74 protein-coding genes (2 of these 74 cut by a window edge) are annotated in these 115343 nt (G+C 53.4%); 43 read left to right on the forward strand and 31 right to left on the reverse strand.

The annotated features are described in order from the left end of the window. Window positions 1-220: the beginning of a Gfo/Idh/MocA family protein gene (locus G6R38_RS25610; RefSeq protein ID WP_166831650.1), read on the reverse strand. The gene continues 1061 nt to the left of window position 1, outside the view; the window shows 220 of its 1281 coding nt (coding positions 1-220); the start codon lies at window positions 218-220; its stop codon lies off the left edge, out of view. Window positions 221-370: 150 nt separating this feature from the next. On the opposite strand from G6R38_RS25610, the gene G6R38_RS25615 reads away from it, so the two are divergent. From G6R38_RS25615 to G6R38_RS25625, 3 genes are all read left to right on the forward strand, one after another. Further along, the gene (locus tag G6R38_RS25615; protein WP_166831651.1) at window positions 371-1534 is read left to right on the forward strand and encodes a DUF3500 domain-containing protein; all 1164 of its coding nucleotides are present in this window, start codon (window positions 371-373) and stop codon (window positions 1532-1534) included. A 727-nt stretch (window positions 1535-2261) separates the two neighbouring features. Further along, window positions 2262-2843: a c-type heme family protein gene (locus G6R38_RS25620; RefSeq protein ID WP_166831652.1), complete on the forward strand. Its 582-nt coding sequence runs from the start codon at window positions 2262-2264 to the stop codon at window positions 2841-2843. A gap of 198 nt (window positions 2844-3041) precedes the next feature. Continuing rightward, entirely contained in the window at window positions 3042-4370 is a 1329-nt protein-coding gene (locus tag G6R38_RS25625) for a hypothetical protein (RefSeq protein WP_166831653.1), read from the forward strand. Window positions 4371-4534: 164 nt separating this feature from the next. Here the strand turns inward: G6R38_RS25625 and G6R38_RS25630 are convergent, their stop codons facing one another. Next, on the reverse strand, window positions 4535-6334 hold the full coding sequence (locus tag G6R38_RS25630) for a DEAD/DEAH box helicase (RefSeq protein WP_166831654.1): 1800 nt from the start codon (window positions 6332-6334) through the stop codon (window positions 4535-4537). A gap of 544 nt (window positions 6335-6878) precedes the next feature. Here G6R38_RS25630 and G6R38_RS25635 point away from each other — a divergent pair. Further along, window positions 6879-8645: a sodium:solute symporter family transporter gene (locus tag G6R38_RS25635; protein ID WP_240928382.1), complete on the forward strand. Its 1767-nt coding sequence runs from the start codon at window positions 6879-6881 to the stop codon at window positions 8643-8645. A 29-nt stretch (window positions 8646-8674) separates the two neighbouring features. Here the strand turns inward: G6R38_RS25635 and G6R38_RS25640 are convergent, their stop codons facing one another. The 9 genes from G6R38_RS25640 to G6R38_RS25680 all read right to left on the reverse strand — a co-directional run bounded on the left by G6R38_RS25640 (window position 8675) and on the right by G6R38_RS25680 (window position 21625). Continuing rightward, complete coding sequence (locus tag G6R38_RS25640; protein WP_166831655.1) at window positions 8675-10567, reverse strand: exo-alpha-sialidase; 1893 nt, start codon at window positions 10565-10567, stop codon at window positions 8675-8677. 24 nt (window positions 10568-10591) lie between these two features. After that, the gene (locus G6R38_RS25645; protein ID WP_166831656.1) at window positions 10592-11380 is read right to left on the reverse strand and encodes an SDR family oxidoreductase; all 789 of its coding nucleotides are present in this window, start codon (window positions 11378-11380) and stop codon (window positions 10592-10594) included. Further along, window positions 11377-12408 (reverse strand): Gfo/Idh/MocA family protein, encoded by a 1032-nt coding sequence (locus G6R38_RS25650; protein WP_166831657.1) that lies wholly within the window; start codon window positions 12406-12408, stop codon window positions 11377-11379. The genes G6R38_RS25645 and G6R38_RS25650 overlap by 4 nt, the downstream gene beginning before the upstream one ends. 75 nt (window positions 12409-12483) lie before the next feature. Beyond that, window positions 12484-13278, reverse strand: coding sequence for an SDR family NAD(P)-dependent oxidoreductase (locus G6R38_RS25655; RefSeq protein ID WP_166831658.1), 795 nt, complete (start codon window positions 13276-13278; stop codon window positions 12484-12486). Between the two features lie 44 nt (window positions 13279-13322). Then, the gene (locus tag G6R38_RS25660) at window positions 13323-16643 is read right to left on the reverse strand and encodes a LamG-like jellyroll fold domain-containing protein (protein WP_166831659.1); all 3321 of its coding nucleotides are present in this window, start codon (window positions 16641-16643) and stop codon (window positions 13323-13325) included. 103 nt (window positions 16644-16746) lie between these two features. Continuing rightward, window positions 16747-17835, reverse strand: coding sequence for a lactonase family protein (locus G6R38_RS25665; RefSeq protein WP_240928383.1), 1089 nt, complete (start codon window positions 17833-17835; stop codon window positions 16747-16749). Window positions 17836-18051: 216 nt separating this feature from the next. Beyond that, window positions 18052-18831 (reverse strand): HpcH/HpaI aldolase family protein, encoded by a 780-nt coding sequence (locus tag G6R38_RS25670; protein WP_166831661.1) that lies wholly within the window; start codon window positions 18829-18831, stop codon window positions 18052-18054. Window positions 18832-19350: 519 nt separating this feature from the next. Continuing rightward, window positions 19351-20319, reverse strand: coding sequence for a DUF4886 domain-containing protein (locus G6R38_RS25675; RefSeq protein ID WP_166831662.1), 969 nt, complete (start codon window positions 20317-20319; stop codon window positions 19351-19353). A gap of 58 nt (window positions 20320-20377) precedes the next feature. Next, a complete protein-coding gene (locus tag G6R38_RS25680) occupies window positions 20378-21625 on the reverse strand; it encodes a polysaccharide pyruvyl transferase family protein (RefSeq protein ID WP_390881476.1) in 1248 nt (415 codons plus the stop codon). Window positions 21626-22124: 499 nt separating this feature from the next. Here G6R38_RS25680 and G6R38_RS25685 point away from each other — a divergent pair, with 499 nt between their 5' ends. The 4 genes from G6R38_RS25685 to menC all read left to right on the forward strand — a co-directional run bounded on the left by G6R38_RS25685 (window position 22125) and on the right by menC (window position 26638). Next, complete coding sequence (locus tag G6R38_RS25685; protein WP_166831664.1) at window positions 22125-23060, forward strand: glycoside hydrolase family protein; 936 nt, start codon at window positions 22125-22127, stop codon at window positions 23058-23060. Window positions 23061-23078: 18 nt separating this feature from the next. After that, window positions 23079-23810 carry a 3-keto-disaccharide hydrolase gene (locus tag G6R38_RS25690; protein WP_206028728.1) on the forward strand — a complete coding sequence of 244 codons (732 nt, stop codon included), beginning with the start codon at window positions 23079-23081 and terminating at the stop codon, window positions 23808-23810. A gap of 132 nt (window positions 23811-23942) precedes the next feature. Continuing rightward, on the forward strand, window positions 23943-25376 hold the full coding sequence (locus tag G6R38_RS25695; RefSeq protein ID WP_166831665.1) for a hypothetical protein: 1434 nt from the start codon (window positions 23943-23945) through the stop codon (window positions 25374-25376). A gap of 125 nt (window positions 25377-25501) precedes the next feature. Continuing rightward, entirely contained in the window at window positions 25502-26638 is a 1137-nt protein-coding gene (gene menC, locus G6R38_RS25700; protein WP_166831666.1) for an o-succinylbenzoate synthase, read from the forward strand. A gap of 20 nt (window positions 26639-26658) precedes the next feature. Here the strand turns inward: menC and G6R38_RS25705 are convergent, their stop codons facing one another. From G6R38_RS25705 to G6R38_RS25715, 3 genes are read right to left on the reverse strand one after another with little or no spacing between them, the layout of a single operon-like run. Further along, window positions 26659-27108, reverse strand: a complete 450-nt coding sequence (locus tag G6R38_RS25705; RefSeq protein WP_166831667.1) for a YaiI/YqxD family protein — start codon at window positions 27106-27108, stop codon at window positions 26659-26661. 47 nt (window positions 27109-27155) lie between these two features. Beyond that, window positions 27156-28394, reverse strand: a complete 1239-nt coding sequence (gene dinB / locus G6R38_RS25710; protein WP_166831668.1) for a DNA polymerase IV — start codon at window positions 28392-28394, stop codon at window positions 27156-27158. A gap of 59 nt (window positions 28395-28453) precedes the next feature. Next, window positions 28454-29044, reverse strand: a complete 591-nt coding sequence (locus G6R38_RS25715; RefSeq protein WP_166831669.1) for a 2OG-Fe(II) oxygenase — start codon at window positions 29042-29044, stop codon at window positions 28454-28456. A gap of 324 nt (window positions 29045-29368) precedes the next feature. On the opposite strand from G6R38_RS25715, the gene G6R38_RS25720 reads away from it, so the two are divergent. Beyond that, complete coding sequence (locus tag G6R38_RS25720) at window positions 29369-30745, forward strand: sulfatase (RefSeq protein ID WP_166831670.1); 1377 nt, start codon at window positions 29369-29371, stop codon at window positions 30743-30745. Between the two features lie 184 nt (window positions 30746-30929). Here G6R38_RS25720 and G6R38_RS25725 read toward each other — a convergent pair whose 3' ends face one another. The 5 genes from G6R38_RS25725 to G6R38_RS25745 form a co-directional block, all read right to left on the reverse strand. Next, window positions 30930-31676 carry a DUF3386 family protein gene (locus G6R38_RS25725; protein WP_166831671.1) on the reverse strand — a complete coding sequence of 249 codons (747 nt, stop codon included), beginning with the start codon at window positions 31674-31676 and terminating at the stop codon, window positions 30930-30932. Between the two features lie 87 nt (window positions 31677-31763). Beyond that, window positions 31764-33467, reverse strand: coding sequence for a Kelch repeat-containing protein (locus G6R38_RS25730; protein ID WP_166831672.1), 1704 nt, complete (start codon window positions 33465-33467; stop codon window positions 31764-31766). A 47-nt stretch (window positions 33468-33514) separates the two neighbouring features. After that, window positions 33515-34894: an outer membrane protein assembly factor BamB family protein gene (locus G6R38_RS25735; protein WP_206028730.1), complete on the reverse strand. Its 1380-nt coding sequence runs from the start codon at window positions 34892-34894 to the stop codon at window positions 33515-33517. 153 nt (window positions 34895-35047) lie between these two features. After that, entirely contained in the window at window positions 35048-35320 is a 273-nt protein-coding gene (locus G6R38_RS25740; protein ID WP_166831673.1) for a hypothetical protein, read from the reverse strand. Further along, the gene (locus G6R38_RS25745; protein ID WP_166831674.1) at window positions 35317-36255 is read right to left on the reverse strand and encodes a DUF1559 domain-containing protein; all 939 of its coding nucleotides are present in this window, start codon (window positions 36253-36255) and stop codon (window positions 35317-35319) included. Before G6R38_RS25745 ends, G6R38_RS25740 begins: the two co-directional genes overlap by 4 nt. A gap of 726 nt (window positions 36256-36981) precedes the next feature. Here G6R38_RS25745 and sbnA point away from each other — a divergent pair. From sbnA to G6R38_RS25760, 3 genes are all read left to right on the forward strand, one after another. Then, on the forward strand, window positions 36982-38112 hold the full coding sequence (gene sbnA / locus G6R38_RS25750; protein ID WP_166831675.1) for a 2,3-diaminopropionate biosynthesis protein SbnA: 1131 nt from the start codon (window positions 36982-36984) through the stop codon (window positions 38110-38112). Continuing rightward, window positions 38112-39791 (forward strand): FAD/NAD(P)-binding protein, encoded by a 1680-nt coding sequence (locus G6R38_RS25755; protein ID WP_166831676.1) that lies wholly within the window; start codon window positions 38112-38114, stop codon window positions 39789-39791. The genes sbnA and G6R38_RS25755 overlap by 1 nt, the downstream gene beginning before the upstream one ends. Before the next feature lie 95 nt (window positions 39792-39886). Further along, window positions 39887-41248 (forward strand): Y4yA family PLP-dependent enzyme, encoded by a 1362-nt coding sequence (locus tag G6R38_RS25760; protein ID WP_166831677.1) that lies wholly within the window; start codon window positions 39887-39889, stop codon window positions 41246-41248. A gap of 83 nt (window positions 41249-41331) precedes the next feature. On the opposite strand, the gene G6R38_RS25765 is transcribed toward G6R38_RS25760, so the two are convergent. From G6R38_RS25765 to G6R38_RS25795, 7 genes are all read right to left on the reverse strand, one after another. After that, window positions 41332-41799 carry a VOC family protein gene (locus G6R38_RS25765; protein WP_166831678.1) on the reverse strand — a complete coding sequence of 156 codons (468 nt, stop codon included), beginning with the start codon at window positions 41797-41799 and terminating at the stop codon, window positions 41332-41334. A gap of 65 nt (window positions 41800-41864) precedes the next feature. Continuing rightward, a complete protein-coding gene (locus G6R38_RS25770; RefSeq protein ID WP_206028732.1) occupies window positions 41865-42437 on the reverse strand; it encodes a DUF1579 domain-containing protein in 573 nt (190 codons plus the stop codon). A gap of 42 nt (window positions 42438-42479) precedes the next feature. Next, window positions 42480-43298 (reverse strand): YciI family protein, encoded by an 819-nt coding sequence (locus G6R38_RS28175; RefSeq protein ID WP_166831679.1) that lies wholly within the window; start codon window positions 43296-43298, stop codon window positions 42480-42482. 63 nt (window positions 43299-43361) lie between these two features. After that, the gene (locus G6R38_RS25780; protein ID WP_166831680.1) at window positions 43362-44207 is read right to left on the reverse strand and encodes a YciI family protein; all 846 of its coding nucleotides are present in this window, start codon (window positions 44205-44207) and stop codon (window positions 43362-43364) included. Between the two features lie 60 nt (window positions 44208-44267). Beyond that, complete coding sequence (locus G6R38_RS25785) at window positions 44268-44672, reverse strand: VOC family protein (RefSeq protein ID WP_166831681.1); 405 nt, start codon at window positions 44670-44672, stop codon at window positions 44268-44270. A gap of 37 nt (window positions 44673-44709) precedes the next feature. Then, window positions 44710-45615, reverse strand: a complete 906-nt coding sequence (locus G6R38_RS25790; protein WP_166831682.1) for a YciI family protein — start codon at window positions 45613-45615, stop codon at window positions 44710-44712. Window positions 45616-45819: 204 nt separating this feature from the next. Further along, a complete protein-coding gene (locus G6R38_RS25795) occupies window positions 45820-47064 on the reverse strand; it encodes an RNA polymerase sigma factor (RefSeq protein WP_166831683.1) in 1245 nt (414 codons plus the stop codon). A 511-nt stretch (window positions 47065-47575) separates the two neighbouring features. Here G6R38_RS25795 and G6R38_RS25800 point away from each other — a divergent pair. Continuing rightward, entirely contained in the window at window positions 47576-49558 is a 1983-nt protein-coding gene (locus G6R38_RS25800) for an alpha/beta hydrolase family protein (protein ID WP_166831684.1), read from the forward strand. A 107-nt stretch (window positions 49559-49665) separates the two neighbouring features. Here the strand turns inward: G6R38_RS25800 and G6R38_RS25805 are convergent, their stop codons facing one another. Both G6R38_RS25805 and G6R38_RS25810 read right to left on the reverse strand, forming a co-directional pair. Continuing rightward, window positions 49666-50292 carry a response regulator transcription factor gene (locus tag G6R38_RS25805; protein WP_166831685.1) on the reverse strand — a complete coding sequence of 209 codons (627 nt, stop codon included), beginning with the start codon at window positions 50290-50292 and terminating at the stop codon, window positions 49666-49668. Continuing rightward, window positions 50264-51784 (reverse strand): ATP-binding protein, encoded by a 1521-nt coding sequence (locus G6R38_RS25810; RefSeq protein ID WP_166831686.1) that lies wholly within the window; start codon window positions 51782-51784, stop codon window positions 50264-50266. The genes G6R38_RS25805 and G6R38_RS25810 overlap by 29 nt, the downstream gene beginning before the upstream one ends. 382 nt (window positions 51785-52166) lie before the next feature. Between G6R38_RS25810 and G6R38_RS25815 the strand changes: the two genes are divergently transcribed. From G6R38_RS25815 to G6R38_RS25830, 4 genes are all read left to right on the forward strand, one after another. Continuing rightward, window positions 52167-53537: an MFS transporter gene (locus G6R38_RS25815; protein WP_166831687.1), complete on the forward strand. Its 1371-nt coding sequence runs from the start codon at window positions 52167-52169 to the stop codon at window positions 53535-53537. Between the two features lie 161 nt (window positions 53538-53698). Beyond that, window positions 53699-56542 carry a Rieske 2Fe-2S domain-containing protein gene (locus G6R38_RS25820; RefSeq protein ID WP_166831688.1) on the forward strand — a complete coding sequence of 948 codons (2844 nt, stop codon included), beginning with the start codon at window positions 53699-53701 and terminating at the stop codon, window positions 56540-56542. Window positions 56543-56662: 120 nt separating this feature from the next. Continuing rightward, window positions 56663-58384 (forward strand): DmsC/YnfH family molybdoenzyme membrane anchor subunit, encoded by a 1722-nt coding sequence (locus G6R38_RS25825; RefSeq protein WP_166831689.1) that lies wholly within the window; start codon window positions 56663-56665, stop codon window positions 58382-58384. Between the two features lie 189 nt (window positions 58385-58573). Continuing rightward, the gene (locus tag G6R38_RS25830; protein ID WP_166831690.1) at window positions 58574-60790 is read left to right on the forward strand and encodes a molybdopterin oxidoreductase family protein; all 2217 of its coding nucleotides are present in this window, start codon (window positions 58574-58576) and stop codon (window positions 60788-60790) included. A gap of 56 nt (window positions 60791-60846) precedes the next feature. Here the strand turns inward: G6R38_RS25830 and G6R38_RS25835 are convergent, their stop codons facing one another. Further along, window positions 60847-64101 (reverse strand): DUF5722 domain-containing protein, encoded by a 3255-nt coding sequence (locus tag G6R38_RS25835; protein WP_206028734.1) that lies wholly within the window; start codon window positions 64099-64101, stop codon window positions 60847-60849. A gap of 390 nt (window positions 64102-64491) precedes the next feature. On the opposite strand from G6R38_RS25835, the gene G6R38_RS25840 reads away from it, so the two are divergent. Further along, window positions 64492-67188 (forward strand): phosphoenolpyruvate carboxylase, encoded by a 2697-nt coding sequence (locus G6R38_RS25840; protein WP_166831692.1) that lies wholly within the window; start codon window positions 64492-64494, stop codon window positions 67186-67188. A 120-nt stretch (window positions 67189-67308) separates the two neighbouring features. Here G6R38_RS25840 and G6R38_RS25845 read toward each other — a convergent pair whose 3' ends face one another. Further along, window positions 67309-68559, reverse strand: coding sequence for a sulfatase-like hydrolase/transferase (locus tag G6R38_RS25845; protein ID WP_206028735.1), 1251 nt, complete (start codon window positions 68557-68559; stop codon window positions 67309-67311). Between the two features lie 502 nt (window positions 68560-69061). Here G6R38_RS25845 and G6R38_RS25850 point away from each other — a divergent pair. The 11 genes from G6R38_RS25850 to G6R38_RS25900 all read left to right on the forward strand — a co-directional run bounded on the left by G6R38_RS25850 (window position 69062) and on the right by G6R38_RS25900 (window position 86126). Continuing rightward, window positions 69062-69685, forward strand: coding sequence for an RNA polymerase sigma factor (locus tag G6R38_RS25850; protein WP_166831694.1), 624 nt, complete (start codon window positions 69062-69064; stop codon window positions 69683-69685). A 100-nt stretch (window positions 69686-69785) separates the two neighbouring features. Beyond that, window positions 69786-71609, forward strand: a complete 1824-nt coding sequence (locus G6R38_RS25855; protein ID WP_166831695.1) for a protein kinase domain-containing protein — start codon at window positions 69786-69788, stop codon at window positions 71607-71609. A 40-nt stretch (window positions 71610-71649) separates the two neighbouring features. After that, window positions 71650-73260, forward strand: a complete 1611-nt coding sequence (locus G6R38_RS25860; protein ID WP_166831696.1) for an Hsp70 family protein — start codon at window positions 71650-71652, stop codon at window positions 73258-73260. A gap of 480 nt (window positions 73261-73740) precedes the next feature. After that, entirely contained in the window at window positions 73741-75288 is a 1548-nt protein-coding gene (locus tag G6R38_RS25865; protein WP_166831697.1) for a MotA/TolQ/ExbB proton channel family protein, read from the forward strand. 76 nt (window positions 75289-75364) lie between these two features. Next, window positions 75365-76798: a hypothetical protein gene (locus G6R38_RS25870; protein ID WP_166831698.1), complete on the forward strand. Its 1434-nt coding sequence runs from the start codon at window positions 75365-75367 to the stop codon at window positions 76796-76798. A 49-nt stretch (window positions 76799-76847) separates the two neighbouring features. Beyond that, a complete protein-coding gene (locus tag G6R38_RS25875) occupies window positions 76848-78467 on the forward strand; it encodes a coiled-coil domain-containing protein (RefSeq protein WP_166831699.1) in 1620 nt (539 codons plus the stop codon). 77 nt (window positions 78468-78544) lie between these two features. After that, window positions 78545-80716, forward strand: a complete 2172-nt coding sequence (locus tag G6R38_RS25880; protein WP_166831700.1) for a hypothetical protein — start codon at window positions 78545-78547, stop codon at window positions 80714-80716. Between the two features lie 13 nt (window positions 80717-80729). Beyond that, window positions 80730-81254, forward strand: a complete 525-nt coding sequence (locus G6R38_RS25885; protein ID WP_166831701.1) for a DUF2085 domain-containing protein — start codon at window positions 80730-80732, stop codon at window positions 81252-81254. Between the two features lie 90 nt (window positions 81255-81344). Next, complete coding sequence (locus G6R38_RS25890) at window positions 81345-83993, forward strand: bifunctional serine/threonine-protein kinase/formylglycine-generating enzyme family protein (protein WP_166831702.1); 2649 nt, start codon at window positions 81345-81347, stop codon at window positions 83991-83993. A 270-nt stretch (window positions 83994-84263) separates the two neighbouring features. Next, complete coding sequence (locus G6R38_RS25895; protein WP_166831703.1) at window positions 84264-85214, forward strand: alpha/beta hydrolase; 951 nt, start codon at window positions 84264-84266, stop codon at window positions 85212-85214. Between the two features lie 102 nt (window positions 85215-85316). Beyond that, a complete protein-coding gene (locus tag G6R38_RS25900; RefSeq protein ID WP_166831704.1) occupies window positions 85317-86126 on the forward strand; it encodes an SDR family NAD(P)-dependent oxidoreductase in 810 nt (269 codons plus the stop codon). A gap of 20 nt (window positions 86127-86146) precedes the next feature. On the opposite strand, the gene G6R38_RS25905 is transcribed toward G6R38_RS25900, so the two are convergent. After that, on the reverse strand, window positions 86147-87268 hold the full coding sequence (locus tag G6R38_RS25905; RefSeq protein ID WP_166831705.1) for an aminotransferase class V-fold PLP-dependent enzyme: 1122 nt from the start codon (window positions 87266-87268) through the stop codon (window positions 86147-86149). Between the two features lie 217 nt (window positions 87269-87485). Here G6R38_RS25905 and G6R38_RS25910 point away from each other — a divergent pair, with 217 nt between their 5' ends. The 14 genes from G6R38_RS25910 to G6R38_RS25975 form a co-directional block, all read left to right on the forward strand. Next, window positions 87486-89147 (forward strand): LamG domain-containing protein, encoded by a 1662-nt coding sequence (locus G6R38_RS25910; protein ID WP_166831706.1) that lies wholly within the window; start codon window positions 87486-87488, stop codon window positions 89145-89147. Between the two features lie 157 nt (window positions 89148-89304). Beyond that, the gene (locus tag G6R38_RS25915) at window positions 89305-89859 is read left to right on the forward strand and encodes an ECF-type sigma factor (RefSeq protein ID WP_166831707.1); all 555 of its coding nucleotides are present in this window, start codon (window positions 89305-89307) and stop codon (window positions 89857-89859) included. Between the two features lie 111 nt (window positions 89860-89970). Continuing rightward, entirely contained in the window at window positions 89971-93072 is a 3102-nt protein-coding gene (locus G6R38_RS25920; protein WP_166831708.1) for a protein kinase domain-containing protein, read from the forward strand. Between the two features lie 214 nt (window positions 93073-93286). Further along, window positions 93287-94690 (forward strand): alkaline phosphatase family protein, encoded by a 1404-nt coding sequence (locus tag G6R38_RS25925; RefSeq protein WP_166831709.1) that lies wholly within the window; start codon window positions 93287-93289, stop codon window positions 94688-94690. Between the two features lie 415 nt (window positions 94691-95105). Then, on the forward strand, window positions 95106-97724 hold the full coding sequence (locus G6R38_RS25930) for a DUF1592 domain-containing protein (RefSeq protein ID WP_166831710.1): 2619 nt from the start codon (window positions 95106-95108) through the stop codon (window positions 97722-97724). After that, window positions 97696-99126: a DUF1552 domain-containing protein gene (locus G6R38_RS25935; RefSeq protein ID WP_166831711.1), complete on the forward strand. Its 1431-nt coding sequence runs from the start codon at window positions 97696-97698 to the stop codon at window positions 99124-99126. The genes G6R38_RS25930 and G6R38_RS25935 overlap by 29 nt, the downstream gene beginning before the upstream one ends. A gap of 34 nt (window positions 99127-99160) precedes the next feature. Then, window positions 99161-101062 (forward strand): DUF1592 domain-containing protein, encoded by a 1902-nt coding sequence (locus G6R38_RS25940; protein ID WP_166831712.1) that lies wholly within the window; start codon window positions 99161-99163, stop codon window positions 101060-101062. Continuing rightward, the gene (locus G6R38_RS25945) at window positions 101059-102633 is read left to right on the forward strand and encodes a DUF1552 domain-containing protein (protein WP_166831713.1); all 1575 of its coding nucleotides are present in this window, start codon (window positions 101059-101061) and stop codon (window positions 102631-102633) included. The genes G6R38_RS25940 and G6R38_RS25945 overlap by 4 nt, the downstream gene beginning before the upstream one ends. 367 nt (window positions 102634-103000) lie before the next feature. Next, entirely contained in the window at window positions 103001-104368 is a 1368-nt protein-coding gene (locus G6R38_RS25950) for a sulfatase (RefSeq protein WP_166831714.1), read from the forward strand. A 613-nt stretch (window positions 104369-104981) separates the two neighbouring features. After that, the gene (locus G6R38_RS25955; RefSeq protein WP_166831715.1) at window positions 104982-110798 is read left to right on the forward strand and encodes a DUF3320 domain-containing protein; all 5817 of its coding nucleotides are present in this window, start codon (window positions 104982-104984) and stop codon (window positions 110796-110798) included. Window positions 110799-110960: 162 nt separating this feature from the next. After that, entirely contained in the window at window positions 110961-111347 is a 387-nt protein-coding gene (locus tag G6R38_RS25960; protein WP_166831716.1) for a hypothetical protein, read from the forward strand. Between the two features lie 278 nt (window positions 111348-111625). Beyond that, entirely contained in the window at window positions 111626-113758 is a 2133-nt protein-coding gene (locus G6R38_RS25965; protein ID WP_390881477.1) for a right-handed parallel beta-helix repeat-containing protein, read from the forward strand. 19 nt (window positions 113759-113777) lie between these two features. Next, window positions 113778-114770 carry an alpha/beta hydrolase gene (locus tag G6R38_RS25970; protein WP_240928386.1) on the forward strand — a complete coding sequence of 331 codons (993 nt, stop codon included), beginning with the start codon at window positions 113778-113780 and terminating at the stop codon, window positions 114768-114770. A 277-nt stretch (window positions 114771-115047) separates the two neighbouring features. Next, on the forward strand, window positions 115048-115343 hold the beginning of the coding sequence (locus tag G6R38_RS25975) for a sulfatase family protein (RefSeq protein ID WP_166831719.1). 1153 nt of this gene lie beyond the right edge of the window; the window shows 296 of its 1449 coding nt (coding positions 1-296); its start codon is at window positions 115048-115050; the stop codon falls past the right edge of the window.

The raw sequence follows: 115343 nt of genomic DNA on the forward strand, positions 1-115343 counted from the left end.
CCGGCCGGACAGTCGCGAGCATCTTGTCATGATCTTCATAAACGCTCGTGACTCGATGAGTCTCGGCAAACCGCTCGGCGTTCTCCCGTCGCCCCGACGTCACCCCGGCAAGTTCAATCGTGGCACCGTTCTTGTGGGGAATCATGCTGTAGACCCGAGCCGTGTAATCACCGGCAAAGCCAGTTCCGTTGATGGTCACTTTCAGCTTACGTTGCGTCATTGGTTCTTCTCATCGGTTCAGTTGTTGTTCGTTCGATGAATCGGTTTTATACAAGAATCGGTACATTTGCGGTACTACACCGTACTCGCAATAAGTCGCCCTCAGGTTATAATGATCGCGATCGTTCCCTCCTCAGAATAGATTCCTGCCATGAAAAACCAATCGAAAAAACTTGTTGCCCTTGCGGTGATTCTCGTTCCGATCGTCGCCATCAGTCTCTACGCTCAACGCGGACCGAGAGGTGGCGGCGGAGCTTCGTTGTCTGAACCGTTTCGGGGAATTGCCGCGGGAGATGAAATCGAAAAGGGACTCTTCAAGATTGAATCGACAGGTGTGAGCACCAAACCGGTTGTCGATGCGGCGAATGCCTTCTTGGACGGTCTGACCGAACAACAACGAAAACGAACGACGTTTCCCGTTGACGACTCGGAATGGCGAAAATGGGACAACAGACACTCGCCGAAACGGCAGGGTGTCGGTTTCGATGAGATGAATGAAGACCAACGCACGTTGGCGTTCGATTTGATGCGTGAGAGTCTCAGTGCCAAAGGGTTGAAACTGTCGAAAGACATTATGAAGCTGAACGGAACTCTGGCGGAACTTGCTAACAACTACGACGAATACGGCGAGTGGCTGTATTGGATTACGGTGATGGGTGAACCGTCAGAAACCGAGCCGTGGGGATGGCAAATTGACGGTCATCACCTCGTCATTAACTACTTTGTGCTGGGTGACCAAGTCGTGATGTCGCCGGTGTTCATTGGTAGCGAGCCGATTCATGCAAAGAGTGGCAAGTTCGAAGGCACAATCATCATGCAGGACGAGCAAAATGCCGGGCTCGAATTCATGCAGTCACTTAACAAATCTCAGCAGATGGAAGCGACGATCACCGACGCCAAAAGCGGGACTAACAACCTGACCGAGGCGTACAAGGACAATGTCAACCTCGACTACGCTGGAATACCCGCCTCCAAGTTGGACGAAAAGCAACAAGCAGCCTTATTGGATCTGATTGGGCAATACGTCGGCAACATGCGGAGAGGCCACGCGAAAGTCAAAATGAGTGAAGTGAAGAAGCACCTCGATCGAACCTATTTTGGATGGATCGGTGATGTTTCCGACGATGCCGTGTTCTATTACCGAATTCACAGCCCCGTCGTTCTCATCGAGTTTGACCACCAACGTCGTGTCGCTCCCTTCCGCACTCGTAAACCGACTCGCGATCACATTCATGCTGTGATCCGCACACCGAACGGAAACGACTACGGAAAAGACCTATTGCGGCAACATATCGAGCATGACCACCCCCACTAACGCACAATCAGGCTTGCATCATTCGGCTCACGCTCGAAGTTAATTTTCAGAGCCAAAGGTTCCCGACTAACCACGATTCCAGTCAGACAAAGCTCTTAACGTGCTCAAGCGTCGCGTCAAGAGTCCCCTGGAATGGATAAGGCTGACTGCATCCAACGTGTAACGACTCGCACGATCGAAGACTGATACTCGCCTTCCACCCGCATGAGTCTTCGATTCGTTATCATTCTGATGCGCACACTGGTCGACCAAGGCTTCGCCCAGCGAAATCGCGTCATTGATCTTGAGCGATCAATCCGGTCGATACGACTGCCGAAAACATCGACCACGCGTAGGCAGACGGGCACGATTGTCGCACGGACACGCGCCAACTCTGAAAAGAGTGGTCTGTGACTCCGATCAATTAATGCACGCAGGTTCCCAGCAGTCCCTGTGCGTCCCGCCGCATGTCCTGGTGCGAACAGGGCAGAGAAGTGAATCGCCTCTTGCATCCGGTCTCGACAACGACTTGACAAACTGGACAAGAATGTCGATATTCATTCATATCCAGCAAAAGATGCACATCAAATACATCTTTAAGCACTGATAACGTCACCATCAGTAGGATAGCTCATGGATTGAGCGAGCAGGATTTTGTTGAGTCGCAGCAAATCATCAATCACTCGGAACTTCGCGAGAGTTTCAGTAGCTGTTTCGTTTGAACCTCTGTTTTGTTGAAAGGTGAACAATGAAGAAGTCGCTCGTTACTGGAAGCCTAATCGCAGTGATTATCGCCGCCGTCGCATTCAACCTTCCCGGTCAGGAAAATGTTCCTTCGGCTAAGGAAAGTTCCGCACAAAAGGAGGGCAAAAGGAACGCTGGTCAAAAGCCACGCAAAGCAGCTGTCAAACGGACTCGCGAAGTTGTCAAAGCTCTTGATGACATCTACAAACGAACGATCGTTCTCATTACCGACAAATACGTGCATGACACGGACGACTTCGCGGCCGGAAGTGCGGCAGTGCTCCTGTTTAAACAAATCAGTACAAGTGAGTTTCAGGACGTACGATTGATCGATGCCACGGGCGAACCTTATGAAGATGCGAATGTCGCCAAGAGTGAGTTCGAGAAGCAAGGCCTCAAAGCTCTTAAGGACGGTAAGTCCTATTATGAAAAAGTTGCGATGAAAGATGGGAAGCCCTACCTTCAAGCTCTGACGCCAGTTCCCGTGGTCTTGGATAAGTGCATTATGTGCCATCCACATTACGAAGACGCGAAGAAGAACAACGAAATTATTGGAGCAATCAGCTATGAATTGCCCATCAAGTAGTTCGATTCATGGGCAATGCTAGGTATCAACTCTGGATTTACGAACGTATGTACTCGCGGCTATAAAGTGTCAAGAAGTCATGCGACATCCGCAGGCGAGATTCTCTGCGGAAGGTCAAACATGCCAGACAACTAGATTGCATAGATCGCTGGACATAGTCGCGACGCTAGTTTCCATCTCAACTGAGGACGCACTTGTATGAAACAACACCCGTCACAAGAATTCGGTGTCATGTTAGCCCGATTGCTGGGAATTGTGTTTGTCGCGGGAACATGGTCTGCCAGTGCGTCCGCTCAGATGGAGTTTGAACACGAGCCGATTAGTTACAGTAAAACATCACCGCACGATGCTGTCACAGACCTACAAGCGAAGATTGACCGTGGCGATGTGAAACTGCAATTCGACAATCAACATGGGTACCTCAAGTCGATCCTGGAAGAATTAAAGATTAAGCCTTCGTCGCAAGTGCTGGTTCATTCGCAAACGAGTTTTCAACTTCGCCGAATTTCGCCGCGTCGTCCTCGGGCACTCTATTTTAATGATGAGTCGTACGTCGGTTGGGTCCAGGGCGGTGACGTCATCGAGATCATGTCGACCGACCCCCAATTGGGACAGGTCTTTTATACGCTGTATCAAGAACAAACCGACCATCCCCAACTACTACGCGATCAAGGCCAATGCATGATCTGCCACTCCTCCGCACGGACACAACGCGTGCCTGGGGGACTAGTGCGATCGGTGTTCGTTAACGCGGGGGGTCAACCTCATTACGGCTCAGGAACATTCAACACAGACCACTCCAGCCCGTTCGAGGAGCGTTGGGGAGGATGGTATGTGACCGGAACACATGGCGAGATGCGACATATGGGCAATGTGATTTCCAAGAGTCGAAACGACCCGGAAAACATTGACCGTGAAGCTGGCGCGAACGTGCTAGACTTGTCCGATCGGCTGAACGTCAAGCCTTATCTCACACCACATAGTGACATCGTGGCACTAATGGTGCTGGAACATCAAACTCAGATGCAGAATTTCATGACAGCCGCGAACTATGAAAATCGCCGTGCTGTTCATCACGATAATATTATGAATGCTGCGTTAGATCGTTCACCGGATTACCGAAGTGAGTCGACTGAGCGACGGATCAAATCTAAGGGAGACAAACTCCTGCGATACATGCTCTTCGCAGAAGAGTTTCCATTAACATCACCCGTCAAAGGAAGCACAACGTTTGCTCAAGACTTTCAGTCGAAGGGGCCCCGGGACAAGCAAGGCCGTTCGTTACGCGACTTTGATTTGAAGACGCGATTGTTCAAATACCCTTGCAGCTATTTAATCTATTCACCTACCTTCGACGGTTTGCCACGCGAAGTCAAAGCATATGTCACGACGAGACTTCACGACATTTTGACAGGCAAAGACGAGAGTGACGAATACTCTCACCTCTCACCCGACATCCGTAAGGCAATTCTGGAGATTCTCAACGACACCAAGCCTGGGCTTTGGGAGAAATCATCTACAAATTGAGTCGATGGAAGTCTCAGAACAAGTCGGAGCCGACGAGCAAAAACACCGCGGCTTGGAAACCACGATCGATAAATGGGAAAGATGCTTGGGTAAACTTAGTCACGCAGAGTTCACCCAAGCCATGTCATGACTCACGCTTATTCGTAGATGCCGAAGCCCTTCAACTACGCTCGTTGGCGACGATTCGGTTTCGACTTCGAGTTCTTTTTTCGTTGCCCGTTCTGTTCATATACGCGTGCTGGCGGCGAACCGGACATCCGCGATAGTTGGAGTTTGCGACCGGCAATGAAAATGTTTTGAAGAGTTTTCACAACACCTTGCGGCAGCCCCACTGGCAGATCGACGGTGCTGAATTCATCGAAGATCTTGATCTTGCCAATACCGTCGCTACGGATTCCCGCTTCGTTAGCAATCGCACCGACGATGTTCTTCGGTTGGACGCGGTGGTTTCGGCCGACTTCAATTCGGTAGGTTTCCATCTCAATGTCAGACCGGCGATCTCGTTTTCGAGAGCGATTCCGACCATCGTCCGAATGCCGTTGGTCTTTCGCGAAGCTAGCCTGATTGATCTTATCCTTGACTAACAGAGGAACATCCCCATTGGCCAGGATTGCCATTGCGGCGGCTAGCGAATCGTATGCAACGTCATTGTCACGCTGATACTGCTCTACAATCGACTGATAAAGTTCCATCTCGCTCGATTCCAGGGCTTTTGTAATCCGCTCATGGAACCGGGCAATCCGCTTCTTGTTGATGACGCGGTTGGAGGGAAGTTCCATCTGCTCGATTGGTTGCCGAGTGGCTTTTTCAAGCCGCTTGAGCGAGTACCGTTCGCGAGGATGCACAAACAGAATTGCGTCGCCACTTCGACCCGCTCGACCAGTTCGGCCGATTCGATGCACATACGATTCACTGTCGTGCGGCAAGTCGTAGTTGATGACATGGCTGATGCGTTCGACATCGAGTCCTCGTGCCGCCACATCGGTGGCTACGATCACGTCGATTCTGCCCGACCGCAAACTCTCGACGATTCGTTCACGTTGATTCTGCGGAATGTCACCATTCAGGGCGGCGGTTTTCAGCCCCGCTTCCGACAGAAACTCAGCCAGCGATCCTGTGGTGTTTCGCGTTTTGACAAAGACAATCACCCCTTCGACGGGTTCTGCTTCGAGAATGCGAGACAACGCAAATTGCTTTTCGCGGGGCGTCGTCACGATGTACCGCTGACGGATTGTGTCGGCGGTCGCCGTCTCCTGCTCGATGGTGATTTCGGTCGGTTCTTTTAGATGCTTCTTGGCAATGTGCCGGATCGGACCTGGCATCGTGGCCGAGAATAACGCCATTTGCCGTTTTTCGGGAACGTGGCTAAGAACCCATTCGACATCTTCTGCAAATCCCATCCGCAGCATTTCATCGGCTTCGTCCAGCACGAAGCAGCGGAGATCGTCAAGCTTCAGCGTGCCGCGTCGCATGTGGTCCATCACACGCCCGGGAGTTCCTACCACGACCTGTGGTCCCTGTTTCAATTTTCGCAACTGGATTTGATAATCCTGTCCGCCGAAAATCGGGAGAACATTCAGCTGGCGAGTGCCGCCAGAGTACTTCTCGAAAGCCCCGGCGACTTGAATCGCCAACTCGCGTGTCGGTGCGAGAACTAAGACTTGCGGGTACTTCGCCGATAAATCGATCCGATCGAGCAACGGAAGTGCAAACGCAGCCGTCTTGCCGGTGCCGGTCTGTGCTTGGCCGAGAACATCCTCACCGTGCAATAGTGGCGGAATTGCCTGGGCCTGAATCGGCGTTGGCGATGTGTAACCATACCCTTCGACAATCTCGACAAGGCCCTCACTCAGACCGAGAGAACCAAAACCCGAAGGTTCGGTGTTCGCTGTCGATTCGTTCTCGTGCGTCTGATCGGTTTCACATTCTTCGGGTGACGCAGTGTCAATGTCGGACAGAATCATCAATTTTCCTGGATACTCATGGCAGACCATTGGAACAGACGATTGCCGCAGAAAATCGTCGTCGGGGACAAGAATCCCGCTGAAGCTGGAGCAAAATCCAGCTTGTGAATTGTTCAAATGGAGTTTGACCTGGAGGGAACTCGCGGACGCACAAGGGTGCAAGCGATGGCTATCATCAAGCGATAGGCGTTAGCCCGGCAATCCCAGTTGCCATAGCCACTTGCGAAACATGATCGAACGCGTCAGGTACTGTTCAGGAAACGGTGGGCGAGGAGTTGTTTGCCCAGCGGGGTTGGAATCTGAATCGAGCCGGCTGTGATTCAATCATTTTTCTCATAGTAACATACACGCCGGAAGTTTGCGAGGACCCTGAAAACAACTTTCGTGGAATTCATATTAGGCCTTTCGAAATGTTTCCCGTCCTAAACTGCCGAAATGCTTGTTTTCAACACATATCGGTTATACGGTGTTTGCCGGTCGTGCGTTGCCGACGTGTTGATTGGGCAAGAAATTTACACCGGACAAGTAGTCGAGGAACGAATTTATGGGACGCGGCCTGCACTGGATCGACTGGCTCATCATTTTTCTCTACGCCACGCTGACCATCCTGCTGGGGTGGTTCTACAGCCGTCGCCAGAAATCGACGGAAGACTACTTCGTGGGTAGCGGGGAAATGAACCCGCTGTTTGTTGGTGTGTCGCTGTTCGCCACGTTGCTGAGCACGATTTCCTACTTGTCGATGCCAGGCGAAGCAGCTGGGAAAGGCCCCGTCACCCTGCTGGGTCTGCTCACGTACCCGCTGATCTTCTTTATCGTGGGTTACGGATTCATCCCGATCTATATGCGTCAACGGGCGACGAGTGCCTACGAACTCCTCGAGCAGCGACTTGGGCTCAGCATACGCCTGCTCGGTGCCACCATGTTTCTTGTGCTCCGGCTCGTTTGGATGATGCTATTGGTGTACCTGGCCGCCAACGCGATGACGGTGATGCTGGGAGCCGATTACTGGGTCATCAATACCGAGACTTGGTCCGTCGTGGCGGGGCAATTCAATGATGCGGATCCGTCTACGATGTTGCCAGGACTCTATCGATGGGAAGCATCCGAGCTTCGAATTGCCGCGGTCCCGGTAATTGTGATTGTTACGGGCATCGTTTCCGTAACTTATACAACTCTCGGCGGTCTGCGGGCCGTGGTCATGACGGATTTCATGCAGACCGTTCTACTCTTTGGTGGAGCGTTGTTGGTTTTGGCCACTGTGACGTGGAACGTGGGCGGTCTAAGTTGGATCCCAACGCAGTGGCACGAGAACTGGGACTCGCAACCGCTGTTCAGCACGGACCCACGGACCCGAGTCACGATCGTCGGCACGTTTCTGAGCATCTTGACGTGGTACGTCGCCACATCGGCGGGCGATCAAACGTCGGTCCAACGATTTATGGCGACCCGCGACGCATCGACCGCGAGACGAGCATTGATGACTCAACTTTGGGTCGGAGCAACCGTGGTGTTCACTTTACATCTCGTGGGCATGGCCTTGCTGGCATTCTTTGAAACCAATCCATCCGCATTGCCGGATGGAATGGGACTCAAAACGGACGCAGACAAACTATTTCCGCGTTTCGTCTCTTTCGAACTCCCGATCGGTGTCTCTGGGTTTGTCGTGGCGGCGATGTTTGCGGCGGCGATGAGTAGTATCGACTCCGGTGTGAACTCCGTGACGGCAGTGGTAACGACTGACTTCCTCGACCGATTCGGGCGAAAGTCAGAATCCGAAAAAGGCAGTCTCCGGTCCGCGAAATTCCTGGCATTGACCATCGGCATTATCGTCGTCGTTGGCAGTACCTACATGAAGTACATTCCTGGCAACATCACGGCGGTGACAGCCAAAACAGCCAACTTGTTCACGTCCCCGATCTTTGCGTTGTTCTTTTTCGCGTTGTTCGTACGGTTCGCTCATCCGGTCGGTGTGTGGATTGCGACGATCTGCGGCACGGCGACAGCGGCCGCCATCGCGTTTTCCGGACCGCTCGTCGTATTTCTGGCAACATACGCCGACGTTGATCCCCAGGTGTTCGGCGTGGAATTGATGACACAAATCGATCCTGGTACCGGCGAAGAATTAGTCCGCTCCGCGGTGCGGGAAGTCAATCCCAAAACCGGGGTCGCCGAACTCGTCGCTCGAGACCCCGTTAGCTTTCAGTGGATCGGGCCAATTTCATTGCTCGTGAATTTGATGGTGGGAGTCAGCGTCAGTTGGTTGCTACCCCGTCGAAATCCAAATGCGAAGTCACCGAACACGGAAGCATAGGAAAGCCGTGAAAAGGTCGAGATTGGTGTCTACTTGGAGTAAAACCAAGCAACCGGCAGCGAACGGAAACGGCATGAGTATTGTCCCTTGCCCGGTCCACTCTCCCAGTAGCTCATGACGGCTCTATGGCCAACAAAAGTCAGGCTGGTATAGGAATATGTCCGCTGCGGGTTCGCTTCTAAATTATTCACGATCGTCCACGAATTCCCCTCATCACGGCTGATCGCGGCGGTCAGCGGCGTCCGTCTACCGCCATGCCCGGCGTTTTTGGTGTACGTGTTGTTCCAAATGAGCAGCAAGTCGCCAGTGGAGGGAATCCGCCGCAATGTGGCTGGGGCTTCGGGGCCTTGAACACCTAGCGACGTCATCTTGCTCCAGGTTTCGCCACCGTCTTCCGAGTAACTCTTGCCGACGAAGCCAAGTTGGTTCCGGACAAGCATCAATAAGCGACCGTCCTTCAGTTCGGCGACTTCCGGTTCCATCGCCCCACGTTTGGGTGCATCGACTTCACCTGTGCCTTTTCGCCAGGTGTGTCCGTTGTCATCGGAGAGATAACAGCGACAGACAAAGTGGTTCACCTTCTGCACATCCGGAGTGGAAGCGGCGGGGGCCAGCAATCGCCCGGACGACAGGACGGTGATCCGATCGTTATTGATCACATGATAGCCGTCGTCGGTCGTGACTGGGATGGGATCACGAAATGTCTCTGCTTCATCGGTCGAATGACGGACGAACATTTTGAGATCATCGTGGCTGTTCTTCTGGAGGTAGAACAGGCCAATTGAGCCGTCCGGAAGACGACGCAGCGTTACGCTCATCACGTTCATGCCGCCGGTGTTTTCCTGAAGAACTTTCTTCTCGCCCCATGTTCGCCCGCCATCAGACGATCGCCGCGCCACGATGTGGGCCTTCGCAAAATCGCTGCCACCGTCCTGAAACTCCGTAACCGCGAACAACAAATCCCCATTTCCCAACGCCACAATGGAACCTTCTGTGTAGCGAGGGTTCTTCGGTGTCGCCCGATACACGATTTGAGAAATGTCCTCTGTGACCTCCTGCGGCGGTGGCCCTGCGAGCATGAGCAGCGACTGTGCTGCACGATACGCAGCATCGGGGTGTTCATCGTCGAGCAAATCAACAAGCGAATCGGCAAGGCTCAGCGCCCGAGCATCACCGGCAAATGTGGCGGCGTACGTGCGGACGGCTCCGTCTTCATCTTTCAGGTTGGCAGCCAATGCAGCCAATCCTTCGTCGTCACCAAGGGTGGCAAGTGAATGATTGACATACGCCTTTAACAAGTCTTCTTGGCAACGCGGCAATTGTTTCTTCAACAATGGAACATCGCTGGAATCCCCAATACGTCCGAGAATCCAAACCGCGATTCGCAAGACGTTTGGGTCATCGTGATTGAGGGATTCTCGCAGATAGCTCATGGCCTGCGGATTCCCACATCTCCCTAAAGCTCCGGCGGCCATCAGTTTCTGCGGGATGTTCTGGTCTTGCTCAAACGCCTTCCGTAACGCTTTCCCATCGCCAATTTCGACCACTTTGTAAAGACTTTCGGCAGCATGCACGTGGCCATGCGGATCGTCACTGGACAGAATTTTCAACATGATATCTGCTTTGGCTCGGTCACCCGCTCGGACCAACTCGCGTGCGATTCCACAACGATGCTGGTCGTCTTTATCTGTCGCCAGTTTTGGCGTCAGAAATTCGATCACCTCCGCACCATGCCCGGCGAGCGTGAGTCCTTCGGCAGCGTGAATGGACGGCCAAAACTCCTCTCCACGCATTCCGACTCGAAGAACCTTCAGGCAGCGTTCACGAACCTGATCCGACAACACAATCCGGTCAGCATCCTCGCCATATGCGTGTGCCGAGACGGTCACAAACATCGCAGTCAATAGCAGTCGATATCTCATGACGATTTCTTTTCTAGGATGTCATTACCATGCGGTCCAGCCACCATCGACCAGTAGATTCTGGCCAGTGATATAGCTTCCTGCTCGACTCGCCAGTAACAGGGCAGCGCCTTTGAGTTCTTCCGGTTGGCCCATTCTGGCCATCGGACTTTTCTGTTTGAGTCGCTCGACCATTGCAGCCGGTGCCTTTTCGGACGGAAACGGCCCCGGACTGAGGCAGTTCACTCGCACGTTGTCTTTGGCCCAATAGACCGCAAGATGCCGAGTCATGTGAATAATGCCGCCCTTCAAAGTGTGATACTGAACCGGGCTGGCCGTGCAAATATCTTCATAGGCATCGGGGTAGGAGCCCACGACGCCATACATGGAACCAATCATCACGATCGCCCCAGCGACTCCACGCGACACCACATGATCACGCAGTTGCCGAGCCAGCAGAAAGTAGCCGGTTGCATTCTGAAGGTCTTCGGAAAATGCTTCGGCAGTGACATCCGTGACATCCATCGCATGCCCCTGCTGACCATTGTTGACCAACACATCGACTTGGCCTGCCGCTTCGACAGCTGCTGAAAATCCGTCGCTGATCGATTCTTCCGAAAGATGATCGAGCTCGACCCCGAAATGTGGCCCGTCACCCGACAGCGTTTCGGCGACAGCTTGTGCTCGCGAGAGTTCCCGACTTCCAGCGACCACCGTCGCCCCCGCTTCCGCGAAAGCCCGAGCCATCGACTGGCCGAGAAATCCAGTGGCCCCCGTGATCAGTACCGTCTGGCCCGTCATGTCGAAGAGTTGTTCAATCGTCGACTCGCTCATAGTTCTTCCCAGCCACCAGATTTCACGGAACGCAGCGTCGCCAAGTTCACCCGCAACGTCTGCAAGGCGTCTTCGAGCGAACAAGCCGGTCCGAGTTTGCCATTCAACTGATCCAAGAATGCATTCGCTTGCCGAATAAACAAGTCGTCACGTTCGAGCGAAAACGCTTCTTCCACTAGCCAATCGGAACCGGGTTCCACGCAGGACAACCAGCGATTGTTGTGCGACTCAAATCGAACAATTCCGTTCTCGCACATCACAGTCAGTGCGGATTCATTCGGTGCTTGATGCTGATTCAAACTAAACGACCCCAACAACGGCGGAATTGTCGCTGGCGAATCGCTCGTCGAGTTTTCTGTGAAGTCGTGTCGAGTCAACAAGTGGACGGTGTCTTCGACATCGACTCCATCGAGGACACAATGTTCCGCATCGGCGACCAGCCTCGTAATCGGCCCCACGATCCATTCAGCCGCGTTGACGGTATGCGTCAGAGCGTCCTGAATTGCCCCGCCGCCGGTTTCGTGTTTTGTGTAGTACGTTTCGCGATAAGCAGGTCGGTAGAGCGGAAAAAACTGACCGCCCGTGTATGAAATCTGCACCGGACGGCCGAATCGCTGCTGTCGCACGCATTCATGGATCGCCTGTAGTGCGGGGTGCTGTCGAAGCACGTAAGCCACAGAAACAGGAAGCTGATGTCCATTTGCTTCCGCAATCAATTCGCGAGTGCCTTCCAGCGAAATACTCAACGGTTTCTCAATGAGAATGCCACACCCGGACGCGACCAAATCCATTGCCATGCCGACATGCAAATGCGCTGGAGTACAAATCACGGCGCCATCAAATGTCGACTCGTTCAATGCGGATTCGAGTGAATGGAACGACTGTTGCAGTTGGTATCGTTCGGCAACCGTTTCACGAAGATCATCGTTGATCTCACACAACGAGACAGTCGCACGGCCGGAATTTTGAAAGCAGCGAACGTGTCGTTCCCCAATTGATCCGCCGCCGATGACCAGGATTTCTTTCATAGGGCATTACTTTGTACGGCTATTGACTAGAGACAGCAAATCAACTCGCGGAGTCGTTCGAAGGAAGGGGTACCATCAATCATCGTCTTTCAGCGGACGCAATTTATCGGCCATACAGTGATTAAACAGGTACAGCCCATCGACAGGTAGCACGGTGCCGGAGATATAGTCCGCGTCGGAACTTGCAAGGAAGACAGCTGCTTTGCCAATATCCTCCGGCAACCCAAGTCTCTTCCACGGAAGCTTCTTTCCCTCGGCAGCGATTGTCTCATCGGTAAACGTGACATGCTCGCCCGGGGTATCAATCCATCCAGGTTCGATGACATTGACATTGATCCGATGTGGTGCCAGTTCGACCGCAATGGAACGTGCCATGTGGTTCAAACCCGCTTTGGCGGCTCCATACGCGAAACAACGGGCAGTTGGTATCTCCGCCTGGACGCTCGAGATGAAGACGATTTTACCAGCCGTGTTCTGATTCACCATCTGTCGCGCGACGAGTTGGCTCATGTGATAACCACTCGTCAACGTGCCATTGATCGTGGCTTCAAACAGTTCCGGCGGGTAATCCAGAAACGCACCGCGACGACTGAACGCGGGATTGCTGACCAAAATATCGATCCGCGACGCGAAACGGATCGCCTCCGCAACCAAGAATTCGCATCCTTCACGCGAGAACACATCCGCCTCAACCACCTGGCATCGCCGACCGAGTTCTCGTATTCCCTCAGCAGTTGACTCCAAGTCGGGGCAACCTGGCCGATCGTTAAGGACGATATCGGCACCATTTCTTGCAAGTTCAATCGCGCAACCTTGACCGATGCCCCGACCAGCACCGGTCACGATTGCGATTTGATCTGTAAGTTTCATAGGCACACTATAAGACGGAGAAACCATGTTTGCGACGCACGTTCTTAGCGACTCTTTGGCTCATCGGATTCGGCTTCTAGTTGAACATAAGCAGCAGCCGATCGCCCGGACGCCAATTCCTTTGCTCGAATCTCCCAGACTCCCACGCGATCGTTGACTGCAAAATCAAAATCAATAGCGAGTTGCCCATTGGTCGCCGCATGATAACCAGTAAACTCCGATTCGACGCCTTCGGGATCGACGATCTTAACCTCAACCGGTACCACCGCATCGACAGGCTGACGTCCATCGGTCACAGCAATCGCCATGGTGATCGATTGCCTAGGGCGTGCCTTCTCAGGAACGTTAATAGTGACTTCACGAATGGGGCGTTCAGTGATCATCAGAACGCGACCTTCACACGGGCCGAGTTGTAGAGGTATCGACATGGTGTCGTTCTTTGTATCCACCATGATTTGACGACGATCAACGAGGTCGTAAACATAGCCAGATCGATCGTTGATTTTGATCGTGGTCTCCGACGGCAATCCGTCTTCCATTACCATTCGATAGTGACCAACATAAGTCCCAAAGTCACGGCGGTCATTGACGGCAAAGACATAGTCACTTGTGCCAAATTGGCGTCGACGTGTCATCACGTCGGAACTCGTCGAATCAACTTTGCGGGTGTAGCGGGAATCTAACCAACCACGCAAAGTCCATGCCGACTCCTGAAGCCGTTCGCGATCTTTGTCAGCTTGCTTCGTTCTTGAAAAGCGAGGAATCACAAAGTCGGGTTTGATTGCCGGGCAAACTTCGGCGTCTCCGACAACAAGACCTCCTGATTTCTGGAACTCTTGGATCGTGTGGACAACAGACTCGGTAAGGACATCACAATCCGGCATGACAAGGACTTTGACTCCCTTGAGCCCCCCTGACAGCAATGATTCTTCATAGAGAACGCGGGGTTGCAATTGAGCGTACATCAGGATGTGATACATATCACCCGCCCACGTATGGTTCCAACCATAAGTTCCCCGACGTGCAAACATCTGCGATGTGAAACTTTCAAGGAAGGCGACATCAGATTCCGCATCCGGAATCTGTATCAGTGTCGGCCCCAACGGTTCGACGATATCGTGAATGAGTCGCTTTAGCTCCAATTGCGTATTTGGATTGGTATAGCGATAGGCACCTGTTGAATCTGTCTCGACTAGCGATTGCCAACCATGATACATAATCCCTTTAATCGGCCGAGCAATCTTCCACCAGAACGCCTCTCGCATATGCATTGGTGCAATGCTGATGTAGTCGGCATCGGGGTCCTGATCAATCCACGGTGAACTCGCAACGTCTGACGATGATTGTTTCGGGGCGGTCTGCGAGCGATACCAAATCACTTGTGTCATCTTCATGACGTCTTGGTCGTGCCCGTTGACTCTCGCCATCTCAAAAAGCTCGTCGGTGCATAGTCCAATGCGAACCGGATCGGGATAGCTATAGGTCCAGTGTGCCAATACGTCCGCTGTTCCGCCGCTGCCACTGATACTCGGAACACGCACGGCGGGGTCGTGAAACGTCCAGAAGTTATCATGAGAAATGTTCTCGTAAAGTCCTTCATGAAGCTGAGTGTTCAGGCCATTCCATCCATCCCCGGTCTTCCAGAACCACTGCAGGTACTGCAGAATCGGATTGTCGTCAGCGATCACTCGGTCTTCAGGAAAGTCAGCCAAATTCTGCCACTTCACGCCATTCTTGATAGTGACCTCGGGCGGTGGCTCATGACCGGTAGCGTTCTGATAATCTTCGATCTCTCGAGGATGAAACGAGACCTGAGATTCTCCGCGGACCTCCGTGTGCAACAGTGCTGAACCAAAGGCCGGATGGTCGCCATATGCTCGACTCATCGCGGCACCGGTGTCGCGACAGAATTGTTGAACACGCGGAAACACTCCACTGATATCTTCACGACCGTAATGTTTACCATCACGATTGATTCGCAGAAACGGTTGACCAACTTTCGCACGTCTCAGCCATCGACCAGGAGATAGCGAGGCAACAATTTTCAAATCGTGCTCCAACGCCGTGTTCAACATCTCCCGGCTTGCCTGAATCGTTTCGGCAGAGCCAGGGAGTGCGTCGGCACCATCGTCCCAGACTTTTTGATAATCACACCGCAATCCCAGGCAGTGTGTAAATCCGATGTCCTTCAGACGCGGAATTTCTTTGATCACACCATCGACACCACCGATCCCCCACATCACAACGGGCATCTGATGTGGCAAGGGACGTGGTACGATCACAAACGGAAGCTTCGTTGTTGAACGAAAACCAGATTCTCCTCCACCCCATTGCGAAATCTCGACCGTGAATTCCGCATAGTACTCCCCCGGCTTCAAGGTCGTATCGACCGGAACGCTAATTGGGTAAGTCTCTCCCTTAGCAAGGTCTGGAACCGACAATGGCCTGGATGCCCCATTCGGCAGTCGGGCGGTCACGACTGCTCCATTGAGAGCCGAGCCGGTCTGGTTTTTGAAAGTTGCAGTCAGCTTGGCGTCTTCCGACATTCTCACGTAGACGAATCGTTTGACATCCGGAACGAAATTCACCGGACGGAATTCGCGAATTCCTTTCGTGATTCGAACTTCGTCAATGAACCCAGGAAACCCACGGTAGAGTGATCCAACACGATCACCGATCGACAATGGACGCACAGCCGTCGCCATTGGCCCTGCCGTCGCATCATACGACTGCCCCTGAGATTCGCCATTCACGAAGAAGGCTACCGTACCGCGTGCATCATATGTGAACGCCACATGCTGCCAAACGCCCGCCTCGAAAGAAAAGGGGTCGGAATACCACGCGCTGGTCGAGCCTCCGGTACCAATCTGCAACGAGAGTCGCCGAGTTCCATTTGAACTGGCTTTGGACAAGCTCAACATGAATCCAGTGTGGTTCGCCGGAATATACTTCATGTCTAAGAGTACGGGAGCCATGCTGAGCGGAAACTCTTTGGCGTCTTTGCCTCGGATCCACATCTCGACTGTGAATGCTCCCCCGGGAGACAAGACCGGGGATCGAGTGATATGCAGACTATGACTTTCATCGACAACGGGATAACCGGCCGAACTCTCGAGGCATTTGCCAAATCGACCGTCGGCATTCTGTGTCGCCCCTCGCATCGTTGCTTTGTGACCATGGGAAGACGAATCCAAACCGAAGGTCGCCTCGCCCCCGTCAAACTTCCACAGTCCTAGCACATTTGGCCCGGTAGCCTCATCGCCCGAATACGGTACCCACCACCGAACTGCGGAATCCTGCGCGACGGCAACGGAACCAAGGAATAGGCTTAGAACAACACAGGCAAAGAATTCTCGCAAGTACATCGAGTGACTTTTGGATTTCAAGAATGTCGGTTAATGAACCAGGTACCACAACAGCAGGCAGTCTTAGTTATGGAATGGCAGCTACTCAAAATTCATTTTACTACTAATCTAGCCAGCGTATGCAGGAAGGCTTTGGAATCGACACTGGCTCACCGGTGGGGGTCAAAGCTCCCGTATCAGAGTCGATCGCGAATACCACGAGATTGTTGCCTGGCATGTTGGCACACAGCACCCAACGGCCATTTGGCGTGACGAGTAGGTTTTGAGGGCCACTTCCTAGACTCGGTGCAATACGACTTAATGTCAGGCGGCCATCCTCAGCAATCTTATAAATTGCGATACTATCATGACCACGATTTGTCGCGTAGAGAAACCGGCCGTCGGGTGTAATCTTCACATCGGCAGTGTGCGTTCGCCCGGAGAATTCCTTTGGTAGCGTCGAGATCACTTGTTTCTTCTCAAGCGTGCCATCATCAGCGTTATAGTTGAAGAACGCGATCGTGTTACTCAACTCATTCACGACATAGACTCGGCGACCATTCGGATGGAACGTCAAATGGCGTGGCCCTGAGCCGGGTGGAAGTTTAACAAACGCTTGCGCAGGATTGGCAGTCATTTCGGCCGTATTCGCTTTCAGGCGATAGACCAAGATCTTGTCGATTCCCAAGTCGGCTGCCAATGCAAAGCGGTGATCGGGACTGACGACAATACAATGCGCGTTCGGCCCGGTTTGGCGTTTTGGATCGACGCTAGACCCAGTATGCTGCAAAAAGCTAGCAGCCTTTCCGAGTGAACCATCCTTCTCAATCGGCAACGCTGCGATACTGCCAGTCGAATAGTTGGCGACGACAACAGTCTTTCCCGTCGCATCGACATCCAAGTAACACGATGCTGTTCCTAAAGCTGACTGACGATTCAACCGGGTCAGCTTTCCATCTCGGCCGTTAATCTTGTAGGCCGCTACGAATTCATTTTCCGTCCCGCCAAACTTCTCGGCATCAATGGAATAGAGGAATTCACCATTGGGCGAAATCGCTAGAAAGAAGGGATTCTCAACATCAGTCGTTCGATTTAAGAGACTGAGCTTGCCAGTTTTCTGATCGAAGCTGTAAGCATGGATTGCACCTTCATTCCCCGACGTAAACGCTGAAACAAAGATGACAGGGTCAGCCGACACCGCAGTACTGGACATTATCACAAGCCCAAAAGTCAGTAAGATTCTATGCATGAATTCGTCTCGCATCGTCCCCAATAGTCTGTATTGTCATACCAGAACCGCATCAGAAACTAACAAGTTTGTTGGGACGGCATTGAGTGTCGAACAAAAGCTCCATGAACTCAACGGAATGTAAACGATACCCAATTGCCGTCACAATCATCGCTCTACAGAAGTCGACCTAGTCAAGATTTACTCACGCGGCGTCTGCTTGAACGACTCTGCGCCGGCTTGCAAAACATCCTTCATCGCTGCGAAGTCACCGCCCCGTGCGAGCAATTGGGCGCCTTGACGCTGCCGTTTGGCGAGATCGTCCACGGTGCCAACTGGTGTACCCCATGCAATTCCGTGACGTTTGCAGGCGGCGGCGACGGCTTCAAATGCGGCCTCCAATGTCAATTCAGTCTCCGTCTGACGAATTCGAAGTCCTAAATCCCCTGGACCAACAAAGATGCCATCCAAACCGGGCGTTGCAGCGATGGCCTCAATGTTTTTAATCGACTCTGGCGTCTCGGCTTGAACGACGAGAAACGTTTCGTTGTTGGCCTCCGCGAGGAACTCGTTGACACCATCCATTCCGTTCACGAAGTAATCAGCGTCGAGCCCAGCCCCATCCAACCCTCGATCACCAACCGGCGGAAATTTCACCGCACTCACCAATGCGGCCGCCTGTTCGGCCGTGTTCACATGAGGAATCATCAGACCGGCAGCACCGTCCTCAAGATATCGATAGAGTTTGGTTTTCTCTCGTGTGGACGGTCGCACCATGATGTCAATGTCGTGCAAATGAGAATGTACGAGGAGCGTCTGCACATCTCGTTCTGTGAAGTTGCGATGCTCACAATCGAGCCAAATGCAGTCGTACTCATAATGGGCCGCAAATTTGACGTATGCGGGAACGAAGTGACCAAGACAGCACATCCGAACGGTTTCGTTATTCGCGATGCGGGCCAGCGTTTTGCTTTTTCTCATTGAAGACAGACCTTAAATTGTCGTAGGAATGAGATCAGTGTGACCGATCGTGGAGCGTCAAACAAGGTGGACCATAGGTGAACTCCGGAAAACTCCCCGGACAAATCCACCAAGAAACTAGTGATGCCCAACCAAAATCGGCAGCAAGTTCTCTTACCTCATCATGCTGTTTGATCAACTTCTTACCACGTACGATTTTTCGTGAACGGGATCGCCGGACGCTTCATCTTGCTATCAACATCGCAAAAGCCCTAAGGCTCCCAGATCTTCCGAACCTCCCGCCACTGATCGAGTGTTCTCGTGGGATACCAACCAGACATCTCATACTCTTGAAAATCATAGTCGCCGGCATGACCAACCGTTTGATCGGCAGGACAATTCTGAGGAAAAACACCCGCAGTACGAAATGAATCTGAGACTCCCTCGTCATGAACGACCTCTTGACGCCATGTAATCGTCCCCAATGTCTATTCGATGCCATCCCTCGGTTGTGTCTCTCAGCCGGGTTGCCGACTTGCATCATTTTGACGGTGTGGAAACGGTGTCGTGTGCGGTCTGCTGCAGAAAGGTTGCATAGTCGGCTTCAATTTCTTTAGGCATGAAGCTGTTTCCGACAACACTTTCGTTGAAGAAGGTTTCAAACCAGACACATCCCAACAAGTACTTACCCGCGACACCTGCATGATGGCCATCCATTCTCAACTTCCACTGGCCATTGTCCTGCTTCCGCCACCGCCAGCCGACATGCAATGAATGCGTTTGGTCTGGTCGATTGGGGTATTCGGCATTTGCGAAGTCAAAGTCGCGGTCGATGCGGTAGCCCCACGTCTTGTCGGTGTCTGCCCGATACATGGCGTCTCCGCTCGGGAGGACTTGCAATTTCAACTCCTTAGCCAGCGCGTGATAGGCGTCACGAACCTGCTGATACATCACAGCATGAGTGTGAGGTTCGCGACCTTTGTTTGCTGGTTTGAATCGTGGATCGTCTTTGCGATACGCCCAAATTTGATGAATGAAAATCGTCGCGTTCGGGGCGTGCTTGCGGATGTAACGAACGATATTGTCGGCATACGGTTGATACGTCCGTAAATCGTGACTCTTATAGCTCACCTGCTGGATTGTGATAAAATCCCATCGATCTTTGACAAGCATGTCTTTAAGCGAATACTTTCCGCCGCCATATGGAGAACCGTCTTTGTCGCTTGGGTCGGCCTCAAACTGGGCAACATGTCTCCAGTGACGTTCCAACGTGCATCCCCCAAGATTTGCTTTCCCGACGACAAGCTTGTGCCCAGCGGATTCGACGAGCTGGGGGAGATATGTCAGAGCATTGTCTGCAAAACTATTACCAATTGTCAGCAGCCGAACCGCCTTCTGTTCGGCTTGAACATGGGAATTAAATCCGAAAAGGAACAGCAAAGTGAAGGCGAGAATCTTTACAGACTGACGCAGCTTCTTTAGGAACTTCAATCGTAAGAATTTTTGCATCGTTCGCAGTCTATTTGGAAGTTCTTAGTGGTGATTTCAAACTGGTACTGAATAGAGATCACAGTTTCGCTGACACGTTCAGCTCTTGCTTCAATACATCCATCGTCTCACGTTGTCGTTTCTCGACGAACGCTCGCGCTTTAGCCGCTTTGGCTTTGGCAGCGGCCGGATTCTTTGCCATCTCGAGGACGGTCGGCACAATCATTTTCCGGTCGGTTGCCGAATCGTGATCGAATAGCCAGTCACCGAGCCCAATATCTTCCCACATTAATCCTTTGGAGGTCTGCTCGGCGAAACGGCACACAATCGCTGGCACGCCATGCCCGATGCACATGATGGGCGAATGCATTTCGTTTCCGAACAAGCCGGCGCTACGGATGTAGACACTCACCGCTTCGCCTGTCAGCCAATAATCCGGTCGCCAAACCACACGATCGAGGACATTCTTGGGCAGTTTGTCGATCAGCATTTCCTTCCCCACCGCCATTTGCGTGCGGTCTTCGGGACAAACAAGCACCTTGTGATTGGTGTGCTTCACAACCTCAACAATCGCTTCACGCAACGGGGCATGGTCGTGTTCTTTCATCTCTTCGTTTCGCGCATGCTTGACGGGATCAAACTTCACATGCTTTTTGATCGTCCAATACGGCGTGTAACGCAGTCGTGGAATGCAACAGAGGAACTTGCCTTCTTCGAGACCGTTCGCTGCGAGGAATGTCTCTGCTTTTCTCGCATTACGCAAATCACAGGCAAATGCACCGTCCGGGCCGAATTCCATCACCGGTGACTTCGCTCCTAGCTTTTTCGCTAACGCAAGTGATTTGCTGTCTCGAAAGAATACAAAGCGAGCCTGGCTCAAAACGTCGACCGAACGTGCCATCGCATCTTGTGATTGGGCCGAGGTCGAAGAAGACTTCTTCAATGGCAACGTGATACCGTAGATTCCATAGGGTTTACCAGTCTTCTCATGCCAGTGAACCAGATCGCGTTGTGCCACGACCGACGCCCCCGATCCATGTAGTAGGAAATCACATTCGTCGAAGGCACGATCCAGTTCTTGACTACCTCGTTTCGCAATTTTGAGTTTTGGGAACTCGCGGAGCAGCAGTTCTTCGACACCATTGTCCAGCAACGACGGCCATAACGTGACTTCTGCGTCCGGCAAATGCTGACGCAAAATGCTAAGCACGCCCGGCGTATGTGCGATGTCACCAATGTTCACCGTCTGCCAAGACGAGCGAAGCAGGATCCGCGGTGGTTTCGAGGAGTTCGCGAATGCTGACTGACACGCCAGCGTCCCAGCCATCAGAGCGGCGGAAGATTGGAGAAATTCACGACGACGAATGAGCGGCATACTGCGTTCCATATTTGTCTGACCACTTGACGAGGTTTGATTCTTGCTCAGCAACAAGCAGAAAATTGAGCAACGGCCGAGCCTTTGCCCATCCACAAACACATACAATATAGAAGAATGAATAGACCAAGCGAAGGGCACCGAAACCGTGAAAGTGCTTTTGTCGACGACAGCGTTGGGCTGCTTGCTGGCCAACCTGGCCTTGGTTCTGTAAAGCGGAAGCCAAGTCAAGAATCGGTAGAAACGAGAATTGTTTTTGCCCAAGATGATGGATGACACGAGTGGCTATCAGTAGTTTGAAGCCCAGACCGATTTCACTGGTCGCATTGGTCAAGAAGTCGCTAGGAAAAGCAAATCGGGACGGGGGTTTGTTGGAACTGGTTGAAGTACGATAGAATCAGCTCGAGTTAATCACACGAACTTCACTGATGCCTCCGAGGAAAAAGAAAATATGAAACGCCGGCCGATTGCTGGAATCGTTATTGTGGTGCTGTTCAACCTCAACGCCGCCGAGCCTTCTTTCGTTACAGCCGAAGAACTTTTTCCCGATGAACTGGTACACTTTGTTCCGTATCAACGGTATCCATTGTTCGCAGGAACCGACTCCGAGACATGGGACCGGAAAATACGGGAACGTGGTTACATTCTGCGACACAACGACGAATGGCATCTGTGGTATACGGGCTACAACGGTGAACGAACTGCAACGAAAATGCTTGGATATGCCACCTCACTAGACGGCTTGAATTGGAAACGCCACCCAGACAATCCAATTTATCAAGCAGCTTGGACCGAGGATGTCCATGTCGTACGTCATGACGATCTCTTCTATATGGTCGCCGAAGGCCGTGACGATATTCCACATATGCTAACTTCGCGGGATGGTGTCCATTGGACGGAAGTTGGCCGACTCGATGTCCGCCAGCGCGACGGTTCACCAATATCCCCTGGCCCCTACGGAACACCGACGTTGTGGATCGAAAAGGACACCTGGTACCTATTCTACGAACGCCGTGATCAGGGCGTCTGGCTGGCAAAATCGACCGACCGTAAAGTATGGACGAATGTCAAAGACACACCTGTGATCGGTCTTGGACCTGCTGAGTATGATCGACATGCGATCGCATTGAACCAAGTGATTGGCTATCAAGGACGGTACTACGGTGTCTATCATGCCAATGGGCATCCAAGCTGGAAAGGTCCTTGGACGACGTGTCTAGCCGTTTCAGATGACTTGGTAGACTGGAAGAAGTATCCCGGCAATCCGATCATCCGCACCAACAACTCTAGCGGTCAACTCGTTCATGATGGGGAGCGGTATCGACTATACACAACACATCCCGACGTGCGAGTCTATTTCCCTCCGAATTTCACTCCTACAAAGTAGTTCTTAGAAGGTTTCTCAATGATGAAATTTCCAATGACAAGCTGGGTCGTATTTGCCACTGTGACATTGCAATCGACTTTAGTTTTGCCCCGAGCACTGGCCGATGCCCCCACATCAAAGACAATCTCACTATTCAACGGCAAAGATCTCGAAGGCTGGTATCCCGACGTTCCAGATGCAGACAAGAACCCAAACATTCAACCGAGCTTCATCGTTCGCGACGGGAAGCTCGTGAGCATGGGAGTGCCACGCGGTCACCTCATCACGAAGAAGTCATTTCAGAACTACCGCCTGGAAGTCGAATACCGCTTCCCGGGAAAACCTGGCAACTGTGGTGTCTTGGTGCATACAGATGGCAAACGCCCTCGCGTGCTCTACGGAATGTTTCCGGCATCGCTAGAGGTACAGATGCAGCATCAGGCCGCCGGCGATTTTTGGTGTATTCATGAGGATATCAAAGTCCCCAATATGGAAGCACGCCGTAAGGGCCCCAAGGAGAATTGGGGAGGCAAGCAGGGCCAGTCGCGTCACATTACAAATCTCACTGACGATAGCGAGAAACCGTTGGGTGAGTGGAATCGAATGGTCATTGAATGTCTCGGCGACAAGATCCGCGTTTGGGTCAATGGTGATCTTGTCAACGAGGGATATGACTGCACAGCCACCGAAGGCCAAATTTCTTTGCAGGCCGAAGGAGCCGAGGTCGAATTCCGTAAACTTGAGTTGACACCTATCAAGTCGAGTCCCTAACGGTGGAGTGACACAAACTGAGAATCAAATAAAACCCGGCTTATTTGAGTTGTGACCACAGACTTTCGCAATACAATGTGAACCTCGATAGTCTTCCGAAAAGTAGTCAAGCGGGGTTCACGGAAATTGATCATGCAAGACAAGCACGCAACGCGGCGACAACTCTGCTTTCATCGGCACATCGTTTTATGTGTTGGTCTGACGGTGAGTTGGCTTATTGTTGCCAGTTCGCACAGTGCGGCGGCCGAATTACACATTGGTGGTTCGACTGTCAGCATCACGCCCGACAAACCGGTCGCTTTGTCGGGCCAAATGCGAACTCGGATCGCGAAGGAGGTTGAAACTCCTGCAACCGCAACGGCGTTGGCGTTGGAATCGCGTGACGGCGACAAAATCCTTGACCAAGCCATTATGGTGTCATGTGATCTGGTCGCAATCCGCGAAGGAATTCTTGAAAAGGTCCGGGAGCGGTTGAGGGGAAAGCTCACGGACTTCGACACCAAGAAACTTTTCCTCAACGCGACTCACACTCACACAGCACCGGTGATGCGGGAAGGTGCGTATCAACTGCCAAAGGACGGAATTATCCAGCCTAAAGAGTATGTTGAATTCCTGGCCGATCAAGTTGCGGATGCCTCCATCAAAGCGTGGCAAACTCGGAAGCCGGGACGTGTTGGCTGGGGCCTCGGGTATGCCGTTGTCGCATTAAATCGCCGTAGCGTCTACGCCAACGGCACAGCTCAGATGTATGGTGCGACAAACAAAGCAAACTTCCGCGTCATTGAGGGCTATGAAGATCACGGTGTCGAGGTGCTGTGTTTTTGGGATGAAAACGACAAGTTGTTCGCGACCGCAATCAACGTAGCTTGCCCCTCGCAGGAGGTCGAAGGACGCTCCGCTGTCAATGCCGACTTCTGGCATCAAGTGCGGGAACGTTTGCGTAAGAAGCACGGCAAAGACCTGCTCGTGCTCGGTTGGACCGGTGCGGCGGGCGATCAATCTCCCCATTTGATGTACCGCAAAGCTGCCGAAGAACGAATGCGAAAACTGCGTGGTCTCGACCGTCTCGACGACATCGCTCGTCGAATTGTTTCAGCCTGGGAAGAGGCTTACGCCGGTGCAAAGCAAGAACGTCATCGCGACGTTGTGCTCGTTCACAAAGTCCAGGAAATCGAGTTGCCTGAGCGAATCGTGACGAAGAAAGAAGCAACGGACATCAGAGCAAAAGTAGCCGAACTTTCGAAGGATCCTCGGAACCAACGACGAACGCTCTGGCATCAAGCGGCCGTCGATCGATTCGAACGCCAACAGGCGGGAGACATTCGGACTTATCCAATGGAACTTCATGCCATTCGGCTTGGCGACGTCGCTATCGCGACGAATCCGTTCGAGTTGTTCACCGATTTTGGCATCCAAATGAAGGCACGCAGTCCGGCGTTACAAACATTTATTGTGCAATTGGCTGGTCCTGGTTCTTACGTCCCTAGTAAACGTGCAGAACTCGGAGGCGGATACAGTGCGATTGTGGAAAGCAACAAGGTCGGTGCAGAAGGGGGCAAGTTCTAACCGACCGCACAGTGAACGTGCTGAATTCTATATGGAAAGCAGACTAGGATCGGCACGTCGATTGTATACAAGAATGTGTTGCAGCCCGCAATCACATGGGCGTCTTTTTGAGGGTACCGATTCGAGTGGCAACACTAAGACTTGACCAAGTTGAGCTACTACACGTCCAGCGTCGTCTGGCACATCCCTTCCGAATCAGCTTAGGGGCGGTTACGGCTCGCGAGTTTGTTGTGTTGCGAGGTCGAGCAGACAACTTGGTCGTCTATGGTGAGGCGAACATTGATGCTCGGCCATTCTATGCCTCCGAAACGGTGGCGACCGTCTGGGACATTATCACAGAGGTATTGTTGCCGCCATTGTTAGGGCGTTCGTTTGGTTCTATCGAGGAAGTGTGTCAGACTTGGCAATCAGTGCGTGGTCATGACTATGCAAAGGCTGCTGTCGAGCATCTCTACTGGGATTTGCTCGGTCAGATTCAGGGCGAATCGATTCAGCAATTGCTCGGCGGTCAAGGAGAGACCGTTGAAGTTGGCACGAGCCATTCCATCCAGGCGGACACACAAACCTTTCTTCAAGACATCGAGTCGGCTCTCGAACTTGGCATTCGGCGAATTAAGATCAAGGTCCAACCTGGTTGGGATGATCAGCCACTGGCGATGATTCGAGAACATTTTGGCGAGATCACACTCATGGCTGACGCCAATGCAGCGTACCTGCCGGAGCATCTCGATCATCTCGCCAAACTCGACCGGCATGAAATGCTGATGCTCGAACAGCCTCTTCCGTCGCTAGACCTTGTCCACCACCGCGAGTTGGCGAGCCGACTCAACACGCCACTATGCCTGGACGAAGGCGCACACGACCTCTCGATGGTTGAGAATGCCGTCACGTTCGATGCCTGCAAGATTGTCAATATCAAGGTCGGGCGTGTCGGCGGATTGTCGCAGGCCAAACGGATTCACGACTGGTGCCATGCACGTCAGATTCCCGTGTGGTGTGGTCGGCGAACGGGCTCGGGGATATCCATGGCTAGCGAACTCGCCCTGGCTACACTCCCGGGTTTCCGTCACCCGGCGGATCACGGTATCGAACTGGTGCAGGAGACGCTGGATCACTTCGTCGACATCACGCAGTTCCATCGCGCTGGTGCTGAAGTCCGTGTTCCCGTCGAGCCTGGAATCGGCGTATTAGTCGACGATGCAATGCTCGATCGATTGTCCCTCCGTCGACTGTTGTGCGAGTCATCAACCCACCAAATATAGATTCAAGACCCGCTGTTCGTTCAAGCTTTTGCTTTGGTCAGCCAACGATCGAGTTGGTTGGCGAAGACTTGCTTGTCTTTCGCATTGTAGTTTGACGGACCACCCGTGATCTGTCCTCCTCCGCGAAGTTCGTCCAGAAGATCACGGGCCGCAAGTCGTGCACCGATATTTGCCTCCGTGTACAGTTCCCCGCGAGGATTCAAAGCCTGACCGCCCGCTGCAACGACATCAGCCGCTAGCGGAATATCGGCTGTGATTACCAAATCACCAGGCTCTACCCGTTCGGCGATATATTGATCCGCGACGTTTGCCCCCGATGAAACCTGCACGCTATCAATGAATTCGGAGCGGGGGATACGGAGCGGCTGATTGGCCACGAGCGTGAGTCGTGTTTCCGTCCGCTTCGCCGCTCGATACAACAGCTCCTTAGTTTCTTGCGGACAAGCATCGGCGTCGACCCAAATCTGCATTCTTCGTCCTCTCTTTTCGAGATCATTCGTCGGTAAATATGGCCGGATCAAGTGGACGTCCCTGGCTCTTCATTCGGTCTTGGCTCCGGACGGTGACGTGCATTGTGCAAGAGTCCGCTGCCGCGATCCAATGCTGAGTTGCCGAACTTGGCCCGGACGGCGTCGGCGACTTCATCCAGTTGTTGCTGCTTGTGATGACCGTCCTCTCCAAACAGCGTTTTCTGCACGTATGCGTTCGTTGAAAAACTGCTAACACCGACTCCCAACAGACGAATCCCCGGGTGCCGTTGCCTCAACACCTGCATCAAGAGTTCGCTCGCCGCTTCCCAAATCTCGCCGGTAACATTGGTGCTGCGTGCCAAGGTTTTGGCTCGGGTGATGGTCCGAAAGTCGGCGAATCGGAGTTTGAGGTTCACGGTCCGGCCACGTCGTTGTTGCTGCCGTAGTCGCCGTCCCACGTGTTCGGTCAGTTCCAGTAACCACGCGCGAAGGGCTTCGCTATCGGAGATATCCGCCGCGAACGTTGTCTCATGAGAGATGGACTTCGCTTCCCGATCAGGGACGACCGAGCGTTTATCATGTCCCCTGGCCAGTTTGGCGAAATGGTTCCCCTGCTGACCAAAGTGTTGATGAAGAACCTGAGGATCGAGTTGCCGCAGTTCGCCAATGGTCGTGATGCCCAAACGGTCGAACGCACTTCCAGTGACTTTGCCGACTCCCCAAAGACGTCCAATCGGTAAAGGATCGAGAAACTCTTCGATCCGATCCGGTTCCACGACCACCAATCCATCCGGCTTTCGTAGATCGCTGGCGATCTTAGCTAGAAATTTGTTCGGAGCCACACCCACAGAGGCCACCAAACCGGTTTCCGACCAAATGTCGTGTTTGATCTGCCTCGCGATCTCGGCCACGGAGCCCAAAAGCTTCACGCTACCGGTCACATCGAGGAACGCCTCATCCAAGGAGAGAGGTTCGACCAGCGGTGTGTAGCGGAAAAACACATCACGAATCTGCCGGGAAACCTCGGCGTAGAAACGCATGCGAGGCCGAAGCACAACTGCGTCGGGGCAGAGCCGAAGTGCTGTCGCGGTCGGCATCGCACTATGGACCCCAAACTTCCGTACGACATAGTTGGCAGCCGCAACCACCCCGCGTCCCTCCGGAGTGCCCCCCACGATCACCGGCCGTCCGACGAGTCGGGGATTCTCCCGCTCCTCGACCGAGGCGTAAAACGCATCCATATCGACATGGAGAATCATGGTGTCTCGTAGTACGAATATTTCCAATAGGGCTCGGGCAGATCACTCGTCCCATTATAGGGCATGGAGCTACAAAACGCCGAAATTTACCACGGTGCGTACATCACATCCGTCCGCAGGACATACTTCCGCCCCCGAAGAACGGGCTCGCCTTTGTGGTAGACGTGGTGGGCAAAGCAAAGTGCCGTGCCGGTCTGCGGGGAGACATGGAAAGGGTCGAAGGGTTCGCTGGAGTACGAATCGTCGAAGGACGTTTCTCCTCCCTCAAAGCCATCGTTGAGGTAGATCATCCATGTCCAGAAGCTGCGTTGATTGTTCTCACGCTCGAACGGAATATCCCGATGCCAATCGAACTGCTCACCGGGATCATAACGGTAGAACCGCAACCGCTCGTTGAGACCGATGGGATGAAAAGGCTCGTTCAGCTCGTCTTCGATCTCCATAGGCATAAGGTCCTCGACCCGTTCCCAGAGTTCCGCTGCCAATTCTGGTGAGTCGAAGACGACCCGCTGATTGTTCCGCACATCGGTCCGCAGAACATGACCGCTCGGGGAACTGACCAAGGCGTCTTCGTAGCCGATCGACTCGCTCCAGTCGATGTAACGCAGGCATTCCTCTGGAGAAAGGAAATACTCGATCACAAATATCTCGTCAGTCAGCCAATCCGGTTCACACAAAACGTTCTCTCCTAGAGAAGAAAGGTTTATCCTTCTTGGCTCTACGATCGGGCGGACGTCTATTTTCACGGGCAGCAAAAAATGTCCCCAGTTCGATGACCTAATTAGGCGGGCAGCAAAATCTACTAGAACACAGTCGACTCCGCTTCAGGAACCGACCTCCCGGCCTCGTCGACTGTGTCCGTCCAAGTCAACTAAGCGTCGTTGCTTGAGGCCAAGGTTTTGCGGGCCATGTAACGTGGTATTGAGTGTGGTGAAACGACACGGACGTTCCGGTATGGTGGAAACTCTATCATCAGTCAAAGGTCGCTCGGAGAAATCAGTATGAGAATTACGCTGCTCATCGCTTGTGGAATTGCTGGATTTTGCTCGGCATCGTTGTCGGCGGCCGATCGTCCGAACGTCCTGTTGATTGCGATCGACGATCTCAACGACTGGACCGGTTGCCTGGGCGGGCATCCTCAAGCCGACACCCCGCACATCGATGCTTTGGCGAAGCAGGGCACACTGTTTACGAACGCTCACTGTCAAGCTCCGATCTGCAATCCGTCTCGGACGAGTGTGATGCTCGGTCTGCGTCCTTCGACCACCGGCATCTACCAGAACAGGCCGTGGTTTCGCACGACGAAACGCAACCGTGATCGCATCACGCTGCCGCAATACTTTCGACAACACGGCTACAAGACGTTGACGACCGGCAAGATTTATCACGGCTCGCGGGTCGATGAGGCATCGTTTGAAACAGTAGGACCGCGACCAGGGCAACGATTGAAAATCGACGACCGTCTGGTGCAGATCAGAGGAACCGGCAGTGGGTTGTGGGACTACGGTCCGCAGCAGTATGCCGAGGAGAATTTCAGCGATTTCAGCGATGCATCTTGGGCCATCACTCAGTTGCAGCGGGATCACAAGCGGCCGTTTTTTCTGGCAGTCGGTTTCTATCGCCCGCATGTGCCGTGGTACGCTCCGCAACGCTTCTTTGACACTCGACCGCTGGCGGATGTGAAACTTCCGCTAGTCAAAGACGATGATCGCGACGATCTTCCACAGGCCGCGATTGCGTTGACGAACAACCCCACGCCGCCGTCGCATCAGTGGTTTGTCGAGAATATGCAGTGGCGGGCTGCCGTTCAAGCGTATCTGGCTTCCACGAGTTTCACGGATGCTCAGGTGGGGCGATTGTTAGATGTCTTCAATGCCAGTCCCTACGCGAAGAACACGATTATTGTGCTTTGGTCCGATCACGGGTTCCATCTGGGTGAGAAACAGCGATGGGCTAAGCAATCTTTGTGGGAACGTTCCACGCGAGTGCCCTTTATTATCTGTCGACCCGGTCAAAGTGGTGGGCAACGCTGTTCCCAGGCGGTGGAGCTGCTGAGCATCTATCCGACGCTTGTCAAACTCTGCGGACTGCCCGCACGCGATGATTTGGAAGGCGTCGATCTGTCACCGCTGCTGGCTGATCCCAAAGCCTCATGGAAACGACCAGCGATTAGCACGTACGGACGAAATAATCACGCCATCCGTTCCGAGCATTTTCGGTATATCCGCTATGCGGACGGTAGCCAGGAATTGTACGATCACCGCAACGATCCCCAGGAATGGAAGAACCTCGCGGGTGATCCGGCCTTTGCGAAGACGATCGCCGAACACGCGAAATGGCTGCCGCAGACGAACGTGGCTAATGCGGCAAAGAAGTAGCAAGACAGTTGCCGTTCCGTCAGGCAATCACGAGAGAACGCGAGAGAGTTCGATCACTGCTGCAGACGAATCAACCCATGGTCGCCTGCAGACATTTGTGGTGTTGGTCTTTGCAGAAAATTCTTTGATAAACCGCCGTGTCGAAGCTTGTGAGCGATTCGACCGGCGGCTTATGCAATTTCAGTCAATCTGAAGAAACCGTAATCGGTCGGCTGAGTTTGTGATTGCTCAAAATCAGCTCTCGCATGGACCGCTTGCCAGCGTCGCCGACGTCGATCGTGAGAGTCCGTTTCGGTAGAAAAAAGTCTCCGACTTCTGTCCAGGTAAAGAGATTCGACCGCTGCGACTGGATGTCCCCCGTTGCCGGGTCGCGATAGACGACGGCACTCACTTGCGGCAGAAACGTTCCTTCGGGTGTTTTGAACTGATCCAGATTTGTGATCTCGAACCAACTTTCGTCCGACTTTCTCAGCACTTCATGAATCGTGCCATCGACCAGCCGAAAAACTCCCGAGCCATCCTTCTGAGCGATGAGCACACCCGGCCCATCATCGCCCGTGTCCGCGAAGGCGTAGCCACGATCAGACATTTTGCTAGGGCGACGATGAGAAATGACCGACCGAAGTTTTGATTTCACCCACGGTTCGCGGGCGGCATCGTCAATGTTCAATTCGTATTTCAAGTCGGCTTTGACAATGATTTTTCCAGCGTAAGATTCGCCGTCAGTCGTCACGACAATGTCTGCCGTGAAACCTGGGAAGTCACGCCAAACGGTCCGGGCGTTGTGGGCTTCGTGCATGTAGTCATAAGCCGAACGACTAGCTGTCGGCTTCGCGTCCCAGCCGAATGCGGGAACGCTGCCGAGCAACATCATCGCAACCAAACACCGCATCGCGACGCTCCAAGCGAGTGAAGAGAGAAAACTGTTCATAGAATTTTCAGTAAAAACCCCAAAATGGAAACGAGCAACACAAATCGTTCACTCAGAGCCGCGACGCAAACAACCAGCATTTTCAGACTACTCACCGTCGACGTTGAGGACTTCGACTTCGTCGAATTTCCCGAACGCCATGCTGGCTCCTCCGACGACGATCAAGCGTGACTTGTCGAGAGGAAGCATCCGGTGGAAGAACCGAGCAGTGGGAGTTTGGGCGATGATTTCCCATTTCTTGCCATCTTTCGAGAGACGTTGCAAGTCGCCATTGATGGTACTGGTGTAAAGCCGACCGCCAGTGGCAAATGCAGACGCGCCGAAGCCGGTCATTCCACCAGAGAAGCGACCGCGACGATTATCTTCGCCTTCCTCCTCCGCCGGTTTCTCGGTCATCACCAAGCTCGGCCCCTCCGCCCATTCGCCGGACTTTGGATCGAAGACATCGACGCGGGTTGTCGGTCCGCCGGTTTCTTGCATGCCGCCAATCGCATAGACCTTGCCATCGTGAGCAGCCACAGCCAATGCTCGGCGTTGGAACGGAGGCGTTGGCAACGCTTTCCACTCTGGCTTCTTCGCGTCGAGGTCCATCGACCAAGCAGTTTTGTGCCACTTGCTTTCGTCGTCACCGGCGAGCTGCCAACCGCCAATGACGTAGATCGTGTTGTTCAGAACACAGGCATCGAATGAAGACCGCGGTTCCGGCAGCGACGGCATTTCGTTCCAGGCGTTCGATTCCAAATCGAAAGCGGCGACCGAATCCTGCGACCACAGATCGTGCTCTTCGCCTTCAGCGTTTTTCGCGGTGAATCCACCGATTCGGTACAACTTCTCGCCATTTGTCACCAAGGCCAACCCTTGCAAGCCAGGACCATCCGCAAGTTCGTTCCATCGGCCGGTTTTGAGATTCAACCGCAGTAGCTGACGCCCCTGTTCCTCATTTGAGTAGGAGTGAGCTGAACCCGTATGACCACCATAGATGTAGACATTGCCGTCGAGAATAGCACCGCCGAAACTGGTCACAGATTGCTTGAGTGGATCGAGTTTGAGATCGGCAACGGCCTTCTTGCGTGCTGGTTTGACGCGAAGTGCGACGGTCGTGTAGTGCCGAGTTTCTGGGTACGGTTTGCCGTCCAATTCTCCAGCTTCGTCTTCAACGTGCTTGGCACGAATCGAATACATGCCTGGCTTACCCAGACCAATCGACACTTTGCCGGACTTGTCGGTGGTGCCGTTGAAGTCGGCTAGTTCCGGCCCACTTGCGACCACTTCACTGCCGACCACAGGCTTCCCGTTGAACTTGACTTGGAGCACAACGCCGTCTTTGGTGGCTTTGGGAACCACATCCAACTTCAAGGCTTTGGAACAGTCTGCTTTGCTCCAGGCTTTGGAACCTAATACAGGACCAGTTTTGGCGTAGTACTTTAGGCGGAATTTGGCGTCGCCGCGATCCATGACTCCGAGATCATGCGTCGCGATCACGACTCCTCTGTTCGCTTGCTTCTTGGTGAGGTCAACCGAAACCGACTCATCCGTTCGATTGATTTTCAAAACAGTTGGCTCGCCCTTTGGACCGACGAACCAAGTTTTCATTCCTTCGGTGTAACTCAGGAATGATGGGTCAGCGGGCGATGCATCTTCACCGAAATAGACCTCCACGCGTTTCGTGTCACCAGCACTCGACTGAGGCACGAGAAAAATAAAGTGAGCCTGTGCAATAGACGCCGCACTCGCCACCAGAAGAGCCGAAGCGAGGCCGAGAAAACCACTGCGAATCAATCGTTGTTTCATATCGAATGTCCTTAAATGCAGGGAGAAATTTGCTTGTGATCAATGAATTAGTGAATTGTCCACACCGTTAGTTGGTCGCCTCGACGAATGACGACCCGTTCGCCGGCAACCGCGACCCCGTACAACACTGGCCCCGAAGATCGACCACGGCCGGACTCGGGAGCGTCATCGGTAGGAGCATCCCAGGCGGCTTCGGAACTCAATGCTTCGTATTCTTCGCCGTCAGCAATTCCGCGGATGCTGCCACCTTTCCCAAAGAACAAAATTTCGCCGCCAATAGCGACCGGTGTTGCCCAAATGCTTTCTTTGAGCCGTTTGGCGTAAACCTCGTCACCGGTCTTCAGATCGAGGCAGTATACAACGCCGGTTGCATTGACGTAGTAGCACCGATTAGCGATGGCGATCGGTGAACCGAACGAAGACGTCGCCCGCTTGGCCTGCCAGACGTAATCGGCTTGCCATTTCCCATCGGAGGCTTGAGTGATTCCAATCACGCCGTTCGATTTTGCGGCTGATCCGGAACTGGCTTCGCCGCGTCCGACTGTCGCACCTTGCAGAAATCGACCATCGCCCAATGGAATTGGTGTCGGTGACGAATTTCCCGAGATGCCATCAAACTCCCAAAGTCGTTCGCCGGTAGTAGGGTCAAGGCCAACTAAATGACCGATGCCGCTGAGCACCAAATGATGCCCATCACCGACCGGAACCAATCGCGGACTGGCCCAACTGGTCGCACCAATGCCGGCGACTTTCCACACGGTCTTGCCAGTCTGTTTGTTGATCGACATGACATAAGGGTCTTCGGAACGTTCCACCCAAACGAATGCACTGGTGTCGGTCTGCTCAACAGATGCTGAAAGACCATGCCGAGCATCCAGCGGACCAAACTCTTCGACGAGGTCACGTTCCCATCGGACTTTCCCATCGTGCGTCAAAGCGATTAGGTTTCCGCCCTCGAAGAAACACACTAGCCCATTCGCATCTGCTGCGGGCGTGGGAGCGGCTCTGCTCACGTAGCTGGTGTTCTCTCTAGGCGTCGCGTTTTTGAGATCGTGTTGCCACAGTTTACTGCCGTCACTCAGTTTGTAAGCAACGACATGATAAGTTTCCTTCTGAGGACCGCTGACGGATGTCACGTAGACAGTTTCTCCCCAGACCACCGGTGACGATTGGCCATACCCAGGAATGTCTTGCGACCATCCTTGCTTCCATTCGAGCGTGTCAGTATTCGCAGGAACGGCTAAAGTGCCGCCGTTCTGAAACGAGGTCCAATTGTCCGCAGCGAATCCGAGCGAAGCCGGGTACGTAACCGCCAGAAGCATTGCGGCGAAACCGCACGACGCGAATTTCGCTCGCATTAAGACGACGCCCAACGCCGCCAGTCCACCCACCGCGAGCATCGCCAAATCAATTGCAATGAGAATCATTCGAATCCCTCAAAAGAACAATAAAGCGGAGGGTTGTTGGCCCGAAGCAACTTCAACGAGAGTGCCAACGATACGGAACTTCACCATCAACTCTGCGAAAGACACGTTTCTTTGCCACAGACGGTGGCAACGTTTTCACGTGTTTTCCAACGGCTAGGAACCAGGCGTCTGCGGAATATCAATATTGCGTTCCGGGATCACAACTTCACGCATGAACTTGTGCCAGGCCCGCTCCGATTTCAGTTTGGGGTCGGCATCTTTAAGACGCTCGAAAGTGGCCCCATCGTATTTTTCTTGGATGGGTAACTCTTTCCAAGCTTCGATCGTAAGTGGCGGCGGCGGTCCGTCAGTTTGCTCAACGGCCTCGCCTCCACAACCGACGATCAAGGCCACGCCACTTAACAATATTGATGCAAGGCGAATCATTGTGCAATCACCTCGCCCCCGCCTCGGGTTGCGTGAGCATCGAGAATCGCTGCGTCGGTGTTTTCGGCGAAGAATCGCACGCTACCATCGCTCAACGCAAAGTGGGCACCACCCGGATGTTGGCTTCGGAAGGCACCATACACCGCAGATGTATTGTTGTGATTGTTGAACTTGTTGTGCGTGGTTCCCCAGGAATAGCCAATATACCCGTACGCCCAAACGCCCCCCATACTCGTCGAAGGAACTCCCTGTGGTGCGAAGTCGGTCTCACCAAGCAAAAACGTGTTGGATAGCCCATCGGTAATGTCGCGAAACTTGGTGCGACGCCGATTCGGATCCGTCGAGCTGTTGGTGATGTACGGGACAACCGCACCGTCGTAAGCCGGGACGCCACTCGGCGAATAGGCACCATAGTGCAGCGAGCTTACATCTTGAGTCCCGGCACTGAAAAGATAGCTGCATGGGGCTCGGTTTTCCCCGGATGGCCCGAGCGGTCCCGTTGGCTCCGTCATGGTCGGACAGAGCAACGTCGGAATCTTCAGGCTCTGTAGCGAGTGATTTGTATAACCGTCGCCGTCGGAATCGACCGTGCTGTTTCGCGGTTCATCGGGATCCCATTTCTGGGCGATGGCATCACTTTCGATGAACGGCAAGATCTGAATGAATCCGGTGGCCCAGGTGTCGCCATCGTCACCTTCTTCGCGATCACGAACAGCATAGGGCAGTTTTCCATGGGTGTCATGGAAGTTGTGCGTGGCCAACACGATTTGCTTGACGTTGTTCTTGCATTGCGTCCGGCGGGCGGCCTCACGCGCTTGTTGTACAGCAGGCAGGAGGAGGGCAATCAGAATGGCGATGATCGCAATGACGACCAGCAATTCGATCAGGGTAAATCCCCGGCGAGAAGCCGCGGATGGGGCGGGATGAACTTTCATTCCAGCAGTCCTTTTTCGACCAATGAGAAACATTCGTTGTCCGAAACAACACGAATTCGCAAGGTCTCGCTTGGCTGGCTGGCTGAAATGGCTCGCTGGCTATACCGAGGTCGCTAACAATACTGAGATTCAGTCTCAATAGACTACAGGCATCGATGTCGATGTCAACGAACTCCTCAAAAAAATTATCGCGATCGAAAAGTCACTCGGGCTCGCGAAACTCTCTATTCGCATGAACACGCCAGTTCAGCGAGTCGGAGCGGCTGAACCTCGATGACATCAGAACGTTCCCGGACCCGCGAATTAGTCCACTGTGCACTTCTCGGAACATCGCGACGAGACAATCGCCAGAAGAATCTCACTGCCACACTTCCGCCATCACCCGCGACGCTTCGACTGACCGAGACACTCGAATCACGCTAGCAAAGCGGAGCAAAAAACGTCTCGAACTGGCTGGTCAGCAGACGCTTCGAGAAGACGGCGACGGGGCTGTGAATCAAGCGGGCGTGGAGTGGTTCACGTGATCGCGGGACAACCGCGGTGGTCGCAATTGCGTCAACTATCGAGCGACTCGTCGACTCTTTTAGCCGAGGTGTTGGCTCTAAACGCACTCTAGGGTTGCTTCAACATACTCGCATCGTGACCGGCACGCGATCTGCATTGTTGGGATTCGCTATGCTTCAAAGAATTGAACACGATGCCGGTCCACGGCGGAGGCGAAACTCAATGCAGACTTCTATCTGCAAACCAAATAATTCCCAAAATCCCGACCGAATCTCGGCTCGTGGGCGAGTGACTGACGGTGTTCTCGATGCCATTGGAGACACGCCGCTCGTTCAATTTCGCCGCTATCTCGATCGAGACGATATTCAACTGTATGCCAAGCTCGAATATGGCAATCCTGGCGGGAGCGCGAAGGACCGGCCTGCACGTCAGATGTTGACAACGGCGATTGAACGCGGCGAAGTCGGTCCTCTGACGACTATCATCGAATCATCGTCTGGCAACATGGGAATCGGGTTGGCACAGGCTTGCCGATTTCATGGACTCCGAATGATTTGTGTGGTCGATCCCAATGCTCAATCGCAGAACATCGCGATCATGCGGGCTCTCGGCGCGGAAATCGAACTGGTGACGAATCCTCACCACGGTGATTTTCTCGCCGCACGATTGCGACGAGTTCGGAAACTGTTGAAGACGATTCCTAATAGTTATTGGCCGAATCAGTACGCGAACTTGCAGAATCCGATTTCTCACGAGCTGGGGACAATTCGTGAAATTGACGAGGCCCTTGATGGTGACGTCGATTACCTATTCGTCGCAACAAGCAGTACGGGGACGGCTCAAGGCTGTCGAAACTACTTGCAGTCCCGAGGTCGCAGAACTCGGGTGGTGGCTGTGGACGCTGTCGGGAGCGTTTTGTTTGGTGGAAAACCGGGGCAACGAAAGATTCCCGGTCTTGGAGCGGGACACGAACCGTCGTTGGCGCGAGACCAGACATTTGCTCGCATCGTCCGCGTGTCGGATCTTGACTGCGTTGTTGGTTGTCGTCGGGCGGCTCAGCGAGAAGCGGTGTTGCTCGGCGGTTCGGCGGGCGGTGTGTTAGAGACAGTGCGATCCCTCCAAGAACGTTTGGCGGGAAAACGATGTGCAGCCATCTTACACGATTCCGGCACGCGGTACCTCGACACCGTTTTCAACGACGACTGGGTGCAAGCAACCATTGGGGTTCCGGCTGAAGAAATTAAGCGACGCGTCAACGCCAGCCAAGGTCGTGTGGGTCCGGTCGACATCAACACGCTTACGATTCGTGAAAGCGAACATCAGGCAGAAGAACTCTCGGCGGTGGCATCGTAATGGAGCTTCGTCAAACCGCTACGTCTGACACTTACAGGTCCAACTTGTTTCACCGCAAGCCCTACCGTCTTGCTTTGATCGGTTGTGGACCACGTGGACTCTATTGTCTCGATGCACTGAGTCGGACCTTAGCCCGGGTTTCATCCGATGCGATAGCACCAAGACTCTTTGACATCACAATCTTTGAACCAAGCCCGCATCCCGGGGCCGGGAATGTTTATGCAGTCGATCAACCACGCATACTGCGAATGAACTTTGCATCTCAACGCATCGATGCATGGATTGATGATGAAGTCCGCACGCGGGACCAGCTCAACCTTGTTGATTGGCTTGCGATTCACGATCCCGAATACGCCGCTCCGGAGGGATACGCACCGCGTTCGATTGTGGGCGAATACTTGCACGATTGTTATCGACAGGTGTTGCGGGTAATTGATCAATACGCGACGATCACGCTTCACCGGGAGAAGATCACTGACATTGAGCGTATTGGCACCTCATGGCGTGTCCAGTCATCGAATGAGTCTGTCGACGTTGACGAAGTCGTGCTGACCGTCGGACATGAGGGTTGGCGGGCCGGAAAATGCCAAAGGAATCCGGGTCGCCGTTCCGACCAACACATTGAAAGTGTGTTTCCGGTCCAAGAGCAATTGACGCCCGAGAAAGTTCCGCCCAATTGCTCCGTGGCTGTCCGTGGTTTCGGACTCACAGCAATCGATGCCGCTTTGTCGTTGACGGAAGGCCGAGGCGGTCGCTTTCAACGATCGCTCAACGGTTTCGTGTATCATTCTTCCGGAGATGAACCGCGGGTGATCTCTCCGTTCTCTCGTACAGGGCGTCCGATGTTGGCCAAGCCGATTCCATCACTGGTTCAAGTCTCGAACAAAGTCGATGAAATCTGGGAAGCAGGCCGCGACTCCCTCCAACACACACTGTTACCAATTGACAAGGCCCATTTCCACGAGCGAATCTGGCAACCGATTCTCGACACAGCACAGCGAGTTCTCGACAAAACGAGGATCGACGCCTGCGTATTCCAGTGGTGGAATGATTGGCGATCGACTCGGTTCGCAGCACGGCGTGCGTTGGTCGAGATGCGACAGTCGATTGCCGTCGCTTATGGCAAATCACCGGTCACTCCTGCGTGGGCACTGGCAGAAACATGGCGACAGCTTTATCCCGTCCTGGTGAACGTTGTCAGCCACGGTGGGCTAACCGCGGGGGCATGGGAAAGATTTCGGCCGATTGCTGTGGAGATGGAACGAATCGCCTATGGACCACCGGCCGAGAATTTAGCTCGGATCATGGCATTGATCGAAGCGGAAATGATCGATCTGAGCGATATCGCCGATCCCAAGGAATCCATCGTTGGTCGAGCCGATATCGATGTCGTCGTGAACGCTGTCCTACCAGCACCGACCGACTTAGCTCCAGGTGGGCCACTCGCGAAAGAAGTTAAACGCGGGCGACTCCGTCGGCTCAACCAATTGACGGGCATCGAAATCGAAAGGGCCGGTCGTCCACGGTCCGCCTCAGGTGAAACGTGGAAAGATATTGCCATCTTTGGTCGGGTTACCGAGGGCTGCGTGCTTGGCAACGACACGCTGAGTCGCCGACTGCAACCGCACATTCAGAACTGGGCCACGGAAGTGGTCGCCAAGGTCAAGACAAACTCATGACGAAGACAGCAACAATCACCCATTCGAATCAGACAATGGATCTCCGTACGAACTGCCGGGGCGTTGTTCCCTTGGATGCCCGTCTGGAACCATGGATGACCGAAACCCTCATCGGCCCAAATCTCCACGAATGGGTCGAGGAATATGGTTCGCCATTAAACATAATCAACACGGCACCTCTCGTGCGGAACATCGACGAACTCACTGCGACGGCGCAAAGCCGGGGCATCGATTTTCGTGTTTACTTCGCTCGAAAAGCCAACAAGTGCCTTAGCTTCGTCGATGCTGCTGCTTCTTGCGGCACTGGGATCGATGTGGCCAGTCTTCCGGAATTGCAACAAGTGGTCGGGAGTGGAATCACCGGCTCGGATGTAATATGCACGGCCGCGATCAAGACGAATGACCTGTTGGCTGAGTGCGTCCACAACCGAGTCACGATCGCGATCGACAACGCCGACGAATTTCAGCAACTCCAGCCGATGACAAACGGAGAACGGCCGACGTCAATCGCCCTTCGAGTCAGCGGCTTCGACCATGAAGGCAACACACTGCACTCACGGTTCGGCATCGATATTCACCAGCTGCTCGACTTTCTGGCGATTCATAGCCAGAATTTCTCCGACGGTCTGGTCACGCTCGATGGCCTCCATTTTCATCTTGATGGATATTCCGCTGACCAACGCATATCGGCAATTCGACAATGTCTCCCGCTGATTGACCAACTGCGATCACACGGGCACGACATTCGGTTCCTCGATATCGGTGGCGGCATTCCCATGTCGTACCTTGATGACGAGACGCAATGGACCGCCTTCCAAAACGCCCATCGTGAAGCGTTGCTTGGACGACACACACCGATCACGTATCGCAATCACGGGCTGGGATTCACCGTTGTCAACGGCGAGGTCCATGGCCGACGAAACACCTACCCATACTATCAACGTCCCGTTCAAACCGATTGGCTTGGCCGGATTCTCGATGCGTCTTATGAGGAAAGCACAATCGCAAAGGCGCTCGCCGATCGTGCATTGCAACTCCGCTCTGAACCGGGTCGGAGCGTCCTTGATGGCTGCGGCATGACTGTCGCCCGTGTTGTGTTTCGCAAGCGGCACACGTCTGGCGATTGGTTCATCGGACTGGCTATGAACCGCACGCAGTGTCGAACGAGTAGCGACGACTTTCTTGTCGATCCGCTACTCATACCACATCCCACCGCCGATCGAAGCAATGCGATGAACGGCTATCTTGTCGGTGCGTATTGCACAGAGTCGGAACTATTGTCCTTGCGAAACCTCCAGTTTTCCGAAGGAGTCGCGATTGGCGATCTGGTCGTGTTTCCGAACACCGCGGGCTACTTCATGCACTTTCTCGAAAGCCGTTCGCACCAGTTCCCGTTGGCCAAGAATGTATCCCTTGATGGAACCGGTGATGTGACGCTCGATCGAATTGACCGGTAGTTGTTGAGTGAGAACAAAAAAAGACGAGCCTGTTGAGAAGCTGCCCCACGGTATCTGGTGAACGAGATACCGTCGATTAAGAGTTATCCATCATAGGCGGCTTGAAGTTTCTCAATGTCGAACTTGATCATCTGACACATCGCATCGAAGACGCGTTTGCCGCGAGTTGGGTCGGCGTCGCCGATCATCTGTCCAATTGCTCGTGGGACGATTTGCCAGCGGACGCCAAACTTGTCTTTCAGCCAGCCACACGCCATCTCCTCGCCGCCTTCAAGCAGTTGGCCCCACAGTTCGTCAATCTCCTCTTGAGTTTCGCAACTGATGGCCAACGAGAACGCCTCGGTAAACTTCCAGTCCGGCTGCCCTGTGTTCAATGCCACGAATGTCAGTCCGGCCAACTCGAATTCCACCGTCATGACATCACTCGTATGGGGATTCTCGATCACTCGAAGAATCTTCGACTCGGGCAGGATCGACACATAGAATTCAGCCGCGTCTTTGGCTTCGTGATTGAATCCGAGGAACGGAGTGATTTTATTTTGGAATTGCATGTCGCGAAATTCTTGAGAGAGGGTGATCAGAACACGATTCACAATCGCACTGAGATGGGCGTGGCTTATTTATCTTCGGGTTTCTTCCGTCGAGACGTGCCTGTCATGAATGGAACCCATTTGCCATCGTCGTTCAGCATGGAAGATGTTACGATCATGACGTCCGGCGACTGAAATTCGTAAGAGTCGCGGAACTTATTGAGCTTGCCATCAGCAAAGATATTGGGGCCGACCGCTTCGAGTGTGATTTTCTTGCCGGTTTCGTCAACGGTGCCCTCGTAGATCCAGATGTGGTTTGTCATCGAATCGACCCACGTTCCAACGTACTTCTTTTTGTCGGGATCATAGCCAATGGTCTGCAAGCCCTTCCCCGTCATTCCTTGCGAAGTGCTCTTCATTTCGTTGACCACCCAAAACTCGCCAATCATGCGAGCCTGCATCGTGCCGCTGCATTCGATCGGCTGTTGGTCTGGGCCCATCGTTGCTTTGGACGTCATTGACCATTCTCCAACAAACTTCTTGAGCCATTGATGCTCTTTCGTCGGGCCAGGGAACTCGGGTTGCTCTTGTGCGATGGCCGTTCCGCTAAGGAGTGTTAACATTGTCAGGGCGAACAGTGACTGTTTGGTTGGCATCATTATTGAAGTCCTCTTTTCAATGGAGAATTCGGCGTTGCTTGATCACGCATTGATGGAATCGTTTTGAGTAGCGTTTGACTCAGCAGTGGTTGTGAGTTCGGTCTCTGTCGGCGGCTGTTCCGGTAATGGAAACAGGGGGCGGATTTCTGTCGTTCCTCGCCGTGTTCCGGGAATGCGGGCGGCGATTGCGATCGCTTCGTCTAAGTTGGCGACACGGATCAGAAAATAGCCGGCTAGTTGTTCTTTTGTCTCCGGAAATGGACCATCGACAACAACTTGGTCTCCCTTCCGGACCCGCACGCTCTTCGCAGTTGCTGGTGACTGTAGTGGAGCAGCTGCCATGTATTGTCCGTCTGCATCGAGTTGATGACATAGCTCAATCGATTCCGCCAACGCACGTGCATGTTCTTCAGGCGGCCAAACGCCTTCTTGAGAGTATATTAGCAGAATATAGTCTTTGGTTGTGTTTCCGTCGGTGGTCGCCAGCGAGTTGTTGTCCCCCTTTGGAAGTGCCAAGGAATCGGGCAGTGGTAGCAACGGTCGAACTTCAACTGTCCCCTTCTTTGCCGGTGGGAGTCGGCTAGCGATTGCAATTGCCTCGTCTTCACTGGAAACGTCGATGACGTAATAACCGCCAAGCTGTTCGGTGGTCTCCGCGAAAGGGCCGTCCGTCACCTGACGTTGCCCATCGCGAACTTGCACACAGGTTGCAGTCGTGACCGAGTGCAGAGGTGACGAAGCGATCCACTTTCCCTCGGCATCGAGTTCGTCGCAGATACGCATCGATTCCAGCATACATTCTGTACGCTCATTTTCCGTCCAGCAATCCTCGGCTCCGTAGATCAGCAGCATGTATTTCATCAGCGTTTGCTCCGGTTGGTAGTTGTGACCCGACTCAGTATTATGTCCGAGAGTTCTTGATTGCTAGCAACTGTTTTCACCGCAAACCATTACCATCCAGCCAATGCCGAATTTGTCGGTGAGCATTCCATAATGCGGGGACCAGAAGGTCTCGCTCAGCGGCATGTCGACCTTGCCCCCTTTGGCGAGTGCATCGAACACGCGGTCGGCATCTGCTCTAGAGGGGACGGTCAAAGCAAGCCGGAAGGCACCGAACTGCGGCACGTCTGCCGGATGGTCCGACGCCATCACAGTTGTCTGACCGATTGTAAATGCACAGTGCATGACCTTGTCTTCGAAGCCAGGCGGAATCATATCTTGTGGCATCGGTTCGGGGCTTTCGTTGAAACGCATCACCATTCCAATTTTCGCACCGACGGCCGTCTTGTAGAACTCCAACGCCTCCTCGCAGCGTCCGTTGAAAAATAAATAGGTTTGAACCGTCGCCGCTCGCATGGCGATGTCGGTTTGCAATTGGTTCTCTTGCTCACGGAGTTCTGGTGTCAGTTCTTCACCGAAGTCGGCCGACTCAAACAGAGGACGAATTTCGATATCCGAATCTTCCATCATCGGATTGGGGCAACGCTTGGCCCAATCGATCGCCTCCTGCATCGACTCGACTTCCCACAACCAGTACCCCGCAATCAATTCCTTCGTCTCCGCGAAGGGACCATCGTGAACTGTCCGTCCGGAGCCGCTGAAGTGCACTCGAACGCCCTCGGAACTCGGCTTGAGTCCGTCGCCGGCCTGCATAATGCCCGCTTCGACCAACTCCTCGTTGAATTGGCCCATCTCGGTTAGCAACTGCTCACTCGGCATCTCCCCCGCTTCGGAACTGGGGGATGCTTTCACGATCACCATCACTCTCATAGGAATTGTCCTCGTCGATTCGGAGTTTTGTTATTGTGGTCACGTTCCTGCTTGCTGGGTTTACGACTGGATGGCTGCAGGATCCATCCAGAACAACTCCCAGACATGGCCATCCGGATCGCCGATTGCTCGGCTGTACATGAAGCCGTGATCTTGCGACCGATTGATGTCGGAAGTTCCTCCATTCTCGTTTGCAAGCCTATTGAGATTGTCGACGTTTTCGCGATTCTCGCAGGTGAGTGCTAGCATCACTTCACTCGAGTTGGTGGGTGGAATCGGACGCTCTGTGAATGTCCGCCACTTTTCATGCGTCAGCAGCATGACGTAAATTGCGTCGCTCCAAACCATGCAAGCGGCTGTTTCATCAGAGAATTGGGGATTGTTCTGAAATCCCAACACCTCGTAAAACGTCTTCGATTTCTGCAGGTCGATCACAGGAAGATTGACGAAAATGCTTTTGCTCATGAATGACTTCCAGAAGATTGATGATTGTCGGTAAGACTTACGCAAACGGCTTGCGTCCCAAAACTCGTCGCGTGTCGGCCAACTGCCCCCGATGCGACATTTCGTGCATGGAGATAAACAGAAATAGCTTGCCGATAGTTTGAAACGACGGGTCGTCCCGCACGCTGTCCCAGACGGCGGGCGGTGGCTCATTCAGACCGGTCTCGATCACTGTTTCGAGAAGTCCGAGTGCCGTTTGATGGGTTGCGTCATACGCTTGCAAAATTTCCGCATAATCGGGATAGCTCGCTGCGTCGGGTCGGGGTTGGGTTCCACCAGCAAAGTGATCTTTCCAGTGCTCATAGGGACTTGCTTCGCCGCTGATCATCGCCAGCAGCCCCGCGCTGGAATACACCAGATGCCCCATGATCCAAACCGGATGATTTCCCGGGGTCGGAGTTGGAGACGTCATCGGTGCGTCGGCTAAGTCGTCCGCGAGTGGCTTAATCCATTTATAGCTGAACTCCAAAGCCTCCCGAAGCATTTGACTTGACGGCTGTTCGATCTGCTCAATGTTCCGAACGGCGGCCGCTTGTCGCTCCGCAGCCATTGCATTGATCTGCTCGTCGGCGGCTCGAATCTCGAACGGTCCGATGGTGACGCCTGGATGCTTCGACATCAGAGCAATAGCGTGATTCAAATCACGTGCTTCCAACAGCAGAATTCCGCCGAGAGCCTCTTTCGTTTCCGCGTACGGCCCGTCCGTGATGTCAACGAATCCATTCTTCGTCCGCAGTGTTACTGCTTCGTGAGCCGAACCAAGGGCCTCGCCGCCGAGCATATGCCCACCCGCTCTCAACTCATCATCGAAGTCAAAACACTTTGATATCAGCTGCTGCCGTTCCACCTCGGATTTGCCTTCCCAGCTCGACTCATCAACGTATCCCAGGCAAATAAATCTCATTGCGGTTCCCAGCGTTTGTGACGTAATGCGTCGGTTGCCTCACTGAGTTGAACCGACTTTCATGAAGTGGTCGAACGAAGCTGACTGCAATCGACACCCGCTGTCAAAAAAATTTGCGGAATTATCCAACACACTCCATAAGCCGCTGACGGCTAATGACTTATGAGTTAGCCAATCAATCCCCACGCTTTCGTAAAAGCGGTTTCAGGGGGTGGCCGATAGTTCCGCTAAACGATGGGACAGGAACCGCCGTTCTGGTTCTTGGTCGGTGAGCGTGAGGGCGGTTTTGTACGCGTCGATTGCCTCTGGAATCTGACCGAGTCGACGTAGAAGGTCGGCTCGTGCCGCATGGGCGAGGTGGTACCGCACCAATTCGCCACGGGCGAGAATTGTATCAATCACCTCCAAACCGGCGGCGGGCCCACGCTGCATGGCGACAGCCACGGCCCGATTCAATTCGACAACCGGCGAGGCATGGACTCGCAACAGGACATCGTAAAGGGCAACAATTTGAGACCAGTCGGTCGCTTCTGCAGAAGCGGCATCTGCATGCACGGCCGATATCGCCGCCTGAATCGTGTAGACCCCAATCCGGCCGGAACGGAGAGACCGTTCGACAAGTTGCTGTCCTTCAGCGATCAATTCCTGATCCCACTGTGAGCGGTCTTGATCTTCCAGCAGAATGATATCCCCCTGATCCGACATCCTGGCAGTACGGCGGGACTCATGCAGTAACATCAGGGCCAGGAGTCCAATTACTTCCGGATCAGGTAGCAGTTCCGAAATCAGCCGGGCCAAGCGAATGGCTTCACTCGACAAGTCCGAGCGAGTCAGTGATGCACCGGCCGATGCCGAGTAGCCTTCGTTGAAGAACAGATAGATCACCGCGAGTACGGCATCCAGGCGATCGGGCAGATCGGCGTGCGACGGAATCACGAACGGAATCCCAGCGTCACGGATTTTGGCTTTGCCACGCACAATTCGTTGTGCCATTGTCGCGGGCGGCACGAGGAAGGCATGAGCAATCTCTTCCGTCGTCAATCCACATACTTCACGTAACGTAAGTGGCACCTGTACCTTGGGGTCAATCGCAGGATGGCAACAAGTGAAGATCAACCGGAGTCGATCGTCTTCGATGTCTTGCTCCTCACGCTGACGGTTCGCATCGCTGATGTCTTCCAGTCTCGCCAGAACTTCCCGCTGCCGTTCGGCGAACCGGCTATGCCGTCGAATTGCGTCGATCGCTTTGAACCGCCCCGTGGAAATCAGCCATGCTCGTGGATTGGCGGGAATGCCATCCCGCTGCCACTGGTCGACTGCGGAAGCAAACGCCTCATGCATCGCCTCTTCGGCCAAGTCAAAATCGTTGAGCAACCGGACAAGCGTTGCAAACACACGGCGAGACTGTGTGCGATAAATTTCGTCAATCGCGGCCGCTAGCTCACTCATTTAGGGCAGTCCACACAAATCGTCCATGGGGATCGAGAAACAAGCATCGCTCGTGTTATGCTCAACGGCATCAATCACAACTCGTCTCCGATGTTCAATCTTCAAACGAGGAGATTGTCCAGCCGGATTCATTCAAGTGATGAATCAGCCCCCTGAATAACGAAAACATGGCCAAACTGTAAACGACAATCCCCAGCGAAGAACAACGGAGTCATAAACTGTTTGGGCAACAAACCCGCGACCTCAACGACAAGGACTCAGAGCCGACCATTCACGACGGGTAAATTCCCCCCTCGAATGTTTTACGTGGAAAATCGATCTCGGCTACAAAGGGTCAATCCAGAACTGGCAGAGATTGAGACTGTAGTCATCGAAGGAATCGTTGCGGACAACCATCGCAATTCAAAAGGGGCCTCTGTCAGAGGTTGTTGGATTCGAAGACCACGGCCCTATTGAACTCATTTGGGAATTGACTATGCGGGAATCAAACGCAGGTATTATGGGCAAATGCATGCAACTTGACTCTATCAATTTGTGCAAACGCGATTTCCGCATGGCCCATATTGGGAACATGTTAGTGGTGTTCGTCATTGTTGGTTTTGTCATCACCGTTGATCTATGGGCTCAGGACAAGACGGATTACCGAGTCTTACCAGCCGACTTTAATGCGGACAAAGAACAACAGATGATGCGGGCGTATCAGCGACCTCAAGTTCACGCTGCACTCGATACACGTCTGAAGGAATTGGAAGCCGCATTGGCTTCGCCAGATGCGATCGCAGCCTATCAGCGAAAACGGCAAGCGTATCTAACCCGCGTGTTTGGACCGCTGCCAGACCGTGGACCGCTGAACGCTCAAGTCATGAAGCGTCTCCAGCGTAACGACTACTTGATCGAGCACGTCTTGTTCGAAAGTCTCCCGGGTTTCTACGTGACCGCAAATCTTTACCGACCGGCGGGTGAGGGGCCATTTCCCGGCGTCTTGCTGCCATGCGGACATGCCGCCAACGGAAAAGCGTACACGAGTTATCAGAAAGCGAGCATTCTCCTCGCAAAAAACGGTTTTGTCGTGTTGTGTTTCGATCCGCTTGGGCAGGGCGAGCGACGTCAGTTGATTGGCAACGAGCCACATCAGATCATCAAGCCTGGCAACGAACATAATCCGATTGGTGTCGCCCCCATCCTGCTAGGTCGATCAATCGCCGCGATGATGGTTTGGGATGGTATGCGGGCGATTGATTACCTCTGCAGTCGACCGGACGTCGATGCTAAACGCATCGGTTGCACAGGGAACTCCGGTGGTGGGAATTTGACAAGCTACCTAATGGCATTTGATGAACGTATTGTCGCCGCTGCCCCGGGATGCTTCATGACAACGCATCGACGCAAGAACGAGTCTCCTGGTCCCGGAGACGCCGAACAAAACCTACACGCCCAGATCCGTGACGGTTTCGATCACCCCGATTTCATTCTTTCGCGAGCGCCCAAACCCACGCTGATCCTCGCCGCCACACACGACTATGTCCCCATCGCAGGAACATGGGAAGCGTTTCGGCAGGCCAAGCGTGTGTATACGGTTCTGGGCCATCCGGAACGTGTCGAGATTCTCGAAACAAACGACAAGCACGGTTTTTCCAGACGCATGCGTGAAGGCATGGTTCGTTTCATGGCTCGCTGGTTACAGCATCGGCAGGTGGTAGTGTTTGAAGATGAGAATGTTCCGACCCTCAGCGAAGAAATGTTGCAGGTCACACCGCATGGGCAAGTTCGCTGGTTGCCGAACACGCGATCGGTATTCGACTTGTATACGGAGTCCGAGCGGAATCTCGCAGCGAAGCGTCCACCGCTTACTGCCAAGGTGGTACGGACGGTGACCGGGATTCGATCTCTCGAAGATCTCCCAAGGCCACTCGTCAAAACCATTCACAGCAAGAATTCGGCTATCCCAAAGAAACTCATTATCCGTCCCGAGCCTGGGATCGTCCTTCCCGCACTATATTTTCCGGGCGGAAGTCATCAGCCGATTCTGATCGCGCCGGGGGACGGAATGAACTCCGCCGTTGAACAGGCACGAGAATGGCATGATAAGGGGCATCCTGTTCTGATTGTCGAAGTTCGAGACACAGGCGAAACCAGCACTCGCAATTGGCGTTTCCCGGGCGCGGATTCGTTCATTGGCCACATGCTGGGGCGTAGTTGGTTGACAATGCGTGCGGAGGATTTGCTAGTCAGTGCCCGATGGCTGGCTGAAACGACGCAGCAAGAACCAACTACGATTCATGCTACCGGAGAAGCGGTGCCCGCCGCATTGCATGCGAGATACTTAGAACCAGACCTCATTGATGATGTGCAAACCGTCGGCGGGCTCACGTCGTGGCGAGAACTCATGACAAGTCGCCAAGGCTTTCGTCACATCCATCAAGTCGTCTATGGTGCACTGAAGTTTTACGACCTACCAGACCTACAGAAACCATCAGCAAAAAAAGACCAATAACAAGTACCATGTGCCGGAACTGAGAACCACGTTATTTGTCGCTTTGTTCGATCTCTATTGAACACCATTGTTAATTCGATCGAGCTGGGCAATAGACACAATCGGTCTCAAGCCACCGGTTCGATCAGTTTGCGGTAGATGGCGAATTCCTCAAAGAGTTCTGCGATCGATTGAGCTTCAATTTTTTCCATGATACGAGCGCGACGCATTTCCACCGCGCGTTCCGTGATTTCCAGCTTTGCAGCGATCGCTTTATTTGGCAGGCCGGCTCTGAGCAGTTCAAGCGTTTCATTCTCACGTTTCGTCAAACGTTCGAACTTCTTCACCAGTTGAGTTTGCTGTGAGCGAATTGATTGTCGCTGTAAGTCTCGACTCAACGCTTCCTGGACTTTCGCCATCAGGTCTTCCGGCTGAAACGGCTTCTCAAGTAAATCGATTGCTCCGCGTTTCATAGCCGAAATCGCAATTGGCACATCGGCAAACGCGGTCATCAGGATTGCCGGCAAAGCATCCTCGCCGGGGATTTGCATACGTTCGAGCAGTTCCAAGCCTGTCATGCCAGGCATTTGATAATCGACGATCACACAGCCCATTAGCGCCGGACAATACTCATGCAAGAATTGATCAGCTCGCTCAAAGGCACACGTTTGCATCCCCGACGCTTGTAACAAACATTCGAGAGACTCCCGCATGTCGATATCGTCATCAACAAGGTAGACAGTCGGCTCGTACATGCTGAGAAACAACCGGTAAAGTCAAAGAGAATACCGCTCCCCCGGATGGCTCCGAGTTCGCCCAGAATCGGCCCTGATGGTCTTGCACGATAGACCGGCAAATAGCCAGTCCCATCCCAAGCCCTTCGCTTCGCGTCGTATAGAATGGGGTGAATAGTTCTTCCTTCAAGTCTTCGTCGAAACCGCATCCCTGGTCAATCACGTCGATTCGCAATTCATCATCATCGAACTGGCGAGCAAGCGCAATTTGCACTTGGCGTTTCTCGATGGGTTCATCCTGCATGGCGTGCATGGCGTTTTGAATCAGGTTGACCAAGACTTGCTGAATTTGGATGGCATCGGCGGTCACAGTAAGTGGACCGACATCTTCGGTGATTGCGTCGAAGACGATCCGCACATTTTGTTTGCGGGCTTCTGGTTCGCAGAGTTCGATGACTTCACGAATCAAATCTGGCAGTGCAACGACTTCGCGGGTGTCCTCATCTTTCCGAATAAAGCTGCGGAGCCGATGCACGATCGCTCCCGCACGCAACCCCGCGGAGGAGATTTTCTCCAGGATGCCTTCCACTTCATTCATAGGAGGCGGGGTCCGCTTCAAATTCGTTTGAGCCGCACCCGTGAAATTCACAATTGCTCCGAGTGGTTGGTTCAATTCGTGTGCGAGACTCGACGCCATTTGTCCCAGGGAATTCAGTCGCGACGAGTGAGCCAATTGATCGAGGAGTTCGCGCGTTCTTCTTTCCGCCAATTCTCGGTCCGCGATTTCTCGTTCGAGTTGACGATTCATGTGTTGCAATTGTGCGGTTCGCTCCGCGACACGCGTTTCGATCAACTGCATGACCGGATGAATTGCAAACCGGGAGAGACTCACCAGCAATAGCAAGATCGCTCCCACGATCGCCCATCCCGCGATCCGCAACGCACGAACTCGTTCTCGTGACTCCGCCTCAAACAATCCGACAATTTGATGCATCTTCGGTAGGTAGCGGGCTTCCTCGGCGAGAATCACTTGGACGAGTTCTTGCCGAGTCGATTCGTCCAAGTCAGACGCAGTCAACGCCGTGGCGGCTTGTTGCATCATTGCGAAATGCGGTTCGAGTTCCACGAACACGGATGCGATGACCGTGTTCTCATTGGAAGGCAATTGCAACTCCCGATCCCCCATCTGTAGCCCGCGATGGGCCGCCGTCCAATCCGCCAACGCGGTTTGCAATTCAGCTCGCGCTTCATCGTCATTAGACCGCGTCTGATCGGTCAGTTTCAAAGCCGCTTTCGACAACTTCTGACTCAACATCCGTTGACGACCGGCGACATTGATCGTCGGAGCATCGGATGTTAACTGAATAAGTGACGGCTGGAGCACGACTTGATTCAGTAATGCCAATAGTCCGACCGCAAACATGCCGGCCACGAATCGGCGTTGCAAGGTTCGCAACGGATCATTGGAGGAGCCGAACTCCTCAGGCGTGTATTTCAGAGAGCGAGGGCTCATTGTGCTCGTCAAACCGAAGATCGAATCAGCTACAAACCTTCCGTAGTGTAGAAAATCTCATGCCAGATAGAAGGTAATCTCCTCGATCCGATGGCGTGGCCTCAACTCCTGCACTGACACCAACTTTGCTCGCAATCCAGCCGCTTTTCCGTAACCCGAATGAACGCAGAGCTGCGCATTGAGCAGGCAACTTTGCGCAGCAACAGGGCGAATCGCACGTCAGTTCCGGCCATTTTCAGGTGATCCGGCATCAAAAGACTTCGGATGTCCGAAGTTTTCCGTCAAACGGATCACACAGGCATGCTCCCTGCATTGACTCCGTGCCAACACGCTCCGGAGACGTGTTTTCCAAATCCACCGCAAACGTTGAGGAAAGAGATACATGGATTTTCAAAACAAAGCGACACGCCTTCGGCTATTCGACTTCAAGTCGGTTCAAATGCGGGCCTTCCATATGTCTTGGTTCGCATTCTTTCTCTGTTTCTTTGCCTGGTTCGGCATCGCACCGCTGATGAAAGTGGTCCGGGAAGAACTCCAACTAACGCAGGAACAAGTGGGCTGGTGCATCATCGGCTCAGTGGCGATTACGGTTCTCGCACGATTGTTCATCGGTTGGCTATGCGATCAGATCGGGCCGCGAAAAGCCTACACCGGACTGCTGCTGCTCGGATCAATTCCCGTCATGGCCATTGGTTTTGCCGACAGTTACACATCGTTTCTGATTTTCCGAATTGCCATTGGAGCAATCGGAGCATCTTTCGTGATCACGCAGTATCACACTTCCATCATGTTCGCTCCAAACTGCGTCGGCACTGCAAACGCAACATCGGCTGGATGGGGAAATCTTGGCGGTGGCGTGACCCAGTTGGTTATGCCGCTGGTATTCGCGTTCTTTGTCGGAACGGTCGGCCTGAGCACCGCCGCCGGTTGGCGAGCCTCGATGTTTGTCGCAGGCGTGATGTGTGCACTCGTCGGTATCGCTTACTATTTCCTGACCCAAGATGCTCCGGATGGCAACTTCAACGAATTGCGTGAAAAAGGCTTGCTACCCGAGAAGAAAAACAACGCGGGTTCTTTTCTCGCAGCCTGCAAAGATCACCGTGTCTGGGCCTTGTTTATCATCTATGGTGCGTGCTTCGGAATTGAATTGACCATTAACAATGTTGCCGCCTTGTACTTCTTGGACTACTTCGATGAGTTCAAACAGATGGACAGCGTCAAGGCCGTCGGGCTAGCCGGGATGGTCGCCAGTCTGTTCGGGTTGATGAATCTCTTCGCCCGCACTCTGGGGGGAGCCTTTGGCGATAAGTTTGGAGCACGTTGGGGACTTTCTGGCCGCGTAAAGTGGTTGTTCCTCGTGCTGTTCTGCGAAGGTCTGGCATTGATTTTGTTCTCACAAATGAACGTGATCGCCTTGGCAATTCCATCGTTGATCGTCTTCAGTCTGTTCGTACAAATGAGTGAAGGAGCCACGTTCTCTGTGGTGCCCTTCATCAACAAGAAAGCACTCGGTTCCGTTGCGGGAGTCGTGGGAGCTGGTGGGAATGCCGGAGCGGTAGCCGCCGGGTTCTTGTTCAAGTCAAGTGCGATCACGTGGCCAACCGCCTTTTTAATCCTCGGCGGGATCGTGACATGTTGTTCGTTCCTGACATTCGCAGTGAACTTCAGCGAAGCGGCCGAGTCTGAAGCCGCCGCCGACACTGCTCGAACACACCGTCCTCAGGAAGTCGGTATGGCCAGCGTGACAACCTAGAGTCGTCCCGAGCCAACCAAGGGGTGACAAGCGCTCAATTTTCTGGTCCACATGTTGCGAATCCATATCGGCAACAAAACGGGCCACACACCGAATACCTGCTTTATCTGAACGACATCGTAGACAACTTAAATTCCTCGTTTGAATCTGGTGGTAATAGCATGGGTAATCCTGTCGAGACTTGGAAAGCCGAGAAGCATCCGTTTGAGGTTTGGTCGGATGTGGAGCAATACGCAGCCGATCGAACCCCAATGCAAAAGATTGAAACGCCCAACCTCGAACGAATGAAGTGGCATGGGTTCTTCTACCGCAAACGAGACACTCCTGGCCGATACATGAATCGGATCCGAGTCACAGCTGGTGAGTTGACCGCAGATCAAGCCCGTGAAATCGCGTACATGGCATATGAGTACGGTCATGGCATCGTCGATGTAACGACGCGAGCGAACGTACAAATCCAGGGATTAGACATTGAACATCTGCCGGAGGTCGCGCAACGACTAACCAATGTCGGTTTAACATCGAAACAGACAGGTCACGACAACATCCGCAATGTCTTCGCTCACCCATTCAGTGGCTTACTACCAGATGAACTGATTGATACACGTGAACTCTGTCATGACGTGACTGCGTTGTTCGTCGATAGTCGTGAATACTCCGACCTTCCACGCAAGATGAATATCTGCTTGAACGGGACGGACAATCACTCTTCACACTTCTGGACACAGGATATCAGTTTTCTAGCAACCGAAGTGAATGAACGCATTCTGTTCCAGGTTCTGCTAGCAGGCACGCAGGGACAGAACCCTCGTTTGGCATGGCATTTGCCAGTTCTAGTCGAACCATCTCAAGTCGTGGAAGTCACCCGTTCGCTTCTCGACCTCTTTCGGGCTAAAGGATCTCGCGGAAAACGCAACAAAGCCCGGATGCGTTTCTTACTTGAAGAAATTGGTATTGGCGGAGTCTTGGAGTGGCTAGAGCAAGATCTTTCCTTCCGTCTAATACCGAGCGTCGCCGAACCGGTTCCTGGCTCAAATCGTGACGAGCTAGTCGGTTGGTTTCGTCAAAGTGATCCCAAATTGTGGACCATGGGAATTTCCATTCCACTTGGACGAATGACTTCCCAACAACTCGAAGGCTTAGCGTTGTTAAGCAAGCGTTGGGGGAGCGGCCAACTTCGCACAACCCATGAACAAGGGATTGCGGTCATCGACATCCCCACGAACTTTAAAGATGCCGCTGCAACCGAGGCTGCCGGTTTAGGGCTAAGTGTACACGCCGACGAATTCGAACAAAACACCATTGCCTGCACCGGTAACCAATTCTGCAATATCGCTGTAACTGAGACAAAAGGTCACATGTTTCAGCTCATTGAGAAGCTCCGCAAACGCATGCTCAAACTGCATGGCATCCGCATCCACATGAGTGGCTGTCCATCCAGTTGTGCTCAACATTTTACTGCCGACATTGGACTCAAAGGTGTTCGTGTCCGCCGGATCCTAGGAACCCGCGAAGGATTTGATGTTTTTCTAGGCGGCGGTTTGGCCGGTCAAGTTCATTTGGGACTGCCTTATAAACTCGGTGTCGACGTTGACCAACTTCCTCAACTCATTGAGGACGTTGTCAAGGAGTACTATCTCAAACATCGCGCCGGGCAAACATTCAGCGCCTATTGGCGTGAGCGATTGCAAGCCGCTGAGGCAGAGAAAGTTGACGACAACGATTACCAAGTTTCGACTTGGATCTGCGAGAGCTGTGACTATCGACACCAAGGCGAAGATCCACCGGTATTCTGCCCCTCATGTTCTGGATTGCGACGGTACTTCGCGCGACTGGAAGAGGCAGAAGAGAAATCAATCGATGCCCCTGAAGAGAATGCAACGATCGAACGGAACGACGGCTTTCAATTCGCTGCGAAACTCGATCAACTTGTCGAGGGTTCTGGATTCAGCGTGGAAGTCCAAGGGAAAGATCTGGCCTTGTTCTTGATTGATGGGAAAGTTCACTGCATTGATGCTGCTTGCCCCCATGAAGGAGCGTCGCTTGCCGATGGTGAAGTTCGTGGGAAAGTCGTGGCCTGCCCTTGGCATGATTGGGAATTTGACGTGTGCTCCGGGTGCAGTCTCGATCCACCAAATAACGACGTTGAGTCCTACGAGACACTTATCGAAGACCAGCAAGTATTCGTCAAAATTCAGTCGGCAAATCCCATTCAGAACGGAAAGACAACCGACGATGGTGGCAAACGAAAGATGATGAACCCGATGCTCGCATCCCTCACATTGCGAGAGATCATTCAAGAAACCCCGGATGTCAAGACATTTCGCTTCGACAACTCCGCCGGCGAAATACCGTTTGACTACCCGGGCAAGTTTGCCAAAGTGTGTGTGCCTACTGATGACGGAGACGTCTGGCGAAGCTTCACAATTAGTTCGTCGCCGACACAAAAAGATGTTCTCGATCTGACGATCAAGCTGAATCCACTTGGCGTTGTCTCGCGACACCTGTTTGAGATGGCTCAATTAGGTCATCAAATCCAACTTAAAGGAGCTCAGGGCGGCTACTTTTTCGATCCGATGAGTCATACCGAACCACTCTTGCTAGTTTCCGCTGGAAGCGGTGTCACGCCAATGATGTCGATTGTGCGATACATAAGAGCGACTGGAATCAAGCGACCGGTCAAATTCCTGTATGGAGCACGAACTGAAACTGACATTATCTTTCGAGATGAGTGCGAGCAGCTCGCGCAGGAGCATGATTGGTTCGACTACCGAGTTTGTCTATCCCAGCCTGGCGATGAATGGACCGGGAACCGTGGGCGGATCGACGCGAAGAGTTTTCAGGAATGGTTTCCCGAGCTTGCATCGTACCGGTGTTTCTTGTGCGGGCCTGAAGACTTCATGCAACAGTTGCAATCGTCTCTGATCGCAGCAGACGTGCCGCAAGACCGAATCCATACAGAGCTATTTCATCGGTCCAGCACACCTGCCAAGATCGGAACTTAGGGGCAGTCAATCGCGTCTGAAATCTATCAATTGACTTTGGTCCATATTGGATACCTCAAAGTCAACATCACGAATCCTAAGTCGCCGATCTCGAAATGCTGGTAGTGGAACGATCATCCCATGAATCAATTTCTCGGAGCAGAAAACGAAGGCGATCACAATCGAAGTGGACCTAGTGAACTCGACGGTTCAGCCACAGATCGACACGATCTCTTGTCGTGGCTATTGGCTGACCAACAAGACATGTCCGCGGTCGAAGCCTTCAGCCAAGTCCAAAGCAGTGGCCAGACTGGTGATGAACATCACTACTCGCAGTTGTTACCCGCGACACCACCTCAACCGGGACAGCAGTACGCATTTGAAGTTGACCTCGATCGGTGTTCTGGTTGCAAGGCGTGTGTGACGGCTTGTCATTCATTGAATGGCTTGGACGAACAAGAAACGTGGCGTGACGTTGGCTTGTTGCTTGGCGGATCGTCAACGAATCCGGTGATGCAACATGTGACGACAGCATGCCATCATTGTCTTGAACCGGCTTGCATGACGGCGTGCCCGGTTGATGCGTACGAGAAAAATCCTGTCACTGGGATCGTCAAACACTTAGACGATCAATGCTTTGGTTGCCAGTATTGCACACTCGCTTGCCCATACAATGTCCCGAAGTATCACTCGGCGAGAGGCATTGTCCGAAAGTGCGACATGTGCAGCGATCGACTGGCCGATGGCGAAGCGCCGGCTTGTGTGCAGGCCTGTCCGCACGAGGCAATTTCGATTCAGCTCGTCGAAACCGAACAAGTAATCGAAGACTCGGAGACGGCTCACTTTCTGCCAGGGGCACCGGACCCGCAACTCACTCTGCCAACAACTCACTATAAGACTTCACGTGTCCTGCCACGGAACACATTGCCGGCCGATTATCATTCGGTCAACCCCCAGCATCCGCATTGGCCGTTGATCATCATGCTCGTTCTGACGCAACTCTCTGTAGGTGCGTTTGCCGTCGGAGTGGTTTTCGAGCATCTGATGCCGTCTCTTAGTCTCGAATCCTTTCGACAGTTTCATGCAACGAATGCATTGCTGGTTGGACTGATCGCACTTGGTGCCAGCACAATGCATCTCGGACGTCCGCAATATGCGTTCCGGGCCGTAATCGGATTGAGACATTCTTGGCTAAGCCGAGAAATCGTTGCGTTTGGACTGTTTGCTGGAACCGCCTTCGCGTACGCAGCAGCGTGCTGGCTCGCCCCGGATGCTCGTTGGCTGCCAGTACTTGGAATTCTTGTGAGCATCACCGGCGGATTTGGTTTGTTCTGCTCGGTCATGATCTATGTCTTCACGAAACGTGAGTTCTGGAACTTCCTGCCGACGTTTCTGAAGTTTACGCTCACTGCGATCTTGCTGGGAGCTGCAGCGACTCTAGCATCACTTATCGGGTGCACTTTGATTTCTTGGGAACCATTATTTACCTCAAGCGAGGAACTAGCCGGGAAATCGATGCTACGGGTCATTATCATTACAGGCACTGTCAAGCTGCTTCTCGAATTCTCACTGTTTCGGCATCTACTATTTCGCCATGAAACGCCACTGAAACGATCTGCACGTCTGATGATTGGCCCCCTTCAACGCTCGACCATTGCCCGTTTTACTCTTGGTTTACTGGGAGTCGTTGTCGTTCCGTTAGCACTGTTAGACGGATGGGGAACAGAAGCCATCAATAGTGCGAGTGTTATTGGTGGGGCATTGTTATTGTTCCTTGCATGCATTTGCGGGGAACTTCTTGAACGCTACCAGTTCTTTTCAGCCTGTGCAGCGCCACGCATGCCAGGACCGGCCGATCCTTAGACACAGTTTGATATCGCAACAGTTCACGCATCGTTTGCAGTTCAAAGCAGTAGTCGATTGGGGTTGAGTTCGTCTCGCAAGATTGTCATGGAAGCCCGATGCCGGATAAACCAATTCCCTATGTCAGTTGATCTAGTCCGGACCTTCCAAGAATGCGACTCGATCGCCATTCAAGCCTGAGAGTTAGTTATGTCGGTTTTTAAGAAAATTACGGAACTCGTTCGTCAGCGAAGCGGTCCACTGACACGGGAACTCTTGCTGCAACCGAGTCGGTTCGGTTTAGGAAAACTTCCCGAACGTTTGAAACCCGATGCCGTGACCGACATGGTCTGCGGCTACTGTTCGACAGGTTGTAGTTTGCGGGTCCATTTGAAGGACTCGCAAGCCATCAACCTCACTCCCTCACCGCGTTACCCGGTCAACCTAGGGATGGCTTGCCCGAAGGGTTGGGAGGCGCTCACGGTATTGGATTCCCCGGAACGAGCCACTCGCCCTTTGCTACGAGACAATGCCGGCAAGCTGCAACCAGTTGACTGGCGCACTGCGATGACTCAATTCGTGACGCGGTTTCGGAATATTCAAAACACCTACGGAAACGATGCCGTCGCATTCCTGAGCACCGGCCAAATGGCCACGGAGGAAATGGCTTTCCTTGGGGCCCTTGCGAAATTCGGAATGGGCATGCTGCATGGTGACGGGAACACGCGGCAGTGTATGGCGACGGCGGTTGTCGCGTACAAACAGGCCTTTGGATTTGATGCCCCACCATATACTTATGCCGACTTCGAGGAATCCGATGTCATCGTCTTAGTTGGCAGTAATTTATGTATTGCGCATCCGATCATGTGGGAACGCGTGATGCGGAATCCACATTCGCCGGAAATTATTGTCGTCGATCCGAGAATGACCGAGACCGCAATGAGTTCCACAATGCACTTGCCCGTGAAGCCTAAAGGCGATCAAGCCTTGTTCTATGGCATCGCTCGAATTTTGATCGAGAATGGGTGGGTCGATCACGACTTCATCGAGCAATCGACAAGCGACTTCGCTTCGTTCGCGGAATTCGTTCAGCAATTTGATGACGAACGCGTAACAAAAGAGACCGGACTCTCAAGTGAGCAAATCGACTCGTTCGCTGAACGCATTCATCAGGGGAAACGGGTTTCGTTTTGGTGGACAATGGGGGTCAATCAATCTCATCAAGGTGTTCGCACGGCACAAGCAATGATCAACCTGGCGTTGATAACTGGTAACATCGGGCGACCGGGGACCGGTGCAAATAGCATTACAGGGCAATGTAATGCTATGGGTTCTCGTCTCTTTAGTAATACGACCAATCTTCTAGGAGGACACGATTTCGCCAATGCGGAACATAGAGAGAAGATCGCAAATATCTTGGGCATCGATCCTAGTTTGATCCCGACTCAAAACAGTAAGCCTTACCACAAAATCTTGGACGGAATTTTACGAGGAAAAATCAAAGGGCTTTGGGTGATCTGCACCAATCCCGCTCATTCTTGGATCAATCAGATCCAATGTCGAGATATTCTTGAACGGCTTGACTTCCTAGTCGTGCAAGACATGTATCAAACGACTGAGACAGCACAAATGGCCGACCTAGTTTTACCCGCTGCAGGTTGGGGCGAGAAGGAGGGGACATTCATTAACTCTGAACGCCGAATTGGTCGTTTGAAGAAAGTTCGGAAAGCTCCTGGCGAAGCCTTGTCTGACTTCCATATCTTTCGGCTGGTGGCCAACTACTGGGGATGTGAGGAGTTGTTCTCGGATTGGCAATCGCCAGCGGATGTGTTCCAAATTCTCAAGCGTTGTTCCACTGGACAACCGTGCGATATTACAGGGATTAGGGACTATGAAGCCGTTGACTCCCAAGGGGGGATTCAATGGCCTGCACCAGAACAGAATTCTGATCTGTGTCAAGAACGCCGACTGTTTGCCGATGGACGTTTCTATCATGCCGATGGTAAAGCGAAATTCATCTTTGATGAACCAAGCCCAATTCCCGAAATGCCCAACGAAAAGTACCCCCTTGTATTGTCGACCGGTCGTGGTTCTGCATCCCAATGGCATACGCAAACGCGGACACGTCAATCGGCGGTCTTGAGGAAGTTATACCCTGAACACACTTTCGTCGAACTGAATCCGAAGGACGCGAAAGAACTTGCCGTAGGTCCTCAAGATGAAGTTGTCGTCGAATCTCAACGGGGTGACATCCGTGCGAGAGTCGTGATCACACATGCGGTTCAACCGGGCCAAGTCTTCGTTCCTATGCACTACGAGGAAGCCAACCGCTTGACACTCGCGACGTTTGACCCTCATTCTCACCAGCCAGCCTACAAGGCCTGTGCTGTGCGAATCCGAAAATTTCTCCAACCGCAAACGAAATGATTTCGGCGAGCCAATTGAACCCCTCCGTCAGTCTCGCATTAGATGAAGTTGGGCGGTTACGGCCAGTCTTTCAAGCCAACGATCGGCAAAGCAAATTCAAATGACGCCCGCCAATTGTCTCGATCTGCGTCACGAAAAACATTATAGATCAGTTTTTTAGGGCGCAGTTGAGGGTTATTGGGATCATAGCTTCGCAGTCCAAGATTCAGACCACCTTCATGGGGGTGATCGACATGGCGGTGCAAAATGAATGCATCGATATCATCCATTGCAGCCACCTTGCGATAGGCATAGCAATAGGCAGCCGCCTGTAATCGTTGCCCTTCGAGACCCGGTGGGGTGTGAAAGCCTTGTTCGCTGAGAATAATGCTACGTGGTGCACCTGCGAACTGCATTTCCGGTTGATGCATGAACGTCGTCAACACTTCGAGATTCTTGAATGTCACTCTCGGGCTATCGGGTTGCGGTGTTGCGGATTTGTCCTCCCAGAACCTCGGGTCGAATAAATTCTCCGGGTATGGATGATACGCCAGATGCCATTCCGGATTCCCACGCTCTTTGGTCACGGAGGCGAACCGTTCGAGAAAATCTCGTCCAGGAAACGATTTTAGTGGATGGCTTTTTTGGAACGGTATCGTCCAATGGTGCTCCAGCGAAACATAGATGCGTGCCCAGTCTGAAACCGTCCGAACAGCATCGTGGGACAGCTTGATGGCGTCTGCATAATCGTCGATGAATTCTTCCATCGTGACTTCACCACAATTTGACCACCACCAGTGAGAATTGACCTCATTGCCCATGATATAGCCGACGACGCGGCCGTTCGACGTATGAGCCCCGCTCCAACGATTGGCCATAAACTCCAACGCTGCCGACAAAGCCTCGCGACCGTCGGGCGTTACAGTGTTGAAAGCACTCAGGCGATTGGGGGCGTTAAGGTCATAGTCGGGATGCAGTAGGAAGTCGTTCTCACGCAAGTTAGGCGAGCGGTAAACCAACACCACAAGATACACCAACGCCCCGGAATCACTAAGCCGCTTGATCTTGGCATCCTGTTGCTCCACGTAACGGCGGTTGAAGGTAAACTTGCGACCGTTCCGCTCCCATGTCAGATTTTCTAATGAACCATCGGTTGCGAACAACGACGTCAGGTTGAAGTTGTAGACCGCGTGCTTCACTCCGAGTTCAATGGCGTCCTCGGGAATTTCCACCTGGAGTCCCTTTTTGGAAGTTGTTACGGGGAATCTCGACGATCTGCGATTGTCCGACTGTTTGTCTTCAGTCGTCGTCGATTTCCCCGGTGCGTTACCGTTCGACTTTCGCTTGCGTTTGTTTGATCCGGCGGGTGTTGCCGGCAGCTTCAAGCAGTCATGGACCGTACCGTCTTTGCCGACGAGTCGAATCTCGGCAATCTCGACCTTGCCAGGACCTCGCGACGGATCAACTCGGATCGCCAGCAACGGACTCTTCGTCGTGAAACTGACGGTGTACTTGTGCGTTGCACCATCATGCCGAACGTCGAAGACCTGGCTATGATGTGCCTTGAACGGTCCCGATTTCCGTTCCTGCCAGAAGACTTGTCCCTTGCCACTTGAATCCGACTTCATCGTGATATGTAACGTCCACGACTTCTCGCTGATCGGCTTCGGCAGGCGATGACTGAGGTAAGGGTCTTTGCCTGTGCTGTTGACAATCAGCGAACTGTTGGACGCTGAGAGTGTGCAGGTGCCGCCAGGTCGCCAGCCCGCGACCGGTTTGCCGAACTGCTTCAGGTGCGGTTTCTTCGGAGTTGTTGCACCGCCTCTCAGCCCAGCTTTCCCTTCGTGAGTGACGTCGTACTTCGACGGATCGAAATTGGGGTTCGGTAATGGCCGCACGGCTTGAGTGTCGATGAGATGCTGCTCGATCAGCCCATCAAGTTTCTTGACACGCTCCGGGTACTTGTCAATGAGATTCGTTTGTTCGCCGATGTCATTCTTAAGATTGAATAGCTTGTAGCGATGCTTTTCGTTTTCACCGCCATGAAAAATGCGGATGAGTTTCCAGTCCCCACTGTGTACGCTGACCGATGGCGGTAGCCAGTCCGGAACACCGGGGGCGTGCGGGAAGTATGTAAAGATGGCCTCACGATTGAGTGATTTGCCGTGCAACGCCGGGACGATGCTAATTCCGTCGAACTTCTGATTCGGCTTTGGCTGGATGGACAATAGATCGAGTAGTGTCGGGTAAAAGTCGCTGCTTTGAATGACCTCGTCGCTACGTGAACCGGCCTTGATTGATCCCGGTTGGACGACAATCGCGGGGCCTCTCACACCGCCTTCGTACATCGTTGCCTTGCCGCCGCGTAACGGTGCGTTGCTGGTTGCGGTCGTGCCATCGACCTCGTTGTACATGTTCCCGCCATTGTCCGACGCGAAGATGATGATTGTGTGGTCCGCGATTCTCAGCCGGTCCAATGTGTCGAGCAGAGTCCCGACGGCGTCGTCCATACTCTTGATCATTGCCGCATACGTTGGGCTGCGTTGCGGGTCTTTCGGATCGACCTGTTGACGATACTCCTCGATCAGCTCATGTTTCGCGTCGAACGGAGCGTGCACGCTGAACATCCAATAGTTTAGAAAGAACGGCTCGCTCTTGTGCTTTTCCATGAAGGCAACCGCCTCCTTGGCCATTCGATCTTCCAGGTGTTCGTCGGGAATGTCCGGGTCGTGATCGAAGTCCTTGAACTTCCACGGAGCGACGTAACTGCCCGCCGGTCCGGGCCCTGGATGGTGGGGCACATCGACATCGAAACCATGCTGAAGCGGTGAGTACGGTTCCGGTCCAAGATGCCACTTGCCGAAGTGCCCGGTGGCATACCCGTTTTCCTGGAACATCTCGCCTAGCGTGTCGTAGTTCGTATCGAGTCGCGTGACAGACTTCGGGACAGTCGAAAACTTGCTAGGCGGTCCACTCTTGACCTCGGTCGCCTTCAGGACAACCTTCGGTAAATGGCAGTTCGGCGATGTGATTCCATGACGTGCGGGGCTGAGACCAGTCAGCACACTCGCTCGTGTCGGTGAGCACAATGGGCTCGACGAGTATGCTCGCGTGAACGTCATGCCTCGCTGGGCAAGCCGCTCGATGTTCGGTGTCTTGTAAAGGGTTGTCGTTCCGAACAACGTCGTATCACTCCAACCGAGATCGTCGGCGAGGATGAAAACCACGTTTGGCTTCCGTTTGGCAGTTTCTGCCATGGCGTCGCCATTAGCGACCAAGAGCCACGGAAAGACAGTCAGGGCGAGAAGACCCAATCGGAGGCGTGTATTCATAAATGCCACATCGAAAACGCTTGGACAGTGTGACGCTCGGTAACTGAATCGTGGTGCGTCTGGAGAGTTCGTCAGTCTACTTGTTCGACCAGGGTTCTCAAAGCCTCTGGAATTCCTCATTTGTCGGGGTTAGCGTATTTGCGAATTCGACCGAATTATCAAGTGTCATAATGTTTACATCCAGGGCGAACTGCTCCGTCGATTGGGACGTAAAGGCGTCTATCAAGCATATTGGGCTATCCCATTGCTTTTTCGTGCTTGCTGAGCGAAACGCCTTTGTCAACAATACACGGGCCAGTCGATCTACTGAATCAAAATTTGAGTCTTACACAGAGTACGAGGCACGTTCAGCGCTGGACGCCTCCGTACAAACATTGGAATACGCTACTGATGACCACACCACGGAGTGAGAAAACGCTGACGTATCTTGTGGAGTTGTTGGACCTTGTCGTTCGAGAACAGGTGGGAGAATCGCTGGCCGACGTCATGCAGCGGATTCGACGCTTGGCAATTGAACGCCGTGCCGGATTGCCGGATGCGGAAAAGCGTCTCGTTCAAACTTTGAAAGACCTGGAACCAGGTGAACTGCGTGCAGTCATTCGTTGGCTGAGTATGTTTTTCGATTTGGCAAATGCGGCGGAAGACCAACTCCGGATCGACGTGCTCGGTGAGCGGGACCGAGAATCCAGTGCCCGCGGGGTTGCTCGAAAAGAATCCATCGCAGGGGCACTCGCCGAACTTCACGATCACGGTCTATCGGCTGCGGAAGTGCAACGTTGGCTCGATCGCCTCGAAATCCAACCGGTCTTCACCGCCCACCCGTCTGAAGCGAAACGCAGGACGACACGGCAGTTATTGCGTTCAATTCGCGAAATGCTTCCGGCCATTGAAACCGGTCACACTGCCGACGTTGAAGCAGAACTGTTGGCCGTCATGACCGTGCTTTGGCAAAGCGACTTGGTTCGGCCAGAACGACCGCCCGTGATGAGCGAAGTCAGTCGTGGTCTGTACTTTGCGTCCACGTTGTGGGTCGTCATCCCTCGCGTGTTCCGAGAACTGCGAGAGGCACTCCGTAACACTTATCCGAACCACCATTTTAACATCCCCAAAATTCTCTCGTTCGGCACTTGGATCGGTGGAGACCGGGATGGGCACCCGTTCGTCACAGCAGACATCACGCGGCAGGCATTTGCCCGATTGCGACGTGCGGCTCTCGAGAGACATCGTGAGATGTGCCGAGAGTTGAAAGGTCAGATCGTCATTTCCGATCAGCAAGTGGCCCCGGCAGATCTTCTTCGTGAGAAAATCGGTCAATGTTGCCAAGAGATTCCTGGGCTTGAAGAGGCCATCTCGTCGATTTCCCGCTCGGAAACTTACAAACGCTTTCTCGGTGTCATCGAATTTCGCATTGATCGAAGCCTTGAAGCGATTGATCGGGGCGAAATCGTTGCCGGGAGTTATTCGACGGTCGACGAGTTTCGCGACGACCTTCAGCAACTCTTTTCCAGTGTGACTCAGGATCGCGGCGAACGGATTGCGAATCAGTTCATACTCCCTTGGATCGATTTGACTCAGACATTCGGATTTCATTTTGCCGCGTTGGACGTGCGGCAGAATTCGGTAGTCCATCAGCAATGTGTCGACGACGTACTGTCATTACAGACGGCTTCAAACCAGGAATCTCTCTCCGATGATGCATTCCCACATGAACCACCAGACCATGTTGATATCGAGCAACTTAGTGAGGAGTCTCAAGAAGTCTTCAGAACGTTCATGTTGCTCGCGAATACCACGGATGCTTGGGGACGTGAGGCCGTCGGCGTTTACATCATCAGTATGACGCATTCGGCGAAAGACGTTCTGAATGTGCTATGGCTCTGGCGGACGGCTTGGAAGCAAGTCCACGGAGATGAAAGTCGCCTAGCAGCACTTCCGATTGTCCCATTGTTTGAAACGATTGAGGACCTGCAGAATTCGGCTGCGATTCTACAGGAATTACTCGACAACGACCAGTATCGCGAATATCTCAACTCCACCAATCAACGCGATCAGATTGTCATGGTGGGCTATTCCGATAGCACGAAAGATGGCGGGTACCTCACGGCGTGTTGGGAACTCTATCAAGCGCAAGAACAGCTCGCGGAGACGGCTCAGCGTCAGCATATTGGCTTGACGATCTTCCATGGCCGTGGGGGAGCCTTGGGGCGTGGTGGCGGACCGGCGGCACGGGCAATTCGTTCGCTTCCCCAGGAATCCGTTGGCGGACGTATTCGCGTGACGGAACAAGGCGAAGTGCTTTCCGAGCGTTATGACAACGCAGTGATTGCTCATCGTCACATTGAGCAACTCCTCAATGCGACCCTTCTTGTGAGCGCGGGAGCCAAACAGGAGACCAGTCCGGAATGGGCGGAGATTATGGAAGAACTCTCCCACGCATCGCTGAGCAAGTATCGGTCACTGATCGAAGACACCGGTTTCCTGGAATACTTTGACCGGGCAACACCGATTAGTGAAATCGAGACCTTGCCAATCGGTTCCCGCCCCTCTCGACGGGGAAAGCGTCGAACATTGACGGATCTTCGTGCAATCCCTTGGACGTTTGCGTGGACACAGTCCCGTCACTTGCTCCCTGCTTGGTTCGGATTGGGCACTGCGATTCGGAGCTATGTCGACCGTAATGATTCATCGTGGTCGACTTTGTGTCGCATGTATGAGCAGTGGCCAATGTTCCGGGCTCTCATCGACAATGCAGAACTGGCACTCGCGAAGACCGACATGCAGATTGCTCAGGAGTATGCATCACTAGCACCGGAGACGAGCGGACCAAAACTCTGGGAGATCATCTCGACCGAATTCAGTTTGGCTCGAGGGGCGGTGTTGATGATCAAAGAGAACAACGAACTCTTAGACGATGTGGAATGGCTCAAAAGCGCGGTTCGCAGCCGAAATCCTTACGTGGATCCACTGAACCTCGCTCAAATCATTCTACTAAGTCGCATACGCCATCAGCCGGACGATGACGACTTGACTCAACTCGTCAGACTAGCAATCCAGGGCATCGCGGGTGGATTAAGAACGACCGGATAAACTCGAAATTGCAGCATGCGAGAATAGTCTACACTTGATCGCAGCACGTTCCGTTACTAGGTAGAAACTGTACTGCTAACATTTCCGTCGTTGCAATTTCTAGTGGTCTGAAAACTCAAATCACTCGCGGAGCCGATCCGTTTCAACGGACCGGCTCCATTGCTTCAAAAGTTCTTTCATCCTGGCAATTCGTTCGGGATGCTTTTGGGCTAGATCGTTTGTCTCCGCAGGATCGTTGGCCAAGTGATAGAGTGCGGGCGGCCGGTCGGAGTCCATGGGATTTGTCTTGCGAGTCACGAAGGGAAGAACAAATTTCCAATCGCCGTCTCGTACCGCGGCGTTGTGCGTGTAATTCGGTCGGCCACGATTCCACTGCCAATACCGCACCGGCGATTCCCGATGTTGTCCGACGAGCAACGGGGCGAAACTGTCGCCATCGAGATTCGACGGAGACTCAGCCTCGATGTTACAGAGTTCCAGAACTGTGGGAACAAGATCGACGAAGTGCACCACATTGTCGATCTTCCGGGGACGAAAATGCCCCTTCCACTGGACGATCAGAGGAACGTGGATGCCGCCTTCATAGATTTCGTATTTGGTACCACGAAGAACTCCATTGAACCGAGTCCCAGTGATCGGGTCGGGACCGTTATCGCTGGCGAAGATGACGATCGTTTGCTCGGACAGCTTCAAACGGTCCAATTCCTCGAGTAATTGACCGATGCCACGATCCATAATTTCGATCATCGCGTAGATTGTTGCTGTCGATTTATCGAGCCCCCGCTGCTGGTAGAACGCGACACGCTCCGCTGGTGCTTCCAATGGCCGGTGAGGAGCATAGTGGGCCAGATGCAGAAAGAACGGTTCGTCCCGATGTCGCCGTACGAACTCAATTGCCCGTTGTGACAGATCGTCCGTCAAGTACGTGTCGGTCACTTCAGCGATCTGCCGATTCACGGTGAGCGAGTACCGAAAATACGAAAGGTCCTGGGAGCCGCTGAATCCCTCGAACTCATCAAAGCCGTGGTGCAACGGACCGAATTCTTCCCCCGTGCCGCAATGCCATTTGCCGATCAAGCCGGTCGTATACCCCTGGGGTTTCAGCATTTCGGCGAGTGTGATTTCCTCGTGCTTCAAACGCGTAAGTTTCGGATAGCGGTTCATATTGAGCGTCACCACGCCCGTCCGGTGTGGATAGCGACCGGTCAACATGGCCGCCCGTGCCGGAGCACAGACGCACGAAGCACTGTAGGCCTGTTTGAACCAAACCGATTCCCGAGCCATTCGATCCAGGTTTGGTGTTTGGCTGATGCCGCCATTGCGAAACGAGAAATCTCCTAACGCCATGTCGTCGGCTAGGATGACAATCACGTTCGGTGATTTCGTTGGGTTTGGGACTTCGACGGCGAAACCTGCCGAACACGAACAGACACATATCCCCACAGAAATCAGCAGCCGGTTCATTGAGTCCATTGTTGAGCCCTCTGACACAAACCTAGCGATCTGGATCGAAATCAAGTCAGCCATATGACAATGAACCAGACATCATTTTCGCTGGATCATCGAAGCTGTTCGAGCCACAAATTCTCAAATTCGAACGTGGCCACCTCAAAGATTCTCTCTGTGAACACTTCAAAATTCAATCAGTCGGACAGCATCATTTTCCATCGGGTGGTTAAGATGACTCATGATCAATTCGCGTGCACAGATCGGATCCGTGACGGCAAAGACCAGTCCCGATAGCCACATTTGTGACTCTGGGTCATGAACACCCGATGACATCTACGGTTGCACATGAGTTCAATCGAGGTGACACTAGATGAATTCCTGTTAACATTTAGAATTCGACTCACTTCATACGCGCTCTCTCAAAATGATGTCGCTTTCCAACCGGGATACTACGTCCATAACATTGTTGGCACGATTGGCCAGCGGCAGCGACGAAGCTTGGGCTTCGTTGGTTGATTTCTATTCGCCCCTCATCTATCGCTGGGCTCGTCGTCAGGGCTTTCGACCCGAAGACGCGGCCGAACTTCTGCAAGAGACATTCTCCCTCGTTTCGCACCGAATCGATCGTTTCCGCCGTCGGCGACGGGGGGCTTTTCGCAAGTGGATTTGGACGATTGTCCGCTTCAAAGCCATGGCCTTGCAACGCGGAACGCAGCGTTGGCCGATGCTCGACGTCGATTTGGACGGCTATCTCACGTCGTTAGCCGATCTTCCTGAGCAGTCCTCACACGAGGAAGACGATGATCCGCAGGAGGAGCCATTTGGCGGCGATCTTCTCCCGACGAACGTTCTGGCGGCGTTGGAGAAAGTCCAAGACCGGGTGCAAGCACATACCTGGCGGGCTTTTTGGCTGACAACAATCCAAGACCGTTCCCCCGCAGAAGTTGCCGAAACCCTGTCGATCTCCGTGGCTTCGGTGCACCAATCACGGTCACGGTGTTTGAAACGATTGCGAGAAATGCTTGCGGAAAGTGGTCGAAGCCCGTAGCGATTCAATTTTTTTTCAACAGGTGTCAGTGCCGCGACATTAACTACTTGTCGGAGAGTGTGTCGACTAGCAGGTTTGATCCAGATTTGGGGAGCCGGCGATGACAACTTACAATTCTCCCTCAAATGAGGAGCTTCGAGCGTTTCTCGCGGGAGAATTGTCAGACTCTGGCATCGACCGCATCGCGACTTGGCTTGCCGAACACCCGGATCATCTCGAACGGTTGGATGGAGAAGATCTCAACAGCTTGGGTGACGATGAGTGGATTCATACGATTCGTCAATCGGTTGGTCCGGATGGTTTCTCGGAAGAGGAAGCGTTTCGCAGCACGGTCGAGTGGCTCAAGTCGACGGAGGTTGCCGGAAGTGAGATTTCGCCCCAAAAGACTTTACCATCGATTGCGGGCTATCGAATAATTCGCCGGTTGGGCCAGGGGGGCATGGGCGTTGTCTATTTGGCTGAGCATGAATTGCTCGGCCGCCCGGTCGCGATCAAAGTGCAACGCCGGCCCGATCCAGACCACTCCACATCGACTGCACGATTCCTGCGTGAGATGCGATTGCAGGCTCGCTTGGAATCGCCGCACGTCGCCCGCTGTCTTGATGCCGGTCACTTTGAAGATGGCTTGTACTTCGTCATCGAGTACAACGACGGCGAACCGTTGAATACGCTGGTGGAACGGTTAGGACCGCTTGGTCCGAGTGAAGCGGCCGAGTTGGGACGCCAAGCGGCATTCGCACTCGAGGCGATTCATCGGCTGGGCTTGCTACACCGCGACGTGAAACCGGCCAACATGATGTTGGGACGTGACGGCGTGCTCAAACTTCTCGACTTGGGTTTGGCGTGCGACAACGACGATTTCGTGCAGGATGAACTCACACGGACCGGCGAATTCCTTGGAACTCCGGCTTTCGTTGCTCCCGAACAGGCGCGGTCATCCGATGTTGATCACCATGCTGATCTCTACTCGTTAGGTGCCACTCTCTACTTTTTGTTGACGGCTCGAAGTCCACACGATCCCGGAGTGTTGGAAGCCTTCCTTTGGTCGAAAGACTCGGAAATTGAAGCCGCAACAACGAAAATTCGCTCTCTGCGAAACGATGTACCCAGCGGTTTGGAGAGCGTCATTGAGCGACTCCTGACACCGGCATCAGCCCGCCGCTTTCATTCCGCTGCCGACGTGGCAACTTCGCTGCTCCCGTATTGTCGGTCGGGGTCTCTCAACGAGCTTGTTCACCGACTTTGGCCGGCGGCTCCGCCACTGTCTGAATCCCTTCCCTCCCGACACACTGGCCCCATACAACCGCTCATCTACGGTTTGTTGGGAGGCACGGTCATGACCGCGGCGGCCGCTTACGGTCTTCACATGGCGATGGCGACAGACGAAGCAGACTCCGCACTTCAGCAATCTCAACGCGTCGAGGACTCCCCCGAGCCTTCCCAAACAGCTAGCGACGCACCGATCGAGTACATCCTGGACGACAGTGATACCGGGTTCTTTATTGCCAATGAAGCTTGGAAGGTCTCCAAGAACAAAATGGGTTTCAAGAATGGATATCGCTACATGTCAGGCGGTGCATTGCGTGCCCGTTGGCAGTACTCCGGTTTGCCTCCCGGCGATTACGCCGTGTTTCTCACTTGGCCGAACGTACCGGAAAACGCATGCCACATCGCGTTTTTCGAGGTCAGCGACAGCTCTGGGTTATTGCTCGACCGCCAAGTTGATCAATCTCTGCCGCCGTCCGGTGAAAAGGCAATGGGTGTGGTCTGGCAAAAGTTGGGCGAGGTCAGTGTGCTCGACGGGACGTTGTTTGTCGATATCGACCCCGCGCGAACTCGAGACGGAACGGCCCGTGTCGATGCTGTTCGCGTGGTGCGTATCAAATCGCGAGCGAGCCAGAAAACAAATCGCAAAGACGATTGATGAAACTCGGTGCATCTAAGACAGAGTTTGGAGTGGAACGATGGGACGCAAATTTGATGTCGTCGGAATCGACCTGGGAACGACGTACTCCTCGATCGCGTATATCGATGATTTGGGCAATGCCCAAGTGGTCGTCAATCCCGATGACCAACGTCCGATCATTCCCTCGGCGGTGTTTTTCGATGACGGTGACGCCATCGTTGGGGAAACGGCCCTTGAGAACGCCTGTGCTTATCCAAAGCAAGTCGCACAATTCGCGAAACGCAGTCTCGGTGAGCCGAAGCCGTTCCAGATCGGCGACCAGTCCTATTCCCCTGAGTCAATCTCTGCGATGGTGCTTAAGAAGCTCGTTCAATGTGCGGAAAAGCAGATTGGTGAAACCCGACGGGCTGTCATCACCGTTCCGGCGTTCTTCAACGAAACGCGGCGGGCGGCCACTCAAAGTTGCGGAGAACTCGCCGGGCTGACTGTCGAAGCAACCCTGAACGAGCCAAGTGCCGCTTTGATCGCCTACGGTCTTCACAAATCCGACGAAGAACGAACGTGTGTTGTCTACGATCTTGGTGGTGGCACGTTTGATGTGACAGTTATGAAGGTCGGTCGAAACAGTATTCGCGAATTGGCGACCGGCGGAAATCGGGAGTTGGGTGGGATCGATTGGGATGAGAAATTAGTCGAGTTCGTTGCCGACGATTTCCTCAAGAATCAAGGTGTCGATCCGCGTGACGATGCGATTTCCTTTCAGAGTCTGTGCACGGCCTGTCGACTCGCCAAAATCCAACTTGGGAAACTTCGCAAAACCATTGTGCAATGTGCCCACGCGGGAAAACATCATCGAGTGGAAGTGACACGGGAAAAGTTTGAGAAACTCACCCGGCAACTTTTGACACGGACGGAAATGACCGTGGAGGCCTGCATTCGCGAGGCTAGCCTGAGCTGGGCGGACATCGACGATGTCATGCTGGTTGGTGGTTCGACGAACATGCCAATGGTCCAGAACATGTTGCGGACGATCTCGGGGAAGGAACCGCGATGCGATGTCGATCCCGCGACGGCAGTCGCCCGCGGAGCCGCCGTCTATGCCGGAGTTCTCGAGACGCACGGACGAATTGCCGGCGCCGAAAATGCGTTGGGTGACGAGAGCAATACCGACGCAAACGGTCTGAGTGACTCGGAAGGCAGCGACCCGGAGACGATCCCAATCGCCGACGGGTTCGATGACGACATTGAAGTGATTGATCTCCGACTTGTGAACTCTCACGGCATTGGTGTGTTCGCCAATAAAGGCGATCGAAAAATCAACGTCGTGATGATTCCGCGAAACACGGAATTACCTGCGAAGCAAGAACAACAGTTTCGTCTGCGAAACGACGGAGGCCGCGAATTGAAAGTGCGGGTCTCCGAAGGGGACCACGAAGACCGTGACGGCTGCGATTTGCTCGGCGTCTGCAAACTGAGTCCCCTACCGCCAGGATTGAAAAAAGGAACGCCGGTCACACTCAGTTTGGGATTTGACCGGTCAGGTCGTGTCTCGGTATCTGCGGTCTGCAACGGTTCGACGGTGCACGCCGAAATCGTCAAACCCGGCGCGTTCACAGAAAAGGAGTTCCAAGAAGCGAAAGAACAAGTCGATGGCCTTCACTACGGCTAGCACATTTCGCTGATGCGTAGCGTTCATGCACAGGTATTCCTCCATGAATTCGCAGCACCAGCGGCTACACAAACTCGAGTCAGCAGTTCCCAAAGCAGAAAGTAGCCGGATGGAATTTCTCAAACGAATGTTGGGAGTCGGACCGAAGTGCGTTGCCTGCCGGAAGACAGTTCGACCGCATGTTGTTCCCCGCGGGCCTCAAACGATTGATCAGATTCGCGCCACGACCAAAATGCAGCCTGATCACGCATTTGTCTGTGAGCGGTGTGACAACAAAATCTGCCCCGTCTGTTCCGGTCAAGCCGCCTCGGCAGCGGGGCTCAAAGAATTCATCTGCACGAATTGTGGGCACACTCCGTTGAAAAAGATTTTTCGATGATCGGCAGAGCCTATCGCCACTGTGTTCGCGGTCATCAGGCATAGCTGGTTCCTTTCTAAACCGCGAAACGTCCACGCCATTCGGCTCGGAGCAATTTTTCCATGAACTCAACCGACTTATTCGACGAGAGTCCCAGTGATCCGTCGGACTCATTCCATTTATCAATGACTGATCCGCCAGACGACGACTCAGGCAACGACTCGGAATCGGGGAGTTCATCCGGTCCGCCAGTGCGACGGGGCACATCCGTCAACATCCTCCGCAGCGGCGCCGGCGCGATTTTAACTTCGGTGCTGATCTTCGGATTACTGAAAACACTCAGTTCCACGAGCGGACTGTATCTGTTCTTTTGGCGTGATCCGATTGTTCCGTTCGCGACCATGCTCCTCTTCTTTTGGGCGCTTTACATTCTGCTCTTCAAACTTCGCCATATCCGGCGGGAGGAATCCGCGTTCGACTTTGATCTGCTTCCGCAGGATCAGTATCAACTCGTTGGCATCCGCGATGTGCAAGCAACGCTCCGCGAAATCAATCGGATGCCCAAAGAAGATCAGGGTTTATTGCTCGTCACCCGAATCGGACGCGCACTCAAAAGCTTGCGGGCGTCCGGGAACACCGCGGAGACCGCGGGACTATTAGAGTACCAAGCTGAGATCGACCTAGCTGCCTCCGAGTCCACATACGCGGCTGTTAAAGTCTTTATTTGGGCGATTCCAGTGATTGGATTTATCGGGACGGTTCTTGGCATTAGCGTAGCAATCGGAAACTTTGGTGCGCTCGTGCAGCAGGCGCAAGAAGTTGAGGCCATCAAGGAAGGACTCGGACCTGTCACCGGCGGACTAGCAGTCGCGTTCGAGACGACACTCCTTGCATTGGTACTCAGCATCGCGATCATGTTCTTCTCGACTTGGGTCCGCACAAAAGAAGACGGCCTTCACACACGGGTCGAGGATTACTGTGTCGAGCACTTGCTCAATAAACTCTCAATAGGTGATGACAAGCTCGTCGCCGAACTCAACGAAGCATTCTCCGAAGCTCAAGAAGACGCGTTGAAACGGATGGCCGATGTGGTTGAGTCGGCACTGCGTGAAGTCCAGCAACAACAAGCGGAACTCATGGGGCAACTCCAAGCCGGAATGAGTCAAAACCGTGAGCAATCGGAAGAAGTTCTCCAAAGTATGTTGCACGAATTGACCGGGCAACAGGGAATGAAATTGACCGAGTTAGCTCAGCGTCTTGAACGAGGTTTGAAGAAACTTGCGGACACATTGGAGTCCACTAACGACTTTCAACCTATGGATTCGAGTGCCGACGGGATCGAGGAATTGCCCTCGGAAATTCGGGCGGTCGCCACCGACACTGCTGCCACAATGGGAATGCCACCACAGACCGCGACATCCGCTGATTCCAATGGTGACATGGCGGCGATGCGTACGGCAATGCAGGAACAGGTTGTCGAACTTCAAGAAACTCGTCGAGCACTCGCCTCGTTATCGAAGTCACTTGAAAACCTAGCCACACTCGCCCCGTTCGAAGAAGTGATGACCCGAATTCAGTCCGCTCTTGATGCCTTAGTACCAGCAATCGAAGAACTGCAAAAACCCCGCGAGTTGCGGATCATTGATTCTCACAAAGCGGTCGATTCTTAAGTCGCCGCATAGCCTTTTTATTCATCGCCAATTTACTGATACCGAATCGTAAGATGCCTCGCTAGTCAGAAGAATTATGGGTAGACGAGTTGCTCGTGAAGAGCCAGAAATCTTCAATTTTTCGTTCCTCGATATCCTCGCCTGCACAGTCGGCGCGTTGGCGTTCATTTTGACGATTCTGCTCGTCACGGTCCGTGGTTCGTTTTCGCGTGACAAAGTTGTTCAGCAAGCAATCGAGGAACTTGAGGAACTTCGCGATCGCAAATCGGTCCTAGTCGCCACACGCGATCGATTACAAACCGAGCAGTCGAGCCTCGAAGAATCCATTGTGTCATTGTCCGGACAGGCTGACCAGACGGAACAAGATGCCGTCCGCGTGACCGCCGAGGTGGAAAGTCTTGCGAAGAAAGTCAACGAAGCCAGTCGGCGAGCCGCTCAGCTCCGTGAACTAGCGGAACTCGATCAGCAACGGCAGGAGTTAAGTACTCAACTTACTGCCATGAAAATGGAAATCGACAAACTCGCTTCGCAAAAAGTTGCAAATTCCGAAGAGTACCGTCTGGCTGTTGAAGCTCGTGACAAGAACCGAGAGTTGCAAAAAACGGTTGCGGAAGTCACAGGACGACTCAAAGACCGGCAGACGCAAAACTCTCAGTATCAAGAAATGTTAGACGAAATTGCCCGCTTGAATGCCGAATTGGCCGAGTTGCCGACCCAAATCGCTGAAAACCAGCAAGCGATCTCTGAAGCTAAAGCGGCCAAAGCACTGCTGGAGGAACAGGCAGGCGACACTCAACTCGCACGACCTCCGTGGGTGTTACTTATCGTAGCTTGGGGAATTGCTCTAACTCTGTTTGTCTGGTGGCTTCGTAAGAGGATGAGTCGGCCACGGGGTTCCGTTGAGGATTTGCAAGCCGTACATCATTCGACTTCGAACAAAATTCAAGAGCTACTCACCGAGATTGAAAGCCGTCAGGCGGAACTACAAGACCGCAAAAACCAGATTGCGGCCTCACCTCAAGTTCGGAGCGGGGCGGGTGACATCTCCCGCGTGAAGACCGAAGCCGATGACGCAGCGAGACTGGCTAAGGAAGCACAAGCGGAAGCGGCCGAACTACGACAGCGATTGCAAAACGTTCGGCAACAAAAAAGCACAGCGCGACAACAGGCGGATCGGGCGAGAAATGGTCGTGGCCAAGTGGTCCCGCGAGCCATCGATGGTCCCGGCGGCACCTCGCGACGGCCGACGCACGTCGAATGTCGCAGCGACGGACTATTGATTCACCCCGGACGACAGCGTGTCGGGGAAAGCCAAATCTCCGCCTCACGTTCGCCGTACGGGACACTGATTCGTGAGATCGCCAAGGCCAAAAAAGACCGTTGTTTAGTACTTTGGATCCGACCGGATGGCTATAGCAACTTCGAAAAAGCCCGCAACGCGGCGATGGAAGTCAAAGCTGGGGTCGGGTGGGAACCTGCTGATTCCGACTGGGATTTTCTATTCGACTGAGCACGTTGACTGAAGTTACTCGTCCTATCACCTCATATCACAGCGACTCATGTCCCGAATTGCTCGCCGACAAATCGAAATCTTCAACTTTTCCTTTCTGGACATTCTCGCCTGCACAGTCGGTGCGTTGACGTTCATCCTTGTGCTTTTCATCGTCACGGGGTTGGGGGATGTGACAAGTGATCCGGAAATCGTTGACTTGCAAGCCGAGTTAGAGTCGCTCCGCAAAGAAGTTGCCGTACTCGAAAATGCGGTTTCCAAACTCGAGAACACGGTTGGGAAGCTCCAAGAGGACCAATCGCAACAACAGCAACGGTTAGCCGCTGCCCAGAAGAATCTGTCGGCTGTCGAGGAACAACGGAATGACTATCAACGTCAACTGGCCGAAGCGGAAACGGAGCAACAAAAGTTTGCAGAAACGCTGACAGATAGTCGCTGGGACGACTTGAAGAATCAATCCGATTTCAGTCCGCAACTAACTGCCCTATCACAGGAAGTTCGATCAATGCGGTCGGACATCAATCTACGCACTGCCGAACTGACTGAGCTCCGTGACGAAACACTCAATCGCGAGACTTTGATTGCTCGCCGGCAAAAACTAGAATCGGAGAATCGCGACCTCGAAGAAGCACTTTCGACTAGCCAGAAGGAACTGACCGACAACGAAGAAGAATCAAGCCGTCTCGCGAAAGAAGCCGAAGCAGCCGAGACCAGGCGTCCGGAGTTGCTAGCGAAGCTTGCTCCATTGCGAAAAAAACTCAAGGACACGCAGGCAGCTCAAGACAGGATCGAACAGGAACTCGCGGATCGCCAGGCGGAATCTGACGCGAAACGTTCGTCGGCACAGAGTCTACGGTCAATCGTGCTTGTACTGATTGTTGTTGCGGCGATATTGATTGGTTTGTTGATATGGCTGGTCCTGTTGCATAACCGATCGATCGCTCCACTCTTGGAATGGTCGAAGAAGGCCAACGACGCAAAAAACAAGCAAGACGAATTGCAAAAGGAACTAGCTGCGCTTACGGAAGAACTGGCGAACACACCGGCGTCACCTGAGGAAGCTGCAGCGAATCAGCGGGAGCTACTGGCGGAGTTACGTCGTGAGATCGATCAGTCGCGTCAACAAACCGAAGAAGCCCGCCAGCAGACTGCCGAACTGAAAGACCAAGTCCAGACGGAAACCCGAGAAGCTCAGTCGCTCGCCGAGAAAGCTCGGCAAGCCCAACTCGAAGCCCGTGCAAACGCAACCCCAGTTGATTTTCGGATTCCTTACTATCAGAAGACGTCGAAAAAAGGCCATGTCGTCGATTGTTTCCGTGGTCGCGTTGCCCGCGTGACGACGACAGACGGACTCGACGAAGACTATTACAAACTTGACCTTGTCAAGTCCGCCGCGTTGACCAAAGCGACCGGCAAAACGACCGTCGTAATTGATCGGCATGGTCTCGGCGAATTGATCGACTCATGGGCCGCAAAACGTTTTCTCAACGATATCGACTCTCGCAAGCACTTTCTAATGCTTTTCGTCCGTCCGAGTGGCTTTGAAGCCTTTCGGGCATTTCGGGAGCAGGCCTGGAATCGAGACATCGAAGTGGGATGGGAGCCGTTCGAAGAAGACATGCCCATTATCTCTAGCGGTGAAGGCGGCGGCGAAGGTGGAATTCAATAACAGGATGTAATCGGCTTATCAAAAACTCAGAAGGCATGTAGTCACAAATTGAATTGGCGAGCAATAGTTATTGACTCATGGCAGAATCAACCGACGACAATCCCTATCAAAAAATGCTCGGTATCACCGCCGAACAACAACCTCCGAACCACTATGAACTCCTCGGGTTGACGTTGTTTGAGGATGATCTCCAAAAGGTGCGTGGCGCGGCGGCCGATCAAAACTACAAGCTGCTGGCCTGGCAGTCGGGAAAGTCGTATGCGCAAGCCGAACAGCTAATGATCGAAATCGGTGAAGCAAGGGACGTGCTGCTCGATCCGAAGTTAAAACAACTGTACGACTATTGTCTACGCAATGAGTTAAACCTTCCGGAAGCGTCTCCAAAACCCCAACCGTTGCCAAAAGCCAAGCCCGAACCACAAGACGAAATAGTTCCACTCAAGCCGTTGGCGGACGAACCGTCAAAGCCAACGGAATCGGCGAAGCCATCAGAGCCTGAGGAGGTTTCCGCTGACCAGAACACGTACGGGTTGGCGAGGAGCGATACCGAGTCGCCAAGTCCTAAGCCGCCTACAGCACCTGTTCCCCAACCGGTTCCGCCAAGTCAGCCTGCCACGCCGGAGTCGCTGCCACTTTCGACGTCTGATCAAACGCTAGACTACACACGATTGGGGTTGCCACCGGGCCTTACGGATCCGACACATTACGAGTTGCTTTCCCTCAAGCCATTTGAGTCAAGTACCGCAAAAATCAGTAGCCAGATCCTCCGTGAACTGACACGCATTGCACCGCTGGTGCGGAATGCTTCCGACGAAGATCGGCCGATGCTTCAAGCCTTGCAGATGAAGGTTATTGCCGCTGCAACGACGCTTGCCGACGTGAAAGCGAAAGAGCGTTACGACAACCGCCTCCGGCGTCTCAGTCCGCGAAGCAAAATGCGGACGACGCCAAACGCGCCACTCTTGCCTGCACGATCAGTCAGCAGACCGCCAAACTATCCGCCGCAAAACCGTGTGACCACAAAGGCGTCTAAGCCAGTCTCAAGCATCAAACCATTGTGGAGTCGCAATGAGATGCGTGATTCGGCCAATAGGTTGGCCCTGCGATACAAGATCAATACGAATCAACGTCATGGAAAGGTTGAAGACAATTCCGGCGACCTGCTGGCCAAGGCCGTTATCAAACAGTTCCAACAAGAGATGCCGCAAGTGGCGTCGGTCTATCAGCCAGACGGCGCGATGGAAGAAGGCGGAATCTCGTCGCTAACGATCGGTGCGATCTGGGGTTCCCTAGCAGCAGCCGTCATGCTGGCAATTGGAGCATGGATTACGATCTGGGCGCCGCTCATGCTTGTTGAGGGGCGGACATCTATGCATAGTTCGGTACCGGCCTGTTGTCGAATCGTGGCATTCCTTTTTGCTTTGGTCGGGGGGACTGCAGTGTCGGTGGCCGCCGGCGTGACCTGCGCTGAATTCATTCATCATTTTGGTCGAATGGCTTCGTGCCGAAATCGCAGCCTTGCCGCCAAATTTGCAGTTGGGAGCAGTGCATGTGCGTTCGCGTATATCTATTTTTTGCCGGCCGGATTCGATTGGGCTCGCGGTCTACTGCGACTGCATTGGTTCTTCCAACTCGTTTTTTTCTATTTCTTAGTCTCGGCTGCGTACACACATATTCGGCAGCTGATTAATGAAGCCATGTTCTGTGAAAAATGCCAGGAGTATATGGAGCCGAGACCGCTCCGCAACCTGCGATATGGGGCACTGAAGTTGCTCACCCGTGCCATACGAAGCGGCGATCAACAAGCTGCGTTTGGTGTGTTCTGTTCTCCGAGCGGGGAAGCCGGAGAATCGAAACTGCTGGTGTGTCCTCAGTGTCAATCTGGAGTTCTGGAAGTGACTTTGAAAGACTCAGTTTCGTTTCGATTCAATGGTCTCGACCAATCACAAAAGTTGAACTGGCTTGTTGTCTCACAGAGGACCTCGCCCGCCGAGACAGCAACGATCCTCGAAGCAAACGCAGGTCCCGTCAAAGCAAAACCGAAGAAGGTTAAAACGAAATCGAACCACGATCTTCTTGGTAGCAGTTTTGCGGAAGCCGAGCGAGTCACGCCAGCGGGACGTTTCTCCCATTTACTTCCGCCGGGGATTTCGTGCATTCATTGCGCTGCCGGTGTCGCTTGGATCAAGCCATTGAGTAAAGCCAATCGATATGTCTGTCGGAAATGTGGTCGCAGTTTTGATTATTAGCCGTTCTCTCGTCATGCATCCTCGAACCATCAAAACAACCGTTTGCCACACGACCATCGCGGTACTTGGAGGACTTCACGTCTTGCTGTTACTACTGTGGCCATTCTGGAAGGGCACTAGCATCGGGTGCGAACTGGACGAACTTTACTACCAACTCTGTCACCGCATCACAGACCGTTGCTGGATGAGTTGGGGCGAACCGATGCCCGTATGTGCGAGGTGCCTGGGAATATGGATCGGCCTGCCGCTAGCCGCCGGAATTGCAGCCGCGGCGTGCGATCGACCAAGGTGGTGGACAATCCGCGTTGGCTTATTCGGTTTGATTTGGATTCTCTTGAGTTGGATCGGGGGCCTGATCTTTCTACCGGCAACATGGCACGCGGAACGCACCATCGCCGGGATGGCGGGCGGAGTGGGCATTTACATGCTGTTAGTCCTCGGCGTCACACACTTCGTCCAGTGGAAACAGTCGCTCTGCAAACCACTCTTGACGGTATTGAGAAGCTCTGATGGCAAAACAACACTTCAAACGAAATGAGCGTCTGTACGTCATGTTGCTCCCATGTTCCGTCGTGGAATGGTTACAATTGAAGGAGTTTAGCAGATTCATTGCGCTCGCGAGTCTCCCATGAGTCAACAAGAACGGCGAAAGCGTTTCAAGGACGCAGTTGTGGCCAGCAATCTTGTCACGTCAACAGACCTTGAACGAATTCTCGAAACCCTTCCCGATGACAAACGCGGCTCAAGCCGGGCGTTGGCTGATGCGTTGATCGCTGAGGGTCTATTGACCAAGTGGCAATGCAAGATGATTCAGAAGGGCAAGAGCCGACGTTACTTTTTCGTCGCGGAATACAAACTCCTCGAAGAACTTGGCCGGGGAGGAATGGGAGTCGTTTATCGGGCGGAGCACACGTTTCTGAGGAAACAGGTTGCCCTGAAAAAGATGCTGCCTCATATCGTTGCACGTCCGGGGGCGAAGGATCGGTTTGTTCGTGAAGCTTTGGTCGGAGCGGCTTTGGAGCATCCGAACCTTGTGCCGACGCACGATGCCGGAGTGCATGGCAAGACCGTGTTCATGGTGATGCCGTTTATCACCGGGTCTGATTTGCAGAAGCACATACGCGATCACGGTCCGATGAATGAAGCCGATGCGATCGGCGTGATTCGTCAGGCCGCAGAAGGTTTAGATTACATTCACCAGAAAGGGCTCGTTCATCGCGACATCAAACCCGAAAACATCAAGCTCACCGAAGACAACTGTGTCAAAATACTTGACTTGGGTTTGGCCCGTATTTTCGACGAAACGATCACTGTCACCGATGCCGTCATGGGCACCCCCGCGTTTATGTCGCCGGAACAACTCAAGAGTACCCACGACGTGGATATTCGCACGGATATCTATGCTTTAGGGGCGACGTTGTTCTACCTGTTGAGCGGACGTCATGCGTTTAAAGGTCCAAACGACTCGCACATCTACGCGATCATCGCTCGTCATCACGAGGGGCGTCCGCAAAACCTTGAGGAATTCTGCCCGAACCTATCCGGTTGGGTTCACGAACTTGTCCATCAAATGATTGCGATCAATGCCGACGATCGGTTCGAGGACCCAGCAGCTCTGATTAAGTTCATCGATTCTGGTCTGATGTGCGGCGACACGCGGCCAAGTGTCAAATCGACTGAGACAGCGCAAGTCGATGTTGAATGGCAATCGAAACCTCAATCATCCGCTCCGGAGTTTGGCAAGTCGGCGTCAAGTGATCCCGTTAGCCGGGAGACAACTCATCCCATCGATATCGACTTCGTGTTCGTGCCGGCAGGAACTTTTCAAGCGGGGTGCACGGTCGAATCCGCGCGTCAAATGGTGGCCGCTTTAGCCATCTCGAATATCGAGAAAGCGGTGACTTGGCTGACATCGCAGCCGCCCATTACCGTCCGAACGGATGCATTTCGCATTTCAAGAAGTCCGATCACGAATGCCCAATACGCTGAATTTGTCAACGCCACTAATGCACCGCCCCCTTCTCACTGGCCTGGGACACAGCCGCATGCAGCCGATCGCAATAAGCCTGTCACTCAGATCAGCCGACTCGACGCAGAGGCATTCTGCGAATGGGCTGGTCATCGTCTGCCAACGCGTTTCGAATGGGAAAAGGCCGCTCGCGGGACAGACGGTCGAACATACCCATGGGGGAATGTTTTTGATGCGTCACGCTGTCAATGCGCCGAAAACCAAGCCGAAGGGGTCACCGAAGTGGATCAGTTTCTCGATGGTGCCAGCCCATACGGTTTGTTGCAGGCGTGCGGCAATGTCTGGGAGTGGATTGCGGATGAATCCGACCAACCGGCCACGTTGCGGGGCGGATCGTTCGCGTCTACGTGTCGCGTGTACGGCGCTACATCGACACCCATGAAATCGCAACCTTCATTGCGACATCCGGAATTCGGCTTCCGAGTCGTCGCTGGCCGACAACGTCCGGCTCCGAACCCGTCATCCGAGTCAGCGACACCAATCCCAACGCCTCCAACCTCGATTCGCGAAGCAAACCCGAGCTCATCGCCTGTTCGCTCGCAACAACAAACCCCACAAGCACGCTGCCGAGAACTTTTGTCGCAGGAACTGATTCGGATTCCCGCCGGTCGTTTTACACAAGGCGTTTCCGCCCAATCCATACAACCGTTGGCCGCCCAGCTTGGATTGAACGCAGTCAGTCAGGCTCAGTTAGTGGGTACGGGACTGCAAACGCCCCATGTGCATGAGTATCGTATCGCCCGAACATGTGTGACTCACGAGCAATACCAGATGTTCCTCGAAGACACCGGTCGCCCCCCGCCGGCAAATTGGGGAACTCGTGATGCCGAATGGCTGCGTCGCCCGGTTGCGGGTATCACTTGGAACGACGCCGACGCATTCTGCCGATGGGTTGGTTTTCGTCTGCCAACCGTTCTTGAGTGGGAGAAAGCCGCTCGGGGCATTCATGACGATCGATTGTATCCATGGGGCAACGACTTCCGTGCCACCATATGTAACGGCGCTGAATCTGGTCGCGGCAAGACGCTGCCGGTCGATTCTCTTCCCGACGGAAAAAGCCCCTTCGGCCTGTACCATGCCATCGGCAACGTGTTTGAATGGCTCGCCGAACCGAATGGCATGATGTACCCATTACGCGGTGGAAGTTTTCAAGTATCGTGCAGTTTGTACGGCGTGATTCCCTTTGCAATGTGGGCCAACTCTACTCACGCAGAGCCCTCGTTTGGTCTTCGCATCGCAGCTGACTAAGACACCTTTCGCACGTCTAGAGTTTTTCTCGAAAGATTAGCCGACCTTCCGTCGAAGACAGAGTCGGCTTTAAGGGCTCAAACGCAGCCACAAAAACCTGTGCCATTGGGGGAGCGGCCTGGTTCTGAGCCGTTTGTGAGTTCCTTGCGGACACGACGAGGTCCTTATCGTCAAATAGTCGCAGTCGAGTTGGTCAGCCGTTGGCTTGGTTTCATCGAGTCGTTTGCGTTAGGATCGATCCTACATTTGCTAAGAACCAAGGGGATTAGAATGCTGGCCAAGACCCGTCGAATTGCTCCGTCATTTCGACTGATTTTCGCTTCGTTTGTTTTGCTCTTCCTGACAAATTCAGCGTGGGCTTGGCAAGCGACTCAAGCAAAACGCAAGCAGAAATCGAAACCAAAGGCATCCCAGCCGTTTCGATGGGTTAATCCGTTGAAGCAGGAACTACCGGGGGTCACACACGCTACGTTTCGCAGCCCCTCGATGGGATTCGATGTCGGGTACTGTATCTTTCTTCCGCCGGGCTATAAAGAGAAGCCAGAACAGCGTTACCCGGTTGTCTACTATCTGCACGGTGGACGCCCGGGGAGCGAAATCAAAAGTGTCAGGCTGGCAACATTTTTGCAGAAGCACATGCAATCGGGTGCGGTCTCGCCGATGATTTACGTGTTCGTCAATGGTGGTCCTGTCAGCCATTACAACATGGTCGATCGGGAGAACGCAATGGGCGAGGATGTCTTCGTCAAGGAACTGATTCCTCACATTGATGCGACGTACCGCACGATTGCTCAGCGAAACGGGCGTGGCATTGAAGGCTTCTCTCAAGGCGGACGTGGCACCACGCGGATTATGTTCAAGCATCCCGACTTGTTTTGTTCGGCCGCTCCTGGCGGAGCCGGATACGCCACTGAAAAACGCATTTCCGAGGAGAACGGCCGCGAACGAGCCAATCTCGTATTTTCCCCCGGCGACAACACCTGGGATCTCGCTCGTAAATATGCTCAGTCACCACAACCGCCTCTCCGTATTTTGATTCATGTAGGGACCAAAGGGTTTAACTATGAGAACAACTTGGAATACATGAAGTTCTTGCAGTCTTTGAAGATTCCGTTCGAGAAAATCATTGTGCCCGATGTGCCACACAGTGCGTACAAGATCTATGAAAAGCGAGGCTTAGACCTCATGAAATTCCACGCAGCTAGTTTTCAGAGCAAGTGATTTTTCTTTTGAGGATTCTCGTATCATCGAATCTGGATCACTTGTGAAAGGCACCGTTGCCTGAATCAATTCATCACGACACTAGAGGTACTAGCATTGGCGATGAATCTGAATCTTTCCAATGATACTGCGGTCATCACTGGTGGCGCGAGTGGGATTGGGAAGTCGATCGCGGAGTTGTTTGCGGCTAATGGATCATCCGTGGTGTTAGTGGACCGAGATCCAAAGGTGGAAGATACCGCTGCGGAGATTCGCTCGAAATATGATTGTCAAATCGCCCCAATGACCACCGACGTGACGGATTTTTCCGCCATGCAGACCGTCGCTGAATTTACGAATCAGACTTTTGCGAGATGTGATCACTTGATCTGTGCGGCTGGGGCAGGGTCCGGCAAATATGGATTCCCTTTTTGGAATCTCGAACCTGCTGATTGGGAGAACGTTCTTCAAGTCAATCTGATGGGAACGGTCAATGCCGTCCAAGCCATGGTTCCAACGATGATAGCAGCAAAGCGGGGGACGATCTTGATTCTGTCGTCTGTCGCGGGACAAATCGGGTCCCAAACAGATCCTCCTTACAGCGCGGCGAAAGCCGCCGTGATCAACTTTGCACAGTGTGCCGCTAAGGATCTCGCTCCCTATGATGTTCGCGTAAATACCATTTGTCCGGGAATGGTCAAAACGCCATTGAATCGATCCGTTTGGGCGACGTGGAATGCAAGTCAACCGGATTCCGCAAAGAAATCCTATGATGATTGGGCTGCCGAAAAGATTAGGAATATCGCACCTTTGAATCGTTGGCAGGATCCGGAAGACGTCGCGGCAATGGCGGTGTTTCTTGCTTCGCCGTTGGCCAAGAATATCACTGGGCAAACCATCAATGTCGATGGTGGTCAGGTTATGCATTCATAACAGGTTGGTTGATTGACCGATCAGCGGTTCTGATCAAGAATCGTTTTCAGACTATCAACCGTTTTCTTCATCTCCCACTCTTGAGTTTGCGGTCCGAAACTAAACCGGACGACACCATTCGAAGCAGTTCCAAGATTTAGATGTGCCTGCGGTGCACATTGAAACCCCGCCGATGCGACGATTCCCATTTCTTTTAACTTTGTTGCAATCGTCGCCGGCGACAAAATGTCCGAAGTTATCGCCACTGTCGAGACCTTCATTTCCATCGGGACGTCACCGTGGATTTTCACGTTGGAGATTTCTCTGAGATTGTCTGTGAAGTCTTGCGTAAGCCGTCGTGCTCTGTCCAATCGATCGGCTTGCTTCGGTTCTCTCAACCAATCGACGGCGGCTCCCATTCCTGCGAGTGCAGAAAGATTGACCGATCCTGTATCGCAATAACCTGGCATGGGTGCACAAGCCGCCCGCTGCTGAGTTTCTTGGAGATCGCAAGCGGCTAATGGGGAGTTCATTTCAACATTCGCCGAAACATACAAACCGCCAATGCCCCATGGTGCTTGAGGGCCCTTGTGTCCCGCGAACGTAAACAAATCGACTTTCATGGCCAACAGGTCCAAGTCGAACCATCCGGCGACTTGTGCTCCGTCCAACAAAACCAACGCTCCATATTGGTGGGCCAATTCGATGATCTCATCCATCGGAAGCAATTGTCCGGTCACATTACACGCGGCTGTCATCGCGACCAATCGGACCTGCCCTGATTGCAGTTGGGTTTCGAGTATTTTGAGATCAACCAACTCGGTCTCACTGGCCGGAACCTGAACGACCTCAACTCCCATCTCCCCGAGTTTCGCCAGTCCACGATGTAACGCATGATGTTCATACTGGCTCGTCAACACACGATCGCCACTTTTCCAGTCATGATCCCTCACAGCCACAGAGAGTGCTGCCGTGCAACTCGGAGTCACGAGCAATCGAGATGGTTCGACATGAAAATAGCTTGCGATCTTCTCGTGAGAAAGTTGAAACACCTCAGCCCATTCCAACGGATCCCGATGAGAAGCTCGTTCTGCGGCCTCCAAAACAGGTGTTGGCTTCGGCCAGCTGGTCCCAGCATGATTAAGGTAAATGGTATCCGACATCAGCATTGTTCCAATTCTGTTCCTTCGACGGGGATATGATCCCTCGCCACTTTCACACTTCTGCCCCGATGTGACTACACCTCGTCACGTACGGACTTGAGGCCACCGTGTGGACACGCTCGCATCGGTCATGGCTTATCTGTAAACTGTCGTAATCCGACAGTTTGTTGTGAATCACGATTCATCCTTGCCAGTCGTTCCTTAAAAGCATATCCCCATGAATTCTCTGCAAATCGCGTTACTGTTTCTGGCAGTCCTCACGCCCGTTTCACATCTTGTTGGTGCGGATGGGCCGGTCGCTCATTGGAAGTTAATCCAGGATGCGAAGGACACATCCGGCGGTGGACGGCATGCGGTCAATCATGGCGTTTCGTTCGACGAAACTGAAGGCGGCCTGTTCAATGGGGTCGATTCCTGGCTGGAAGTTCCTGCCGACCGTGTACCAAAGCTAGGCGACAAGCCATTCACGATTTCGACTTGGATTCATACGGAACAGGAACTTGATGATGTGATCGGCGACGTAATGAGTTGGTACAATCCACAAACGCGACGAGGATTGAACTTCAGCGTCATGAATTATGCGGGCGTCACGTCTGCTCAGTCAAATTGGCGGAACGTGTTCTTTGGCATTGACGCCGCCCAAGGTGGTACCGATTGGGTCGACTGTGGTCGTCCGGGTAACAACCTATTGATCAATTCGCTGGTTGTCTTCGACGGCGACCTGTATTGCTCGACTTGGGAGCCGGGTAAGGGCGAACAAGGCCACGTTTATCGCTATGCCGGTGATCAAGAATGGATCGATTGCGGCGCTCCTGATCCTGCGAATTGCATCAAAGCCATGGCGGTTTACAACGGGCAATTGTACGTCGGATCGGAACTCTACAGTGGAGGCGGTTCATCACTGCCGCTTTCACCGAACACGAATCACGGAGGAACCGTCTACCGTTACGAAGGCGGAACGAAGTGGACGAACTGCGGTAAAGTCGCCGACGTGCGTAGCATCAGCGGATTAGCGGTCTTCAAGGGCAAACTCTACGCAGGCACGGGCACGACCGGGGCGTGGCGTGATACTCCGCGGACTCGTGGTATGTATCGATTCGACGGGATCGGAAATTGGCAAGACTGTGGATGTCCTGATTTGCGGATTACTCATTTGGGGGTCCACAACGGTGGACTCTACGGTTTGAGCTACGACCAAGGCCAATTCTTTCGATACCAGGGCGGTCAGGACTGGGAAGCCCTGGGACCGGTCCCCGAAACGAGCCAGGTCTACTCGATGATGGTCTATGAAGGGAAGTTGCATGTTGGCACTTGGCCAACCGGTTCCGTGTATCGGCACGAAGGTGCCAAGAAGTGGGTGAATACCGGACGACTTGGGGAAGAAAAAGAAGTCATGGCGGTTTCTCTGTACAACGGCAAGTTCTACGCAGGGACACTGCCGTTGGCGAATGTCTATCGCTACGACGGACCGGGAAATTGGACCGACACCGGAAGACTCGATGAAACGCCAGACGTCCGCTACCGACGCGCATGGTCGATGGCGGTGTACAACGGCCGACTTTATTGCGGCGTGCTTCCGTCGGGGCATGTGTACTCATTGGAGGCCGGGAAGGCTGTGACCTACGACAAACAACTCAAGCCAGGCTGGCGACATCTCGCTGCCGTCCGAACGGATAGCCAACTCCAGTTGTTTGTTGACGGCGTCAAAGTCGCTGAGAGCAAGAACTTTGATCAATCCGCTTACAACCTAACGCCAGGGACACCGCTGAAGATCGGGTTTGGTCAGCACGACTGCTTCAACGGTCGCATGAAAGACGTGCGTATCTACGACCGCGCATTGTCGTTCAAGGAAGTTCAACGTCTATCGTCTTCTAAGTAGTGGATTGTAGCCTTTCAGCCCACGACTTCATTGACCGCGGTCACGATTGACTCAAGACGGTTGATGAACGGCCCTCAGAGTTTGCGTAACCAACCTGCGGTCGGTTTTTGAGCTGCGATCAGTGGGAGCGTTCGTCACTCAATAGTATACTGCCGATATGAGTGAGGTTACGAGAATCCTGGCATTGGTCGACGACGATCCCGAGGCGGCGAAACAGCTTCTTCCCCTCGTTTATGAAGAGCTTCGTCAACTTGCGGCGGCTCGTTTGAACCACGAACGGCCCGGTCAGACGCTCACGGCGACGGCATTGGTGCACGAGGCGTATCTGCGATTGGTCGGAGATGACGACGACCAGTCATGGGAGAACAGAGCACACTTCTTCGGTGCTGCCGCAGAAGCGATGCGTCGAGTTCTTCTGAACCGTGCGCGTGACAAGAAACGGCTAAAACGAGGTGGCGATCGTCGCCGCGTTGACCTTTCGACAATCTCATTGGCCCTGGAAACTCCCCCAGATGTGCTGATTGACTTGGACGAGGCCATCGAAGCGTTGTCCCTGCAAGACCCGACTGCGGCCCAGCTAATCAAGCTGAGATTCTTTGCAGGTCTAAGTCTCAAGGACGCCTCAGCCAGCCTCGGCCTCACCCGCAGGCAGGGAGATCGACTGTGGGCATTCGCCCGCGCATGGCTATTCGACCGCCTCCGGGAGTCCTAAATAACGGTCAAAAGGGATTTTTTGGAAGAATCTCCGGATTTTTGCGGTGCAACTTGGTTGTCGACGGGGCATTGATGACGGAGACCCAAAAAACTTGAGGAACTACCAACGATGGCTGATATTGATGCCCAAGCCCGGGAGCTGTTTCTACAGGTCCTTGACCAGGAACCGGAACATATTGCCCCGTTTCTGGACGACGCGTGCCATGGTAACGCAGAGTTACGACAGCGGGTCCTAATCCTATTGAATGCCCACAACGAAGCCGGGAACTTTCTGTCGCCTTCGCCTCCGAATGAAGAAAATGTACGAGCCGGAAACGGCCCCAATCTCGGCAAGTTTGCAGAGACAACGATTTGCACGAATTTGCAACCGGGAATCAGCATCGGTCCTTACAGATTGCTGGAGCAGATTGGCGAAGGGGGAATGGGTTCTGTCTGGGTCGCCAGTCAGTCGCAGCCTATCAAACGTAAAGTGGCCATCAAGCTCATTAAAGCCGGTATGGATTCCCGCCAAGTGCTAGCTCGCTTTGAGGCGGAACGGCAAGCCTTGGCGATGATGGATCATCCCAACATCGCCCGTGTCCTTGACGGCGGCATGACAGAGCAGGGTAGACCGTTCTTCGCCATGGAATACGTCAAGGGTGTGCCGTTGACGGAGTACTGTGACCAGGCGAAATTGTCGGTCAAAGAACGATTGGAACTATTCCTGCCGATTTGCCATGCGGTGCAGCATGCCCATCAGAAAGGCATCATCCACCGCGATTTGAAGCCGTCGAATATTCTGGTATGTCTGTTCGACGGTAAGCCGGTCCCTAAGGTGATCGACTTTGGATTGGCCAAAGCGATGCACCGGTCGCTCACCGATCAATCCGTTTTCACTGCACACGGAATGATGGTTGGGACCCCGCTCTACATGAGCCCCGAACAGGCCGAGCAGAACAACCTCGACATCGATACGCGGGCCGACGTCTACGCACTGGGTGTCATTCTATACGAACTTCTCACTGGCACCACTCCATTGGAAAGTGCGCAGATGAAGGAGGCGGCATACGTCGAGATTTTGCGGCTCATCAAGGAGGTCGAGCCTCCCAAACCAAGTACACGACTCAGTGGCAGTGAGAGCCTACCGAGCGTCGCAGCGCAGAGGAACATCGACCCGAAGCATTTGACTCGCAGCATTGTCGGCGATCTGGACTGGGTCGTCATGAAGGCGTTGGAGAAGGAACGCACCCGCCGTTACAGCACCGCCAACGGTCTGGCTGAGGACATTTGTCGCCATCTCGCGGATGAACCAGTCAGTGCTGGTCCGCCATCGACCAGTTACCGAGTGAAGAAGTTTATACGCCGAAACCGCGCTGGGGTCATTGCGGCAGCGGCGACGACGATTGCGTTGCTGTTGGGGGTTGTCGGGACAACTAGTGGCATGATTTGGGCATTGTCTGAACAGCGAACAGCCATCGATGCACGCGAGGCAGAAAGAAAAGCCAAGCGTGCGGCGCAAGCGAGTTCCAAGCAAGCGAACGACGAGGCCAAGCGTGCCAGAGCGGCCGAGCAGCGTATTGCCGAAACGCTCAAAGACGTTAAAACCGAACGGGACGCCAAAGAACGGGCACGTCAGGAGGCCGAACGAATCTCTGAGTTTCTAACAAGTGTTTTTCAAAGCCCCAACCCGGAAAGAGACGGGCGGGATATCAAGGTTGTCGAACTGCTCGACAATGCCATTGCAAAACTGGATACCGAATTGGCAGACTTGCCGGAGCAGCGAGCACGGCTTCAGACAACGTTAGGGCAGACCTACCATGCGTTGGGGCTTCAACGAAAAGCCATTCCACTAGTGGAAAAAGCAAGAGACTACTACTTACGCAACTTTGGCATCGAAGATGTTCGCACACTCTCCGCAATGAACGACCTAGCCCTCTACTACAACCACAACAATCAGAGGGTAGAGTCGCTAAAAATCAATGAAGAGAGCTATGCCGTCAGTCGTGAAGTGTTGGGCCCGCAACATCCCTGCACGCTCAAGGCCATGAGCCATCTCGCATTTCTGCATACATTGAATGGTCGACGCGAAGAGACTCTGAAGCTGAGAGAACAAGCGGTGAAATATTACACCGATACGTTTGGTGAAGAACATCCCGAAACGTTCAGCGCCCGAGATGCCCTCATCAGTGCACACAGGGAGCTGGGACAACACCGGAAGGCGACCGCGTGGCGTGAAGAGCTACTTCCGATTTGTAGCAACACCCTCGGCCCGGCCGATCCGATAACCCTGCGAATCCGGAGCAATCTGGCATCCTGTTACTACCGACAACGAGCCAAGGCACTCGAACTCCACGAAGAACAAGTAGCGGTTTGCCAAGAGGCATTCGGCGACGAGCACCCCCACACCATTAAAGCCAAGTTAGCCCTTGCAACTTCCTATCGTCGGGACGAACGGAACGATGAGGCCCGCAAACTCCTAGAAGAATTGCTAGTCACCAGCAGGAGAGTACTCGGCTCGCAGCACGCTCACACGAGAATGATTATCAAACAATTAATCAGTTGCTGCGAGACTGCCGGTCTTCGAGAACGAACACTGAGTCTGAGGGAAGAACACACTAGCAATTCGATGAAGCGGCTCGCCTTAGACGATCAAGAAAACGTCCGTAACCTCGACTATGTTAGTTATTCAGCTCTTGAACTCGCGGCCGTTCTGGCCTGGGAACAACAGCGAGACACGCACGTTCGCCTCAGTCGGCAGCTTCTCGATTCGGCTGCCAACTTTGAATATCCTCCCGCACTGGAACGGGCTGCCAAAATCGCCTGTCTCATACCGAATACAGAACTGATCTCTTATCAGCAGGCTGAGCAACTCGTCCGTAGAGCAGTGGACCAGGATCAAGACAATCAAGAGTTTCGTCCTTGGGGCCGCCTAACGCTTGGAATGGCTCTGTATCGCAATGGCAAATTCGCCGAAGCCGAAAAAGTTCTCGCGGAAACGAAGTACGTCACCGGCAAGATTGGTGGAGCCGCTAGCTTCTTCCGAGCGATGGCGTTATTTCAGAAGGGAGATAAGGAAGCAGCCCAAGAACTGTTTGCGACCGCCGAAGAGAAGATGAAGCCATTTCCCAAAGAAAAAGAAGATCCCCTCGAAGGTATCGGTCCAGATTATATCATCGTTTGGGTCGCGCATCGCGAAGCCAACATGCTAATCAACGAGCAACCAGGTCAATAATAGCTCGAATCCACATTGAGGTTATCGTGTCGTCATCCTTTACAACATAGTGCTTGAAAACCTAGCATGGCTGCAAGACTTTCGATGCGATGCCACATCCGACGAACGATGAGATCCTCTTCATCGAAAGTTCATCAGACTCACCCGCAAATTGACCACAGCCATCATCCCCCGGCAGAATCAATTCTGCCATTGTCTATAGAAAATCACTGGCATGCGTATCAGTGCTTGTTGCTTCAAGTTCCTTGCAATCATCTTCTGGATTTGCCCAACTGCGATCGCTGTGGCTCAGTCGAACGATGCGCAACGACACGTGATCGTCATTAGCATCGATGGATTTGCGAGCTACCTTGTTGACGATCCCAAGGTTCCTCTACCGACGATTCGTCGACTTGCGCGTGAAGGTTGCGTCGTTGAAGGCGGGATGACCGTCTCAGACCCAAGTGTAACGTGGCCGAACCACACAACTCTCGTAACAGGCATGAAGCCAGGTCGACACGGCGTTCTTGCCAATGGAGTTTTGGTGCGTGGCGGAATTGGTGTTCCTGTGAAGATCGATTCCCATCGCGACCACAGCGATCTCGTGAGGGTTCCTACAGTGGCCGATGTGGCTCATGCTGCGGGTCTTAGAACCGCTGAAGTGAACTGGCCATGCACACGGAATTCCAAATCGTTTGATGACCAATTTCCTGATGTTCCCAATGCTCTCGATTACACGACGCCGCGATTGCGACAAGAACTCGTCAAAAAGAAACTCTTGCGGGACGAGACTCACGCGTCGTTTCGCAACTCTAGTATTGTCGGATTGGATTACGTTTGGACAGAAGCCGCTTGTCACCTGATTCGAGAACGCAAACCACATCTGATGCTCATCCATCTCTTAAACAATGATGCAACACATCATAAGCGGGGAGCGCAGTCACAAGCGGGTTACACAGCCAATGCATATGCCGACATGTGCGTCTCGCGAATTATCGACGCGATCGATGACGCCGGAATCCGTGAGCACAGTACGATCATTCTCGTTGCCGATCACGGTTTCACTGTCACCCCCAAGGCGATTCGACCGAATGTTCTATTGCGAGAGGCAGGATTGCTGACAGTCGAAAACGGCCAGCTGACGCAGGCTCAAGTCCATGTGGTTCCGGAAGGTGGCATCGGCCTCGTCTACTGTACGAATCCGCTCAAAGCTTCAGAGCAAGCTGCCGAATTCAAAAAGTTGTTGACCGGCCAAGAAGGCGTTGCGGACGTCCTCCTTCCAGATCGATTCGACGAAGTCGGCTTCCCCCATCCACGCGACTACAGACAAGTCCCTGATGCAGTTCTTGTCGCTAAAGATGGATATGCAGTATCCGGCACCGTGACAGGAGAAACCCTTGTGACGACGTTCGAAGAAGCGCGAACGTCATACGGCTCGCATGGTTTTTTGGCAAAGCTACCGAAGATGAAGGCAATGTGCATCCTTTCCGGTGCTGGAATCCGTCCAGGAACTCAACTGCAAGACGTCCACAACACTGCGATTGCTCCGACGATCGCCACTCTGCTGGGACTCAAGTACCCAGACGCCGACGGCAAACCACTTCTGAACGCATTGCGAACGTCCGCCGATGCTGAATGATGCAATCGGCAACATGGCGGTTCGAGTTCTTTCATTCGTTGAATGCCGAGGTAAAAATCGTCGGTGCAACATCATCAGTGGGACCGTTGGGATAGCGCCGTTGTGCTGATCGGGTCGATTGCTTGGCCAGCGTTCTTAATGCTTTATCGGATCGAAAAAACGCTTCATATGGCACTTTCCAGAACGCATTTCTGGGAAAGACGAACGCGGCCCACACGTGATTCACGACGGCCATGACGTGCCGTCAGGAGAGCTGCAGTTACTCGCGTGGGCGACGCAAGGGGACCTTCTTCGTCGCCTGAAAACATTGACAATCGGCGAAGAATCACTCAATCTATGACATGGTCGACCACGCTCGGCAACTCCCACCCTCACCGCCTGCCGGGATATTACTCGCCTGGAAAGAAGTCTCATCTTGAGCAATTGGTTCCGAATCACGCTCGTCATTGGAGTTGCATATCTCCACCCGGCTCTCGCTGCGGACATTGACCCACATTCCTTGAGTCTCGATCAACTTCGGGAAGTCGGACGGAAACAATCTCGGTTCCTGACCGAGCAATCGACGCGACCGACTGATCCGAAGGAATCCCTCGAGGCCAATCTATCGGACTATCAAAAGTTCATCGCCCCAGTTCTGCAGAAGCATTGCTTGGCGTGTCATGGACCGAAGCAATCTGAGGGACGCTTGCGGGTGGACAAATTGAATCCTGACTTGTTGACCGGCGACGATGTCGAGCGGTGGCGGGAAATCTATAACGTGCTCAGTAACTCGGAGATGCCACCGGATTACGAGCCCGATTATGCCTTGGCCGATACCGACCGCGGCCGCTTTGTCGATTGGCTCAGCAATGAAATTGACAAGGCCGCCCAAGTGCGACGCAACACGTCGCGGCATTCGTCGTTCCGTCGGATGACGAAATACGAATACGATTACGCCCTGCAGGATCTGTTGGGTCTGCCGTTTTCGATGGCCGCGCGTCTGCCGCCGGAAACTGCATCGGAGGATGGCTTCAAGAACAGCTCGAACATGCTGCAGATGTCGGCGATGCAGTTTGAAACCTATCGCGAAATCGGGCTGAAAGCGCTGCAGCGGGCCACAGTTATCGGTGAGCGTCCGCAACCAGTGACTTACGTCATTTCGATGCAAGAGGAGATGGAACGGGCACTGTCGGAGCCGAAGACCAAAGTCTTCCACCAAAACGATGCCAACTCTCGCAGCAATCGAAATCGGCAACATCTCTTCAATCGAGCAACGGGCAAAAGCATTCACTTTTCGGATACCAAGACGCTGCCGAGAACTGATGCGGTTGCCGACGAATCGTCTGACGTTTCCCCAGTAGTGCTCGTGTTGCCTCGTTCGAAGGAACTGAAAATCAATCTTGATCGGTTCTTGCCCGACGACGGAATCATGCGTGTTCGCATTCGTGCCGGTCGCACGACCTCAAACGATACAGAATACGCCGCCCTTCGATTGGGTTTCAGTGCCCACACGAGTAACAACGCGAATTTCTCGAATGTGATCAGCGAACGAGACATTCTCGTCACAGCGTCGGCGGATCAGCCGGAATTCATTCATTTCGACATCCCGTTAAGTGACATCCAACGAAATCCGTTCCGAAAACTAGATCGCCCGTTTCCACGGCGTGATGAATTCCTGCACATCCGCAATATTTCTAATGCACGGGGCGGAAAGACTCCGCTGCACGTCGTGATCGACCGGATCGAAGTCATTGCCCCATTCTATGAGCAGTGGCCCCCAAAATCGCATACCGATATCTTTTTCCCAAGTGATCACGCGGCCGATGAAACCGCGTACGGTCGTGAAGTGCTGTCTCGATTTACGCGACGCGTCTGGCGACGACCCGTTACGACGGCGGAAGTGGATCGGTTGATGACGCTCTTCGAGGAGTATCGTCCCCAGTTCGACAACTTCGAAGAGGCCATGCTCGAAGTCTTGGCAACCGTGTTGGCGGCTCCCGAGTTTCTGTATCTCACATCCACATCCTCAGCGGAGCCGTCGGAGAAGACGCATTCGATCAACGATTGGGAACTTGCCAGCCGACTTTCTTTCTTCCTTTGGTCAAGCATCCCCGATGACGAACTTCTGTCGGTCGCCGCGCAAGGAACGTTGAGTCAGCCCACGGTTTTGACGGCCCAGGTTGATCGCATGTTGGCGGATCCACGTTCCCGACGGTTTTTCGAGCACTTCACGCAACAGTGGCTAAGCTTGGACGGGCTGAACAGTGCCACGCATATTACGGATGCCGATTTGAAAAACGCGATGCGGGAAGAACCGATCGCCTTCTTCGAACACGTTCTGAAGAATGATCGGTCTGCGATGGATTTTCTGCATGCGGACTATGTTGTCGTGAATGAGCGTTTGGCTCGGCACTATCGCATTCCCAATGTGTTCGGTCCGCATTTTCGTCAGGTTCCGGTGATGGCTCAGTCGAAACGCGGTGGAATTTTGACCGGGGCCGGGGTGCTTGCCATGAATTCCGACGGTCAAGATTCGCACCCACTTAAACGCGGCGTATGGATGCTCGAACGTGTGCTTCACGATCCTCCACCGCCACCACCACCCAATGTTCCTGAGGTCGATCTAACCGATCCAGAGATTCTCAAAATGACGCTCAAAGAACGCATCGCAAATCACCGCAACCAAGCCGCATGTGTCTCCTGTCATTCAAGGATTGATCCGTGGGGCATCGTTTTCGAAAACTATGACGCAATGGGGGCGTACCGGACACGGATCAAGGATCAGCCCGTCGATGCCACTTCGGAACTGTTCAACAAACAGGAGTTGGCAGGCATGGATGGTCTCAAACGATACTTGTTGATGGACCGACAAGATCAATTCGCCCGCGCCATCGTTCACAAACTGACTTCCTACGCACTCGGTCGACCGTTGTCATTCAGCGATCACACGGCCCTGGAAGACATCACGAAGCAGTTTCGTCGCCGGGGTGATCGCCTGCGACCTCTGATTGACTTAATCGTGCAAAATGAACTTTTCCGCAAAACACCGGAGTGAAATCGTGTCTCGCAAATCCGTGTCATTGAGCCGTCGTCGATTTCTCTACGGAGCCGGCATCGCGTTGGCGTTGCCTCGTCTGGAATCGTTCGCTCGCGCCGAGTCCCATGCAAGCGAAGCCCCGAAGCGGTTCCTGAGTGTCTATCATCCCGACGGCGTTGGGTTGCCACTGAAATCGGATCCCGCTTGGAAAGATTGGAGTTGGTTTCCACGCGGTGGCGAACGAGATTTCCAACTGACGAAAGTACTCGACGTTCTGGAACCGTTGCGGAATGAGATCACAATTTATTCAGGGTTGTCTCACCCTGCAGTTCGTCAGGTCCACGGACATTCGAATGCCGACCAGTATTTGACCGGCGCGGCGACGGGCGGACACGGACCTTACAAGAACTCGGTTTCGGTTGATCAAGTCATTGCCGCTCATATCGGCGAGTTCACTCGTCATTCGTCGTTGGTGTTGTCAACGAACGGTGGGATCGGTGCGCCACGCGGAGCACAAACGCAATCCTTCAATCACGAAGGCCGTCCTATTCCTGCGATGAACAAACCCAAGCAAATTTTCGACACGTTGTTCGTCGCCAGTAGTCAAGACGCGGCTGCGAAACTTGCCCGCAGTAAGAGTGCTTTAGACTTTCTGATTGATCACACTCGATCGTTGGGCCGCAAGCTTTCCAGTCACGATCGACAAACGTTGCAACAATATCTCGACGCGGTTCGCGATACGGAATTGAAGCTGGCCAAAGCACAACAGTGGATTGACACTCCGCTGCCTCAGGTCGAAACCAGTCATCTGAACCTCGACGCCGATCCGACGGAGGCCAAACTCTACTTTGAAACCATGTACGAGTTGATTTACCTGGCGTTCCTCAGCGATTCCACCCGTGTGGCGACGTTTCAGCTGGGCCGGGAGAACGGTGAGGGACCGCACGACCTGTTATCGCTAGCAGTCGGTTTGCGGGGGGCACACGGTCTGACTCATGCCGTCAAACAGCCGAATGGTTGGAAGAACCTTGGCACTTACAATCGGTACCAAGCCCAAGAGTTCGGCCGCTTCGTGGAGAAGTTGAAGAACACACCCGAGCCGAACGGCTCAGGGACCATGCTCGACAACACCTTTGCCATGCATGGATCGGCTTCGAGCAGTTTCCATTTATCGCGAAACTATCCGATCATTTCGGCGGGCGGCAAGAACCTTGGTTTTAACAATGGACGATTCCTTAAATTCGGCACCGGCAACGAAGACAATCAAGCAGGAGCCGGGATCACCACCGATGCTGGCTGGCGTGGGAAGGTCGAGGTAGAAGAACTTCCACTCGCGCAGCTCTTCGTCACCGTGTTACAGCGATTCGGTATCGAAACGGACTCGTTCGCCGGTTACAAAGGAACCCTCGGACGCGTCTAACTTCCGATCAACCTTAATTGAAGAATCAATTCCTATGGAGTCTGCACGTATCATGCGGTTACTGATGCTGATCGTCGGACTATCGCCTTGCGTCACGAACGCGGCTGGCATCGACGGTGAGGCGACACGATTTGTCTCAAAGTACTGCGTCGATTGCCATACCGGAGAGGATGCTCATGGGCAGATTGATTTGCAGGCGATGTCGCAGGGCGATGTCGGGAAGTATTTCCGGGCATGGGAGGCTGTCGCCGAACGCCTGCATTCCCGCGAGATGCCACCCGAAGATCATCCGCAACCAACTGAAGCGGAACGCTTGAAGTTTCTTGACTGGTACGAGCACACGCTGGTGAAATCGGTCAAACCGCAACCGGCTCTGCTTCGACCACGCCGACTGTGTGCGGTCGAATATCGTAACACGATGAGATCGCTATTCGGTTTTGATTTAGAAGTGGCCATCATCGAAGCCGAGCAAACGGTGGTGGAAAAATCGCTGGTGATGAAACTGCTGCCAACCGATCCACCGGGAAGGAGCGGTTTCTGTAACGATACCCATGCAGCACCATTGACGACGGTTTTGTGGGATCAATATTCGTACCTGTCCGATACCGCCATCGCAGAGTTGTTCTCCCCCAAACGCCGGGATGTGCTGGAAGCGGTCGTGGGACCTGTCAGCACTGATGGAATCACGAAGGACCAAGCCGACCGACTAATTCGCTCCTTCGCAGATCGGGCCTTCCGCCGGCCGATCGAAGACGCGAAGTTTCGAGAGTTCACTCTATTTTCAGACAACGATAACCTGGAATCGGCGACGAAATCCGTACTCAAACGGATCGTCATGTCCCCGCAATTTTTGTATCGCGGCTTCGGCGTCGACCGCGAGCAGACCGGTCGTCAACAAGTCGACTCGTATGAGTTCGCCGAACGGTTGTCCTACTTCATCTGGGCCGACATGCCGGACGACGAACTCTTCACAGCCGCCGCAAGCAATCAACTTTCCACGCCCGAGCAAATCCGACAGCAGATCGATCGGATGATCGACTCACCGAAGTCAATCACGCTCGCAACAGATTTCGCGTATCAATGGTTGACGCTTGGCGAAGTCGAAAAGAACAACGTGCAGGTTCCACAAGCCGAAGCGTTACGGTCTCAGCCACGCGACTTTATGCACTATCTGTTCGTCGATGCCCGACCGTTGATCGAATTGATCGACTCACGAACAACGTTCGCGAACCCGTACACACGTCGCTTCTATGGAGCAGACAGCAACCAATTGCCGCGGTATCGCAAGGCATCGGGAATCGAACGCGAGATTGTGGCCAATCAAAAAATCACGCTCGTCGAAACAGAGCATCGGGGGGGAATCCTCACAATGCCGGGCATTTTGGCGATGAATCGGGGACCGATTCTACGTGGCATCTGGGTCTTGGAGCGAATTCTTGGCGAACATTTACCGGAACCACCGCCAGACGTGGGTCAAGTACCGCCCGCCCCGCAAGGGAAAGAACTTTCATTCCGGCAACGATTCGAGCAGCATCGCAACAAGTCCGCCTGCGCCGTTTGCCACGACAGAATCGATCCGCTTGGCTTCGCATTTGAACGTTACACTGGTGCCAACTATCAAAGCCAACTTGATGTCGATACATCCGGTCGTCTCCCAAGTGGTGAAGAATTCGACGATTTCCAAGGGCTGAAACAGATCCTCGTCACATCGCAACGTCAACGAGTGATTCGGAACATCGTCGAGCGTACGCTATCCTACGCACTGTGCCGAAAACTCGAACTCTTCGATCGCCCGACGGTCGATGCACTGACGGAAAAACTTCACCGGTCCAACGGCACCTATCGCGATCTCGTATTTGAAATCGCGATGAGTTTACCGTTCCGTGAAACCATCATCGAAAACCGCCCCCCACAACAACAGGAATCGAAGCAATGACGACAAGACTCAATCGGCGAGCTTTCCTGCGGGGTGTTGGTGGCGCGACCTTGCCGTTGCCATTCCTGAATATGATGGAAGCCGATGCGAAAGAAGCCGGCGACGACAAACCTCCCATGCGGTTTCTCACGCTGTTCAAGCCTAACGGTGTGCATCCGCCGTCGTGGAACATCAGCGGCGGTACGGAAAACGATTTTCGAATGTCGCCGTTGATGCAGCCGTTCGCCAAGCACAAAGAGGATCTGCTAATCCTGGACAATATGGGCGACTTTGGCTTCTCGTCGCATGCCAATTCCACTCGGCGATTCCTGTCTGGTCATCATCGCAACACTCGGACGGCGTCGGTCGACCAACATATCGCCGCGAAAATCGGCGGTGACACGCCACACCGATCGCTCGAACTCACAACAGAAGGGCTGTTCCCGAATCAAATCGGTTGTTCGTATATCTCCTACGATGAGAAAGGTGCGCCGATTCCACGGGAAAGCGATCCGCAACTTGTCTTCGATCGATTATTCCGAAATCCGCTCAGTCAACCCAAGCAGCGAACGGCGATGATCGGCCTGCTTGACAGTGTGCGAGAAGACGCCCGCGCATTGAATCGGCAGGCTGGATCCGAAGACCGAGCCACGCTTGAACACTATCTTACCGTAGTTCGAGAAACGGAACGCCGACTCGAATCGATGAAGTCCCAATCACGGGACATCGATCTGACGGACCTTCAACGCCCTGAGAAACCATCCAATCTCAACGAGCAAGTCGAGTCGATGCTCGATTTAATTGCGCTCGCGTTGTGGACGGATTCGACTCGCTGTGCGACATACATGCTCGGCAATTCCAACAGCCGGATGATTTTTGATTTCCTGGGAATCAAGAAGCAGCATCACTATCTGTCGCACTTCTTCCGCAATTTCAGCCGCGACAACTTGGAAAGTTTGTTAAAAATCAGTCTTTGGCATATGGAAAAATTCGACTACTTGCTCACGCGATTGAAGTCGTTCCAGAATCAGCACGGCACACTACTGGACAACACGCTCGTTCTGTTCGGGTCGGGCATGGGGCATAGTGACAATCATACCGTAACACGAATTCCTCTCATTCTAGCCGGTGGTCAAGGATTGATAAAAACCGGACGGTACGTGCGATTCGCCGAAAATCAGCCGCTCGCAAGATTGCATCTTTCACTGCTCGAAAAGTTCGGCATTGAAACCAAAGAGTACGCCCAATCCAGTACCTCTCTGGCTGGTCTCGACGGTTCCGATTTCTCGCCATGGAAGGAACGCCCGTTCGAGAGTTTTGTCAAGGTCACCGGCAACGAGATAACAGTTCGCGGTCGACTGCGGATGTCAGACAATTTGGACGAAGCGAAGTTCTTCTATATCGATGTCGAAGGCAAACCGTCGGTGTTGCTCAAGCTGAGCTTCCAAGACTTTCACCGCTTCAACGTCGCCTACCATTGCGGAACGCCTGTGACGCTTGTCGGCACGGGGCACCCGGAGCAATTGCAGGTGACGAAAATTACGTCACTCGACTCACTGTTCGGTCATCGACCTGGAGACGCCCCGGGTTAGTTCGACTTAAAGATTCCAACCATCGATCCCGACAATGGGCCATCAGTCGTTCATGCCAGAGCGATCCAATGCAATAGGCTCAAGGATTTGGTTCCAGAAGTGGAGATCGTCACCGTGCGTCCGCCGATTTGCAGGTTGTATTAATCGACTTTAAAGTCATAGAACACGATCATCAACGCTTGGGTCGTTCTGCCGATGAAAGTCGTTTATTACCGCATCTGGCAGCAAGACATCCAACCTATAACATATATGATCGACAAACTAGTTTTCGGTTAGACTCACGGTCCGACACATTGAACTGGCCCACTGTCTTGGATGATGACTATTTGGAGCTGTTATGCGAACTCAACTTCATTTGATTAGAGAAGTGTCCAGATTTATTGAAGTCTTGCTTGTCGTCTTCGCTTTCATGTTGCCTCTCGTCGTAGTGTCGTCATCGTTTGCAGATCAACCGAATGTGTTGTTTATTTCTGTTGATGACTTGAACGATTTCCCCACCTTTGCCAACCGCTACCCCGACGCCAAGACACCTCATATGGACCGACTAGCGGAGCGGGGCATGGTCTTTTCGAACGCGCATTGCCAATTTCCGCTTTGCGGGCCGTCTCGAGCGAGCGTGATGTCGGGCCTACTACCAGCAACACTTGGCTACGACGACCACATGAAGGACAAGCAACTCCAGCAACGTGCCCGCCAACTAGATACCGAGTTACTGCACAGTTACTTTGGGAACCACGGCTACAAAACGATGGCGGTGGGAAAGATTTGCCACAATCATGTGCCAAAGGGCAGTGTGGATGCATCGGGCGGACGAGGTGGCTTCCGATCAGGCACCGGAGCTCTGAAAAGAAACTGGCCACAAAATGGGACTAGCACGGACTGGGCCGCTGCACCAGATAGCGATGACAAACTACCGGACTTCCAGACTGCGACCTGGGCCGTATCACAACTCGAGGAGAAACACGACAAGCCGTTTTTCCTAATGGTCGGCTTCCTACGCCCCCATGTGCCGTGGTACGTGCCGCAGAAGTGGTTCGACCTCTATAACAAACATGAAATCACACTACCACCTTATCAAGAAGACGATCTGAATGACGTCCCGCAGAGTGCGAAAGACATTAGCATCTTGCCGCAAATGCCACGCACCGAATGGGCAATTGAGAACAATCAATGGCGAAACATCGTTCACGCCTATCTTGCGTGCATTAGCTTTAGCGATCACCAAGTCGGTCGCGTACTGGAAGCGTTAGATCGAAGTCCATACAAGGACAACACGATTGTCGTGCTATGGTCGGATCACGGCTATCATATGGGAGAGAAGAACACATTCCAGAAACAGTCGCTTTGGGAACGGTCGACGCACGTGCCGCTGGTCATTGCCGGGCCTGGGGTTGAAGGAGGACGTCGCTGCGATCGGATCGTCAGCCTGCTAGATCTCTATCCCACCCTCCTGGCCATGTGCGACTTGCCCCCGAATGAGACAAACGAAGGGCGTAGCCTAGTACCACTGTTAAAGAGACCGAATCAACCCTGGCCATACCCTACGATCGTGGGGTGGAAGAAAAATAGCTTTGCGATTCAGGACGAGCAGTATCGCTACATCCGTTACAACGACGGCAGCGAAGAGCTCTACGACAGCGTGAACGATCCCAATGAGTGGACCAATCTCGCCAGTAAAGCGGAACTGGCAAACGTCAAACAGCGAATGAAAACTCATATCCCCACCAAAGATTAGGCGTTGGCCAAAGAGGGATTGTTGACCTGCCATTGCCGGTTTATCTAATTCCGAAAACGTCACCATAGCAGAAGATCAACCTGGACTCGTTAGAAAATAGTTCCAGCATGTTCCTGCTGATCGAGTTTGGCAAGGTCTTACATCTGCCGATGCCCTCGCTGCAAAGTCGATCCAAGTGCCACTATGGTATGACGATTCCGCAAAAGGCACGAGGGCTATTACAGTTCAGTGCCGACATTACCGCTGCCGCGGACACAGGTTTTCCCGGAACTTGATTGCGAAGCCTTTCTCAGCCTGGAGATCATTCGGGCTGATTCTAAGTGCTTTGATCATGCTCTACATGACTTGATCATCGAGCAACATGGCGAAAAACTTCTTCGTTGGGTGGTCGAACGGACGTTCGGCTGATTAGGACGCGTGTGTCCCAACACGAGATATCCATAGTTCCGTTATGAAGTTTCAGACTCGTGCAATTCTCAGATGGCCTCTTAAATCGTGCTCCCGCAGTTTTATCGTTGTATTCAGATGAACAACTGCCAGGAGTGTGCTAGATTTGGGCACTTGGTTCCAACTTTCCGTTTGACGACAGCATGCACATTGAGGCTGATTGATAATGACCGGTGATCGTACCACGGGACTCACGATCCACGCCGATTTGACGGATTGCATCAATTATGCATCCTGGCAAAACTCCGTTCCGCTGCTTCGCTCGTTGGAACTGCAGAATGAATCGGGACAAGACATACAGTCCTCGAACTCATTGGGTGAGCTAAGCCTGCAATTGACGACTAGCCCAGCGTTCACTCGCCCGAAACAGTGGATGATTCAGCGGATTGCCGCGGGAGAACAACTCACAATCCGTGATCGCGATGTCCAGCTCGATTCCGATTATTTGAATGGCTTGAACGAAGCGGAACGTGGGCGAGTCACCTTGCGATTACAACAAGGGGATACGGTTCTTTCCGAAGTCGTCCACGACATTCGCGTGCTCGCGCGGGACGAATGGGGCGGTCTCGGATCGATGAGTGAATTGTTGGCAGCGTTCGTGATGCCGAACGATCCGTCGCTGGCTCCTATTCTCAAGTCGGCTGGTAAAATTCTGGGGCAGCATGGGCACTCAACGGCGCTCGACGGGTATCAACGCCACGATCCGCAACGAGCTTATCTCCTTGCAGCTGCTATCTGGTCGGCTGTGGCGGAACGATCGCTGACGTACGCGAACCCACCGAGCAGTTTCGAACAGAAGGGTCAGAAGGTTCGTCGTCCGTCCACAGTCCTGAGGGATGGCTTGGCCACCTGTCTCGACAGCACACTTCTCTTCGCCGCCGCGATGGAAGCAATCGGTCTCAACCCTGTAATCGTGATGACCGACGGTCACTGCTTCGTCGGCGTTTGGCTTGTCGAGCGTTCCTTCGATCGGTTGATCGAAACCGACTGTAGCGAAGTCCGCAAAGCAATTGCAGCCAAAGAGTTGATCACGTTCGAAACGACCTTGGTGACGCACAATCCGCCGGCGCGTTTTCAGGATGCCATTCAAACCGCCGAACACGCAACCCGCGAGTCGAATGAATCGCAATACTTGGCGACCATTGACATCAAGCGGGCACGAATGGCCCAATTTCGGCCGTTGGCATCGCATGATAAACCAGTGCGAGACGGGATTGAACCAGTCGAAACGTCTGGGCCGCTTCCATTACCTGCGGTTCCTGATCTGGGCCACTCGGCGATGGACGTGTCCGAGGTCAAACCAACCACGCCGGAAGGTCGAATCGAACGTTGGCAACGCAAGCTGCTTGATTTGTCGTTGCGAAACCGACTGCTGAATTTCAAGTTGAACAAGCAATCAATCCCGCTCGTTTGCCCAGACATTTCGCGGTTGGAAGATCGGCTCGGCGATGGGACGAAATTGCGGATGATCTCATTGAGTGATCACAATCCGATTGGCGAGCGAGATGCCGAACTGCATCGGCAAAAGACCAACCAAGAACTCGACACTGAGTTTGCTAAACAAGCTCTTGCGCGGGACGAGATTGCTTGTGATCTTACAGAGGACGAGCTCGCAAAACGGCTCACCACGTTGTATCGCAATGTCCGCAACGACCTAGCGGAAGGCGGGTCGAATACGTTGTTCTTGGCCGTCGGCTTTTTGAAATGGAAGCAAAAACCGGATGACACGAAATCGTACCGAGCACCGTTGCTGCTTGTGCCGGTGAAGCTCATTCGCAAAAGTGCATTGTCGCCTTATCACCTGGCACAACACGAAGATGAAATCCGATTCAATGCGACATTGATTCAGCTCTTAAAGAAGGACTTCGACCGAGATTTGTCTTGGTTCGAAGGCGATCTGCCGACGGATGAGAGCGGCGTTGATGTCCCTCAGATTCTCAGCCGGATGCGGGCGGAAGTTCGAGACATTCCCGGATTCGAGGTGGTCGATGAGTCAGCTTTGGGAACGTTCTCTTTCGCCAAATACCTGATGTGGAAAGACCTGGTCGATCGTGTCGACCAGTTGGAGCAGAACCGTGTGGTTCGGCATTTGATTCGCGATCCCGGTCAGCCATTTGACAGGGGTGCCGGAACGATCCCCCATCCGCAGGAAGTCGATCAGCGTTTTGAGCCGCAGGAAATCTACCACCCACTGCCAGCCGATTCATCGCAATTGGCGGCGGTGATGGCCGCTTCGGAAGGGCAAGACTTCGTCCTGATCGGCCCACCGGGAACCGGAAAAAGTCAGACCATTGCGAACATTATTTCGCAGTGTCTCGCTGTTAAGAAGACCGTGTTGTTCGTGGCAGAAAAGACGGCGGCGTTGGATGTGGTTTATCGGCGGCTCAAAGAACATGGGCTTGGCGATTGCTGCTTGGAACTTCATAGCAGCAAAGCCGAACGCCGCAAGTTTCTGGATCAACTGGAAGGCTCTTGGCTGAACAACCAGCGGGCCAAGCCGAACGAATGGTTGACGATCAACGAACGGCTCAAAATTCGACGTGATGAGTTGAATGCCTATGTGTCGGCGATCCATACTCAACACCCGAACGGTTGGACGGTCTATGAGGCAATGGGCGAATGTGTCAAAGGTCGCGAAATTCAGACGCCAGAATTCGATTGGGCCGATTCTGTCGAACACGATACCGACGCCTATTGGAACCTGACGACAATCATCGATGAACTTGCTCGGACTTACAGTGCGCTTGACTCGAATGTCTCGCTTCCCGCTGTGAAGACAACACAGTGGTCCGCGGGTTGGGAAGCAAAACTGCTCGCCGAATGCGAACAGTTAAAAGAGGCCGCAACTGCGTTTCGACAGGCGTTGAGTTCGTTTTCGAAATCCGTTGGTTTGCCGGAAATGAGAGATTGCTTGTTCACCGAGTTGGACAATCTCAATCGATTCGCGACGGCATTAGTCGATTGTGTCGGTGACGATCTGCGGATTATCTTCAACAAACAATTCGCCAAGCTGCCCGCAGCCGCAAGTGAATTGGCGACGGCGATCGAAGGGTATCAAGAGGCCCGCGAACGAGCCGCCGCGAACTACGATGAATCGCTTGAATCGATTCCGATCGACGATATCGACACGCAATGGCGACAAGCCGTGGCTTCGTTCTGGCCGATGTCGTGGTTTGCACGCCGGAAGGTCACCCGCTTGCTGCAAAGCTATGCAACGAGTGGGCAAGCCAATCCCGCCAGCGACATTTCCGCAATCCGTCAGATTCGCCAGCATTCGAAGTCCATCGAAAACAGTCCATTGGCTGAAATCAATGGACGATGGAATGCCCATGAAACCGATGTGAAAGCCCTCCGACAACACCTCGACAAAGCGAGCGGGGTTCGCCAAGCCATCCGATCGGTTGGACGTTCGTCGGAAAACACCAATGCCGTTTTAAAAACGATTTATCCGATTCTCGCAGGGCAGTCAGTGGATTCACCGATCCTCGAAGCGACACGAGAGTTCTTGGCGGCGACGAAGGCGCTCTCCCAATCCGTGAAGTCCTTTCGCGCCGTTTCGGATGGCACTCCGATTTCGCGGGAGTCTTCGGAAATCGCAACGGCCGCGATCGACGCCGCTCAGTCGATTCAACGACATCGCACACAGTTGCAACGCTGGACTGCATGGTGTGGTATCAAGAAGCAAGCGAAAGCCGTCGGACTCAATTCCTTTCGCCGCGACCTGGAAAATCGTCGGATTGCACCAAGCGAAATGGCGGCTTCGTTTCGTGTTGCCTATGCCCGTTGGTGGGTGACGAAGGCCATTGATCGCTCGCCAGTGCTGCAATCCTTCCAACGATTCAAACACGAAGATGCGATCCAGGATTTCAGGAAACTGGACGACTTGGCACGTGAAACTGCGGCGTCTCAGGCTTTGCAAGCCGTTGCGCACCAATTACCGGCGCCAGATTCTGGAGTCCCACGCAAGTCGGAGTTGGGGTTGCTGCGTCACCAAATGAATCTGAAACGCCCGAGCAAATCGATTCGAGAAGTTATCTCGAATATGCCGGAGACCTTCGGAAAGCTCGCTCCGTGTTTGCTGATGTCTCCGTTGTCGATTGCTCAATACTTACCGGCAGACCAAGCAATTTTTGATGTCGTCATCTTTGACGAGGCCTCACAAATTACTACTTGGGACGCCATCGGGGCGATCGCTCGCGGTCAGCAAACCATCATCGTTGGCGACCCAAAACAATTGCCGCCAACCAACTTCTTTGGACGGGTGGACGACGACGAAACGAATGACGAGCTCGAAGATCACGAGAAAGACTTGGAGAGCATTCTCGACGAAGCAAAAGCATCGGGCCTGCCAACGCTGTTGTTGAATTGGCACTACCGCAGTCGACACGAATCGTTGATTGCGTTCTCAAACTACAACTACTATGGCAACAAACTTGTCACCTTTCCCGCCGCCGAGTCTGAAGACCGGGGCGTGTCGTTCTGTCATCAACCCGGTGCGCTCTACGACCGTGGAAAAAGCCGGACGAATCGCCAGGAAGCCGAAGCGATTGTGCGTGATGCCGTCGCCCGAATGAAACGCAATCTGGAACTTCCTGAGACCGACCGATTGACCTTCGGAGTCATCACATTCAACTCTCAGCAGCAAACGTTAATTCAAGATTTGTTCGATCAAGCGCAACGCGAACATCCCGAGCTCGATTGGTATTTTGCCGATGAGCGAATTGAACCCACGGTAGTTAAGAATCTGGAAAACGTGCAGGGGGACGAACGCGATGTGATGTTCTTCTCGATTACATTTGGTCAAGACGCCACTGGTCGCCCCATTCCGTTGACATTCGGTGCGTTGAACCGAGACGGTGGGGAGCGACGATTGAACGTGGCGGTCACTCGGGCTCGACAAGAACTGCTCGTGTATTCTTCCTTCACCGCGGACCAACTCAACGCAGAGCGTTCGCAGGCCCGTGGCGTTCGGGATCTCAAAGCGTTCTTGGAATACGCGGAGAAAGGCCCACGTACCATTCAGGCACGCACGGATGGCAGTGTCGGTGGTCTGGAATCTGCATTCGAGGAAGCTGTCGCCGAGGCGTTGGACGCTCGTGGCTGGCAAGTGGTACCGCAGGTGGGGGTCTCCGGGTTTCGCGTTGATCTTGGGATTCGGCATCCAGATAAACCCGGCGCGTACCTCGCTGGTGTGGAGTGCGACGGAGCCACGTATCATCGGTCCGCTGTGGCTCGCGACCGCGACAAAACCCGGCAGCAAGTGTTAGAAAACTTGGGTTGGAATATCTTGCGAGTCTGGTCGCCGGACTGGTGGTACGATTCGGCCAACGCGATTGAGCAGCTTCACAACGCTCTCAATGTATTACTGAGAACCCAACGCGAAATTGACGAGGAAACCTCCGCGGTCGACGATCGGCAAGCGTCCCATGAAGTCGAACCCGCTGACTTCACGGAGTCGATGCGTCAAAATGGTGAATCGACATTGTACTATCAGCGATCGTCGTTGCCGGATGCGAGTCATGCTCAGGATCAGTTTTTTGATGCAGCTTACGATGAACCGTTGAGGCAGATGGCCCGATCGATGCTTGATCAGGAAGCACCGATTCGCGATGACGTCTTGGCCAAACAGATTGCACGTCTGCATGGGTTTGCCCGCACCGGGGCGAAAATTCGCAACCGAATTTTGGAATTGTTGACCGACGTTCCTTCGAATGAGGAATCGACCGGCCGGTTCCTCTGGTCTGGCGAGAATCCGTTGCCAATCATCGAGTATCGTCATCCGCTGTCTGATGAAGATAAACGCAGCATCGACGAGATTTCGATCGCGGAACTGCGAGGACTGTTGGAGGCGCGTCCTGAACTAGCCACCGATAGTGATCCCGCGATCGCAATGGCCAGGACCATCGGATTCGCCCGCCTTTCACAATCTGCCCGCGAACGGCTTGAGGAAGCGATCAAACTCTTCTTGGAATCGAAGAACTAGTTTGACTGCTGAACGGTCTCGTTTCGGAAGTCGATTCACGAAACTCTGTCGTGGCTTCAGCGACAGGCACAAGATCACCTAATTTTCTCGGAAACGATTCTGGCGCAGCTACACGCGAGAATCGGCGAAGAAGCGTCGCTGCTGGAAGTTCGCCGAAAGGCGGTGGATGGTTATCTGAGAAAATTGACAACCGAAGAGCGGGAACTATTGCTTCGTCGTTATTCGGAGCATGGGCCGTTCAGCGTGACGGGTGGCAGCATGGCTGAAGCTAAGAAGCCCCTGGATGTTGACCAGCTTCTCGCACGTCTAGTGGACGTGAACGCGACGTCGGATGAATTCGCAGCGATGGAGAAACTCCCGGATGGCGACGCAGCCGCACAACACCGGTATATCCACTATCTCGACTTGCATCAGGAACTTCTCGCCAGGGGAAGTCTTGGGATGGTATCGTATCCCATGGAGCAGAGTGCTGGCGAACTTCCATGCGACACAAACCCTGTCAGCCCTCGACGCACGGCAGTGGCTATGGTTGCTGCAGGCCACCCCTGACACCTTCACACCGTTCGGAGATAGTGAAATCATGGAAATCGATGGTAAGTCGCATCCTTAAACTCTATTCTTAAAACGTGGATGTGTTCAACGGCCCTATGAAAAGAGATCAGATGTCACGAACTGCTTAGAGTACTTCTCCGCGGTTCTTTCTCAAAGCGGCTGTCTTATCGATCGCCATACAGTGTTTATAGTCAATTGCGAGAGCGTTTTTTATGACAGAAAGGTGATGTCAAGAAATGCGAACATCCCGTTTGACACTGACTCTTATCACACTCATGCTTTCGACTGGAAATCCATTACAGGCATTGGACTTGACTGCTGACTTTTACGTGTCGCCTAGTGGTTCCGACGATTGGTCCGGGACTTTGGCAACTCCGAACGAGCAGCAGACAGACGGGCCGTTCCAGACGCTGCAGTGTGCACGCGATGCAGTGAGGGAATTACAAAGAAAACGGTCCGGTGACATAGAAGTCCTCATCCGCGGCGGAACCTATCGTCTTGAGAAAACCGTCGTCTTCGGGCTACAGGATTCGGGACAAACCAACTCGACAATTACCTACGCTGCTTATCCTGGTGAGACGCCAGTTTTCAGTGCTGGTCAAGAAATTCGCGAGTGGACCAATCTAACGAATGCACAGGCAGCGTTACCCAAAGAAGCGATTGGCAAGGTGCTGGTCGCGGACGTTTCGAGTCGGTTTCGTGTTCTTTTCGATTCCGAGGGCCTCCTGCCGCGGGCTCGTTCGAAGGGCTTTATTCCACGGCATGGCGGAAGCCGAAATCAGTTTTACTTTCCTGCTGGCCGCCTGAGAAACTGGCCGAATATCGAAGACGTTGAGATCGTCGTTCGTCCACATCACGCATGGATTGTCAATATTCTGCCACTGAAGTCTGTCGACGAGCAGAGGCAAATCGCGCAAACGTCGATCGATGCGACATATGCGATGAACCCGTTGCACTTTCTCAAGCAAACAGAATCGTGCTGGGTCGAGAATACGTTGGAAGAACTCGACGAACCGGGCGAGTGGGTCCTGAATTCCAAGGAAGGTAAACTCTATCTCTGGCCACGGAACGACTCGCCTGTGCTGGCTCCGCAACTGACCGAATTGATTCGTATCGAAGGCGAGATCGACAAGGCTGGTCCTGAAGATAAACCGGTCCGCAACCTGCAATTCCGTGGCTTGACGTTCACGCACGGTGACCGCTATCAGTTAGCAGCGAACGATGCCGGGCTACAACACGACTGGGACATGCACGATAAACCAAACGCTCTCGTTCGGTTGCGTGGAACGAAGAACTGTGTGATCGAACAATGTCGGTTCATTCACAGTGGCAGTGGAGCAATTCGTGTCGATTTGCGCGGTCAAGAGAATTCGATCTCCGGTAATGTGATCGAGCACATCGGTGGGACGGGCATTCTGCTGTGCGGCTACGGCCCGGGCACCAAGGACGTGAATCGGAAGAACAACGTATCCAATAATCATATTCACCATACCGGCCAAATCTACTGGCACTCCCCCGGCATTATGATATGGCAAAGCGGCGAGAATCGCGTTGCCAACAATCTCATCCATCACACGCCTTACACCGGTATCATTCTCTCTGGTTGCATGACCCATTTTTTCGGGCGACAGGGACGAGAGCTTGGCAGAACGATCAGACGACACGAACTCGGCCGACTTCCGAAACGACTTCGGTTTGGGGATGTGCGACCGTATCTGCATACGCACGAGAACGTCGTCGAGTACAATGAAATTCATCATGCAATGGAATTGCTTGGTGACGGCAACGGGATCTACATCCGTGGTGCAGGTTCCGGCAATGTTATCCGTCGAAATTATATTCATCACCTGGTCGCACCGACGAAGATGCAGGCGGCGATTCGGACTGACGGCGGACAGAGAGATACGCTCATCGCCGAAAACCTGATCTACAAGTGTACTTCGCAAGGCATCATTTTGAAGTTGAACAATCGATGCGAAAATAACATCATCGCTGACGTGATCGCACCGCCACGGGGCTACTACCTCTCCTTGCGTGAAGGCCCAATGACCGGGGCCACGATTAAGCGGAATATTTTCTATTCATCCGCCGACGATTGCACTTTTATTGATGAATTGCCGCCGGGGAGAGGCCGCACGACTGAAGATCGTCGAGGCCGAACGTTGGCAGCGTCGAAACAGGCCGATACAAATCAGAACATCTACTTTTGCGCAGCCAATCGAAAGCTGGGAGTCGAGATGTTGAAGAGACAACACGCGGACGGTGTCGATGTCGACAGCCTGGCTGTTGATCCAATGTTCGTTGACGCCGCACACGGGGACTTCCAATTGAAGTCTGAGTCGCCGGCGTTGATGATGGGCTTTGTTCCATTTGACATGTCCAAGGTCGGGTTAACAGATGAACGATGAAAAGCACTGGACAACATCAATGATCGATTACCGAAGATACATCGTCTTGCTGACCGCAATTCTGGTTGTAAGCGACGCGACTGCTCAGGAACCGAACACCACAAAGAAAGCCGCACGCCGGACTCGACAAGCGAAGTATCTCGAAACTGGCGGGGAACGCAAACTTGAAGTCGTCTATAAGAGCATCGCTGGTAAGGATCTCAAGCTGGACTTGTACTATCCCACCGTCAAACGCTTCGAAAAGTGCCCAGTGATTGTCTTCACACATGGTGGAGGCTGGGCCGCCGGCAGTCGGTACAAGGCGGGAACTGGTTCCTTTGCGATTGTGTTCAAGCGGCTCATCAAGCAGGGCTTCGCGATCGCGCCGGTGAGTTATCGTCTGGTGAAGAAGGGCAGCAATGTTGTGATGCGAGACTGCGTCATCGATTGCAAAGACGCCATCCGTTATCTGGCAAAGAACAGCGAACGACTTGGGATCGACCCCATGCGAATCTGCGTGATGGGCGATTCGGCTGGTGGCCATATTGCTCAGATGCTTTTGTTGACTTCGGCGGATCAGTTGCCCGGCGATGCCAGCCTTTCCAAAGTTTCCTATCAGATGGCGGCTGGCGTTTCCTGGTACGGCCCGTGTGATTTTGAAAAGATCGATTTGTTCAATCACAACGACCGAGCCAACTTTCGTGACCGGTTTGAAGCTCGTATCATGGGCTCCGATTCCGACCCGAAGGACAATTTGGCGCGGTACCGGGAGGTCAGTCCGATTAACTACCTGAACAATGACAGCCCACCGCTGCTGATGATCCAGGGCGACAAGGACACAACTATTCCCGTAAAGCATGCTTACTACATGAAAGAAAAAGCAGAAGCCGTTCAGGCGCCTGTTGAAATCGTGATCATTAAAAACTCTGGTCACAACTGGCGTAGGGTTGACGCCGACATTGAGCCATCCCGCGACGCCATCATTAAACGCACCGTGCAGTTCTTTGTTGATCAGGTCCGGCCGCCGCACTGAATAATCGAGAGACATGGGTCATACAGCAGTCGCAACACTTGGTCTCGGTGGTTTCTGCCTCCGCTCAAGCACAAGCATCTGAGGTACCCTATGACGGCAACTAGCACATATTGTCGAAGAGACCTGTGCCAAAGTGGGATCTCGTTAACGAGCTTGTGAAAGCGTCAAAGAAGTAAAGACGGGAATCTAGCAACTGACCGTGAGACCTAGCGAAACCTCAATGTGGACGCGGCTACAGAACACTAAGTATTCTACTACACTCAGATCGAATCCGATTATGCATCGACAACGAATAGCTCGAACAATACAACTACTGACCTGCCTCCTCTTGGCATCGTGTCCAGCCTTCGCCGCGGGACAGTCCGACGGTTCAGAACGGCCAAACATTCTCTTCATTTTCACAGACGACTGGGGGTGGGGTGATCTCGGTTGCCATGGGCATCCATATCTAAAGACACCAAATATCGATCGGCTTGCCCAAGAAGGTACCGACTTTCATCGATTCACAGTCGCGAGCGGTGTATGCTCGCCAAGCCGCACCGCGGTGATGACAGGGCATTTTCCCGCACGATA

The organism is Thalassoroseus pseudoceratinae, assembly GCF_011634775.1.
Lineage (GTDB): Bacteria > Planctomycetota > Planctomycetia > Planctomycetales > Planctomycetaceae > Thalassoroseus > Thalassoroseus pseudoceratinae.

Bases quoted from the DNA above. Each gene is read 5' to 3' on its own strand.
- G6R38_RS25615 (WP_166831651.1), top strand. From the start codon at position 371: ATGAAAAACCAATCGAAAAAACTTGTTGCCCTTGCGGTGATTCTCGTT.
- G6R38_RS25620 (WP_166831652.1), top strand. From the start codon at position 2,262: ATGAAGAAGTCGCTCGTTACTGGAAGCCTAATCGCAGTGATTATCGCC.
- G6R38_RS25625 (WP_166831653.1), top strand. From the start codon at position 3,042: ATGAAACAACACCCGTCACAAGAATTCGGTGTCATGTTAGCCCGATTG.
- G6R38_RS25630 (WP_166831654.1), bottom strand. From the start codon at position 6,334: ATGATTCTGTCCGACATTGACACTGCGTCACCCGAAGAATGTGAAACC.
- G6R38_RS25635 (WP_240928382.1), top strand. From the start codon at position 6,879: ATGGGACGCGGCCTGCACTGGATCGACTGGCTCATCATTTTTCTCTAC.
- G6R38_RS25640 (WP_166831655.1), bottom strand. From the start codon at position 10,567: ATGAGATATCGACTGCTATTGACTGCGATGTTTGTGACCGTCTCGGCA.
- G6R38_RS25645 (WP_166831656.1), bottom strand. From the start codon at position 11,380: ATGAGCGAGTCGACGATTGAACAACTCTTCGACATGACGGGCCAGACG.
- G6R38_RS25650 (WP_166831657.1), bottom strand. From the start codon at position 12,408: ATGAAAGAAATCCTGGTCATCGGCGGCGGATCAATTGGGGAACGACAC.
- G6R38_RS25655 (WP_166831658.1), bottom strand. From the start codon at position 13,278: ATGAAACTTACAGATCAAATCGCAATCGTGACCGGTGCTGGTCGGGGC.
- G6R38_RS25660 (WP_166831659.1), bottom strand. From the start codon at position 16,643: ATGTACTTGCGAGAATTCTTTGCCTGTGTTGTTCTAAGCCTATTCCTT.
- G6R38_RS25665 (WP_240928383.1), bottom strand. From the start codon at position 17,835: ATGTCCAGTACTGCGGTGTCGGCTGACCCTGTCATCTTTGTTTCAGCG.
- G6R38_RS25670 (WP_166831661.1), bottom strand. From the start codon at position 18,831: ATGAGAAAAAGCAAAACGCTGGCCCGCATCGCGAATAACGAAACCGTT.
- G6R38_RS25675 (WP_166831662.1), bottom strand. From the start codon at position 20,319: ATGCAAAAATTCTTACGATTGAAGTTCCTAAAGAAGCTGCGTCAGTCT.
- G6R38_RS25680 (WP_390881476.1), bottom strand. From the start codon at position 21,625: ATGGCTGGGACGCTGGCGTGTCAGTCAGCATTCGCGAACTCCTCGAAA.
- G6R38_RS25685 (WP_166831664.1), top strand. From the start codon at position 22,125: ATGAAACGCCGGCCGATTGCTGGAATCGTTATTGTGGTGCTGTTCAAC.
- G6R38_RS25690 (WP_206028728.1), top strand. From the start codon at position 23,079: ATGATGAAATTTCCAATGACAAGCTGGGTCGTATTTGCCACTGTGACA.
- G6R38_RS25695 (WP_166831665.1), top strand. From the start codon at position 23,943: ATGCAAGACAAGCACGCAACGCGGCGACAACTCTGCTTTCATCGGCAC.
- G6R38_RS25705 (WP_166831667.1), bottom strand. From the start codon at position 27,108: ATGCAGATTTGGGTCGACGCCGATGCTTGTCCGCAAGAAACTAAGGAG.
- G6R38_RS25720 (WP_166831670.1), top strand. From the start codon at position 29,369: ATGAGAATTACGCTGCTCATCGCTTGTGGAATTGCTGGATTTTGCTCG.
- G6R38_RS25725 (WP_166831671.1), bottom strand. From the start codon at position 31,676: ATGAACAGTTTTCTCTCTTCACTCGCTTGGAGCGTCGCGATGCGGTGT.
- G6R38_RS25730 (WP_166831672.1), bottom strand. From the start codon at position 33,467: ATGAAACAACGATTGATTCGCAGTGGTTTTCTCGGCCTCGCTTCGGCT.
- G6R38_RS25735 (WP_206028730.1), bottom strand. From the start codon at position 34,894: ATGATTCTCATTGCAATTGATTTGGCGATGCTCGCGGTGGGTGGACTG.
- G6R38_RS25740 (WP_166831673.1), bottom strand. From the start codon at position 35,320: ATGATTCGCCTTGCATCAATATTGTTAAGTGGCGTGGCCTTGATCGTC.
- G6R38_RS25745 (WP_166831674.1), bottom strand. From the start codon at position 36,255: ATGAAAGTTCATCCCGCCCCATCCGCGGCTTCTCGCCGGGGATTTACC.
- sbnA (WP_166831675.1), top strand. From the start codon at position 36,982: ATGCAGACTTCTATCTGCAAACCAAATAATTCCCAAAATCCCGACCGA.
- G6R38_RS25755 (WP_166831676.1), top strand. From the start codon at position 38,112: ATGGAGCTTCGTCAAACCGCTACGTCTGACACTTACAGGTCCAACTTG.
- G6R38_RS25760 (WP_166831677.1), top strand. From the start codon at position 39,887: ATGACCGAAACCCTCATCGGCCCAAATCTCCACGAATGGGTCGAGGAA.
- G6R38_RS25765 (WP_166831678.1), bottom strand. From the start codon at position 41,799: ATGCAATTCCAAAATAAAATCACTCCGTTCCTCGGATTCAATCACGAA.
- G6R38_RS25770 (WP_206028732.1), bottom strand. From the start codon at position 42,437: ATGATGCCAACCAAACAGTCACTGTTCGCCCTGACAATGTTAACACTC.
- G6R38_RS28175 (WP_166831679.1), bottom strand. From the start codon at position 43,298: ATGAAATACATGCTGCTGATCTACGGAGCCGAGGATTGCTGGACGGAA.
- G6R38_RS25780 (WP_166831680.1), bottom strand. From the start codon at position 44,207: ATGAGAGTGATGGTGATCGTGAAAGCATCCCCCAGTTCCGAAGCGGGG.
- G6R38_RS25785 (WP_166831681.1), bottom strand. From the start codon at position 44,672: ATGAGCAAAAGCATTTTCGTCAATCTTCCTGTGATCGACCTGCAGAAA.
- G6R38_RS25790 (WP_166831682.1), bottom strand. From the start codon at position 45,615: ATGAGATTTATTTGCCTGGGATACGTTGATGAGTCGAGCTGGGAAGGC.
- G6R38_RS25795 (WP_166831683.1), bottom strand. From the start codon at position 47,064: ATGAGTGAGCTAGCGGCCGCGATTGACGAAATTTATCGCACACAGTCT.
- G6R38_RS25800 (WP_166831684.1), top strand. From the start codon at position 47,576: ATGCAACTTGACTCTATCAATTTGTGCAAACGCGATTTCCGCATGGCC.
- G6R38_RS25805 (WP_166831685.1), bottom strand. From the start codon at position 50,292: ATGTACGAGCCGACTGTCTACCTTGTTGATGACGATATCGACATGCGG.
- G6R38_RS25810 (WP_166831686.1), bottom strand. From the start codon at position 51,784: ATGAGCCCTCGCTCTCTGAAATACACGCCTGAGGAGTTCGGCTCCTCC.
- G6R38_RS25815 (WP_166831687.1), top strand. From the start codon at position 52,167: ATGGATTTTCAAAACAAAGCGACACGCCTTCGGCTATTCGACTTCAAG.
- G6R38_RS25820 (WP_166831688.1), top strand. From the start codon at position 53,699: ATGGGTAATCCTGTCGAGACTTGGAAAGCCGAGAAGCATCCGTTTGAG.
- G6R38_RS25825 (WP_166831689.1), top strand. From the start codon at position 56,663: ATGAATCAATTTCTCGGAGCAGAAAACGAAGGCGATCACAATCGAAGT.
- G6R38_RS25830 (WP_166831690.1), top strand. From the start codon at position 58,574: ATGTCGGTTTTTAAGAAAATTACGGAACTCGTTCGTCAGCGAAGCGGT.
- G6R38_RS25835 (WP_206028734.1), bottom strand. From the start codon at position 64,101: ATGAATACACGCCTCCGATTGGGTCTTCTCGCCCTGACTGTCTTTCCG.
- G6R38_RS25840 (WP_166831692.1), top strand. From the start codon at position 64,492: ATGACCACACCACGGAGTGAGAAAACGCTGACGTATCTTGTGGAGTTG.
- G6R38_RS25850 (WP_166831694.1), top strand. From the start codon at position 69,062: ATGATGTCGCTTTCCAACCGGGATACTACGTCCATAACATTGTTGGCA.
- G6R38_RS25855 (WP_166831695.1), top strand. From the start codon at position 69,786: ATGACAACTTACAATTCTCCCTCAAATGAGGAGCTTCGAGCGTTTCTC.
- G6R38_RS25860 (WP_166831696.1), top strand. From the start codon at position 71,650: ATGGGACGCAAATTTGATGTCGTCGGAATCGACCTGGGAACGACGTAC.
- G6R38_RS25865 (WP_166831697.1), top strand. From the start codon at position 73,741: ATGAACTCAACCGACTTATTCGACGAGAGTCCCAGTGATCCGTCGGAC.
- G6R38_RS25870 (WP_166831698.1), top strand. From the start codon at position 75,365: ATGGGTAGACGAGTTGCTCGTGAAGAGCCAGAAATCTTCAATTTTTCG.
- G6R38_RS25875 (WP_166831699.1), top strand. From the start codon at position 76,848: ATGTCCCGAATTGCTCGCCGACAAATCGAAATCTTCAACTTTTCCTTT.
- G6R38_RS25880 (WP_166831700.1), top strand. From the start codon at position 78,545: ATGGCAGAATCAACCGACGACAATCCCTATCAAAAAATGCTCGGTATC.
- G6R38_RS25885 (WP_166831701.1), top strand. From the start codon at position 80,730: ATGCATCCTCGAACCATCAAAACAACCGTTTGCCACACGACCATCGCG.
- G6R38_RS25890 (WP_166831702.1), top strand. From the start codon at position 81,345: ATGAGTCAACAAGAACGGCGAAAGCGTTTCAAGGACGCAGTTGTGGCC.
- G6R38_RS25895 (WP_166831703.1), top strand. From the start codon at position 84,264: ATGCTGGCCAAGACCCGTCGAATTGCTCCGTCATTTCGACTGATTTTC.
- G6R38_RS25900 (WP_166831704.1), top strand. From the start codon at position 85,317: ATGAATCTGAATCTTTCCAATGATACTGCGGTCATCACTGGTGGCGCG.
- G6R38_RS25905 (WP_166831705.1), bottom strand. From the start codon at position 87,268: ATGTCGGATACCATTTACCTTAATCATGCTGGGACCAGCTGGCCGAAG.
- G6R38_RS25910 (WP_166831706.1), top strand. From the start codon at position 87,486: ATGAATTCTCTGCAAATCGCGTTACTGTTTCTGGCAGTCCTCACGCCC.
- G6R38_RS25915 (WP_166831707.1), top strand. From the start codon at position 89,305: ATGAGTGAGGTTACGAGAATCCTGGCATTGGTCGACGACGATCCCGAG.
- G6R38_RS25920 (WP_166831708.1), top strand. From the start codon at position 89,971: ATGGCTGATATTGATGCCCAAGCCCGGGAGCTGTTTCTACAGGTCCTT.
- G6R38_RS25925 (WP_166831709.1), top strand. From the start codon at position 93,287: ATGCGTATCAGTGCTTGTTGCTTCAAGTTCCTTGCAATCATCTTCTGG.
- G6R38_RS25935 (WP_166831711.1), top strand. From the start codon at position 97,696: ATGAACTTTTCCGCAAAACACCGGAGTGAAATCGTGTCTCGCAAATCC.
- G6R38_RS25940 (WP_166831712.1), top strand. From the start codon at position 99,161: ATGGAGTCTGCACGTATCATGCGGTTACTGATGCTGATCGTCGGACTA.
- G6R38_RS25945 (WP_166831713.1), top strand. From the start codon at position 101,059: ATGACGACAAGACTCAATCGGCGAGCTTTCCTGCGGGGTGTTGGTGGC.
- G6R38_RS25955 (WP_166831715.1), top strand. From the start codon at position 104,982: ATGACCGGTGATCGTACCACGGGACTCACGATCCACGCCGATTTGACG.
- G6R38_RS25965 (WP_390881477.1), top strand. From the start codon at position 111,626: ATGCTTTCGACTGGAAATCCATTACAGGCATTGGACTTGACTGCTGAC.
- G6R38_RS25970 (WP_240928386.1), top strand. From the start codon at position 113,778: ATGATCGATTACCGAAGATACATCGTCTTGCTGACCGCAATTCTGGTT.